The following is a 114991-nucleotide window of genomic DNA, read 5'->3' on the forward strand; positions in this document are numbered from 1 at the left end:
ACCCCTGATCGATTAAAGCCTCACCGACGCTGCCAACGAAGCTCACGCCTCAAACCCCGCGCCCCTCCCGCGAGCGGGTTCGTTCTCTGACACAGAAGCAGTCATCGAAAAGGAGCCAAACTCGCAGGCTGAACTGGCCAAGAATTCTCGTGGATAGCCGAGGTTTTTCTCGAGCCTAGGCCATGTCTTGGTCGTCAATGGGTAGGACAGGGTTGTTCAGTTATCCCCCGGCAAGGCGCGGCAGCAGGAAAATCTCCGCCCCTTCCGGCAGTTCCTTCGACCAGGTGTCGCGATAGATCGTCCCGTCGATGGCGACGGCGATGCCGCGATCGATGTAGGGCTCGAGGCCGGGATACTGTTCAGCCAGTTTCCTGAACAGCTCCCTTATGTCCTTCGCCTCGATCTCGACCTTGCTCTTGCCTCCGGCGATCGCGCCGAGCGATCCCCAGAGCGTTACTTCGACCATCAGCCTTCCCGTTCTGCCTCGAGCGCCGCCAGGATGCGCGGCGGCGACATCGGGATGTGCGTCATGCGCACGCCCGCGGCGTTCGACACCGCATTGGCGATCGCCGCCAGCGGCGGCACGATCGAGGTCTCGCCGACGCCGCGCACCCCGTAGGGATGGTTGGGATTGGGGATCTCGAGGATCTGCGTGTCGATCATCGGCAGGTCCGAGCAGACCGGGATGCGGTAATCGAGGAAGCCAGGGTTCTGCAGCCGCCCGTCCTTGCCGTAGATATACTCCTCGTTAAGCGCCCAGCCGATGCCTTGCGCGGCACCGCCCTGGTACTGCCCCTCGACATAAGTCGGATGCACCGCCTTGCCGGCGTCCTGAACGACGGTGTAGCGCAGCACCCTGGTCGAGCCTGTCTCGGGATCCACCTCGATATCGCAGATATGGGTGGCGAAGGAGACGCCGGCGCCGTCGGCGACGAGCTCACTGTGCCCTGCAATGGGTCCGCCCGTCTTTCCGGAAGCGGCCGCGATCTCCTTCATCGACAGCGGCGAAAGGTTGCCGTGCGTCGCGCCTTTGGCAATCGCGTGACCCTCTTCCCAGACCACGTCGTCGACGGGTATGTCCCACATCTGCGCGGCGCGCTGCCTGAGGACCTTGATGGCGTTGCGAGCGGCGGAGATCGTCGCCATCGAAGACGAGAAGGTGCCGCGGCTGCCGTCCGTCATATCGTTATAGCCGAGGCTGGAGGTATCGGCGACCACCGCCTTGATTTGCTCATAGGGGATACCGAGCTCCTCCGCCGCCACCAGCGACAGCGAGGCGCGGGAACCACCCACGTCGACAGTGCCGACGGCAAGCGAGACCGAACCGTCCATGCCGATGTTGAGGTCGGTGCAGGTCTGGCCACCGAAATTGAACCAGAAGCCGCAGGCCATTCCGCGGCCCTGATTCTTGCCGAGCGGCGCCTTCATATGCGGGTGGTTCTTCACCGCCTCCAGCGTCGGCCCGATGCCGATCGGGCCGTATACCGGGCCGTAGGAGGATCTGGTGCCTTCCTGCGCCGCGTTCCTGATCCGGAACTCGACCGGGTCCATGCCGATCTCCTTGGCCAGCTCGTCGACCGCGCTTTCCACCGCAAACGCCGCCATCGGAGCCGACGGCGCGCGATAGGCCGCGGTCTTGGGCCGGTTGACCAGCACTTCGTAGCCGACCGTCTTGACGTTCTCGAGCTTGTAGCAGGCAAAGGCCGTCATGGCGCCGATCTCGGCCCACATGCCGGCATAGGGGCCGCAGGAATAGCGCAGCGTCGCCTCGGCCGCCGTGATCGTGCCGTCCTTGCGGGCGCCGATCCTGACGTCGATCGAGGTGGCGCTGGTCGGGCCAGACGCGCGGAACACCTCGTCGCGCGTCATGACCAGCTTGACCGGCCGGCCGGCCTTGCGCGACAGCGCCAGCGCCACCGGCTCGGCCCAGACATGGGTCTTGCCACCGAAACCGCCGCCGATCTCCGACGAGGTGACGCGCAGCTTCGAGGCTTCCATGCCAAGCAGCTGGGCGCAGTGTTGGCGGTAGACAAAATGGCCTTGCGTACAGACCCACAGGTCGGCGGTGCCGTCGGAGCTGACATTGGCCACGCAGGCATGCGGCTCGATATAGCCCTGGTGCGTCTGCTCGGTCTTGAAGGAGCGTTCGACGACGAAATCGGCCTGGCCGAAACCTTCATGGATGTCGCCATGGCCGTACTGGGTGCGCTTGGTGACGTTTGAAGGCTTGACGGGCTTTTGCTCGAGGCCCTCGGTGAAGATGGCGTCGTTGATCAGGGGTGCGGAGTGCTTCATCGCCTCGTCGACGTCGGTGACATGCGGCAGCACCTCGTAGTCGACCTCGATCAGCTTCAGTGCCTGCCTCGCCGTGCGAGCATCGACCGCCGCGACCGCGGCCACGGCATGGCCGTCATAGAGCGCTTTCTTGCGCGCCATGCAGTTGTCGAGGATGTCGTACATGGCGGAATCGCCGTCGGTAAGGTCGGGCAGGTCGGCCGCGGTGATCACGGCCTTGACGCCGGCGAGCTTCTCCGCCTTCGACGTGTCGATCTTCCTGATCGTGGCATGCGCATGGGGGCTTCTGAGAACGCGCCCGACCAGTTGCCCGGCCATGTTGAAGTCGGCGCCATAGCGTGCGCGGCCCGTCACCTTGTCGACGCCGTCGGGACGGATGGGACGCGTGCCGACAGAGGTGAAATTGCGTCCGGAGTAACGCGGATCGAAATTCATCGTCATGCTCCCTTCATCACGCTGGCGGCGTCCTGAACGGCACGCACGATCTTGTCGTAGCCGGTGCAGCGGCAGAGGTTCCCGGCGAGGCCGAAGCGGATCTCCTCCTCGGTCGGATCGGGGTTCTTGGCCAAAAGGTCCTTCGCCGCTATCAAGAAGCCCGGCGTGCAGACGCCGCATTGAAGTGCGGCGTGTTCCAGAAATTTCTGCTGCAGCGGATGCAGCCTGTCGCCATGTGCCATGCCCTCGATGGTCTCGACGTGCCGGCCCTCGGCCTCCGCGCCGAGCACCAGGCACGAGCACACCAGCCGATCGTCGAGGATGATGCTGCAGGCCCCACAGTCGCCGGTGCCGCAGCCTTCCTTGGCGCCCGTCAGCCCCAGGCGATCGCGCAGGACATCAAGCAGCGTCTCGTCCGGCTGGCAAAGAAACTCGACATTGTCGCCGTTGATTGTCGTTGATACTGCCACACCAGCCATCATTTGCCTCCTGCGCGTGCATAGGCGGTCGTGGCGGCCCGCTTGGCCAGCACACCCGCGACTTTCCGTCTGAATTCGATAGTGCCGCGCTTGTCGTCGATCGGGCGGCAGGCGCCCGAGCAGACCTTGGCGAGCCTCTCCAGCGTGGCTTCGTCCAGCTTGGAGCCGATGAGAACCTCGGCGGCCTCCTCGACCAGAATCACCGTCGGCGCCACGGCGCCCAACGCCAGACGGGCGGATTTGACGCGACCTTGCTCATCGAGCGTCAAGTTCACGCCGGCGCTTACCACCGCGATGTCCATCTCCGTGCGCGGAATGAAACGCAGATAGGCATCGCCCGAACGCGGCAGACGGCTGTCGAGCAGGATTGCCTCGACGATCTCGCCCTTGGCCAGCGACGTCTTGCCCGGCCCAGTCGGCACCGCTTCCACGGCAATCGTGCGCCTGGTTCCCGGGCCGACGACCACAGCCTTGGCGCCAGCGGCCACCAGCGCCGGCACGCTGTCGGCGGCCGGCGAGGCGTTGCACAGATTGCCGACGATGGTGCAGCGTCCCTGCACCTGCTTCGAGCCGATCAGCTTGGCCGCTTCGACGACGCCGGGCCATGCCTTCTGCAGGGCCGTGTTCTCGCCCAGCATGGCGCAGGGGACCGCGGCGCCGATGCTGAAGCCCTCGGCTGTTTCCCTGATCTCGCCAAGCCCGTCGATCGCCTTGATGTCGACGATCAGGTCGGGTTCGATAAAGCCGCCTTTCATTCGCACCAAGAGGTCGCTGCCTCCGGCGAGGATGGCGGCCGTGCCGGCTGAACCGGCCAACAGGCCGGCGGCGTCTTCAATTGAAAGCGGACGTATGTAACGCATCGTCTCCCCTTAGTGGTCATAGTCACACCAACTGATATAACCGTCTCTCCACAATGGCCATCCTGTTCGTGCATTCGCGGATTGGGCCAGGCGCCGCAATTTCATTTGCTCGTCCAATTGGACGCGCCGCCAGCCACTAATGCTCGATCGGTCCCTTCGGCATGACCAGCGCGGTGCCGGCTGTCGTCGGGCGCTCGATCATGCGACGGACGCGAGCGCAGTCCAGCACCGCGCCGACCCATCCGTAAGTCATCCGTAAGTGCGCTCCCTCTATGTCCTGTTTCGAACCAGGCGACATGTCTGCGCCGTACAGAGAGGGAAACGAACATGAGCACGCTCCTTGCACCAATTGTGATTGGCCCCGTATCGGTCTTGAGTACCTCGGTCCGTATCGATGGGCCGCTTCCCGGCTCGAGCATTTCCCTCCTGGTAAATGGCGTACCCGTCCCTGCGGTAAATGCCGGCGCCACAACCAGTACCTTTGTGCCGGTCGCCGCAGGCTCCCTCAACGTGGGAGATGCATTGACCGCACGTTGGACGCTCGGCGCCGAAACCAGTGATCCAAGCCCGGTCCCGATCGTCGTGCTCGGGTATCCCTCGACGCTAAGCGCATTGGTGTATTTGAGTCAGGTGCACGAGTGCGTCGACTGGGTGCTGATAGGCGCAGCCTATCCTGGCGCCACGGTCGAGATTTTCAACGGCGGCGCATTGATTGGCAGCGATACTGCACGCGGAAATGTCGTACCAGTGCGCATTCGCGGGGCGATCCAGGCCAACGATGTGCTTAGCGCAGTGCAGTCCGTTCAGACGCCTGCCGGACAGGTGAAGAGCAGTCAGACCCCGAGCTTGCCCGCCGAACAGACGCCGTATCGGGAAAATACCATGCCGGCACCAGCAGTCGGCCCGGTTCCTGGGTGCGCGCAAGCAGTACCCGTCAGGGGGTTGGCTCAAGGCGCCACCACGAAGGTCCACTTCAATGGCGACGTGCTGGAATATCCTTTCGTCGGTGCCAACCTCCTGGCGCTGCTTGGCCGTGCCGCGCACAATCCGGATGTCTTCAGCGCCACGCAGCACTTCGAGCGCTGCAATGCATCAAGTCCGTCATCTGCCCCTCCGGTGATCGTCGACGAAACCTTGCCGGTTAGAAAGCCCGTAATCGACGCCTCACAGTACTCCTGCCCGGCAGCCCGTGCTTTGCCTATCTCCAATCTCGAGCCCGGCGCGACATTGACGATCCAACTTGTCGATCCGACTTCGGGTGCAGCTACCGTGCTCGGGAGAATCGGAGTCGGCGAGGATGTGAGTTCCGGCCAATACTGGATTCCCGACGTGTCGGCCCTGATCCCGGCCTCGCCGCCGTTTCCATCGCTCGTCGTCATCCAGGAGCTATGCGGCAAGACAGCCACATCGGATAAGTTGCTGGTGGTAGGGTCTTACCAGGGCAGCGTATTTCCGCCGACCGTCATGGAGCCTGCATTTGAATGTGCAAGCGGCGCTTTCGTCAACAGCGTCGACAACGCGGTCGTACGTTTGTACTCGGATGCGCCAGATTCTCCTGTAATCAGCAAGCCCGTATTCAGTTTTGGCGGCCTCGTCTGGGTCGAGACATTTCGGCCGTTGCGCGCCGGCGAGCACATTCACGCCGAGCTGGAGCTTACTTGTCAGCCCCTCGCGCTTCGGGTCGGGGGCCCGATCAAAGTGTCCGACCTGACCCCACTCAAGACCCCGGATATTCAACAGCCCGTCCGGGTCTTCCAGCGGTTAATTTACGTATCAGGCGTGATTCCCGGGGCGCGCGTGCATGTATTCGTGAACGGGAAGTGGCGCGCCAGCGATACGCCACTTGGTTGGACGACGCTCTTCTTCGGGATTTACGTGGGCGAGCTCAAGGTAGAAGACCAAATTACGGTGATGCAGACATTGTGCACGAAGATGTCTCCGCTCACCAGAGTTCCCGTCAATGTCACCCTCGGGGAAATGCTGCTCTCCGCGGCTCCCCCGTCCCTGATAGCGGGCCAGCCGGCGACGATAACCATCAAAGCAGTCGACGCCGATAACAAGTCCCAATCGGTTGGAGGGACCATATCGCAAGGGGGCGCGGTGGTCGGGGCCACCAACACAGCGTTCACGCTATCTCCGCCGACCGGCCAAGCATCGGTCAGCTTGCAAGTTGCAGCCGTTGGCTACAAGACCGAGACCATCAGTATTCCCCTTACTGCGGCGCCGGTCGTCAAGCCGGCGATGCTGACGATAGCAACGGGTCTCTGGTTCAACGCCACCAAGAAAGAAATCACTGAAATCACCTGGCACCTGCAGGGGCCATCCGGCAGCTTTTCAAAGACCGAAAAGCCGAACGCAGAGCCGGCGTTGGTTCAGTTCGCGTTGCCCAAGCCGGCCGGCGGCGGGTTCACGCCGTTCACTCTCAGCTGCGAGGTCACATTCCAGTTCCAGGATTTCAATTTCATCTCAGGCGTATCTGGGACGAGGTCGAGTGACTTTATCGAGGGAGGCCTCATAAAGCCGTCTCCATCAACCGTCGAGATGTATTGGAGCGGTACCGACCTGACGATCAACTTCCTGGTAAAGTGGATACAGCAGGGCGATTATTTCGTCATAGAGCTCATGTAGTCGAATCGCCAGCGGAAGGGCGTCAGGGTGGCTGGAGCGGTTCATCGTTTCACGGAAACGGCGAACCGCTCTGTCTCTTCCGGACGGAAAACCGTTTCACACTTTTCCTGGAATTGCGCTGGAGCGGGATGCGTTCAAATTGAACGGTGCATCCCGCTTTATCTATTTGTTTTAACCGCATTTCTGCGACGTCAAGTGATTCCCTTGGCTGCAAAATGCTTTAATGCTCGATCGGTCCCTTCGGCATGACCAGCGCCGTGCCTGCTGTCGTCGGGCGCTCGATCATGCGACGGACGCGAGGTGGCTCGTTGCCGCTGTGCAGCGCCCTTATGCGCTCGCCGATGACCGCGTCGGCGTAGGTGGCGCGCCGATTGTGGCGGATATATTCGACCCAGGTCGGCGTGTGGTAGTGCTCGATCCATATCGAGGGATTTTCGAGATCGCGCGCCAATGTCCAGTTGCGGGCGCCGTCACGGCGGCGAACGCGGCCGCGCTCGGCCATGGTGGCGAGGAATTCCGGTACGTCCTCGTTGCGGATGACATATTCGATCATGATGGCGATGGGACCGCTGCGCGGCTTGAGATCAAGCGCCAGATGCGGCTCCTGAAAACGGTTGAGCGGGTCGAGGTTGAGCACCGCCTGCTGCGGCAGCGGCAGCAGCAGGCCGATGGCGCCTCCCGCCAGCATGGCGACACTGGCCGCCATCAGGGCGACTTCGGCGCCATGCGCGTCGGCGACGACGCCCCAGACCCAGCTGCCGAGCGCGATGCCGCCGAAGGTCGCGGTCTGGTAGACCGAAAGCACGCGGCCGACCACCCAGCGCGGCGTCGACATCTGGACGGTGACGTTGAAGTGCGAAAGCGCGGTCACCCAGCAGGCGCCGCCGAGCAGCAGGCCGAGCGACGTCTGCCAGGCATGATTGCTGACGGCGGCGTTGAAGGCGCAGACGGCGAAGCCGGCGAATGCCATGCGCACCATGGTTTCGCTGGACAGCAGCTGCCGCAGCCTGACGCTGGTCAGCGCGCCGCCGACGGCGCCGATGCCGAAGGCGCCGAGCATGATGCCGTAGCTCAAGGCATCACCCTTGACGACGTCGCGCGCGACCAGCGGCAGCAGCGCCAGGACCGCGCCGGCGCTGAAGCCGAAAGCCGAGCTCCTGACCAGCACCTTGCCGATGTTAGGCGACATGGCGACGTAGCGCAGGCCGGCGCCCATTGCGGCGCCCAGCGTCTCGCGCGGCAAGGTCGATGCCGGCAGTTCCGGCTTCCAGCGGGCCAGCACGACGATGAGGCCGACATAGCTCAGCGTGTTGACGGCGAAGGCCGCGGCAGCGCCTGCCGCGGCAACGATGATGCCACCGATCGCCGGGCCGACGCTGCGCGTCAGGTTGAAGCCCATCGAGTTGAGCGCAATCGCCGCCGGCACCTTGGTGCGAGGCACCATGTCGCCGACCGAAGCCTGCCAGGACGGGCTGTTGAGCGCGGTGCCGCTGTCGATCAGGAAGGTGAAGGCGAGCAGCGTCCACGGCGTCATCAGGTCGAGATAGGTGAAGACGGTCAGAAGAGCCGAGACGACGAGCATGAAGATCTGCGCAATCAGCATGATTTTGCGCCGGTTGAAGCTGTCGGCGATAGCGCCGGCCAGCAGCGCAAACAGCATGATCGGCAAGGTGGTCGAGGCCTGCACCAATGCCACCTGGTAGGACGAGGTGGCGATCGTCGTCATCATCCAGGCGGCGCCAACGCCCTGGATGAGGCCGCCGAAATTGGAGACGAGGCTGGCGGACCACACCGCCCGGAAGATGCCGTGCCGGAACGGCGCCAGCGCCGAGGCGCTTTCGCTTTCCGGTGTGTCGTCGTTCATAAATGCTGTCCCGGGCTCAAATGCGTTTGTTCTTCCGATCAATCGGCCCCGCAAGCCGTGGGTTCAAAAAATAGAACATCATTTCGCAAAGGGCGAACGCATTCTGGAAAAACATCATGGTCCAACAACAAGATAGCGGGCAGGTCAGCGCGTGCCGCTGCAGGCTGAACGATCGGTCAGGCAGGCGGTACCGCTTGCCGAGCGCTGCCATGTGATTGGCAGGCACCGGCGGCACTTCTAGCGGTCCTCGAAGCCGGTCAGCACGCCGACGGCGTTGATGCCGATCTCCTCGACGGCGTAGCCGCCTTCCATGACGAACAGCGTCGGCAGGCCGAGCCTGGCGATGCGGCGGCCGATCCGGGGATAGTCGGGGGTCTTCAGCTTGAACTGGCTGATCGGGTCCTTCTCGAAAGTGTCGACGCCGAGTGAAACCACGACGACGTCAGGAGCATAAGCCGAAAGCCTCGTGCAAGCGTCCTCGAGTGAGGCGTTCCACACGTCCCAGCCGGTGCCGAAGGGCATCGGGTAATTGTCGTTGAAGCCTTCGCCGTCGCCCTCGCCGCGTTCGTCGGCATGGCCGAGGAAAAAGGGATATTCGGTCATCGGATCGCCATGCAGGTTCAGCACCTGAACGTCACCGCGGCGATAGAATATCTCCTGGGTGCCGTTGCCGTGGTGATAATCGATGTCGAGGATCGAAACGCGCCCGGCGCCATGGTCGCGGAACCATTGCGCGGCGACGGCGGCGTTGTTGATGAAGCAATAGCCGCCCATGAAGGCCGCCCCTGCATGGTGCCCTGGCGGGCGGCAGAGGGCGAAGGCGGAAGGCTCACCGGCCTTGACCAGCGCCGCGGCGGTCAGCGCGACGTCATAGGACGACTTGATCGCATCCCATGTGCCTTTGACGAACGTCGCGCCACCGTCGAAGGAGTAGAAGCCGAGCAGCGCATCGATGCCTTTCGGGCGCACGTCGCCGCGAAGGCCGCGCGTCGGCCAGGTGAAGGGAATGGCCGAACCGCTGCGGCCCGACGCTTCCCAGAGCGGCCACACGGTCGGCAGGAAATCGATGTAGTCGCTGGCATGCACCTTCCTGGCGCCGGCGAGGTCGTGGCTTTCCGGCGGCAGGATCGGACCGAGCTTCTCGCTCTCCACTCGCGCCCTGATGAACTCGGCGCGCGAGGGCTTTTCGAAAGCCGGCACGATGGCGCCGGCGATCAGTTCGACATTGCCGGCATGACCGGCATGGAAAGGCGAAAAAACAGTCTTCATGAAATTGTTCCGTGGTGAGACGCGGCGACCCTAACCGTCCTGCACTGCCTTTCACAAGGCGCTGGGCCAATCGCCCATGGCTTGCTGGCCCGGCAGCCGGTCGTCTAGCCTGCCGGCAGCGCAACCGAACCGCGGGTAATCATGAGTTCAAATGCCGACCTGATCGTCACCAATGCCCGTGTGCTGACCATGGACGAAGGCAATCCGACGGCCGAGGCGGTGGCGATAAAGGACGGCAACATCCTGGCGGTTGGCGATCGCCGGACGATCGAGGCGCTGAAAGGGCCGGCCACGAAGATCATCGATGCGCAAGGCGGTTCGGTGGTGCCGGGCTTCATCGAAGCGCACATGCATCTTTTCGGCGGCGCGGCCGAACTCGACAATCTGCATCTTCAGGGCGTGCATGGCTTCGATGCGCTGAGCGACGCGATCCGCGCCTACGCTGCGGCACGGCCGAACGCCAAATTGCTGCTTGGGGCCGGCGTCGACTACACCATCCTTTCCAAGGAAGAGCCGGTCACCCGCCATCATCTCGACCGCATTATCCCCGACCGGCCGTTCGCCATGTCTGCTTCCGATCACCACACGATGTGGGCCAACACCAAGGCGCTGGAACTGGCAGGCATCCTGCACGGCAAGCAACTCGGCCCCGGCAACGAGATCGTCATGGGCGCCGACGGCCTTGCGGCGGGCGAATTGCGCGAGGGCGAGGCGTTCGGGCCGATCCTCGAGCTTTCCGGGCAGAATCGCGTTCGGCTCGGCCTCGCGACAGGCGGTGAGCCCGACCCATACCCTTCCGCCGCTGAAATCGCGGCCGACCGCGACCTGATGCATCGCGGGCTGGAATGGTGCGCCCGCCACGGCATCACCTCAATCCAGAACATGGACGGCAATCTCTACCAGCTCGAACTGCTTGCCGGGTTGGAGCAGGAAGGCCGGCTGCTCTGCCGCACCAAGATACCTTTTCATTTCAAGAACTTCATGACGCTCGACAGGCTGGAAAAAGCGTCGAGGATGGCTTCCTCCTACCAATCGGAATGGCTGTCGTCCGGCATGGTCAAGATGTTTTACGACGGCGTGCTGGAAGGCTGGACCGCGGTCATGGTCGACGACTATGCCGACCGGCCGGGCTGGCGCGGTGAGCCGCTGTTCACGCCAGAGCATTTCGCCGAGGTGGCGCTGGAGGCCGACCGGCGCGGCCTGCAGGTCGCCGTGCATTCGATCGGCGACGGCGCGGTGCGCGCGGTTCTGGACGGTTACGAGGCGGCGCAGCGGAAGAACGGCAAACGCGACAGCCGGCACCGGGTCGAGCACATCGAGGTCACCACTGCCGCCGACGTGCCGCGCTTCGCCGAACTCGGCGTCGTCGCCTCGATGCAGCCGCCGCACCCGCCCGGCGCCATGGACTTCCCGCTGGAGCCGACGCTCTCGCGCATCGGCCGCGAAAGATGGCCGCTCAGCTATGCCTGGCGGACGCTGAAGCAGGCGGGTGCGCATGTCGTCTTCGCTTCCGACTGGCCGGTGTCGCGGATCGAGCCGATCCTGGGCATTCAGGCGGCGATGCTGCGCAAACCTTGGGCAGACGGCGTTCCCGACCAGAGCTTCTCGCTGTTGGAAGCGCTTGCGGGCTATACAGTCGAAGGCGCTTATGCCGAATTCATGGAGCACCGCAAGGGCCGGCTGAAAACCGGCTATCTGGCCGATCTGGTGGTGCTGTCGGCCGATATCGAGACAACTGAACCGGGTTTGTTACACAAGGTGCATCCGGTGACTACCATCTGCGGCGGCAAGATCAGTCATCAGGTTGATGATGGGGCTGACGATGGCACGGAGCTTGCGTTCTGAACCGAGATTCAGATGCATGGTTGCCAAGCCGACCGGCATATGCTGACAATCGAATGGGAACTGGATCCGCCAACAAGAGCGGACATGAAAATGGGGAAGTGCGTGCCGGATCAGCCGGGTAAGAGTGCAATCGAAGTCCGCGGCGTCCGCAAGGTGTTCGGTACCGGTGACGCACAAGTCGCCGCTCTCGACACGGTTTCGGTGTCGATCCGCGAGAATGAGTTCTTCACGCTGCTGGGGCCGTCGGGCTGCGGAAAGACGACGCTGCTGCGGCTGATCGCCGGCTTTGACTTCCCCAGCGAAGGCGAAATCCTGCTGCACGGCCACGACATCGCGCCGCTGCCGCCGTTCAAGCGGCCGGTCAACACCGTCTTCCAGTCCTATGCGCTGTTCCCGCACATGACGGTGGCCGAGAATATCGGCTTCGGCCTGGAGATGCTGGGCAAGCCGAAAGCCGAAATCAAGGCGCGCGTCGCCGAGATGCTGAAGCTGGTCAAGATGGAGGCGCTGAGTGCCCGCCGCACCAGCCAGATCTCCGGCGGCCAGCAGCAGCGTGTCGCACTGGCGCGCGCGCTGGCGCCGCAGCCGAAAGTGCTGTTGCTCGACGAGCCGCTGTCGGCACTCGACTACAAGCTGCGCAAGGAAATGCAGATCGAACTGAAACGGCTGCAGCACCAGACCGGCATCACCTTCATCTTCGTCACCCACGACCAGGAGGAGGCGCTGACCATGTCCGACCGCATCGCGGTGATGTCGGCCGGCAAGATCCTGCAGGTCGGCACGCCCTGGGACATCTATGACAAGCCGGCCGAGCGCTTCGTCGCCGACTTCATCGGCGAAACCAATTTCCTGACCGCAGCCATCACCGACATCGGCAACGGCAAGGCTCGCGCGACCCTCAAATCCGGCGCAACGATCGACGCGACCGTGGCTGAAGGCTTCCAGCCGAAGGATAATGCTACCGTGGTGGTCAGGCCGGAACACGCCAAGCTGACCAGCGGCAAGGGCGACCTTTCCGGAACCATCGAAAACATCGTCTATTTCGGTACCGACACGCATATTCATGTCCAACTGGACAGCGGCGAAGCCTTCACCGTGCGCCAGCAGAACACGCGCAGCGCAGGCTGCGGTTTCGAGCGGGGCGACAAGGTCGGCGTCTCGATCGGCAGCGACGCCGCGCAAGTGCTGAGGGATTGATGGCGAGCGCGTTTTCCCAAGCTGCATTGTTCGAAGCAGAGGCGGAGAAGGCCAGCGCCAGGCGCCACCGCCTGCTTTCGTTGCCAGCTTTGATAATCATCGGCATTTTCGGCGTGCTGCCGCTTCTCATCATCGTCATCTATTCATTTCTTGCCGCAGCACCCTATGGCGGCGTGCAGTGGCAATTCTCGACCGACGCCTATCTGAACTTCCTGTTCCAGCGCGACATCTTCGACGACACGCTGCAGTTCACGCCGGATTTCCTGATCATCTATCTGCGCTCGTTCGTCTTCGCCGTGGTGACGACGGTCATCTGCCTGCTGCTCGGCTTTCCGACAGCCTATTTCATGGCCACGCGACCGCCGGCGCAGCGCAACTGGTGGGTGCTGCTGATCACCATCCCGTTCTGGTCGAACCTGCTGGTGCGCACTCTTGCCATCATGTTCATCATCCGCGACGAGGGCCTCATCAACAACGCACTGATGGCTCTGGGGGTGATCGAGAAACCGATCACCATGCTCTACACCAACTTCGCCATCCAGCTCGGCCTGTTATACTCGTTCCTGCCGTTCATGGTGCTGCCGCTCTATTCCAGCCTGGAGAAGCTGGATTTCCGGCTGGTCGAGGCCGCCTACGATCTCTATGCGACCCGTCGGCAGGTGCTATGGCGGGTGATCATCCCGCTGTCGCTGCCCGGCATCATCGCCGGCTGCCTGCTTGTGTTCATTCCGGCCCTCGGCGCCTATGTGACGCCGCTGATCCTCGGCGGCGGTATCCACCTGATGATCGGCGATCTCATCGCCCAGCAATTCGGCTCCGGGCGCAACTGGCCGCTCGGCTGCGCGCAGGCGCTGATCCTGATGGCAGCGGTGCTGGTGGCGCTCTACTTCTATGTCCGTAACACGTCGGGGAAGATGAGGCATGGCTGACCCCCGCAGCGCCGATATCAAGGACCAACCGGGCTTCCGCTCGATCGCCATCATCTGCCTCTGCGTGCTCTACGCGCCGATCCTGATCCTGATGATCTTCTCGCTGAACACCGGGTCTCTGGTCACGCGTTGGGAAGGCATCGGGCTCGGTTGGTATGGGAGTGCGCTGCTCAACCAGGAATTCCACAACGCCGCCAAGAACACGCTGATCATCTCTGTCACCGCCACGATCATTTCGACGATCGCCGCGACGCTGGCGGCGATCGGCATGACCCGGGTCAAGCCGTGGCGCGGGCTGTCGGCCGCCTTCATGGTCATCAACCTGCCGCTGATGGTTCCGGAGATCATCACGGCGGTGGCGACGCTCTCGTTCTTTGCGCTGATCGCGGGCACTCTCGGGCTCAATTTCGGTATCGGCAATCTGATCCTCGCCCACACCGTCTTTTGCATTCCTTTCGCCTATATGCCGATCCGGGCGCGTCTCGAGGACATGGATCTGACGCTCGAAGCTGCCGCGGCCGATCTCTATGCCACGCCCTGGCATGCTTTCCGGCGCATAACGCTGCCATTGCTAGTTCCCGGCATCCTGTCGGGTGGGGCGCTCGCCTTCATCGTCTCCTTCGACGATTTCACCATCACGCAGCTGGTCGCCGGCCCCGGGCAGACGACGCTGCCCCTCTACATCTGGAACCAGATCAGGCGGCCGATGACGCCGGAGATCAATGCCATCTCCACCATCCTGCTGCTGGTGTCGATCCTGTTCGTCTCGATATCGTTCCTGATCGCGCGCCGCCGCGCCAAGTGAGTCAATGGGAAGGCAAAGGAGACTGTGATGTCTAGGAAACTGATGGCTGCCGTTTCGACGGCAGCACTTTTATGGGCAGTACCTGCACTCGCCGATGGTGAGCTGCACATCTACAATTGGGGTGATTACACCAACCCCAAGCTGATCGAGAAATTCGAAAAACAATACAACGTCAAGGTGACGCTGGACGACTACGATTCCAACGAGACCATGCTGTCGAAGGTGCGCGCCGGCAATTCCGGCTACGACATCGTCGTCCCATCCGACTACACCGTGAAGATCATGATCGATGAGGGCCTGCTCGAAAAGACCGAGCCCAATGCGATGCCGAACGGCAAGAACCTCGACCCGCGCTTCGTCGACATCTACTGGGACAAAGGCCGTCACTACACCGTGCCGTGGCAGTTCGGCACCACCGCGTTCGAAGTCAACACCGACAAATACAAGGGCGACATCGACACGCTGGCAATCCTGTTCGACCCGCCGGACGAGTTGAAAGGCCAGATCAACATGCTCGACGATGTCAACACCGTGATGCACGCGGCCGAGCGCTATGCCGGCGTGCCGCGTTGCGGCGCCGACAAGGCCAATCTGAAGAAGGTCAACGACATTCTCATGGCCGCCAAGCCGTCATGGAAGACCTTCAGCTACGACACCATCACCAAGATCACCTCGGGCGATGTGATCGTCACGGAGGCGTGGAACGGCGCAACCTATCGTGCGCGCCAGAAAATTCCGGCGATCAAATACGCCTATCCCAAGGAAGGCATCGAAGGCTGGATGGACAATGTGGCCGTGCTGAAAGGCGCGAAGAACCTTGAAAATGCGAAGCTGTTTCAGGATTTCGTCATGGCCCCGGAAAACGCCGCGCTGATTTCGGAATTCGCCGGTTACGACAACGGCATTACCGGGAGCCACAAATTCCTGCCGTCGGACTTCGCCAGCGCGCCGGAAATCAATCCGCCGGCCGGTGCGCCGACTGCGGAATTCGTGCCACCTTGCCCACCGGAAGTGGTCGAGATCTACAACAAGATCTGGACCAATCTGCGCAAATAGGCTCGACGTGGGATCGATCGAAGGGAGGCTTCGGCCTCCCTTCTTTGCGACAAGGGGATTGGATGAAATCTTATCGCAACAGCGAACCGGCGCCGCCGATCATGCAGGGTTCGCCGCCGCGGATGGTGCCGCCGAAGCTCGACTGGGACCGGCCGCCATGGAACCGCTGGGCGTTCCAGCATATCCGCGAAATCCTGCCGACCGTCGAAGTCTGGCGCGGCAATGGCCATCGGCATCGCTTCGAGCGCGCCGAGGTCGATCTCGACGCGCTGCCGGTGAACGACAGCATGGGTCAGCCGACGACACTCGCCGGACTGCTCGATGAGACCTATACGGACGGGTTCCTCGTGCTCAAGGACGGCAAGGTCGCCTATGAGCGCTACTTCAACGGCATGACCGAGCGCACGCTGCATCTGTCGCAGTCGATGGCGAAGTCGGTCACCGCCTCGGTGTTCGGCATACTGGTCGGGCGCGGGCTGATCGATCCGGCTTTGCCGGTGACGACCTATCTGCCGGAGCTGGAACCGACCGGCTGGGAAGGCGCCAGCGTGCAGCATGTGCTCGACATGACGAGCGGGGTGCGCTTTTCCGAGGAATACACCGATCCCCATTCGGACATCGGCCAGGTCGATGTAGCCATCGGCTGGAAGCCGGTGCCGCCGGGCAGCGATCCGGTCTTCCGCTGGCCATCGCATATGTTCGAACTGATCCTGGGGCTCAAGGAAAAGAGCCGGCCGCACGGCGCCGCCTTCGAATACCGCTCGATCGAGACCGACGTGCTTGCCTTCATCATGGAGCGGGTGAGCGGCAAAAGGCTGGCGCAGCTGATTTCGGAAGAGCTCTGGCAAAAGCTCGGCGCCGATGAAAGCGCCTGCTTCACTGTCGACAGCGCCGGTTATGCGGTCGCCGACGGCGGTTTCAACGCCACGCTGCGCGATTATGGCCGCTTCGGCCAGCTGATCCTCGACAATGGAGGCGGCATCGTACCGGCCGACTGGATCGAGGCGACGCGCAATGGCAGGCATGGACCGGATTTCAGTCCCAGCCTGCCGGAAGGCAGCTACCGCAACCAGTTCTGGATCGAGGACCCGCGCTCGCGAGCGCTGATGTGCCGGGGCGTGTTCGGGCAGCTGATCCGTATCGACTGGGATACGAAAATGGTCGTGGTGAAGCTTTCGAGCTATCCGGATTTCACCAACATCGGCTATTCGGTGGCGACGCTGAAGGCCGTGCATGCCATTGCCGCGGCGCTCGCCTGAACCTCAAAGAAATCCGCAGGACCACCATGACCGGCAAGACCGCGTTCGAAACCAGATACGGCTTTGCCCGCAGTGAAGTGCTGCTCGGCAACTGGCGCGAAAGCCCGTTCAGCCGGTGGTCGTTCCAGAATGTCGGCGAGTTGGTGCCGAGCGCTGCCGTGGCGGCACAGCCGGGCAGCAGCGAAGCGCCGGCCCAGGATTTCGGCGGGTTACTTGGTGAAAAGGTCGCGCTTGCAGGCGGGGCGGAGACGGTCGCGGCTTTTCTCAGGCGCTCCGATACCGACGCGCTGACGATCATGAAACGCGGCAAATTCGTCGGCGACTGGTTCGCGCCGCATATGGGGTTTGGGGCGCGCCACATCGTCTTTTCGATCAGCAAGTCGCTGACCGCCATTGTTGCCGGCATATTGGAAGGCGAGGGGATTTTCGATCCGCAGGCACCGGTAAGCCTCTATCTGCCCGAAGCCGTCGGCTCGGCCTATGGCGACGCGCGTGTGCGGCACGTGCTCGACATGAGTGTCAGCCTCGATTTCGAAGAGGCCTATCTCGATCCGGAAAGTGCCTTCGCCCGCTACCGCCGCGCCATGCTGTGGAATCCGGGCGGGGGCACCGAGAGCCTGGCCACTTTCCTCATGACGCTGCAGGGTCTGGCCGAGCCGCATGGCCGGACGTTCCGCTACCGTTCGCCCAATTCCGACCTGCTCGGCATCCTGCTGGAACGTGCGTCTGGCCGGCGCTTCGCCGATCTGATGCACGAAAAATTATGGGCGCCGCTCGGCGCCGTCAGCGACGCCTCGGTGACAGTCGACATGGAAGGTACGGCGCGCACCGCCGGCGGCATTTCGGTGACACCGCGCGACCTCGCGCGCGTCGGCGAGATGATGCGGCAAGGCGGCACGGCCAATGGCCGCCGTGTCGTGCCGGAAGCCTGGGTGCGCGACACGGCCGAAACTGGCGGTGACGCCGAGGCCTGGCGGCGCGGCACGATGGCGTTCCTGTTTCCGCGTGGCCGCTACCGCAACAAATGGTACCAGACGGGCGCGGCAAGCGGCGCCGTCTGCGGCATCGGCATCCACGGCCAGTGGCTTTACGTCAATCCGAAGGCCGAAATGGTAATCGCAAAGATGTCGTCGCAGCCGGTACCGGTCGACGATCCGCTCGATCTGGATATGGTTTCCTTCTTCGAGGCGCTGAGCCGGATGGTCTGATCCGATCCAGACAGCCGACCTTTCCTGTGGACCTCTCGCCGGGTTGAAAATGGCGCAGTTGGCGCAGCAGTGCTCCGCGCCTATGGTCGCGTCTCTTTTCGACGAATAGCAGGACCGACATGGCAGCCGACATCAAGCGCATCGCAACCATCATAGCCGCCGAGATCGCCGCGCGGCCCGAACAGGCTGCGGCGGCGATCGGCTTGCTCGACGACGGCGCGACCGTGCCGTTCGTGGCGCGCTACCGCAAGGAGGTCACCGGCGGCCTCGACGACACGCAGCTGCGCGACCTCGCCGAGCGGCTCGCCTATCTGCGCGAACTCGACGCGCGCCGCGACACCATCCTTGGTTCGATCCGCGAGCAGGGCAAGCTGACCGAGGAGCTCGAGGCAAAGATCGCTGCGGCCGGCACCAAGGCCGAACTCGAAGACATCTATCTGCCTTACAAGCCGAAGCGCCGCACCAAGGCCGAGATCGCACGCGAGCGCGGGCTCGGGCCTCTGGCGGAAGCTATTCTCGCCGACCGTACGGCTGTACCCGCCGAGCTGGCGCTCGCCTACATCAGCGAAGACGTCGTCGATACCAAGGCGGCGCTCGAGGGTGCGCGCGACATCCTGTCCGAACAGTTCGCCGAGAATGCCGATCTGGTCGGCAGATTGCGGACCTACATGAAGGAACGCGCCTTCCTGCGGTCGCGCGTCGTCGACGGCAAGCAGGAGGCGGGCGCGAAATTTTCCGACTATTTCGACCATGTCGAGCGCTGGGCCAACGTGCCGAGCCATCGCGCGCTGGCCATGTTGCGCGGCCGCAACGAGGAGTTTCTGTCGCTCGACATCGAGGTCGATGCCGATGATGCCTCGCCGGTGAAGCCGGTTGAGCGGATGATCGCCGATACCTACGCCATCGGCCGCCAGTTGCCGGGAGACCGCTGGCTGCTGGAGGTCGCCGGCTGGACCTGGCGCATAAAGCTGTCGCTGCACCTGACGCTCGATCTGATGCGCGATCTGCGCGAGCGGGCCGAAGAAGAAGCCATCCATGTCTTCGCCCGCAATCTCAAGGATTTGCTGCTTGCCGCGCCTGCCGGCTCGCGGCCGACGATGGGGCTCGATCCGGGCATTCGCACCGGCGTCAAGGTGGCGGTGGTGGACGGCACCGGCAAGCTGCTGGCGACGACGACGGTCTATCCATTCCCGCCGAAGAACGATGTCCGCGGCACGCAGGCCGAACTGGCCAAGCTCATCCGGCTGCACAAGGTCGAGCTGATCTCGATCGGCAACGGCACCGGCAGCCGCGAGACCGAAAGGCTGGTGGCCGACATGCTGGCTGATATGCCTGCCGGGTCCGGGCCGAAGCCGCTCAAGGTGATCGTCAGCGAAGCCGGCGCCTCGGTCTATTCCGCCTCGGCAACGGCGGCGGCGGAATTTCCCGGCCTCGACGTGTCGCTGCGCGGGGCAGTGTCCATCGCGCGGCGCCTGCAGGATCCGCTCGCCGAACTGGTCAAGATCGAGCCCAAGTCGATCGGCGTCGGCCAGTACCAGCACGACGTCGATCAGTACCGCCTCGGCCGCTCGCTGGAAGCGGTGGTCGAGGATGCGGTCAACGCCGTCGGCGTCGATCTCAACACGGCGTCAGCGCCGCTTCTGGCGCGGGTTTCGGGTCTCGGCGCATCGGTGGCCGAGGCGATCGTTGCGCATCGCGATGCCTCCGGCCCGTTCGCCAGCCGCCGCGAACTGTTGAAGGTCTCCCGCCTTGGACCCCGCGCGTTCGAGCAATGCGCCGGCTTCCTGCGCATTCCAAACGGCAGCGAACCGCTCGATGCCTCGGCCGTGCATCCGGAGGCCTATGGCGTGGCCAAGAAGATTGTTGCGGCCTGCGGGCGCGACGTCCGCTCGCTGATGGGCGACAGCGCCGCACTCAAGGCGCTCGATTCGCGCGTCTTCGTCGATGAGCGCTTCGGCCTGCCGACGGTGCGCGACATCCTGGCGGAGCTGGAAAAGCCCGGCCGCGATCCGCGCCCCGGCTTCAAGACCGCGACCTTCGCCGACGGCATCGACGACATCAAGGATCTGAAGCCCGGCATGCAGCTTGAAGGCACTGTCACCAATGTCGCCGCCTTCGGCGCCTTCGTCGATATCGGCGTGCACCAGGACGGACTGGTGCACGTCTCGCAACTGGCCGATCGGTTCATCAAGGACGCGCATGAGGTGGTTAAGGCCGGCGACGTGGTCAAGGTGCGTGTCGTCGACGTCGATATCAAGCGCAAGCGCATCGGTCTGTCGATGCGCAAGGATGGCGACGGTGGCGCACCGAAGCCGCGCGACAATGGCAGCAGGCCGGTGCCGCGCGCGCCCGCGCCCCAACACCAGCCGGAGCGGCCGGTGCAGCAGGGCGCGTTCGGCGCGGCTTTGGCCGATGCGTTGAAGCGGAAGTAATTTCGCGAGCCGGGCTGCGCCGCCAGGTCAGACGGCGGCGCTCGACATTGATGATCCATCACCAATGCTCATGGATCGGCGAAGCTATTTCGTTTGATTTTTTCAGGACGGGAGCCGATAAGCCGCGCGTTTCAAGATTTCTGTTTCGATGCAGGTCGTTATCTCCAAGCTGCCGAACACCCTCGGGTCAGGCCCGCGGGCAAGCTTTGGGCGACATGCATGAGTTTGGGAGACCGAGAGCCATGGCCGCCGACAAGAACGCATTCGTCTGGGATGATCCTTTCCTGATCGAGAACCAGCTTTCGGAGGACGAGCGCATGGTGCGCGATGGCGCCGCGGCGTTTGCTGCCGACAAGCTCGCTCCGAAGATCGAGGAAGCCTATCTCGAGGAGAAGACCGACGCCGGGATCTTTCGCGAAATGGGCGAGGCCGGTCTGCTCGGCATCACCATCCCGGAAGAATATGGCGGGCTCGGCGCCAACTACGTCACCTACGGGCTGGTCGCGCGGGAAGTGGAGCGGATCGACTCGGGCTATCGCTCGATGATGAGCGTGCAGTCGTCGCTGGTAATGTATCCGATCCATGCCTATGGCTCGGAAGAACAGCGCAGGAAATACCTGCCGAAGCTGGCGTCGGGCGAATGGATCGGCTGCTTTGGCCTGACCGAGCCGGATGCCGGTTCCGACCCGGGCGGCATGAAGACGCGGGCCGAAAAGACTGCGAACGGCTACAGGATCTCCGGCTCGAAGATGTGGATTTCCAATGCGCCGATCGCAGACGTGTTCGTCGTCTGGGCAAAATCGGCCGCGCATGGCAACGAGATTCGCGGCTTTGTCCTGGAAAAGGGCATGAACGGGCTGTCGGCGCCGAAGATCGGTGGCAAGCTGTCGCTGCGAGCCTCGATTACCGGCGAAGTGGTGATGGAAGGCGTCGAGGTCGGCGAAGACGCGCTGCTGCCCAACGTCTCGGGTCTCAAAGGGCCGTTTGGCTGCCTCAACCGGGCACGCTACGGAATTTCCTGGGGCGCCATGGGCGCGGCTGAGGATTGCTGGCACCGCGCCCGCCAGTATGGCCTCGACCGTAAGCAGTTCGGCAAGCCGCTGGCCGGCACGCAGCTTTTCCAGAAGAAGCTCGCCGACATGCAGACCGAGATCGCGCTCGGACTGCAGGGCAGCCTGCGCGTCGGGCGGCTGATGGACGAAGGCAAGATGGCACCGGAGATGATCTCGCTCGTCAAGCGCAACAATTGCGGCAAGGCGCTCGACATTGCCCGCCAGGCCCGCGACATGCATGGCGGCAATGGCATCCAGATCGGTTATCACGTCATGCGCCACGCCCAGAACCTGGAAACGGTCAACACCTACGAGGGCACCCATGACGTGCATGCGCTGATCCTCGGACGGGCGCAGACCGGGTTGCAGGCGTTCTTTTAGCATTGGCAGGTGTCCTCCGCTTCCAGGGCGCCACTGCCTGGCATCTCCCCTCGCAAGGCGGGAGATCGGCAATTTTCGCCGAACGGTGCCACATTTTGTTCTTGCTTTGTGCCGGCAGCTATGCTACTAATTTCGCTATGGTGCTAATTCGCACCGACGACCCGCTCACCGAGGCGGGTTTTTCTTTTCAGCTCTTTTCGACCAAGCATCTCGCGTGCTGCTGACATCAATGTCGGCGGGAAGCGCCCGGTGCTGACCCGCCGGCCTTCGGCTCTGCACCGTTGCAACGTCTTGCCGCCACGCCACGGAATTCCAGGGTCGGCGCTCCGTTTCGTGAAGCTGTGAAAGCTGCTTAATTTAGGTGCAGCGCAACATCTCTGCTTGGAGAATGGTCAGCATTCGTGTCAGGGTTCAGCGAACTCCTTTTGAAACGCCGACTTCAGGGGCACCATGGCAATTCTGGCAGCCGTCTATCACCTGACCCACTACAAATACGACCGGCCGGTCGTCTTGGGCCCGCAAGTCATAAGGTTGCAGCCTGCGCCGCATTCCCGCACCAAAGTGCTCAGCCATTCGCTGAAGGTCGGGCCGGCAAACCACTTCGTCAATTTGCAGCAGGACCCCTACGGCAATTTCCTTGCCCGTTTCGTCTTTCCCGAGCCGGTGACGGAGTTGAAGATCGAGGTCGATCTCGTTGCCGACATGACGGTCTACAATCCGTTCGATTTCTTCGTCGAGCCCTCGGCCGAGACGTTTCCGTTCGAATACCCCGAAGAGATCCGGGACGATCTGACCATCTACCGAACGCCGGAACCGGCGGGGCCGCTGTTGGAGGCATTCCTGAAAACCCTCGCGCGCCACCCGACCAACACCGTCAATTTTGTCGTCGACCTCAATGCGCGGCTGCAGCGCGAGATCGCCTATATCGTGCGCATGGAAACCGGCGTCTTCTCGCCCGAGGAAACGCTGGCCGCCGGCAAGGGGTCGTGCCGGGATTCCAGCTGGCTCCTGGTGCAGATACTGAGGAACCTCGGCATCGCCGCGCGTTTCGTCTCCGGCTACCTGATCCAGCTCAAACCCGACCTCGTTGCGCTCGACGGGCCGCCCGGCACGGCGACCGATTTCACCGACCTCCATGCCTGGTGCGAGGTGTATCTGCCGGGCGCCGGCTGGATCGGCTTCGACCCGACCTCCGGCCTGCTCACCGGCGAAAGCCATGTGCCGCTCGCGGCAACGCCGCATTTCCGCAATGCCGCGCCGATCTCCGGCATGGCGAGCTTCGCCAATGTCGAATTCGGCTTCGACATGCGGGTAGACCGCATCGCCGAGCATCCGCGCATTACCAAGCCGTTCTCCGACGAGAGCTGGCAGGCGCTGGACGCGCTGGGGGTCCAGGTCGATGCTGCGCTCCAGGCCGGCGATGTGCGGCTGACCATGGGCGGCGAGCCGACCTTCGTCTCGATCGACGATTTCGAGGCTGCAGAGTGGAACACCGCCGCCGTCGGGCCAACCAAACGCGAAAAGGCCGATGCGCTGATCCGCCGGCTGCGCGAACGCTTCGCGCCGGGCGGCTTCCTGCATTACGGACAGGGCAAATGGTACCCCGGCGAAAGCCTGCCGCGCTGGACCTTCTCGCTCTACTGGCGCACCGACGGCGAGCCGGTGTGGAGCGACCCGTCGCTGATCGCGCATGAAAAGAGCGAGGCGGATGTCGGACCGAAGCAGGCCGAAGGCCTGCTGACGGCGATCGCCGACGAACTCGGCATCGACAAGACGATGGTCAGCGAGGCCTATGAGGATCCGGCCGAGTGGCTGCTCAAGGAAGGCAAGCTGCCTGACAACGTCGATCCTTCCAATTCGAAGCTGGAGGATCCGGAGGAGCGCAGCCGCATGGCGCGGGTGTTCGAACGCGGGCTGACCAAGCCGTCGGGCTATGTGCTGCCCGTCCAGCGCTGGAACAGCCAGGCTTCCGGACCGCGCTGGCGCTCGGAGAAATGGAAGACGCGGCGCGGCAGGCTGTTCCTGGTGCCCGGCGATTCGCCGGTCGGCTACCGCCTGCCGCTCGGCACGCTGCCTTATGTGCCGCCGGCGCAGTTCCCCTATATCGTGCCGGTCGATCCGTCGCTGCCGCGCGGACCATTGGCGGCGCGCGAGGCGATTTTGCCCGGTTCTGCTTCTTCGCCGGCTGCGGCCGAACTGGAAGGCGCCGACGAAATGGCGCGACGCCAGCAGGCGGTCTCCTTTACGGCCGTTACCGGCCAGCAAGACCGCGTCGAACAGGAGATCACCGAGATCGGCGGCGCTGTGCGCACGGCCCTTTCGGTCGAGCCGCGCGACGGACGGCTTTGTGTGTTCATGCCGCCGGTCGAGGCGCTGGAGGACTATCTCGAACTGGTGGCGGCGGCTGAGAACGCGGCAAGGGCGATCGGCCTGCCGGTGCATATAGAGGGCTACGGCCCGCCGCACGATCCGCGCCTCAACGTCATCCGTGTCGCACCCGATCCCGGCGTCATCGAGGTCAATATCCACCCCGCCGCGAATTGGCAGGATTGCGTGGCGACGACCACGGCGATCTACGAAGAGGCGCGGCAGACGCGGCTTGGCGCCGACAAGTTCATGATCGACGGCCGCCACACCGGCACCGGCGGCGGCAACCACGTCGTCGTCGGCGGCGCGACACCCAATGACAGTCCGTTCCTGCGCCGCCCCGACCTGTTGAAGAGCCTGGTGCTGCAATGGCAGCGACATCCGTCGCTGTCCTACCTTTTCTCCGGCCTGTTCATCGGCCCGACCAGCCAGGCGCCGCGCTTCGACGAGGCGCGCCACGATTCGCTCTACGAACTCGAAATCGCGATGGCGCAGGTGCCACATCCGGACAAGGGCGCGGCACCCCTGCCGTGGCTGGTCGACCGGCTGTTCCGCAACCTTCTGACCGACGTGACGGGCAATACGCATCGCTCGGAAATCTGCATCGACAAATTGTTTTCGCCGGACGGGCCGACCGGCCGGCTCGGGCTGGTCGAATTCCGCGGCTTCGAGATGCCGCCCAACGCGCGCATGAGCCTGGCGCAGCAATTGCTGGTGCGCGCCATCATCGCCCGGGCCTGGAAGAACCCGCTCGACGGCCGCTTCGTGCGCTGGGGCACCTCGCTGCACGACCGTTTCATGCTGCCGCATTATGTCTGGGCGGATTTTCTCGACGTGCTGGACGACCTCAAGCTGAACGGCTTTGCGTTCCGTCCGGAATGGTTCGACGCCCAGCTCGAATTCCGCTTCCCGTTCTGCGGCGAGGTCCAGCATGCCGGCGTCAAGCTGGAGCTCAGGCAGGCGCTCGAGCCGTGGCACGTGATGGGCGAGCAAGGCGCGATCGGCGGCACCGTACGCTTTGTCGATTCCTCCGTCGAAAGGCTGCAGGTGAAGACCGATGGGCTCAACCCGGAGCGTCACGCCGTCGTCTGCAACGGCCGCGTAGTGCCGATGAAGGTGACCGACAACCGCGAGATCGCAGTGGCCGGCGTGCGCTTCAAGGCCTGGCAGCCGGCGTCGGGCCTGCATCCGGCGCTACCGGTCAACACCCCGCTGGTCTTCGACATCTATGACCGCTGGTCGGGCCGCGCGGTCGGCGGCTGCGTCTACCATGTGGCACATCCCGGCGGGCGCAGCTACGACACCTTCCCGGTCAACGGCAACGAAGCGGAGGCGCGGCGGCTCGCCCGCTTCGAACCACGTGGCCATACGCCGTCCAGCTATGTGCTGCGCAACGAAGAAGCCTCTGAAGATTTCCCGATGACCCTTGACCTTCGGCGGCCGCAAAGACTCTGATCAGCCATGGCGAAGGGGAATCACAAAAGGCTGCGCAGCAAGCCGCAAACCCACAGTCTGCTGGAGCACTATCAGCCGATCGAAGGCGTCGTCGACGAGATGGTCGATGCGTCGGGCAATCCGCGGCCGGCGTGGCGGCACTTCATCGAGGCGCTGGAGGACCTGGGTCCGGAAAAGCTTGCCCAGCGCTTCGCCCGCGCCGACCAGTACCTGCGCGATGCCGGCGTCTATTACCGCGTCTACGACAAGGCCGGCGCCAACGAGCGGGAATGGCCGCTGGCGCATGTGCCGCTGCTGATCGAGGAGCAGGAATGGGCTGGTATCAGCGCCGGCCTGGTCCAGCGCGCCGATCTGTTCGAGGAGACCATCGCCGACATTTACGGTCCGAACCGGCTGGTCGAGAAAGGCATTCTACCGGCCGGATTGATCGCGGCCAGCCCCGAATATTTGCGGCCGGTCGTCGGCACCAGGCCGGCCAGCGGCCATTTCCTGCATTTCTGCGCCTTCGAGCTCGGTCGTGGCCCGGACGGCCGCTGGTGGGTGCTTGGCGACCGCACACAGGCGCCGTCGGGCGCCGGCTTCGCGCTGGAGAACCGCGTCGCCACTACGAGGGCGCTGTCCGACATCTACGGCGAGATGCATGTGCACCGCCTGGCCGGCTTCTTCCGTCGCTTCCGCGACGCGCTGATCGGCATGGCCAAGCAAGCCGGCGGCCGTGTCGCCATCCTGACGCCGGGACCGCTGAACGAAACCTATTACGAACATGCCTATATCGCCCGCTATCTCGGCATCATGCTGCTCGAGGGCGAGGACCTGACCGTCTCGGGCGGCAGGCTGATGGTGCGCACGGTTTCGGGGCTGATGCCGGTGAGCGTCTTGTGGCGGCGGCTCGACGCCGCCTTTGCCGATCCGCTTGAATTGCGGCCGGACTCGCAGATCGGCACGCCGGGGCTGGTCGAAGCGGTCCGGCAAGGGGCGGTTTCGGCCGTCAATGCACTGGGTTCCGGCCTGATGGAGACGCGCGCGCTGCTCGCCTTCCTGCCGAAGATTTCGCGCGCCCTGCGCAATGAGGAACTGCTGCTGCCGACGGTCGCGACATGGTGGTGCGGGCAGGAGACGGAGCGTGAGCATGTGCTCGCCAATATCGATAGCATGGTGATCGGCCCGGCGCTGTCGACGCGGCTTGCCTTCGAGGACGACGGCTCGACCAAGCTCGGGTCAGCGCTGTCGGTCGAGGAACGGGCCGAACTCGTCGCCAGGATCGAACGGGACGGCGGCGACTTCGTCGGCCAGGAAGCGGTGACGCTGTCGACCACGCCTGTCTATGTCGGCGGCTGGCTGGAGCCGCGGCCGGCAAGCCTGCGCGTCTATCTGGCGCGGACGCCGGAAGGCTGGACGGTGATGCCGGGCGGCTTTGCCCGTGTCGGCTTCTCGCTCGACCCGACCGCCATCGCCATGCAGCGCGGCGGCCAGGCGGCGGATGTCTGGGTGGTCAGCGACAGGCCGGTCGAGCGCGAGACGCTGCTGCCGCAGGAGCACGACAGCTTCACCCGAACCTTGCCCGGCAGCCTGCCCAGCCGCGCGGCTGAGAACCTGACATGGCTCGGCCGCTATATCGAGCGGTCGGAAGACACGGTGCGCATCCTGCGCGCCTACCATGTGCGGCTGGCCGAGACATCCGATCCCGAGATGCCGCTGCTCGCCGATATCAGCGACTATCTCGCGCCGTTCGGCATCGACGTCGAGACGGCAATCCCATTGGGGCTCATCGGCACGCTGGACAGCGCCGTTTACAGCGCCGGGCAGATCCGTGACCGCTTCTCGCCCGATGGCTGGCTGGCATTGAAGGATCTGTCGAAGACCATCCATCAATTTGCCGCGACAGTGGCGCCGGGCGACGACGCGACAAGGGCAATGACGGTCATCCTGCGCAAGCTGGCCGGGTTTTCCGGCCTGCTGCACGAGAACATGTACCGCTTTGCCGGCTGGCGTTTCCTGGAAATCGGCCGCAGGCTCGAACGCGGCATCCAGATCGCCCGCACGCTCGCCCGGCTGACCGGAGCCCAGGCGCCGGAAGGCGCGCTCGACATGATGCTGGAGATCGGCGACAGCGTCATGACGCACCGTCGGCAATATCCGGTGCAGGCGGGGCGGCGCACGGTGGTCGACCTTCTGGCGCTCGATCCGCTCAACCCGCGCTCAATCCTTTTCCAGCTCGAACGGCTGAAAGCCGAAATCGCGCTGCTGCCCGCTGTCGGCGCTGAAGGCCATATGTCGCCGGCGGCCAAGGAAATCCTGCAGCTCAACACGTCGATCGCCATCAAGGAGCCCTCGGACATGACGGCCAAGGCCCTCGGCGATCTCGCCAATGAAATCGGCGGGCTCTACAACAGCCTCGCCAAAGCCTATTTCGGGTAGAGACAGCATGCTCTACGACATCAGGCTTCACCTGCGTTACGACTATGATGCGGCGGCCGGCGGCGGCCGCCATCAAGTGCGCGTGCTGCCGCCGACCATCCCTGGCGTGCAGCGCGTCATCGCCGCTTCACTGTCTTTTGTGCCGGCGCCCAGCGAACGGTCCGACTTTTCCGACTTTTTCGGCAACAGTGTCACCTCGATCGCCTTTCGTGACGCGCATGATGCGCTCGACATCAGGATGAGCGCGCGTGTTTCAGTGTCGCGGCCCGAACCCGGGCTCGACGTATCGCCGGACATACGCCGGCTGAGGGAAGAACTCGGCGCAGTGCACTCGCTGGCGCCGGCTTCGCCGCATCACTTTCTGGCCGCCAGCGATCATGCCGGCATCGACGCGGCAATCACTGCCTATGCGAAAGGCAGTGCCGGCAGTTCGACAGTCGGCACGGCCATGGCTCTGTGCAACCGCATTCACCGCGATTTCACCTATGACGGCGAGGCGACCACCGTGCAGACGCGGGCCAGCGACGCCTTTGGCCTGAAGCGCGGCGTCTGCCAGGATTTTTCCCACATCATGATCGCCGGCCTGCGCGGCCTCGGTATTCCCGCGGGCTATGTCAGCGGGTTCCTGCGCACCATCCCGCCGCGCGGGAAGCCGCGGCTCGAAGGCGCCGACGCCATGCACGCCTGGGTCAAGGTGTGGTGCGGGCGCGATGCCGGCTGGCAGGAATTCGATCCGACCAATGGCATGCGGGCAAGCAACGACCATATCACGGTCGGCTACGGCCGCGATTACTCCGATGTGGCGCCGATCGTCGGCGTGCTGAAAACCACTGGTGGACAGGTCGGCGAGCAGGCGGTCGACGTCATTCCGGTCGTGCTCGAAAAGGCGTGACGACGCACGTCTTCGTTGCACGGCGACGTCGATAGGCTGTTCTGGAACCAAGAGATCAAGAGGCGTTGGAACCCGCAGCCGGCAAGCGGCTTATCTACGGAAATTCCGTGGAGAGGACATGCTGGACAAATCCGGGTCGTCGTCTGGCCAATCGGCTGTGAGGAAAGCTGCACCAAAAAACGGGGTGCCGCAGAACGGAGCGCTGGAGAACGGCGCGCAAGCCTCGGCCGTTCGGGCCTCGCTCAACTATGTCACCGACACTGAACCCGGTATTCGCCGGCTGCGTTCGGGCAAAGGGTTCTCGTACAAAGGACCCGACGGGCGGATTGTCGACGGGGAGGCGCTGGCACGCATCAAGGCGCTCGCCATTCCACCGGCCTGGACGGATGTGTGGATCTCGCCAGACCCCGATGGTCATATCCAGGCGACCGGTCGGGACCAGCGCGGACGCAAACAATACCGCTATCACCCGCACTGGGCGGAGGAGCGTGACGGCGTCAAATATTCGAGCCTGATCGCCTTCGCCGAAAGCCTGCCCGAACTGCGGCGGCAGATCGACGTCGATTTGCGCCGTCACGGCCTACCGCTGGAACGCGTCGTTGCGGCTATCGTCTGGCTGCTCGACAACACGATGATCCGTGTCGGCAATGCCGCCTATGCCCGCGACAACAAGAGTTTTGGGCTGACCACGCTGCGTGACCGCCATGTCGACATCAAGGGCTCGAGCCTGCGCTTTGCCTTCATCGGTAAATCCGGCAAGGAATGGAGATTGAAGCTTGTCGATCGCCGGATTGCCAAGGTCGTGCGTGGAGCGCAGGACCTGCCGGGCCAAAAACTGTTCCAGTATCTCGACGAGGACCGAAACAGGCATCCGGTGCGCTCAGACGACGTCAACCGCTATATCAGGGAGAACGCCGGAGCGGAGTTCAGCTCCAAGCACTTCAGAACCTGGGGCGGCACCATCCATGCGGCGTCGCTGTTTGCGCAAACCGAACGTCCGGAAAGCCAGGCGCAGCAAAAGAGGGTGATGAACAGTGTCATCGACAAGGTTGCCGATCGGCTCGGCAACACACGCGCGGTTTGTCGCCAATGCTACATCCATCCGGAAGTGTTCCGCGCCTGGTCCGAAGGACGGCTGCTGGACGAAATGGCGGATGCCAACAAAGGCAAGCGCTCGATCGCCGGGCTCGACGACGAGGAGGCCCTGGTCTTGAGATGGCTGAAGGCAAGAGAGGCTGACGCCGGGACCCACCTCTCAACCGAAATGTGGAAACCAAGCAGATAGAGGTGCCGAATCCGTTTGCAGCATTGGTGTGCTGGGCGATCTTCTTGCCGAAAATATCCTCGTGCGGCATTCTGCGCACCCGATTGTAGCAAAATGTCCCATTTTGCGGCGTCGCAAAATTCAATCGCAAAACTGTCGCTTTAATCGGGATTTTCGCGACAAAGGAATGACGCAGTAGGGTGGCCATCATACCCTGACCGGCACGGAAACTTACGGCATGGCGAAGCTCGTTTTTGGAATGAACCTCTCCCTCGACGGTTATGTCGACCATCAGGAATTTGGACCTGATCCTGCTCTCTTTCGTCATTGGATCGACCACGTCCGCGACCTGACAGGCAGCATTTACGGTCGACGCATGTATGAAGTCATGCGCTATTGGGATGACAACCATCCTGAGTGGACCCCCGAGCAACGCGACTTCGCGATGGCGTGGCGAAGCCAGCCGAAATGGGTCGTGTCCCGCTCGTTGAAGTCGGTCGGCCCTAACGCAACGCTTGTCATGGATGACGTCGAGGTGGCAATACGCGGGCTAAAGACCCAGCTTACAGGGGAGATTTCCGCTTCCGGACCGGAGTTGGCGCAAAGCCTGACTGACCTAGGTCTGATCGACGAATACCGTCTTTACCTTCACCCAGTGGTGCTTGGTCACGGCAAGCCCTTCTTCACCGGTCCTCGGCCGCCGCTCCGCCTTGTGGCCAGCGATCGGGTCGGCGGGGAGGTCATCAGGTTGACTTACGTTCCTGCCTGACCACGGATTGCGCCGACCGTCATGGCCGCTTCGAGGTCGAAAGCCGCTGTCTTCGTGTCGCGAAAATCCTGGCTTTTGCACTATTTGCATCCAGATCTGGGTGCGGCAAGGTGACAAGTAGCCCTTGATGCAGCCCGAAGAAAAGAGGCTTGCGGCGACTATACAAATTTTTGTATAGTCGCCGCATGAAAATGCTCAAGTTCCGGGGCAGCGCCCTCAATGATCTGCGCGCTTTCCCGAACTCGGCACGGCGCGAAGCGGGCTACCAGCTCGACAAGGTACAGAATGAGCAACCTCCAACCGACTGGAAGCCAATGGCGACAATCGGGAAGGGTGTGCAGGAGATCAGGATTCGGGACGAAGCCGGCGCCTTCCGGCTGATCTACATCGCCAAAGTCGCCGATGCGGTCTACGTGCTGCATTGCTTTCAGAAGAAAACGCAGAAGACCAGCAAAATGGATCTGGACCTGGCGGCGAAACGCTACGGCGATCTGATGAAGGAGTTAGGCCAATGAGCAACGAGACTTTTGCAAGCGTGTGGGACGCCATCGAAGACACCCCCGCCGAAGCAGAGAACATGAAGCTCCGCTCCACACTGATGATGGCGCTGGAACAGCATATCCGGGCAAAGGGCTGGACGCAGGTCGAAGCCGCGCGCCATCTCGGCGTGACGCAGCCCCGCGTGTCCGATCTCCTGCGCGGTAAGATCAACCTGTTCGCCCTCGACACCCTCGTCAACATGGTGGTCGCGGCCGGACTGCATGTTGAAATGCGCGTTCTGCAATCTGCCTAATCGGCATTTGCCGGTTATTTTGTCGCTTCAATCGGGAATTTCGCGATACGGCAAGATCGCGGAAGGTTGGAAAACGGCCGATCGGCTTCGGGTGGGGGTGTCAAAAGCCGCCGTTTTCCAAGGCACGGAAAACTTCCGCCTCGGGAATGGTGCTTGAAGCGGCGGTTGCCCAAACGACGCATGTTCTCCCCTGCTGCCCATAGACGGCAATTCGACTTCCGGGACCGCTTCCGCTGTGACCGATGGGATGGGCGAGCGGGTTCGTTGCCCGCAGCATCAGCCCCAATCCGTATGCTGGATCGGGATGGAGTTCAGAGCGGAATTGCGGGAGCGGCCTGTGTTCGAGCATTCTGGACAGCGCGTTCCCGTCGACCAAATTGCCGGCGAGTAGATGGCGAAGAAGTCGGGCCGCATCCATCGCCGTGCCGACAACCAATCCGTGATAGACCCAGGCCGGATGGTAGCCGATCGCGTCGCCCATCTGCACGTCTGCTAAATCAGCCGGAGTGAGGGCGAGCCGGGCCGTGGCGAGTTCGGCAGGGATGAATACGAGGTTGGAAAGAGCCTCGGAAAGAGGGACATTCGTTGCCTCCTCGATCAATCGGGCGACCTCCTGGTAGCCGATGTTCGAATAGGCCCACCCTTGACCGGGTTCGTATCGCAGCCGATCCGCTTCGACTGCATTCAACAGGTCATCAACAGACCACGGCGAACGACCCGCTTCAACATCGGCGTGGTAGGCCGGAAGGGAACCGTAGTCTGGTAACCCCGCCTCGTGCTGTAGGAGTTGGGCAGGTATGAAAGATTTCCCCTCGACAGCTTCGTCGAGGTTGATCTTGCCGCGTTCCGACAGGCGCAACAGAGCAACCGAGAGCGCCGTCTTCGTAAAGCTCCACCATGGAATCGAATCCGTAACCCCCGTTGCGTCTGTTTCGCCATCGTCACGAATGAACACTTTTGCTTCCATGCCGCATCATAGGCAGCCTGGGATGACGACGCGAGAACCGTCCGCTCTTTGGAGAGAATCCGACGTTCATCAACTTCTCGATTGCATCGATTCCGGTGTCGCGAAACTCCTAAGTTTTGCGACAAAATCGATGGCGTTGAATTTTCAGGGAAGTTCCTGCCGCAAAGTCAGTCGCAAAAATTCGAAGTTATGCGACCGACTTTTGCAGCAGAAAGCATTCCACATTTCAGTTAGGGGCTGGGACACCGGACGGAGCGTATTTTTTTGTCGACGCGGTGTCGGGATCGGTCCTAGTGTTTCGTCCTTTGACAGAGAAAAGGACGACCCATGCTCTACGCGATCCTCTGCTATGCCTCTGAAGACGTCGTCTGCTCCTGGAGCAAGGAGCAGGATGATGCGGTCATGGAAAAACTCCTCGGCGTGCAGGAAAAATATGCCCAGGCGGGACGGCTTGGCCCGGTGGCGCGGCTCTTGCCAACGACGGCGGCGACGACGCTGAGGAAGATCAAGGGCGAAGCGGTGGTCATCGACGGCCCGTTTGCCGAAACCAAGGAACAGTTCCTCGGCTTCTACACGCTCGAATGCGCCGACCTCGATGAGGCCGTCGACTTCGCGCGCGAGCTTTCCGAGGTCAACCCGAGCGGCGGCTCCTATGAAATCCGGCCGGTCTCGCTCTTCAATCCCGCCAAGGTTTCCGCATGACCGAACTCGCCTGGATCAGCACAGCAATCAGCACCGCTCGCCCGCAGGTGATGGGGGCATTGCTGCGCTACTTCCGCGACCTCGACGCGGCGGAGGAAGCATTCCAGGACGCCTGCCTGAGGGCACTGAACAACTGGCCGAAAAACGGTCCTCCGCGCGATCCGGCAGCCTGGCTGATCTTCGTCGGCCGCAACAGCGGCATCGATGCGGTGCGCAAGCGCGCCAAGCAGGCGCCGCTGCCGGAGGAGGACCAGATCTCCGATCTGGAGGATGCCGAGAGCGACGTCGCCGAGCGGCTGGACGGCGCGCATTATCGCGACGATATTTTGCGGCTGCTGTTCATCTGCTGCCATCCCGACCTGCCGGCCACACAGCAGATCGCGGTGGCGTTACGCATCGTCTCCGGCCTGACGGTCAAGCAGATCGCCCGCGCCTTCCTCGTCGGTGAAAGCGCCATGGAGCAGCGTATCACGCGCGCCAAGGCGCGTATCGCCGACGCCGGGGTGCCGTTCGAGACGCCGGGAGCGGTCGAGCGCTCCGAACGGCTCGCCGCCGTCGCCGCCATGGTCTACTTGATCTTCAACGAAGGCTATTCCAGCAACAGCGGCGAGGCTTCGGCGCGTGCGCCGCTTTGCGAAGAGGCGATCCGGCTGGCCCGGTTGCTGCTCAGGCTGTTCCAGACCGAGCCGGAGATCATGGGGCTGACGGCGCTGGTGCTGCTGCAGCATGCACGCTCGCCGGCTCGCTTCGACGAGAACGGCGAGATCGTGCTGCTCGAAGACCAGGACCGCAGCCTGTGGAGCCGCAAGATGATCGATGAAGGCCTGGCGCTGGTCGATAAGGCGTTGCGCCATCGCAAGCCCGGTCCCTACCAGGTGCAAGCGGCGATCGCCGCACTGCATGCGCGGGCGGAAAAGCCCGAGGACACGGACTGGAACGAGATCGACCTGCTCTACGGCCTGCTCGAGCAGATGCAGCCGTCGCCGGTGGTGACGCTCAACCGCGCCGTCGCGGTCTCCAAGGTGCGTGGACCGGAAGCCGCACTCGCCATGATCGAGCCGCTGGAGGGAAGGCTTTCCGGCTATTTCCATTTCTTCGGCCTCAAGGGCGGACTGCTGATGCAGCTTGGCCGCGGCGAGGAGGCGCGCGTCGCTTTCGACCGCGCCATCGCGCTTGCCAATACGGCCGCCGAGGCAGCGCATATCCGCATGCATATCGACCGGCTGATGAAAGAAAGCGCCGTGCCGGAAGCCGCCAAGACGGCACGCTAGTTCGCTCTATCTGGCTGGTTCAACAGTCGGACGCCGGCTTGGACCATGCCGGGGTGGCGATTTCTCCCTGAAACGCGTAATGCCACGCCATGACAGCGCCTGGTATGCCGACCGGCAAGGAACCGGTATGGCGAAAAGCTTGGACCGACGCCATATGAGCGACGGGATCTGAAAGGGACGAAACGAAATGACGATTGCGAAGGAAACGGCCGGGGTTCTGGCGAAACTGGGCGTTGCCGAGGGCGCGCTTACGGGCGGCGACCTCATCGTGCGCAGCCCGGTGACCGGCGAGCAGATCGCCGCGCTGAAGACCATCTCGCCGGCCGATGCGGCAACGACCATCGACAATGCCCACAAGGCTTTCCTGGCGTGGCGGCAGGTGCCAGCTCCCAAGCGCGGAGAGCTGGTGCGGCTGCTCGGCGAAGAGTTGCGCACACACAAGGCCGAGCTTGGCCGGTTGGTATCGATCGAAGTTGGCAAGATCCCATCCGAGGGTCTTGGCGAAGTGCAGGAGATGATCGACATCTGCGATTTCGCCGTCGGTCTTTCTCGGCAATTGTACGGCCTGACCATCGCCACCGAGCGTCCCGGCCATCGCATGATGGAAACCTGGCATCCGCTCGGCGTGGTCGGCGTCATTTCGGCCTTCAACTTTCCGGTGGCGGTATGGTCGTGGAACGCGGCACTTGCGCTGGTCTGCGGCGACGCGGTTGTGTGGAAGCCGTCGGAGAAGACACCGCTGACGGCGCTCGCCTGCGAAGCGATCTTCAAGCGCGCAGCAGAACGTTTCGGCGATGCGCCGGAAGGGCTGGCGCCGGTGCTGATCGGTGATCGCGCCGTCGGCGAGATCCTGGTCGACCATCCCAGGGTGCCGCTGGTCTCGGCCACCGGCTCGACACGCATGGGCAGGGATGTCGGCCCACGGCTGGCGAAGCGCTTTGCCCGTGCGGTGCTGGAGCTCGGCGGCAACAATGCCGGCATCGTCTGCCCGACGGCCGATCTGGACATGGCGCTCCGCGCTATCGCCTTCGGCGCCATGGGCACGGCCGGCCAGCGCTGCACGACGCTCAGGCGCCTGTTCGTGCATGAGAGCGTCTATGACCAGCTCGTTCCGCGCCTGAAGAAGGCTTATGAGAGCGTCTCGGTCGGCAATCCGCTGGAGACAAGCGCTCTGGTTGGCCCGCTGATCGACAAGGCTGCCTACGAGAATATGCAGAAGGCGCTGGAGGAGGCGGCTTCGCATGGCGGTAAGATAACCGGCGGAATGCGGGTCGAGAACGGTCACCCCGAGGCCTACTATGTGCGTCCGGCGCTGGTTGAAATGCCGCGGCAGGTTTCGCCGGTGACGGAGGAAACCTTCGCGCCCATCCTCTATGTGATGAAATATTCGGACTTCGACACCGTGCTAGAAGAACACAATGCGGTGGGAGCGGGGCTGTCATCCTCGATCTTTACCCGCGACCTGCAGGAATCCGAGCGCTTTCTTAGCGTCGACGGATCGGACTGCGGCATCGCCAACGTCAATATAGGCACGTCAGGGGCCGAGATCGGCGGTGCCTTCGGTGGCGAGAAGGAGACCGGCGGCGGCCGCGAGTCGGGGTCCGATGCCTGGAAGGCCTATATGCGGCGCGCCACCAATACGGTGAATTATTCCAAAGCGCTGCCGCTTGCGCAGGGCGTGTCGTTCGACATCGATTGAAAAGCCAGACCTCCGTCGCGGCGGCGCCAAGGCTGCCACGACGGCGGTCGGCTCGCGGTTCAGCTGGTTTCGGAAGTTACAACACAATTGTCGAAGGCTGCATCGATGATGGCGAGCTTGACCGCCTGGGCGGTCATGTATTCCTGATAGAACTCGCTCGACACCCACATGACCGAGTGACCGCGCTGGCCCAGCCAGCCGATGCTGCCGAGTTCCTCGGCATCGCGCAATTTGCGTGACAGGTGAGTGCGGGAAAGCTTGAGCCAGTTCGCGAAATCTCCGATTGAGACGACACCGGTCGGGATTCGGTCCAGGTCGGCATGATCGGGGTCGACGCCGGACATCAGCCAATCCATGACGATGCCGCCATTGTCGAGCCAGGTGAACAAGGAAAAAGTCTGTCTTGGCTCGCGCACGGCATGCGACGAAAGCAGTCCGTCGGCCACCAGTGGCTGCAGTTTGGCGAGCACATCCGGTTGTGCGACGAATGCAGCCAGTCGAGATCCACCATCCAGGCTGTCCAGCGTTTTCAGATGAGCCATGACCCAGCCGGCAACCGTCTCCAGAGTGCCCGCGGTCGGCTGAAACGGGCGGATGCGCCCATATTTGATCGGCAGATGCCGGATGAAACCGTAATGCAGCATCTCCTTCAGGAAGGCATCGGCGGTGTTGCGGCTGGCCACCGAATGCCGGCAGATGTCGTCCATGAACCGTGCGGACGTAAGTCCCTTGCGATGATCGTCCGGCTCTCGATTGAAATACAAGCCAAGGCCGATATGGGCCATCAGCCAACGCTGTTGCGTGGCGAATACGGAAGCCAGCCGCGGGTTCGCTTCATAGGTCTGGAGAAGCGTCCGCGACTGAGCCTGGACATGACGACGCAGTGCCGGATGGCTGGCAATGTCTTCAGAAACCAGCGCCATCCCCGCCGAGCCCAACCAAATTTGCAACTGGAAAATGCCGATCACAATTTCAGCCTTCGCGGGTCGCGTCCAGAGCCGGCGCATTAGGATACGAGCTGAATCCCGCCGGCTAGTGGGCTGAATTCCGCGACTTGATCGCCGAGGCCCCTGATTTCGCTGCAGAGGGCTAGCCCGCTCGAACCCACCAACGATGACTTCGCCTGTCCAGCCCGTGCTCCCGCCGATGGCGACGCGGAACCAACACAAGCTTTGCTCGTTGAAGAACGCTGATTGGACTGAGACAGTGAGGGACTACAAAATGGAGAATGGCCTTTTCGCCACGTCGCCTGCAGCTTTCCGGCAAACAGAGTCGGTCTGGCCACGGGCGCTCAAGTGGCTGTTGCGCCGAGTGCGCAGCGCCTCCGACAGTTCGGGAACCATGTTGAAGCCAATCCTTTCCGAACCCGAGGACGATAGCGGGCCCACTCCGCCTCGACGTGCTTGAGGCTGACCGCGCTGCGATCTTGACGTCAAAAATGACCGCTCACATATCATTTTAGGGCCGCGCCGCAGCCGACAACCCTGACCGCTTCGAAGGCCTGCCACGGCGGCATGTCCGCCTGATGCAGCAGGCGAGAGCGGCAGTGCCGCGTAACGGCGGGAACCATCGGGCATGCTTGGCTATTAGATACAGGCGGCTGCTGGTCTGCCGGGCCAGGAGCCATTGCCATGATCATTAATCCCCCACCGGAAAGCGCCATCCCGGCATCCGTTCCGTCGGTCGACCCAAAGGCCGCCCCGACGCTTCGCAATGCCGAAGCGGAGGTCTTTTATATCGAAGCGATCCGCGAACTTGTCGCGACCGGCATCCCCTTTCTCGTCGCCGGCACCTATGCCGTAAGCGCCTATACCGGGATCATCCGTCAGACCAAGGATCTCGACATTTTCTGCAAGGCCGGCGACTGCCCGCGCATCCTCGCCCATTTTAAGCAGATCGGCTACGCCGTCGTGGTCGAGGACGACCGGTGGCTCGGCAAAGTGTTCAAGGGCACCCATTTTTTCGACGTCATTTTCGCCTCGATGAACGGCACAATGCCTGTCGACGACCAGTGGCTGGAGCACGCCCGTCAGGGCGAATTGCTGGGCAGCCAGGTGCGGATCATCGGGCCCACCGAGCTTATCTGGTCCAAAAGTTTCATCCAGGACCGCGGTCGCCACGATGGTGCCGACGTCGCGCACACCATCCTCAAGGCCCACGACCAGATCGACTGGCAAAGGCTGCTTTCCTACATGGAAGTTCATTGGGAAGTTCTGCTGATGCATCTCTTGAACTTCCGATGGATCTATCCGACGGAGCGGGGCCGCGTGCCCGCCTGGCTGCTCGACGAGCTGCTTGACCGGCTGGCCAAGCAGCGCGAATTGCCACCTTCCCGGATGAAAATCTGCCGTGGGCGCATGCTTTCACGAACTGACTATGAGATCGACGTCAACGACTGGGGTTTTGCCGACGTCGGCGGTGAAGGAGAACATAGCAATGGCTGACGAGCTCGAAACTGCTTCGCCGAAGGCGGAAAACGGCAGCGCACTCAAAGTCGCCGCCATTGGCGATCTGCATGTCGGCAAGGAGGACCAGGCCTCGTACCGCGATCTTTTCGGCGAGATGTCGCGTGCAGCCCAGGTTCTCGTGCTGACCGGCGACCTTACCAACCTCGGCAAGCCTCGGGAGGCCGAAATCCTTGCCGAGGAACTGCGTGCCTGCACGATCCCGGTCGTCGCCGTACTTGGCAACCACGACTATGAGTCAGGCGCCGTCGAGCAGGTCACCGACATTCTGCGCCAGGCGGGCGTTCACCTGCTCGACGGCGAGGCGACGGAGATTCACGAGGTCGGGTTCGTCGGGGTCAAGGGTTTCGTTGGCGGTTTTGGATCGCGCATGCTCGGCTCCTTCGGCGAACCGGCGATCAAGTCAATGGTGGCGGAAAGCGTGAACGAAGCGATGCGGCTTGAAAACGCAATGCGGCAGGTCCGCGCCAAACGCACGCTTGTCGTTCTGCACTACGCGCCTGTCGTCGAGACGGTCGAAGGCGAGCCGCTGGAGATCTTCCCGTTTCTCGGTTCGTCACGCCTGGCCGAGACAATAGACCGGTTCCAGGTCAGCGCGGTGGTGCATGGCCATGCGCATCGCGGCGCCTACGAGGGCCGCACACCGGGCGGGGCGTCGGTCTATAACGTTGCCATGCATGTCGCCAAGCCGACCGGCCGCCCCTACGCTGTGCTCGAAATCTGATAGGCTAGATGTTGAACGCCCGCTTCGGCGGAATATCGTTTTCATCCGGATTGGGAATGGGGTCCTCGTCGGGGAGCCTGTCGGGGTCCGGCTCACGCACGGGCTTGGGATCGGGGATGGGAGGCGGCGGCACCGGGGTCGGCATTGGCTCGGGTGTGGGAATAGTGGCCATCGTGATCATCTCCTCTTGGCGCAGAACAACGCAATGGGTCAGCTGGTTCCCGCCTTCTGGTCAGCCCATCTCCGGATTCGCCTGTCTGCTGCCCGACTTGCTTGATCGCAGCAGCAGAGCAAGCGGAACGAGCAGGGCGGTTGCCACCGCGCAGTAGCGGAAGACATCGACATAGGCGAGCAGTGTGGCCTGGCGGGCGATCAACTGGCCAAGCCAGCCGATCGCCTGCTGCTTCGCTTCGACCATCGGCGAACCCTGGGCGACGAAATGCTCGGTCGCCTGCCGAAGCGCCTGCTGATAGGCGGGCGACGACTGCACGGTGTGGCCGACCAGATTCGATTGATGGATCTGGGAGCTTTGCGCAATGACGGTGTTGGACAGCGAGACGCCGATGCTGCCGCCGATATTGCGTGCAACGTTGATCAGCGCCGATGCCTGGTTGGTCTTCTGCGGGGGCAGGCCGACATAGGCCGCGGTCGAGATGGGAATGAACAGGAACGGCAGCCCGACCATCAGGAAAACACGGGCAAAGGCAAAGAAGCGGAAGCTGGCGTCCGGGGTGAGCGAGGTCATATGCCAGAGGGCCACTGCGACCACCGACATGCCCATCATGATCAGGTATTTGGGCTGCACGATGCTGCCTACAAATCCGGACACCGGCATCAAGATCAGCATGGCGATGCCGCCCGGCATCATCGAAAGGCCCGAGAGCGTCGCGGTGTAGGCAAATGTCGTCTGCTGCAGCTGCGGCACGATCTGGGTGGTGCTGAACAGGATAGCACCGACCGCCATCATGACCAGGAAGGCCGTGCCGAACTGGCGCGTGAACAATAGGCGCATGTCGACGACCGGATCGCCGCGACTGAGTTCCCATGGGATAAGCAGCAGGAACGCGATCGCGGAAATCACTGCGAAAGTGGTGATGAAATCCGAGGCGAACCAATCGTAGCGCTGGCCCCGGTCGAGAAAAATCTCCAGGCACCCCAAGGCAATCGCCACCAGGACGAACCCGACCCCGTCGATCTTCAGGCCGCCCTTCAGCCGTTCCTTGCGTTCGCGTTCGAGTACGTCCGGCTCGACCAACAGCCATTGCACCAGGGCCAGCGACAGGATGCCGAACGGCACGTTGATGAAGAAGATCCAGTGCCAGGAGAAATGGTCGGTCAGCCAGCCGCCGATCGTCGGCCCGACCGTCGGTGCGACGATGACGGCAATGCCGTAAAGCGCGAAGGCCTGCGAGCGCTTTTCAGGCGGAAAGGTGTCGGCAAGGATCGATTGCTCGCTTGGCGCCATGCCGCCGCCGCCGAGGCCCTGAAGGACCCTGAACAGGATGAGCAGTTCCAGGTTGGGCGCCAGTCCGCACAGCAGCGACGCGACGGTGAAGGTCGCAACGCAGAGCATGTAGTAGCGCTTTCGGCCGATGACGCTTGCCAGCCAGCCGCTGACCGGAATGATCACCGAGTTGGCAACGAGATAGGTGGTAATCACCCAGGTGCTTTCATCCATTCCGGCCGCCAGGCTGCCGGCGATGTTGCGCAGGGCGACATTGGCGATCGAGGTGTCGAGCACCAGCATGAAAGTGGCGATGGAGACGACGACGGCGATGAGCCACGGATTGTGTGTCCCGGCGGCGGATCGGCTTTCGCCCTGATTTCTGGCGGTTTCGCCGTTCATCGCACCTTGACCGTCGGCACCACCGACAGGCCTGGCCCGAGAAGCACATCCGGCGGCTTGTCGAAGACGATCTTGACCGGCACGCGCTGCACCACCTTGACGTAATTGCCGGTGGCATTTTCGGCCGGCAGGAGGCTGAAGGCGGTGCCGCTGCCGGCCTGGATGCTGTCGACGCGGCCATGAAAGGACTTGTCCGGGTAGGCGTCAATGTCGATGTCGACCGGCTGTCCCTGCCGCATCAGATCGAGCTGCGTCTCCTTGAAATTGGCCTTCACCCAGACCTCGTCGGGAACGAACATCATCAATACCTGGCCGGGTTGGGCGTAGGTGCCCTTAGCGGCGGAAATGCTCGTTGCGCGCCCGGCTGCGGGTGCTGTGATAGTCGTGCGCGACAGCGTCGTGCGCGCTTGCTCCTGGCTGGCCTTTGCCTGCTCGAGCTGCGCCTCGGCGCTCCTGGCCTGTGCCTGCAAGACCGAAACCTGGCTTTTTGCGGAGGCGACATTGGCCTCGGCGCTGTCCAGCGCGGCCTGGTCCTGACGCAGCGTCGATGCCGCCTGCTGCGCCTGCTGCTGCGTTGCTGTGCCCCTGGCCAGGAGTTCGCGATTGCGTTGATCCTCGGCCTTGGCGAAATCCAGCGCTGCCTTGGCCTGTGCAACCTGCCTCTGGGCAGCGTTTACCTTTGCGTTTTGAGCCTCGATCTGGGCGGCGACATTGACGATTTCGGCCTCGGCCGCGGTGACGCCGGCGTCGGCCTGCTTCAGGTTTGCCTGATAGTCGCTGTCGTCGATACGCAGGAGGACATCGCCCGCCTGTACATGCTGATTGTCGGCAACCGCCAGCTCGGTAAGGCGGCCGGCTATTTGCGCACCGATCGTCACTGTGCGCGCATCTATGAAGGCGTCGTCGGTCGATTCGTACTGGCGAGCGTTCAGCCACCAGATCGCGATGCCTGCCGCGACGAGCAACAGCGCAAGCGCGATGGCTGCGGCCGCATAGGGATGGCGCCTGGGAAAGCCGAGCAGACCGGCCTTTCGTTGCGAGGCATTCCCGTCGGGTTTTTCCTGCCGGGGCTCTGCCGATCGCTCACGAGATTCTCGAACCGGGGCCGGTTGCTCCCGGGTTTCATTTACAGGCTCGACGTCTTGCTCGACGCGTTGAGGCTTCGTGTCCAACGGAATTGCTTTCAAGACTGATATTGCAGCCGCCGAAGCGGACGCAAAGCCAAACGGCAAGCTTCCGCAAAAGTTCCTGTCCGGAAACGGCTTCGGTTAACGGGTCGACATCGAACACAGGCGGGGGCGCGTCGGAATTCGAGCGCCGCTTCACCGGGCAGGTGATCCGTACGCCTCATGTTGCGGCGGTCCGGCCTTGTCAGCGCTCCATGGCGCGATAATTGCTCATGTAGGCGTGGGCGAATTCACCTGTCGACAGGAGCCGACCATGAAACATCAAACACTCGACCAACTGCAGGCCGTCGCGGAAATTGAGTCCTTCGCGGCGTATCCGGCGATGACTCGAACCCAGCGGATTGAACGTTGGGCGGAACTTCTCGAACAAAATCCGACGCGATGCCTTGGGGCGCTTCCAGGCACCGAATATATGAACAGGGAAGCGCGTGACAGATCGCGTGGCGCTGGGACGCCGCTCACTGTCGCCTTCGAGGATCCGGTTCTGCGTGCCATGGGCCTCAGCGATGATACCTATGGTGAGGCAAAGCGCTTCTTCGAACTGAGCGACCGGCAGTTGCACCAAATCGTCTGCCATTGCCATGTCGGCGCTACGATGCAAGCGAGATGGGCCGCTGCCAGGGTGCGCGGGATAGTTCGCGGCAACAGATTTGTTGCCTGGATGAAGGGCTTGATCGTGCATTGAGGCGGTACGAGGAACGGCGGAACACGCGTTCTTTCCGCGCCGTGGAGAGCGCTTCCGAACTTGGAAGGGCTCGTGCCCCGTCGGGCCGCGCAGATTGTGAAACTCCTCGACGCTTGGCTGCGCCTTACCGCGGCCATGCGTCCGTCTTTGATGTGAGAATTTGAGCTGGCCCGCCGCAGGTGAGAGCCTTCGTCTGACCGGCGGTCGAGCGCCGTCCAGGCCTGCCTGCGCGGCTACTAACGACGAATGATCCTGCGATCGGGGAAGATCCTGCGACCTGGCTAAACTACCGATCGATTTCTCCGAACACGATGTCGAGCGAGCCGATGATCGCGGCAACATCGGCGATCATATGGCCTCGGGACAGGAAATCCATCGCTTGCAGGTGGGCGAAGGAAGGTGCGCGGATCTTGCATCGGTAGGGAACGTTGCCCCCGTCCGACACGAGGTAGACGCCGAATTCACCCTTCGGCGCCTCGACGGCGGCATAGACTTCACCGCTCGGCACGCGAATGCCTTCGGTATAAAGTTTGAAGTGGTGAATCGTCGCTTCCATCGAGCGCTTCATCGTGGCACGCGGCGGCGGCGTGATCTTGCGGTTCGGGATCGCGACCGGCCCCTGACCTTCTGGTGAGCGCAACATTTCCAGACATTGCCGCATGATCCGGACCGACTGGCGCATTTCCTCCATGCGGACGAGATAGCGGTCGTAGCAGTCGCCATGCTTGCCGACCGGGATATCGAAATCCATCTCCGAATAGCATTCGTATGGCTGCGCCTTGCGCAGGTCCCAGGACGCGCCCGATCCGCGCACCATCACGCCGGAAAAGCCCCAGGCCCAGGCATCGTCGAGGCCGATCACGCCGACATCGACATTGCGCTGCTTGAAAATGCGGTTCTCGGTCAACAGCTCTTCGAGATTGTCGCAGACCTTGAGGAACGGATCGCAGAACTTCCAGATGTCGTCGAGGAGTTCCGGCGGCAGATCCTGATGCACGCCGCCGACCCTGAAATAATTCGCGTGCATGCGGGCGCCGGACGCGCGCTCATAAAAGACCATCAGCTTCTCGCGCTCGGCGAAACCCCAGAGCGGCGGCGTCAGCGCGCCGATGTCCATGGCTTGCGTGGTGACGTTGAGGAGGTGCGATAACAGCCGGCCTATTTCACAGAAAAGCACGCGGATGAGCTGTCCGCGTTTCGGAACCGATATTTCGAGGAGCTTCTCGGCGGCGAGACAGAATGCATGCTCCTGGTTCATCGGCGCGACGTAGTCGAGCCGGTCGAAATAGGGCAAGGCCTGCAGGTAGTTCTTGTACTCGATGAGCTTTTCGGTGCCGCGATGCAGCAGGCCGATGTGGGGATCGGCGCGTTCCACGATCTCGCCGTCGAGTTCGAGCACCAGCCGCAGGACACCGTGAGCGGAGGGATGTTGTGGCCCGAAATTGATGGTGAAGTTGCGAACTGCAGCCTCGGCCATGACAGTCCTCCGCGATCGGGCGGCCTTCGTTTCCGTGCCGGAGCCGGCTTGTCCGCTTTCAGCCGCTCACGTCGTCGTCTGGATGATCAGCGTCAGCGTGCCGTCGCCGTCGATATTGGCCGCCACGACCTGCGTGGAATTAAGCCCGTTCGCCGCCAGCGCCGATGCCGCCTGCGGCGATGCGTCGATCGAACTTTGCAGGATGCGCAAATCCTCGGCGCTGGTCTGGGTGACGACGGCCTCCGCCTGTGCCTTGATGTCGGGAGGCAGATCCTCCATCGCCACGATTGTCACTGCGGTGAAATTCTGGGCGGAGAAGGCTTGGTCAGGTGTAGTCTGGTCGGGAGTGGTTCCTTCGGGCGTGGTTTGCTCCGGCAGGGTTTGCGGAGCCGTCGGCGGGACAGGGGCAAGCTCTGGTCCCACGGATTGCGCATAGACCGGCGAGGCAAGGGCCAGTGCCGAAAGTGTGGCAATTGTCGTCGATAGGCGCATGGCCGTTCCTTCCGTTTGCTCAGCGGACGATCAATTCGGTGACGACAAAACCATCGTGTCGAAATATGGTTCCGTGACCGAGGTGATGTCTTGCCGAAAGCCGTGATTGTCGCGGAAAGCAGGGCGCGAAATCCGGCGTTGCCTGTCTCAGGCAGCGGTGTGGCTGCGATCGGGCTGCGGCCAGCGCTGCAACGCCTCACGGCCCTGAGCGGTCAGTTCGTAGATCCCGCGATCGGTGCGCGCGAACCAGCGATACACATTGTGCAGCAGGATCTTAGGCGCGTTCGGCAGGTTGGGCTTCAAGTCACGCGGCCGCTTTGGGCCGTCGGCGAGGGCTGCGGCGCATGCCAGCGCCTGCTGGCGATAGGCGGTCATGATCGGCGCACGCGAGCCGCCGCCGGCGACAGGATCGCCCTGCCGACGCCGATGTTCGTCAATTAGCTTCGAGCGGCGCCGGGGATCGCGACGCGGAGCCAATGCCGTCGGGCTGAGCAGCACCTGAACCTCGCCGTTCGGTCGCACGCCAAGCAGGCCAAAGCCGAGCCGACGGCAGAGATTGCGGTATCTCACATCGCTCTCACGGCCCTTGCCACGGGCCGACATGCATGCCGCTAGCCAGACCTCGTCGCTCGCCGCCATACGGTCGACGCCCTGGAGGATGAGTTCGAGATTGAACTTCAGCTTCAGCTCGCAGATGACGACGATCGGTGGAGAGTCGGCACTCAGCGCCAGCAGATCGCAGCCGCCGATCTCGCCCTTGACCATAAATCCCAGGCCTTCGAGGAAGGCCTTGACCGGGCTGTAGAGTGACGTTTCGAGCATGGGCCTTTGTTCGCTGCGAATCATCCCGCCGATCGGCGGTTCAGCGCGATGATTGCTCCTTGCCGTTGAACAGGAGGTAAACGACGACCGAGCAAGTGGTCAGAGCCGTGCCATGGCCGCTTGCCAATTTGGTATGCTGGTATAATGTGTGCCTAAGGTAGCATGCTCCGCGTAGCTGCGCTGTGCTGGACATCCGGGCGCCCGAGACATCGTCCATGGCATCGTCATTTGAGCGGCGGCTCCCCTGCGTTCTCTAATCCGCCAACCGGCGGCAATGTGCACACAAGTCAATGGGATGACGATCGGCAGGGCCGTCGTTGGAATTCAGGAGTAACGGACACATGACAACGATTGCGCTGTTTGGTGCGGGCGGCAAAATGGGTTACCGTCTGTCGACCAATTTTCGCGGATCTCCCTATACGATACGCCATGTCGAGGTCAGCGACGCCGGCCGCGAGCGGCTTAAGTCGGGCCTCGGCATCGATGCTGTCAGCGCCGATGAGGCGCTTGATGGCGCCGATGTGGTGATCCTGGCGGTGCCGGACACGCACATCGGCAAAGTCGCGGCGAGTATCGAGAGCAAGCTTGCGTCAGGCACGATGGTCGTCGTGCTTGACGCCGCGGCACCTTTCGCCGGGCATTTGCCGAAGCGGCCGGACCTGACCTATTTCGTCACCCACCCGTGCCATCCGCCGATCTTCAACGACGAGACCGACATGGCGGCCAAGAAGGATTATTTCGGCGGCGTCAAAGCCAAGCAGCACATGGTCAGCGCCTTGATGCAGGGACCGGAGGAAGATTTCGCCAAGGGTGAGGCGATCGCAAAGATCATCTGGGCGCCGGTCATGCGCTCGCATCGCGTCACCGTTGATCAGATGGCGCTGCTCGAGCCCGGCCTTTCTGAAACGGTATGCGCTTCGCTGCTCGTCGTCATGAAGGAGGCCGTTGACGAGGTGGTGGCGCGCGGGGTCGACAAGCAGGCGGCGCTCGACTTCCTGCTTGGCCATATGAACGTGCTTGGCGCCGTCATCTTCGGCGAGACCAGAGGCGTGTTCTCCGACGCCTGCAACAAGGCGATAGAGTTCGGCAAGCCGGTGCTGATGCGCGACGACTGGAAGCGGGTGTTCGAGCCGGAGGAGATTGCCGCGAGCATTCAGCGCATCACTTGAGGGCGGCGACGCGTTCTCCGGAACATGTCACCTGAAATTGTCATTGACTCATTATACCAGTTGGCTTAGCTGTTCGATGGATCGGACCGTCAAGCTTCGCAGCAGGATCAGGCGCTGGATGAGTGGAGGATAGGGGGGAGCGATCCGTCGAGGTGAAGCCGGCAAGGCTTGTGAATCTGACGCGACCCGCCGCCTACGGCCGGCTAACGAAATCGAATGCATATAGCCTTGGGATAAGGCACGGATTTTCAACGGGAGGAATACATGAAACTGACACGCAGAATGACGCTTGCGGCTTTTGCCGGCATGCTGGCGCTTGGCACCGCCGCACCCGCCTATGCGGCGGATTTGATCGCCATCATCACGCCCTCGCATGACAATCCGTTCTTCAAGGCGGAAGCTGTCGGCGCGGAGGCCAAGGCCAAGGAACTCGGTTACGAGGCGTTGGTGCTCGTCCATGACGACGACGCCAACAAGCAGTCCGAATTGATCGACACGGCGATTGGCCGCGGCGCCAAGGCGATCATCCTCGATAATGCCGGCGCCGACGCCACCGTCGCCGCGGTGCAGAAGGCCAAGGACGCGGGCGTTCCTTCCTTCCTGATCGATCGCGAGATCAATGCCACCGGCGTTGCCGTCGCGCAGATCGTCTCCAACAATTATCAGGGCGCCCAGCTCGGCGCACAGGAATTCGTCAAGCTGATGGGCGAGAAGGGTAATTTCGTCGAGCTCGTCGGCAAGGAATCCGACACCAATGCCGGCATCCGCTCCAAGGGTTACCACGACGTCATCGACGACTATCCGGACCTGAAGATGGTGGCGCAGCAGTCGGCCAATTGGAGCCAGACCGAGGCCTATTCAAAGATGGAATCGATCCTCCAGGCCAATCCCGATATCAAGGGCGTGATCTCCGGCAACGACACGATGGCGATGGGCGCTTATGCGGCACTTGCCGCTGCCGGCCGCAAGGACGTCATCGTCGTCGGCTTCGACGGGTCGAACGACGTGCGCGACTCGATCACCTCCGGCGGCATCAAGGCGACAGTCCTGCAGCCGGCCTTCGCGCAGGCGCAGATGGCGGTCGAGCAGGCCAACGACTTCATCAAAAACAAGAAGTCTCCCGCCGAAGAAAAGCAGCTGATGGATTGCGTCCTGGTCAATGGGGACAATGCCGCCAAGCTGGAGACATTCGCGCTCACCAACTGAGCCGGTGTAACATCAGCAGCAAGGGACGAGCCTCCGGTTCGTCCCTTGCTTCCATTTCGCCCTTTCTTCCATTTCTTTGGGTGCTCCTGACTGCCATGCCGAACGAGCCGACATGTTCAACACGCTGACCCGGCCGATCTTTGTCGCGTTGTTCCTCGCAGCAATAGGCAGCCTGACCGCCTGCAAGATCTTGCCGACGCCGTCGGCGGAAAACGGCGGCACTGGCTCCGCGTTCAATCCCGACAAGATGGTCGAGGACATCTGGGCGGCGAAAGTGATACCTTATCTGCAGCAGAAGGCCGGGCCGTTTCCCGAGGTTCATGCCTTGGCCAAGACCGATCCCGCCGCTGCCGGCGCCAAATACGGCAACCCGAAGAAGCAGGCGAATTCGCCATGGACCTTCGCGGTTCGGCTCGAGGGCAAGGTCGTTGCAGCCAATACACAGTCACGCGCGGCGACGATGGACATCGATGCCGACGGCGACGGCAAGGCGGACGCGCGGGTGCAGATCGGACCCGCCATGCGCGGAACCGCGCTGCGCGACAGCCTCGACTTCATCCAGTTCAACGATTTCACCAACCAGATCGACTTCGCCCAGGTCGGCAAGGCTTTCAACGCCTATGCCGACAAGACCGTGCTTTCCAAGCTGCCGCGCGAGGCACTCGAGGGCCGCAGCGTCGAGGTACTTGGCGCCTATACGCCGGGCAGTGGCCAGGACCTGCCGCTGGTGACGCCGGCGGAGGCAAAGATCGGGCCGAAGCCATGACCGGCGATCAAGATGTCATCCTGAAGCTGGAGGACGTCTCGAAAGTCTATTCCGGCACCGTCGCGGTCAAGCGGGCGAATTTCGAGGTGCGCAAAGGCGCGGTCAACGTGCTGGTCGGCGAAAACGGAGCCGGCAAATCGACGCTGATGAAGATCATCGCCGGCGTCGAGCAACCGACGCTCGGGCGCATCTTGCTGGACGGCGAGGAGGTTTCATTCTCGTCTTCCGGTGATGCCGTGAGCCGCGGCATCGGCATGGTTTTCCAGGAGCTGAATCTGTTCGGCAATCTGACTGTCGCCGAAAATATTTTCGCCACCCGCGAGATCACCAACCGCTTCCACAAGATCGACCGCAAGGAGCAGGAGCGCCGCGCGGCGGAGTTCCTTGAACGCCTGGAAGCCGGCATCCGGCCCGACATGCTGGTCGAGGATCTGCGCATCGGCCAGCAGCAGCTGGTCGAGATCGCCAAGGCGGTTTCGCTCGATGCGCGCATCCTGATCATGGATGAACCGACCTCGGCGCTCAGCGCGGCGGAAGTCGAGATCCTGTTCAAGGTGATTGCCGACCTCAAGGCACGCGGCGTGGCAATCGTCTACATCTCGCACCGGCTCGAGGAGCTGATCCGCATCGGCGACACCATCACGGTGCTGCGCGACGGCCGCATCACCGGCCAGGCGGAGATGAAAGACGTCGACACCCAGTGGATCGTGCGGCAGATGATCGGCTCGGACGCCAAGGACTTCGCCAAGGCCGACGGCCATGTGCCGGGCGAGGAAATATTCCGCGCCGAGGATATCTGCCTGCCGCGCGTCACCGGCGGGCTTGCGGTCGACCACGTCTCGCTATCGCTGCGCGCCGGCGAAATTCTCGGCATCTATGGCCTGATGGGCGCCGGACGCAGCGAGCTGTTCGACTGCATCATGGGCCGCCACGGCCATTCGACCGGAACGATATTCATCACCGGCAAGAAGGTGCACGAGCGCGACACGACGCGGCGCATCCGGCGCGGCCTGGCGCTGATCCCCGAAGACCGCCAGCGCGAAGGGCTGGTGTCGATCCTCTCCGTCGCCAGCAATCTGACGCTGGCCAGCCTGTCGCGGTTCGTGCGCCTGTTCCACATTCGCGGTGCCGCCGAAAGACAGGCGGTGGCCCGGACGGTACGCGAACTGGCGATCAAGGTCGCCGATCCGGCGCAGGAAGTCTCGTCGCTGTCAGGCGGCAACCAGCAGAAGGTGGTGATCGGCAAGGCGCTGCTCACCGGCCCGAAGGTGCTGTTGATGGACGAGCCCAGCCGCGGCATCGACGTCGGCGCCAAGGCCGACGTGTTCCGCACCATGCGCAAGCTGTCGCGCGACGGCTTGGGGATCCTGTTTGCCACCTCGGATCTCGATGAGGTGATGGCGTTGTCCGACCGCATCGCGGTGATGAGCAATGGAAAATTGACCGGCATGTTCGATCGCGCCGAGGCGACGGAGGCCGCACTCGTCGCTGCCTCGGCCTTCGGCCACGGACCGGTCCCGCACGGAGAGCAAGGCGCATGACTGACATTCCAGCCAAGGCGGCGGTCAACTCCATTTCGAGCGGCTCGGTCCTGCTGACACTGATGAAGGCGAGGACGTTCATCGCGCTGATCGCCGTGCTGTTGTTCTTCTCGATCGCTGCCCCTAATTTCCTCTCGGCCGCCAATCTTATCCTGATGTCGAAGCACGTGGCGCTGAACGCATTCCTCGCAATGGGCATGACCTTCGTCATCATCACCGGTGGCATCGACCTGTCGGTCGGCTCGATCGTCGGCCTGTGCGGCATGGTGGCCGGCTATCTCGTCCTCAACGGCATCGACCTGCAGGTCGGCTATACCATCTATTTCAACGTCTTCGAGATCGCGCTGATCACGCTTGCCGTCGGCATATTGATCGGCGCCGTCAACGGCTTGCTGATCACCAGGCTTAACGTTGCGCCGTTCATAGCCACGCTCGGCGTGCTCTATGTCGCGCGCGGCCTGGCGCTGCTGTCGTCGGACGGGCGCACCTTTCCCAATCTCGTCGGCAAGCCCGAGCTCGGCACCACAGGGTTCGGCTACCTCGGCGCCGGCCGGCTGCTCGGCTTGCCGGTTTCCATATGGATCTTGGTCGTTGTTGCGGTAGGGGCGGCCTATCTCGCCAAATACACCCCGCTCGGCCGCCACATCTTCGCCGTCGGCGGCAATGAACGGGCGGCGCGGATTTCAGGCGTCCGCGTCAACATGGTGAAGATGTTCGTCTACATGTTCTCCGGCTTCTGCGCGGCGATCGTCGGGCTGATCATCTCGTCCGAACTGATGGCCTCGCATCCGGCGACGGGAGAGAGCTTCGAGCTCAACGCCATTGCCGCGGCAGTGCTCGGCGGCACCTCGATGTCGGGCGGACGCGGTACCATCGGCGGTACCATTGTCGGCGCCTTCGTCATAGGCATCCTTTCGGACGGGCTGGTGATGATGGGGGTGAGCTCGTTCTGGCAGATGGTGATCAAGGGCCTCGTCATCATCGTCGCCGTCGTCGTCGACCAGGCACAGCGCCGGCTGCAGAGCCGGGTGACGCTGATGCAGATGGCAAAGGCCGGCTGACATGGCGGAACTGCGTGGAGCGCTGATCGGCTGCGGCTTCTTTGCCGTCAACCAGATGCATGCCTGGCGCGACATAGAGGGCGCCTCGATCACCGCCATCTGCGACCGCGATCCGGACCGGCTACGGATCATTGGCGACCAGTTCGGGGTCGCACGGCGCTATACCGACGCGGCGGCGCTGTTTGCCGGCGAAAGGCTGGATTTCGTCGACATCGCCACCACCGCGCCAAGCCACAGAATGCTCGTCGAGATGGCGGCGCGGCACGGCGTGCCGGCAATCTGCCAAAAACCGTTTGCGCCGACGCTTGCCGACGCCAAGGCGATGGTGAAGGCTTGCACTGATGCCGGCGTGCCGTTGATGGTGCATGAGAACTTTCGCTGGCAGTCGCCGATCCAGGCGGTGCGCGCCGTGCTCGACCGTGGCGAAATCGGAACCCCCTTCTTCGGGCGGATATCGTTCCGCTCGGCTTATGACGTGTTTTCCGGCCAGCCCTATCTGGCGACGGGAAAGCGCTTCATCATCGAGGATCTCGGCATCCACATCCTCGACATCGCCCGCTTTCTGCTGGGCGACGTCTCGACCGTCACTGCGCGAACGGCGCGCATCAATCCCGGCATTGCCGGCGAGGACGTTGCGACGATGCTGATGGACCACACGAGCGGCGCCACTTCCGTGGTCGACTGCAGCTACGCGAGCAAGCTCGCTACCGAGCCGTTTCCGGAGACGCTGATCGAGATCGACGGCAGCGACGGCACGATCCGGCTGGCGCAGGGCTACCGGCTCACCGTCACCGGAAGAAGCGGGACAGTCGTCAGCGATGTCTCGCCACCGCTGCTGGCCTGGGCATCACGGCCGTGGCACAACATCCAGGAAAGCGTCGTCACCATTCAAAAGCACTGGGTCGATTGCCTGACCAACGGAACCGAGCCCGCGACCTCGGGCGCGGACAACCTCAAGACATTAGCGCTGGTCGAGGCGGCGTACGCTGGCGCCGCAGGCCGGGAGCCGGTGCAGCTCGACGCCTTGCTGAAATGACAGCCGACGCCTTCCTCCTCTACGGTACACGTGCAGTTGAAGCCGAACCGGTCAGGCTGCGCGCCGGCGCGCTGACGGCGGACTTCGTCAACGGCAATCTGCGCAGCATCCGCCACGGCGACACTGAAGTTCTGCGTGCCATCGCCTACATCGTCAGGGATCGCGACTGGGGCACCTACGAGCCGGCGCTCACCGATTTAATCATCGACCAGGGCGATGACGCTTTCTTCGTCAGCTATTCGGCAGGTTGTTTCGGACCAGAGGGAAGCCGGCTCGACTTCCGTGCGACCATCAAGGGCTCGGCCGATTGCCAACTGATCTTCGACGTGAGCGCTCTTCCCGACAACGATTTCGAGACCAATCGCTGCGGCTTCTGCATCCTGCATCCGATTGCCGGCCTGGCCGGCAGCCCGGTCACGGTCGAGCATACCGATGGCAGCGTGGTCGCGACGCGGCTTCCAGAGCTGATCGATCCCTGGCAGCCTTTCAAGGATCTGCGGGCGATGACCAATGAGGTCCGGCCGGGCGTCACCGCCGAATGCCGTATGCAAGGCGATACTTTCGAGATGGAGGACCAGCGCAACTGGTCGGATGCCTCCTACAAGACCTATGTCCGGCCGCTCGCGCTGCCATGGCCATACGTGCTGCCGGCCGGCGAGACCTTCCGCCAAACCATCAGCTTGCGGGTAGCGGGTCGCGGGAAAGTGCCGGCCGCCGCGGCAAGCGCCGAACCGATTCATGTCAGGCTAGGCCAAGCCGGACCGGTGCTGCCGGGTATCGGCGTGATCATCTACCCGGATGAGGTCGAGGCGGTGCTGGACAAGCTGCCGATGCTGTCCGAGCTTGGTCCGCAGCAATTGATGTTCCACTATGACCCGACGCGCGGCCACGAGCTCGATGCCTTGCGATCCTACGCCCGGCTCGCCGCCGCCTATCCGGTCCGGACAACGCTCGAATGTGTCATTGCCGGCGACGGCGATCTCGACGCCGAGCTTTCAGGCGTCGCCGACATGGTGCGCCAGGCCGGGCTCAAGCTTTCGGCCATTGCCGTCTCGCCCTCGGTCGACCGGCAGTCGACGCCGCCGGGCAGCGCATGGCCGCAATGCCCACCGCTCGAAGACGTCTATGCCGCGGCGCGGCGCGCCTTTCCCGACACCCGCCTCGGTGGCGGCATGTTCAGTTATTTCACCGAACTCAATCGCAAGCGTGTGCCGGCTGACCCGCTCGATTTCGTCACGCATTGCACCTGCCCGATCGTGCACGCCGCCGACGATCTCAGCGTCATGCAATCGCTGGAGGCACTGCCTTTCATCACGGCGTCAGTACGAACGATCTTCGGAACAATACCTTATCGGATCGGGCCGTCGACCATTGCCATGCGCCAGAACCCTTATGGCGGCGCGACCAAGGCCAATCCCGACAATCAGCGCATTGCCATGGCCGACCGCGACCCTCGCCATGCCGGGCTGTTCGGGGCCGCATGGACGATCGGCTATGCCGCGCGCGTTGCGCCGGCCGGGCTCGAAATGCTCACGCTCTGCAGCTTCACCGGACCATTCGGCGTACTGGCCTCGTCGGGCGAACCTGTCGAAGAAAGTGCACCCCGGCCGATTTTCCACGCGGTGAAAGGACTTTGCGATCTGGCCGGCCATCCGCATGTGGCGGCGACAACGACCGATGAGACGCGGGTATTGGCACTGGCCGGCCGCTCCCAGACAGGCAAGATCATCGTCTGGCTGGCGAACCTTACCCCGGTCGACGTTCCGGTCGACGTTTCCGGGCTCGGCTCCGATCGGGGTCCTCTGAAGATCTGGGATGGACGAACGTCACGCCAGATCCAGCGAGACACGTCGGGCCGAGACCATCTTGTGATGACACCCTACGCAATCATCCGGATCGGCTGAAGTCATTTGCCGAGGCTCTTGGATAGCCGCACTTCGGCAGCGGTTGCCCGTAGCGGCAGCACTTCCGTTGCCGACTTGTCACCGGATCTGCTTTCGAAACTCGCCTGGTGCCATTCCAGTTGTCTTGGAAAAAAGACGGCTGAACGAGGCGACGTCCTGATATCCGACGCGATAGCAAATTTCTGAAACGCTCAGTTTCGTTTCCTCAAGCATGGATTTTGCCAACTCCAGCCGCCGTTCCTGGATCCATTTTCCCGGCGTTGTCTGGAGCTCGTCGAAAAACCTGCGAGACAGGGTTCGCGAAGACATGCCCAATTCAGTTGCGAGAAATTTCAGATCGATTTCCGACATCTTGTCTTTCGAGAGCTCGCGCAGTTTGTTCTCGAATGGGCTGGCCTCGTTCGAAATTTCGTCGAGAGAAAATTCGTAGGGACTCTGGAACTTGCGCGGCGGAGGAAGAACCAGAAGTTTTCGAATGATCCGCTCCTCCTTCGAGAAGCCCAGATCGATCAGCAAAGCCCTGGCGAGTTCGAGTCCGGAAAACCCGCCTCCGCATGTGTAAAGGCGGTCCTGGCGAATGAGCAGGCGGGAAGCGTCCCATCGCACTTGCGGAAACCGGAGGCTTGCCTCGGCTTTCAGCCACCAGGATATCGTTGCGCGTTTACCGTCCAATAATCCCGAATTGGCGAGCAGATAACACGCGCCGCAATGTGCTGCGATGATTGCGTCCTGCTGCTGCGCAAGCGCGATCAGCGGTTTTGAATGTTCACTCTCCTCGTCGAGCGAGCGCAGAAGCTCCGGAATCTCGACGCCCGGCATCGCAATGAGAATCAGGACATCCATTTTTCGCGATGGTTGAGCCTTTGTCGGGAAGGAAATTCCGGTGCTTGATGTCGACGGCGCGCCCCTTGAAACGAATTCACAGGAGAGAACCTGTGAACGGCAGACGTCATTCACAAGCTGAAACATTTCCACGAGCGTCGAGACGACGGCCGAATAGAAATTCGACGGCAGCCAGATCACGACGTGGAGGCTCCTGTCAGCCATTGCGGTTCTCCCGGTGTCGTTCTCGCCGATTGGCAAATCTAGCATAGTCTTTGCAAGAATTGCCAATTCAAGAAGAAGCCAGGCGCCTCCAAGACGGGCCTATGCGGGCCTGCTGACGAAAGCGGGCGGCGGAAATCCACGGCTGGGAAGATGCAAATGCTGAAATCGCTGAATGAAAACAACGCGGCACATACACCGGATTCAGACGGCAACATAAAACTGCGTCGGTCCGGGCTCAGGCTGATCTGTGGTCAGCCAGTAGGCCGAGAACAAGGTCCGACCGCGACGCCGGTCGGGACCTGCACTTGATTTTCAGTTGCCGGAATTCATCACGTAGAGCGCGCGCGAGCGTTCGAGGTGCTTGATCATCGCCTTCTCGGCGCCATCCGCATCCTTGGCTTCGATGCGTCCGACGATCTCTTCATGCTCGGTCAGCGTGAACTTTTCCTTGCCGGTCCAGATCAGCATTTCGGTGTGGTATTCCTTTAGCCAGCCTAGCATTGCCTCGCTGACAGCGACATAGATCGGGTTACCGGATATTGCCGCGATCTGTGTGTGGAATTTCATGTCGGCAGATATGAAGGCTTCCGAGTTGCCACGATGGCTGCGCTGCTCGGCGACCGTTTCCCGCAGCCGCTGCACGTCCTCGGCTGTGGCCTTTTCTGCAGCTTCCTTGACCATGCCGCGCTCGAAGAAGATGCGCGCGTTCTTGAGGTGCTCGAGCGTGTCCTTCGATGACGACAGGATGATCTTGGCTGCGCCGTCGACCTGCTTGATGATCGACTTGGCGGTGAGCTGCAGCACCTTGGCACGCTCACCATGCGAGATCGCGACCAGCCCCATATTGCTCAACGCCTGCATCGCCTCGCGGATCGCCGGCCTGCCGACCTCGAAACGCTCCATCAATTCGCGCTCCGACGGCATGTCGTCACCCGGCAGCAATTCGCCGCCGGTGATCAGGCGCTTCAGTCTCAAGAATACTTCGTCGGAAAGCTTGCGCCGGACGATCGGCTCCGAACGGTTCATCGTCGCGAATCACTCCTTTGACCGGCCTATACCTAGCATTTCCGCCGTGAATTCCGGAACGCCTGTTGCCGACTCGCCCTTACCGCCAAGCCGGATAGGGCTTGCAATGCTTATGTACTCATTATACCAGATTTTCGAGGGCCAAGGAACCTTTTTCGAAACCTCCCCGGCAGGCCGCGCGAATATGATTGTTCTTACCTATCGCATCGAAACGCCCGGCAATATCGAGGCGCTGGCGGCCAAGATTGCAAGCGACCAGTCGACCGGGACCTTCGTCGCGCTGGCCGGCGAGACGGAAGAGCTCAAGGCTAGGGTCGCAGCGCGAGTCCTGGCGATACGGCATCTGCCGGACGCGGACCGGCCGTCCCTTCCCGAAACCGGTTCCGGAGCAAGCCCCGAAGCACGCAACGGCCCGGTCAAGCGCGCCGACATCGATATCGCCTTTCCGCTGGACGCCATCGGCACCGACCTGTCGGCGCTGATGACCATCGCCATCGGCGGTGCCTTTTCGATCAAGGGCCTGTCCGGCATCCGTGTCGTCGACATGAAGCTACCCGAGGAGTACCGGGGCGCGCATCCGGGCCCGCAATTCGGCGTCACGGGCAGCCGCAGGCTGACCGGTGTCGCGGATCGTCCGATCATCGGGACCATCGTCAAGCCGGCGCTGGGACTCCGCCCGTACGAGACGGCCGCAATGGTGCAAGAGCTGATTGCCGCCGGCGTCGACTTCATCAAGGACGACGAGAAGCTGATGAGCCCGGCCTATTCACCGCTGTCGGAGCGAGTGAGGGCAATCATGCCGCTGATCCTCGACCACGAGCAGAAGACCGGTAAGAAGGTCATGTATGCCTTCGGCATTTCACATGCCGATCCCGACGAGATGATGCGAAACCACGATCTGGTGGCAAAGGCCGGCGGCAATTGCGCGGTGGTCAACATCAATTCGATCGGCTTTGGTGGCATGGCTTACCTCCGAAAGCGCTCCAGCCTGGTGCTCCATGCCCACCGCAATGGCTGGGACATTCTCACCCGCCATCCCGGCCTCGGCATGGATTTCAAGGTCTGGCAGCAGTTCTGGCGGTTGCTCGGCGTCGACCAGTTCCAGATCAACGGCATCGCCTCGAAATACTGGGAACCCGACTGGTCCTTCGTCGAATCCTTCAAGGCGGTGACCACGCCGATCTTTTCGCCGGCCGATTGCGCATTGCCGGTCGCCGGCTCCGGCCAGTGGGGCGGGCAGGCGCCTGAAACCTTCCAGCGAACCGGCCGGACGGTCGATCTTCTCTATCTCTGCGGCGGTGGCATCGTCAGCCACCCGGACGGGCCGGGCGCCGGCGTGCGCGCCGTGCAGCAGGCCTGGCAGGCGGCGGTCCAGGACATTCCGTTGGCGGATTATGCCTTGAGCCATGTCGAGCTGGCGCGGTCGATCGAGAAGTTCGGCGGCGGCGAGGCGGCCTGACGCCATGCAAAACCTGCTTCTGAGTTACTATGGCGACGACCTGACCGGCTCGACCGACGTTATGGAGGCGCTCGAGCTCGGCGGCGTGCCGACCGTCCTGTTCATGCGCCAGCCGGACGAGGCGCTGCTTTCGCAATTTGCGCATTGCCGCGCCCTTGGGCTGGCCGGCACCAGCCGCAGCGAGACGCCGCAGTGGATGGACACGCATCTGCGAGATGCCTTCGCCTGGCTGAAGACCGTCAACGCCGAGATCTGCCACTACAAGGTCTGCTCGACCTTCGATTCCAGCCCGGCAATCGGCAGCATCGGCCGGGCGATCGAAATCGGCCGCTCGGTTTTCCGGCAAGACGGCGTGCCGCTGGTGGTCGGCGCGCCGCAGCTGAAGCGCTACACCGCCTTCGGTCATCTGTTCGCGGCCTATCGCGAAAAATATTTCCGCATCGACCGCCATCCCGTGATGAGCCGCCATCCGACCACGCCGATGGACGAATCCGACCTACTGATCCATCTGTCGCGCCAGACCAGCCTCGCCTCGGGCCTGGTCGACCTGGCGACGCTGCAGTCTGCGTCGCGGTCGAAAGCATTCGACCGGCTTGTGGAGAATGGCTCAGGTATCGTGCTTGTCGATGTCGATAGCCTGGAAACCCAGGCACTTGCCGGCAAGGAGATTTGGCGCGCTCGCAAGCCGGGCGGTTATTTCGTCGTCGGCTCTTCAGGCATCGAATATGCCTTGCTGGTCGAATGGGCATCGAACCGGATCGTGCATACCAAATCCGCCTTTTCGCCGCCGGGGGCTGCCGACAGGATCGCCGTGGTCTCGGGGAGCTGCTCGCCGACGACGGAACGACAGATCCGTCATGCTCTGGCCGACGGCTTCGACGGGATCGAGCTCGACCCCGTCGAACTGGTTTCTGAGGCTTCGAACGATGCGATTGCGCGCGCGGTGGCGACCGGCCGCTCCAGCCTACGGGCCGGGCGCAGCGTCATCCTCTACACCGCGCTCGGACCTGCGGCCGACCGCGGTGCAGAAATCGATCTCCGGGAAGGCGCCCGCCATAAGCTCGGCCGCGGCCTTGGCGAGGTTCTCCGCGAACTGACGCTTCAAGAGAAGCTACTGCGCGTGGTCATTGCCGGCGGCGACACGTCGAGCCATGCACTTGGCCAGATGGGCGTCGACGCGCTGACTGTGCGAATGCCGCTGCCGGCATCGCCGGGCTCGCCACTTTGTGTGGCGCATTCAAGCATTAAGGCGATCGATGGGCTGGAAATTGCCCTCAAGGGCGGGCAGGTCGGAACCGACCGCTATTTCTCCACTATTCGCGATGGGGTCGGCGGTTGAGAGCGGGGAATGTCAGGTCAAATCGGTGATGCTCGATCGGGATCGAGGATAGTCACTAGCCGGCAAACCAGAAATCTCAGGCGTTCAGATCAGCGGCAATGCCACTCATCCCGCTATCTGCCCATTGTCCTGCCTGGATGATACTGACGGGCGTAGGCGACACAGGCGTCTACCGTGCTGACACAGAGCGCATCGCGGTTATTCGGCAGGTTGTTGTCGCCGGCGTAGGCAACCTCGGCAACATGACCGTCAACCATTCGAATTTGCGTGTTGCAATAGCCGCCGGGGGCGACGTTGACGGAACCTCCCAGCGCCGGGACGGGGCCAATGGCCACGGTCGGAACGACAATGTTGAGATTGCCGCGTTGAACGACGCGCTGATAGGTCCAGATCTGGCCGGATTTGCCGACATCGGCAGTGGCGGTCGGAAAGCCGGCGCACATTCGAACGTCCGCCTCGCTAAGGCCGACCATCTCCCTGCGGGCTGCCGCCGCCGTGGCGTCTTCCTTCGCAGTGCTCGACGTGTCATCGGGCATGACGCAGGAAGACAGGATGGCGGCGCTTGCCGATAGAAGGAGAAGGGCAAGCTTTCGGGTGTGGAAAGATGTCATACCAACTTCGGATTGCACGGGAGCCCCGAATGCCAACCTAGGAAGTGGGCCAATCGAGTCAACCGGCAGAAAATTCACGAAGTCGTTTGGTCCGCCATTCCGCCGCACGCATCTGCTGGAAGAGGTTGAGGCTGCCGCCGTGACCCTCGCGCCCTATCTTCCGCCTGGGCATCGGATTTCCCAAACCGATCCCTTCTTGTCAGACGTACTGGCGCACGGTGCTGTGACTTTGGTTCGGCCGACGGTGTGCTAGTTTCAGCCAATTGCTCCGGAGACGTCATGCCTATCAAGCTGCAAGAAATCGCCCTCGCTCTTCTGCTGTTGGTTGCCGGAACTGGGGTGGGTCACGCGGAGACGGCCCAGCGGCCGCCGCCCACAGGCGGGGTTCTCTCGCTCCTGCCACCGCCGCAGACTTCCGATCATTCGATCGTCATTGCCGGACGCACGCTCGATTACGAGGCCAAGGCCGGCACGCTGTCATTGCCGTCCGGCAAAGGCGATATCACCGCCGAGATTTTCTACGTCGCCTATGCACTGCATTCCGGGAAAGAAACGGGACCGGATCCGCGGCGCCCGATCACCTTCGTGTTCAATGGCGGTCCGGGAGCAGCTTCCGCTTATCTTCATCTCGGCGCGCTCGGTCCGCGGGTCCTGGCGACGGCGGCCGATGGAAGTTTCTTGCCGCCGCCGCAGAGGCTGTTCGACAACCCCGACACTTGGCTCGACATGACCGACTTGGTCTTTGTGGACCCTGTTGGAACCGGTTACAGCCGTGAAGCGCCCGGCACGGAAGCACACAGCTTCTGGGGCGTCAGCCAGGACGCCGCGTCGATAGGCGCGTTTATCCGGCTCTATCTGGCGCAGACGAACCGTACGGTATCGCCTGTCTTCCTGGCTGGCGAAAGCTATGGCGGCTTTCGAGCAGCATTGCTCGCCAGGAAGCTTCAGGAAGACATCGGCATCAGCCCGAGTGGCGTCGTGCTGATTTCGCCGGCGCTCGAATTCACGCTGGTGCGCCCGGACGAGTTCCAGCCGCTCCACTGGGCGCTGGAACTGCCGTCGCTGGCGGCAGTGCGCCTACACAGCGAAGGCGTTTCCGGCCCGGCCCTGCAGGAGCGGCTGGCGGAAGTCGAACGCTATGCGCTCGGCGATTATCTGGCCGCGCTGGCAGGTGGGCTGGAGCAGGGTGGGCGCCTGACGAGCCAGCGTGTCGCCGCAATCACCGGTCTGCCGCTCGATCTCGTCCAGCGGCACTTTGCACGCATTCCCATAGGGCTGTTCGCCAAGGAGTTTGCACGGGCAAAGGGCAATGTTCTCAGCGCCTATGACGGCAACATCGCGACAGCGGACGTGGCGCCAGAGAGCCTGGGAGTCGAGGGTCCCGATCCGGTGCTCGACCGAAGCGTGCCGGCGCTCACCTCCGCTTTCGTCGGCTATGTGCGTGATGAATTGAACTTCCGCACGGATATCAGCTATCGGCTTCTCAACCGTGAAGTCAGCGGCAATTGGGACTATGGGACGAGCGCGACGCGTCAGGGCTATGCGGGTGTCATGGACGACCTTCAACAGGCGCGCGTGCTAAACCCCAGCCTCGGCGTGCTGATCGTCAACGGCTACAGCGACCTAGTGACGCCGTACATGGGCTCGCGCTACCTGCTTGGTCAAATTCCTTCGCTTGCCGGCGCAAAGCCCATTCGCACCGAGGTGCTGGAGGGCGGGCACATGATGTATCTGAGGCCGGATGGACGGGCGGCACTGAAGCAGGCCGCGTCCGAGCTTTACCGAACGACGCAATGAGACGGTTTGCCCAAAAAAGCGCCGGATACGCTGTTCGCCCTCTCATCAGGCCCTAGTTCCATCGCGATTGATCGGTTACACACCTAGGATGGCGTCTTTCAGCGACGTTCGACAACGGATTAGCCGGCTCTCCAGAATCGCGCCACTGGTGCGGCGTGCTGCCGAGCGGGCCATTCGGAACACCAAGCCACACAGGCTGACAAACCTTGTTGACCGTTGGAATGCGCTGTCGCTGGCAACGCAGTTCCTGCTCGCGGGCGGTCTATTTTCCCTGTCAGCCATGGTGGTGGTGGGGATTTCCGTCACGAACCATATAGAAACCGTGGTCACGCAGAATTCGGCTTCCGCGACGGCTCTTTACGTGGACAGCGTTATCGCGCCGCTGCTACCGGATATGCGCAAGAGCGAATTGCTCGACGAGAGCGTCGCCCACGCGCTCGATGAAACGCTGGGACAAGGGGCACTCGGCACAAGGCTCGAATCCTTCAAGCTCTGGCGTCGCGACGGAACCATCCTGTATTCGACCGACAAGACATTGATCGGCAAGCGCTTTGAACCCAGCGACAATCTCCGGGCGGCATTCGCAGGCCAAATGGTCTCGGAGTTCGACAAGCTGGACGATTCGGACAGCGAGGCCGAAAGGGCCAGCGGCTTGCATCTCCTCGAGATCTACAATCCGGTGCTGCAGCCATGGTCAGGGGAAGTGGTGGCCGTTTCAGAATTCTACGAGGTCGCCACTGATTTTGAAAGAAACCTGCATCAGGCACTCATTCGAACCTGGCTGGACGTTGCCGCCGTCACAGCGGCCTTCTTTCTCGGGCTGTCGGCAATCGTGTTCCGTGGCAGCCGCATGATCAGTTCGCAGAGCCGCTCGTTGAAGCAGCGCATTGCCGAGCTTTCCGATCTGCTTGCGCAAAACAGACTGTTGAGGCTGCGGGTGCAGCGTGCCTCGCAGCGTGCCACCGCACTTAACGAACGCTATCTCAGGCGCATCGGTGCGGACTTGCACGATGGCCCCGCGCAATTGGTTGCTCTCGCGGCGCTGGGGATCGACAGCCCCGTCATTGCCGATCCCGCTACGCCGCAATCGAAGCGTGCACAGGAATTGCTGGCCATCAAAGCACATCTGGACGATGCCATGCGCGAGATCAGGAGCATCAGCAAGGGCCTTGTCCTGCCGCATATCGAGCATGCCGAACTGGGTGAAATTCTCCAGCTAGCCGTACAGGCGCACGAAGAACGAACCGGCGTCAAAGTGAGATTATCGATGACCGGCGGCCATGCGCCGTTGTCGCCGGCGGCCAAGATCTGCATCTTCCGCTTCGTCCAGGAGGCGCTGAACAATGGATTCCGTCATGCCGGAGGTGAAGGTCAGTCGGTCGAGAAACATTTCGACGGCGAGCGCGTTTGTATCGAAGTGGCCGACGCCGGCGCTGGCTTTGACCCGCAAATCGTGCGTCCCGAGAGGCTGGGACTCGTTGGGCTGCGCGAGCGGGTGGAAAGCCTCGGGGGCCAGTTTACCGTGACTTCCTCACAGAGTGGCACAGTCGTAAGAATGGCCCTCAACATCGTTGAAATGGGACAGACATGACAGTAGCCATCAAGCTCGCCATCGTCGACGACCACCCGCTGTTCAGGGAAGGCGTTGTGCGCACGCTCGATCAGATCGGCGGGTTCGAGATCGTCGGTGAAGGAAGCAGCAGAGACGATGCCCTGCGGATAATCGAAGACCAGCGGCCCGACATTCTGCTGATGGACATCTCGGTTCCTGGAGGTGGCCTTGGCGTGATCGGACCGGCCCTTGAGCGGCATCCGGCACTGAAAATTGTGATGCTGACCGTTTCGGAAGAAAACCAGCACGTGATGACCGCGTTGCAGAGCGGGGCAAGGGGCTATGTTCTGAAGGGGGTCGGGTCGAGGACGTTGGCTGCGATCCTGCGCACGGTAGCGTCGGGCGAACGATATGTCTGTCCACAATTGTCGGCGCGCCTGTTGGCCGATCTCTCGGCTCAATCAAAAGAGCCGGCGAAAGCTGACGGACTTGCCGACCTCACCAGCCGCGAAAGGGAGATCCTGACGCTGGTTGCCGCGGGACTGAGCAACAAGCGGATCGGGCTTCGGCTGAACCTGCATGAAAAGACGATAAAGCACCACATGACGCGAATCCTGGCCAAGCTCAACGTCAGCAACAGGACCGAAGCCGCCATGACCTTGCGCGATGCGACTGAGCGCCGCCATCCGCCTGTTCGCGATCATGCTTGAGCCGAAATTGCCGCACTGCGCGGCCATGTGAACTGGCCCTCAGTTGATCATTCCAAGCAACCTGTCCCGATCGGAACGCGTCGCCAGGCGCCGAATGATGATGCGGCCCTCGGCATCCCGCATTTCATATTGGTCGCTGTCGATGCGCTCACTGAGTCCGTTCGAATGCACCACGCCAATGCTCGGGCCGCTCACCTCGACCCGGTCTCCTGTGGATGCGTTGACAAAGAGTTTTGGCTTGCTATCGGGGTTTACCGCAGGGGCGGGATCAGGGAGATTGTCGTCCTGCGACTTTGCTTTGCTCTTGCCGGCACCAGCGTTCGAGTTCGAATTGCCGGAGTTTCCACCCGAATTGCCCGAATTGCCGTTCCCGTTCCCGCCATTGCCGTTCCCGCCATCTTTGGCCCAGGCAGCCTGCGGGCCGAGCGGCTGCGATGATCCATCGACCACGACGCGATAGGGGCTCACGACGAGAATGAAGGTCAAGACGACTACAGAAATGCCGACATGACGTCCTCGTGAAGATCCGGTCCTTCGTTTCCGGGTCGTCATCAATGAACTTGTCAGTCGCATGTCGGAACTCCCCTTAATCATACGGCTTTGTCGTACTGCCTCCTGTTCGAATTCGTGTGATGCTTAAAACAATGGTTTGCGTCCGGAACGTCAAGGCCCACCAGTCCCACGATGGTAACTGGTGGGTCTCGCTAGCGCAGGAAGGGACTATTTACTGCGCAAGTCTTTTGCCTCCCGTGGTTGCGTCTCTCCGCGGTAGCGCCGAGTTCCACCGTCAGCCAACAATAAATCCAATGGCCGCGACCCCGAAGCACAGGCCAAATAACGGAAAAAGCAGCCAACGTGCCTGGTGAATGCTCGGGTCCATGGCGGCCTCCTGTAACAGTCGGCATCGCAACGGGGCTCCTCGGAACTCAGTTCCTGAAACTCTCGCATTTCGGGCTTTTGCGATAGCAGCCTCGGACCAAAGTTTGGCTGTGCGGGTCCTTGGTCGATAGGCCTACAGACTGAAGTCCCTATGCCAGGAGCCACCCTGCATTCGGCGACCTTTGTGTCCAACTGGCAGCTGCGATCCACCGCCCCCTTCGAATGCTTTGCGTTTCTGGCTCTATGGCAGCAACGCCGTTGGTCTACTGCCGCATCGTTGAAACGCCACCAATACAGACCCATATGGGAATTGCGTCGGATGTCTCCTCCCATTGCGTCCGGCGCGTTCCCCTCTGGAGGTTATAGACCTTCACACTTGGCCGGGCTTAACAGTCCGGCCTTTTCTTTTGGCATTTTGCGCAATCCGCCTGATGGCCCTAATTTGCGAGACATCGGTAAAATCGATTTGCAAATGCATTCATGTGCTCATAACCTGTCACCATGAGCACGATTTCCAAAGTTGCTACGCGAGCGGGCGTGTCGCGCACGACCGTGTCGCATGTCATCAACCATGCGGACCGGGTATCGAAATCGCTGCGTGAACGCGTACAAGCGGCGATCGACGAACTCGGCTACACGCCGAACCCGCAGGCGCAAAGCCTGCGCACCGGCCGCACCAACATCATAGCGATGCTGATCCCGGACATCCGCAACCCGTTCTATCCGGAGCTGGTGAAAACGGCGCAGTCGTCGCTCGAAGTGGTCGGCCTCGACATGCTGATCTTCAACACCGACGTGCCGGGCGGACATTCACAGGATCACGGCCGCGAGTATTTGCGCCAGATAGGGCGCAAGCGGGTCGACGGCGTCATCGTTGCCGACTTCGCGCTGCACGGCATGCACAGCGAACTGCTCAGCCTCGATCTGCCCGCCGTCTTCATCGGCCATCTGCCGAACCATGCTGTCGACAGCGTCCAGCTGGACGATTTCGGCGGCGGCTATCTGATGGGCGAGTATCTGGCGAAGAGGGGCCATCGCCGCGTCGCCCATGTCACCGGGCCATCCTTTTTCAAGGAGGCGATGGCGCGTGCCGCCGGCTTCGAAAAAGGGCTCGCCGACAATGGCGTGCCAATCTCCGCCGATCTGCGGTTCGAGGGAAGCTATCTTGCCCCGTCAGGGCGGGAAGCGGTCACCTGGCTCAGGGAGAAGCACGGCGGAAACCTGCCGTCGGCGATGTTCTTCGCCAATTATCTGATGGCCTCCGGTGCGCTGACCGAATTCTACGACCATGGGATCAATATCCCTCAGGATATCGCCATCGCAGTCTTCGATGACCTGCCTCAACTGGAATATGTCAGGCCGAAGCTGACCCGTGTCGGCAACAGTCCGACAATGCTTGCCAAGCGCGCCACGGAAATGCTGCTCGAACGGCTGGGTGGCAAAGTCGAGGGCGCGCCGCGCACCGAAGTGATCACATGCGCGTTGAGCCCATTCGACAGCGCGTGACGCCAGATGCCGGCAAAGGGAACGGAGGTCCCTTCGCCAACGTTCGACCGAACAACATCCAAGGGAGGAATTGATGACTGACAAAACGACCCGCGACCGGCCATTGGCCAGCCTGAACCGCCGTCGGCTGATCCAGGGCGGCGCCACTTTCGCTGCCGCCGGCCTCACAGGCTACCCGTTCATCAACAGGATGGCCGTGCGCGCTCAGGAAGGCCGCTGAAATTCTGGCAGTTCTATGCGCCTGGCGGAGACGTGAAGCCGCAGGTCCAGTGGTTCGAAAAGCTGGTGGCCGACTGGAACGACGGCCACGACCAGAAGGTCGAGCTCGAATATGTCGTCAACAGCGAATACATCTCCGGTTCCAAGCTGGCAACGGCCTTCGCGTCGGGCGAGGGCCCTGACATCTTCCTCATCAGCCCCGGCGATTTCCTGCGTTATTACAATGGCGGCGTGCTTGCCGACCTGACGCCGCATATCGAGGATGCCGCCAAAGCCGATTTCCCGGAAAGCGTCATCGCCAACCGCATGGTGGACGGCAAGATCTACGGTGTGCCGATGGAAGTCGAGCCGATGGCCTTCTACTATTCGGTCAAAGCGTTCGAGGATGCAAAGCTCAACGAGAACGACGTGCCGAAGACCTGGGACGAGCTGTTGGCGGTCGCCAAAAAGCTGACGACGCCCAGTCGCTACGGCGTGCTGTTCGAAACGACTCCCGGCTATTACCAGAACTTCACCTGGTATCCGTTCCTGTGGCAGGGCGGCGGCGAATTCCAGGGCAAGGACGGCAAGAGCGCCTTCGATTCGCCGGCCACCGTCCAGGCGCTGAAACTCTGGCAGGATGCCATCAATGCCGGCGTGGCGCCGCGTCAGGTGGTCGGCGGCGGCTTCGACATAGTCGCCAATCTCGGGGCAGGGCTGTGCGCCATGCAGAACTGCGGCATCTGGGGCATTTCGGCGATGGACAACAACGCCAAGGACGTGCCCTACGGCATCTTCAAATTGCCGACACCGGCCAATGGCAAATACGTCACCGTCGGCGGTGGCTGGGCCTTTGTCGCCAATGCCGGAGGCAAGAACCCGGATGCTTCCGCCCAGTTCTGCGCCTGGGCGCTGGCCTCAATGGATCCGGCATCGATCGACCGGGTCGTCAACTGGTGCACTGTCGCCAAGAGCGACATGCCGCCGCGCAACAGCGCGCTGAAGGCCGGCGCCGATGTCTTCAGCACCGGCAAGTTCGGCACCTTCGCCAAGGAGATCCATCCGGGGACGCGCGCCGAGCCGCGGGTTCCGCCGGAGGCCTACAAGATCATCTCTGACGCCATCCAGTCGGCACAGCTTGGCGGGGTTGATGCCCAGCAGGCGGCGACGACGGCCAGTCAGCAACTCGATGCGTTCCTCGCTTCCTATTCCGGCGCGCCGATCCTTTAGGCCCTTTCCAGCATGGATCAGATGAAACCGCCAGCCGCGGGCGCGAATTCCGCCCGCGGCCTCACCGCCAAGCAAAGGGAGCGCTGCGCCGCATGGCTGTTCGTCCTGCCCGATGCGCTTGGCCTGCTGGTGTTCGTCGGCATGCCGATGCTGCTGTCGCTCGCCGTCGGGTTCTTCGAGGTCAACGGCTTCGGCGGCTACAGGTTCGTCGGGTTCGGCAATTACAGGCGCATGTGGGGCGACCCGCTGTTCTGGTCGTCCGTGAAGGTGACGGTAGCCTATGCCGTCATGCTGGTGCCGGCGCTCTACGCCGCCGGACTGGGACTGGCGCTTCTGGTGCAGAAGACCAACCGCTTCAACGCGGTCATGCGCTCGATGTTCTTTGCGCCGCAGATGGTCAGCCTGGTCGTGGTGGCGCTCGTGTGGCAGCTCATGCTGGTCGAAAAGGTCGGCATCGTCAGCCGGCTGGCGCCGCTCGTCGGCCTCGGCGGAATTTCGCTGCTCGGCGATCCAAATCTGGCGCTGTTCACGCTGGTGCTGGTCAGCGTCTGGTTCCTGATGGGTTTCTACATGCTGATCTTCCTCGGCGGACTCCAGGACATCCCGGCAGAGTACTACGAAGCCGCAAAGATCGACGGTGCCGGGCCGGTGACAAGCTTCTGGTACATTACTTTGCCCTTGCTCAAGCCGACCAGCTTCTTCGTCCTCCTGGTCTCGCTCGTCGCGGCTGTCGCCGGCGGCCAGGTCTTCGACCTGATCTATGTGATGACCAAAGGCGGTCCGGTCAATTCGACCTCGGTGCTGATCATCTACATCTACAAGCAGGCATTCCAGTTCGGCGCGTTCGGCTATGCATCGGCAATGGCATCGCTGCTGGTGCTGGCGCTGATGCTGGTCACGGTCTTCTTCTTCGTGCTGACGCGCGGCGGACGCTTCGAGCATGACTGACGGCCGAACTCCTTCCGGCCGTTCGCAGATACGAGCGGCGAGGCTTGCCTGGATGCTGGCGACTGCGGCGCTCGGCCTGATGACGGTGTTCCCGCTGGTCTGGATGCTGGTCATCTCGCTCAAGCCGGCGAGCGACGTCTTCACGCCGAGCCTCATTCCGGAACGCCCGACGCTCGGCAATTTCCTCTATGTGCTGACCGAGGTGCCGTTCCTGCGCTATCTCTTCAATTCGTTCTTTGTGTCGGCCACAGTAACCGTCGCTGCGCTGTTCTTCCATTCGATGGCCGGCTATTCGCTCGCACGGCTGCGTTTTCCGGGCCGCGACATTCTGTTCCTCGCCATGTTCTCGACCTTCCTGGTGTCGCTGCCGGTAATCATCGTGCCGCTGTTCATTTTGACGCGGACGCTGCATATGCTGGACAGCTATGCCGGGCTGATCATTCCTGCGATCTTCAACGCGTTCGGCATCTTTCTGCTCAGGCAATATTACCTGTCGCTGCCCAGGGAGTTGGAAGAAGCGGCGATCATGGATGGCGCCGGCTACTGGCGCATCTATTGGAGCATCATCCTGCCGCTCAGCCGGCCGATCCTGTCGGCACTGGCGATCCTGTTCTTCCTCGCCAACTGGAACGCTTTCCTGTGGCCGTTGACGATCACATCGGACCTCAACCTCTGGGTGGTGCAGGTAGCCATTGCGAACTTCAAGAGCCAGTACGCCGCCGCCTGGAATTACGTCATGGCCGCCTCGACCATCGTCGCCGTGCCGATGCTGGTCCTCTTCGTGATCTTCCAGCGCCAGATCATGGAATCCATCAAGACAAGCGGCCTGAAATAACCGCTGAAGCAAGAGGAGAAACACATGGATAATGCCGGCCTGTCGCCGCTTCGCGGGCTCGCCAAATTGCGCGACGCCAAAACCCGCCGGTTCTCAAGCTACGACCGCACCGGCGGCAATGACGACCGGCTGCACATTGAACCCGGCCAGACGGTGGTGATTGCCGAGCATGACGGTGCCGGCATCGTCACGCATATCTGGGCGACGCTCGCCTGCGAGAGCGAGGCGTTCCTGCGCAAGATCGTATTGCGCGCCTATTGGGATGGTGAGGCACATCCGAGCATCGAAACGCCGATCGGCGATTTCTTCGGCATGGGCCATGCCCGCACGCGCAATTTTGCCAGCCTGCCGGTGCAGGCAAGTCCAGAGGATGGCAAGGCCTTCAACTGCTACTTTCCGATGCCGTTTGCCAGCCACATGCGCTTCACCGTCACCAATGAGGCCGAGGACGACCTGCTTTTCTATTACTATGTCGATTTCGAACTGCATGAGGAACTCGAGGAAGGCCTGGGCCGCTTCCACGCCCAATACAGGCAGCAGCGACCTGACGGCATCGACCAGGCGGGGCTGGCCAACGAGCAGTTCCTGTTTGGCGGTGAAAATACCGACGGGAACGGCAACTACACCATTCTGGAGGCGGAAGGTCACGGCCACTATGTCGGCGTGCTCTATTCGGTCTATTCGCGGCGGCGTTCCGCACTATGGGACTGGTATGGCGAGGGCGACGACATGATCTTCGTCGACGGCGAGCCGGGCATTTCCGTGCCGGATACGGTGCGCAAGCCCGATCCGCGCATCGGACCGAAGGCCGAACTGATCGGCGATCGCGGCGAGACCAGCCCCGGCGCCAACGATGCCTGGCCGCCAACACTGCACGGCACCGGCACCGAGGACTATTTCAACACGGCATGGTGCCCGACACAGGACTACAGCGCGCCCTATCACGGCATCATCGCCGCCGGCGGGCCGAACTGGACCGAGCCGGTTACGCTCTATCGCTGGCACATAGAGGACCCGGTCATCTTCCACAAACGGATCCGGGTGACCATCGAGCACGGTCACGCCAATCGCCGCTCGGACGACATTTCGTCGGTCGCCTTCTGGTATCAGGCCGAACCGCACAAACCGTTCGAAGCGCTTGCCGATGTCGAGGACCGCATCCCCACCTATCGCGCGCCTTATCACAATTGGAATGCCGCCTTCGACGAGAAGAGGCGTTAGGCCGGGACGCGTTCGAATTGAACCGTGCATCCCGCGCTATCTGTGTCGGGGCACGACCGTGCCGCAGCGCGCCACCTCAGCTGCGAGGTGGAAGTTGCTGGACAGACCAGGTGTTGCCGTCGGGATCCTCAAAGAAGACAAATCTGCCCCAGGGAAAATCCTTGATATCGCTGACCTCGATACCTTGAGCGGCCAGGTGCCGGTGTGCCTCATCGACATCGGGCACGACCAGTTGCAGGCCCCTTATGGATCCCGGGGGGCTGTCGACGAGGCCCTTGCCCATGGCAATCGAACAGGCCGAGCCGGGCGGCGTCAATTGCACGAAACGTATCTCGTCGCTTACGGTGTGGTCGTGATCGAGATGAAAGCCGACCTTCTCAACATAAAAGGCAATTGCTCTATCGACGTCCGATACGGGGACCGGGACTAGTTCCAGCTTCCAATCCATGACAGCCCTTTCGCAGCTTGATCGCCAAGTGGTGCCGAACACCGTGGGCGCCATCCCGCCATCTTCCCAATGCCATTGTCGGCGCGGGCCGCTCAGTCAGTCAAGAGATACCCGGGCTCGGGCAACGTGAGGACTGGTCTCATTGCTGAGACGGCGTTCGGAACCGATGAGCACAAGCTCAGTTAGGCGGAGGACAACCACCTTTCGGATCAGCAAGGACGACTTTAATGATCGGAACGCAGGGCGCCGAATACAACTGTGGGAAGGTTGAACGGGCGTCGTTGACGCGCGAAGGGATTGCTTGGAAGCGACGCTCGCCGAAGCTGGCGAGATCGTCGGACGGCGAAGCCGAAGCGCAATTATGCCGTGAATGCCTACGATTCGGCCTGCCTTCTCCTTGCCGCGATCAAAGACGCCAGCACTGTATCCAAGGGTATCCGAGCCGGCGCGACGTTCTGGCGGCGGTGCGCGATATCCGTTTCAGGGGAATCGCCTATCGCGAGCCGGTGCGGTGGGATGAAAAGGGCGACAATCTGGCCGCTGTGACCGCACTCAACGGGGTGGAAAACGGCCGCTTCCGACAGATCGCCGAAATCCAGCAGATGCAGAGTGTCGAGCAGACCTGACGCCGACAGGCTCTCCGACCGAACCGGTTTCCGCCGCTTTGCCAGGACGATTTTCACAGGACCACGAAACAATAATCTCCGGTCGCCGTTTCGCCCGCAGAACCTTTCGAGGAGGCGACGATGAGCGCAACCGGCTTGGACGTTTTTGACAAAACGCTGCAAATAACAAACATCTGGCTTGACGAGATCATGGCGGATCTTGGTCCGGATCGACACGTCGCCTGGCATACATTGGGCGCCGTTCTGCGAACCCTTCGGGACAGGCTGCAGATCGGACTGGCGGCCAACTTGGGAGCGGAACTGCCGCTGCTCGTGCGCGGCGCCTACTATGATCGCTATCGGCCCGCCGACATGCCCGACAAGACACGCTCGCTCGAGAAGTTCCTGCAACACATCGCCGATGAATTGAAATCGACCCGTCCTGTCGATGCCGAGGATGCGGCACGCTCAGTGCTGCGTGTGCTTGCACGGCATATCGACCTTGGCCAGTCGGCAAAGGTGCGGGATGCGCTGCCAAAGGAAATCCAGGTCCTCTGGCCTGAAAGCGTGGGCGTCAAATAGCGGCGATCCTGCTCATGCGGACGCGCGACGGACCAGCTGCCACGAAACGCTGAAAAGGGTAGGTATTGCGCCCGGTGTTGCCGAGATCAATGAGATCAGATGATCGGCAAGATGGTCGTAGTGGGCAGTTTCGGGGCCGATTGTCGTCAATGCCGGATGACTGAATTCGCCCTCGTCGATATTGCCGCAGCCGATGACTGCAATGTCGCCGGGCACGGAGAGGCCGGCCTCCTCGAATGCGTGCAGGGCGGTCACGGCGGCAAGATCGGATTCGACGAAAAGCGCGGTCGGCCGATCCTTGCGGGCGGCCAGCGCCGTAGCATTGGCAAACGCAGCCTTGCGCGCCTCTGCACCGCCGATCACCAGGTCGTCTCGCAGCGGAAGGCCGCGTGCTTGCAGGAAGCTGCGATAGGCGGCGAGACGGCTCGCGTCCACCGCTTGCTCATGCACCATATAGGCGATGCAGCGATGGCCGGCTCGGTAGAGGTAGTCGAGTGCCTCGAAGACGGCCCTGCCGGTATGCTGGCGCACAACCGAGAAGCCTGCCGGCTCGATGGTCGGATGGAAGATCACCGCTGGCCGGCCCGCGGCCGCCAGGCGCGCGGCCAAGAGCATCACCTCGGGCTCGGAGAGATGCTGCCAGTCGGCGATAATGCCGTCTGCCAGCCCGCTCTCGATTTCCCTCACGATCCGGTCGGTTCGCTCGAAGGTGTCTCCCGCGGTGATAATCGTCGAAAATCCCCTCAGCGCCGCTCCAGATTGGATATCCTGCGCGATCCGGTCGCTGAACGGCACGCCGAGACGAGGCAGTACAAGGCAGATTCGCTCGGCCTGCTGGCGGCGCAGCTGCCGCGCGGTGCGGTTTTGCACGTAGTTGAGCTCAGCGACGGCCTCAAGGATGCGCTGCCGCGCCTCCTTGCCGACGAACTTCAGGCGCGTGCTGTCGCCGCTGAGCAGGTACGACACGGCAGCGGTCGATACATTGGCGCGCCGGGCGACATCGGCCATGGTCGGCGCCTTTCTGCGATCGGAATTTCTCTCGTGCATTGTTGGATCCGCTGCGCGACGTGACATGATCAGCTGTCGCTCAGCCGGATTTCATTCCAGCTTCCATGCCCGGCGGCAAGGATCTCGGGCCTTGCCTCGCCGGCCTCCTCCATCAGGGCAACGATGCGGCCTCGCAGCCATGCACGCGTCTCTGCGTGATCGGGCGAAGCTATGAGATTGGTTAGTTCGTTTGGATCGGCATCGAGGTCGTAGAGCCTCGCCTCGACATAGAAATCGCTGCCGGAATCCCGCCAGCCGTCTTTTCCCGGTGCCTCGACCTCATATTTCCACCGTCTGGTGCGCAAGGCGCGGCCGACATGGTGCTCGCTGATTTGAATGAATATCTCGTCGCGCGGCGGCCGTTCGCCCTGCAGCGCGTCGAGCAGCGAGACGCCCTGCATCGAATTGGGCACTTTCAGGCCGGCCGCGGCGAGCAGGGTCGGCGCGAGATCGACGAGGCTGACCAGGCCTTCATATGTGCCGATGCGCTGGAAGCCGGGGCCGTGGAATAGCGTCGGCACGCGGATCGACGCCTCATGACAGGAACGCTTGTATTCGTTGTTGCGGGTCTTGAAGTGACAGCCATGGTCGGAGGTGAAGAGGATGATCGTGTCGTCAAGCCGGCCAAGGCTGTAGAGCGCCTCGATCAGCCGTCCAAACGCCTCGTCGAGGCGTGCGACCATGCCCAGATAGCCAGGGAAATGTTCGGCTGTCGTGCCGCCAAGTGCTGCGAGATCGCCGGGAATGGCGAGCTTCTTGCGGATCCTCTCCTCGTATCCGAGCGGGGCAGGGTAGTTGTCCGTCTGGTTCTGGTGATGCGGCTCGAGGAAGGACAGGAATAAAAAGAAGGGCTCGGCTTCGCTCGAGGCGACATAGCGGATTGCAGCGTCGGTGAGGGCATCGACGCGGTATCCCGGCAGCTTCACCGCCTTGCCGTCATTGTCGTGGACGACGGTGTCGAAGGGGCCGGAAGTGAACTCCAGGATGTTGGAGGCCAGCCAGTAGCGATAGCCGCCGCGTTCTTCCTGGGTGACCGGCTCGGCGGACCCCAGGTGCCACTTGCCGATGTAGGCGGTGTCATAACCTGCCGCGACGAAATGATGCGCGAGCGTGCGCTCGCTCTTAGGCAGTGGGATATCGTTACGGTAGCAGCCGGTCGTAGTCGGGTACCGCCCCGTCTGAAAGACGGAGCGGGCGGGGCCGCAAACGGGCTGGCATGTAAACGAATTCGCCAAGAACGTGCCGGTCCCGGCGAGGCGGTCGAAATTTGGCGTAAGCTCGAGCGGATTGCCATGGACACCAACGGTGTCCCAACGCTGCTGGTCGGTGAAGAAGACGATCACGTTCGGTCGGCGGGACGTCATAGGGTGCAATGCCTCCGAATGGTCATTTCATGCCTGCCAGCATCACGCTGCGGACGAAGTAGCGCTGCGTGAAGAGGAACAGCAGCAGGCTCGGGATGAAGAGAATGATCCCGCCCGTCGCCGTCAGGTTCCACTGGGTGAAGAATTCCTGGTTGAAAAGCGTCAGTCCCGTCGTGATCGGCCGCATTTCGGTGGTGTTGACGGCGACCAGCGGCCAGAGGAATTCGTTCCACTGGAACACGAAGGTGAGGAGGGCCAGCGTCGCCAGTGCCGGACGGACCTGCGGCAGCACGATGCGCCAGTAAAGGCCGAGTTCCGAGCAGCCGTCCATCCGTGCAGCGTCAAGCAACTCGTCGGGAATCGGACGGATGAACTGCCGCATCAGGAAGATTCCGTAGGCGCTCATGGCGAATGGAAGGATAAGGCCCTGATAGGTGTTGAGCCATCCCATCCGCGCGGTGAGCACATAGAGCGGGATCATGCGGATGAAGAATGGGATCATCAGCGTCGACAGCACCGCGACAAACATGACGCGCTTACCGGCGAATTCCATCTTCGCGAAGACGTAGCCGATCAACGGATCGAAGATCAGATGGAGGAAGGTAATCCCGCCGGCGATGATGAAGCTGTTGAGCGTGAAACGCGCGAACGGCGCCTTCTGCCAGATGTCGATGTAATTCGTGAATTGCCACGTCTCGGGGATCAGAATCGGAATGCCGCTGAAGACGTCGGCATCGCTCTGCAGCGACAGCGAAAGCATGTAGAGGAACGGAAAGATCGACAGCGCCACGCAGAAGAGCAGCAGTAGGTAGGACGGGAGCGTTTTTGCGAATGTCATGCCAACCTCAATAGGTGGTTTCGCGGTTGAGCAGGCGGAACTGAACGAAGGTGATGGCCAGGATCAGCAGGAACATCAGGAAAGACAGCGCCGAGGCGTAGCCGATGTTGAGCTCGAAGAAGGCTGCCTCGAACACGTGCAGGCTGAAGAACCGCGTCGCGTCGGCCGGTCCGCCCTTGGTTATCAGGTAGGCCGGCGCCAGCTCCTGCAGCTGGCTGATCGTGCTGACGACCGCGATGAACAGCGTGGTCGGCGTCAACAACGGCCAGGTCAGATAGCGGAATTGCTGCGTCGGCGTGGCGCCGTCGATGGATGCGGCATCATAGAAGTCGGACGGGATCGACTGCAACGCGGAGAGGTAGATCAGCATGGCATAGCCGACATCCTTCCAGACCGTGATGGCGATGAGGGTCGGCAGCGCGGTCGAGGTGTCGCCGAGCCAATTCTGGGTGGGCAGCCCAAGCTCGGCAAGGAAGCTGTTCAAGATGCCAGTGTAGGGATCGAGAATTGCCTGCCACATCAACGCGACGATCACGAAGGAGGTGATGTAGGGAAAGAAGATGATTGCGCGGATCAGAGTGCGCCCCGGGATCGGCCGGTTGAGCACGACCGCCAGTCCGAGGCCAATGGCGATGCTGGCCGCGGTGACGCCTATCGCGAAGGCCAGCGTCACGAAGAGCGACTGCCGAACGCGCGCGTCGCCGAGGGCAGCAACGTAGTTGTCCAGTCCGGCGAATCGGCTCTCGCCGATCAGCGGCTGGCCACTGTACAGGCTCGCCCAAAACTCCAGTCCTATCGGATAGAAGAAATAGACCGAGAAATAGAGGATTGCTGGCGACAGCAGCAGGTAAGCGAGAAGCGTTTGTCTGGTGCGCCGGCTGAAGCGGCCAGCTCGCCGGGTCGACATCGCGCCGACGCCAATGTCCGTATCGGCCGTATCGGTGCTGCCGCTGATAAACATCGGCCTAGTTGTTGGCCAGGATGACGTTGGCCTCGGCCGCGAATTTCGGCATGATCTCGGCTGCTGGTTTCTGATTGTAGATGATATCCTCGAGCGCACTCTGCAGAAGCTTCTCGATTCGCGCGTGCTTGCCGGTGAGGCGCAGCTCGGCGGTGACGTCTTGCGCGTAAGGCAGGCATTTGCTGAAGCTGCCGATGACCGGATCGGCCTGAACCTCGGCGTTTTCGGCCCAGGATTTGCGCGGCATCGTCATGCCCGCTTCCTTGGTAGCCGCTAGTTCCGTGTCGAGCGCGACGAGCCGCTTCAACAAGTCCCAGGCCTCCTTCGGGTGCTTGGCGTCCTTAGGGATCATCACACTGACGCCGCCCGCGAACGTCGCCTGCACCTTGTGCTTGAGTGATGGCGCAACCGCCCAGTTGAGCTTCGGGTTGCCCGAGCGGATCGGCTTCACGTCCCACGGACCGGTTATGATCATTGCGACCCGGTTGGCCGTGAACAGCTTTTGCGGACCCTCATAGTCAGCACCCGCCGCCGGCTTGGTCGCTGCTTTTTCCTTGTGGATCAGGTCGGCGAGGAACTGGATCGCTTCGATCGCCTCAGGACTGTCGAGATTGACCTTGTTTGTCTTGGGATCGTAATAGCTTACGCCGTTCTGCAGTAGCCACGACGAATAATATCCGATGCTGGGGTTGGGAGCGAAGCCGAAGCGGGCGCCGGTCGTCGTCGCCTTGGCAACCTTCAGGAACTCCTCCCAGGTCGCAGGCGGCGCGTCGAAGCCCGCCTGCTTAAGCATATCGACGTTGTACACGAGGGTGGCGCAGGTGAGGTGGATCTGGACGCCATAGTACTGGTCGCCGAGTTTGTTGCGCTCGACGGAATAGGCTTGCCAGTCGTCGGGATAGCCGATCGCCTTGCCGTCTTGTTGGATGAAGTCGTTCAGCGGCCGCAGCAGATTCCGCTGGCCAAATTCCTGCACCCAGCCGCCGGGTTCGGCGACGAGATCGGGCGCGTTCTTCGCCGCAAAATCCGCCACCAGCTTGGTGCGCATATCCGGCCACTGGAATTTCTCCCACTGCACCGACCATCCGGTATGATCGGCCTCGAACTTCGCTATTGCATCGGCATAAGCTTGATAGGCGTGGCCGGCGTTCCAATAGAGCGTCAAGGTCTCGGCATGGGCCGCAGTCGCGGTCGTCAGGGCCACGCCCAAAACCATGCCGTGCAGGAATCCGACTGACTTGTAGCGGCTCATCTTGGTCTCCTCCCTGGTTTGCCACCCGCCTTCCTCACAATGGATGGCGTCATATTATTCGATTAATATACCCGCTAGACCGCAGTTTTTGTCAAGCTCCGACTGTAATGCAGTGCATAGTTCTGGCCGAACTCGGGCGGAGCTATCTACAGCGCGCGATGGCGAAGTTGCTTCCGGTACCCGGTATGGACGATCGCGGCCTAACCTGGAAAGATCGTGAAACCGCCATCGACGCGGATTACCTGCCCGTTGATGAAGCGCGCGCGCGGACCGGCGAGGAAGGCCACCGCTTCGGCGATCTCTTCAGGCTCCGCATACCGGTTCAGCGATTTCTTGCTCGAATCCATGCGCTGCGGATCGACCACACGGCTCGCCTGGAACCGTGCCGTCTTGGTGGCGCCGGGGCTCACCGCATTGACGCGTACGCCATCGTCGATCAGTTCCTTGGCGAGGCAGCGCGTATAATGGACGACAGCCGCCTTGAGCGTCGAGTAGACCACCTCGGGCGAGCATCCGATATGCGCTGCCGCCGCGGACCTTTTGCGGAACCGTCATGTTGTGCGCCATCGAACGCACGAGCGTGCCGGCGGCGATCGAGGCTTGCAGATCCTTTTGCGAGAGCTGCTGGCAGGGATTGAAGCCGTTCGAAAGATCGACGTCGAGGCGGGCCGGAATGGACCCTTTGGTCTGATTGAAAATGGTCTGGAATTCGGGCGACAGGATGATGCTGGCAAGCAGCTTCTGTCCCTCGATATAGTCCGGATCCTTCTGCTTGAAGAACACGACCGAGTCTGAATTCAAGATGAAACCGGGCTTGCCCCAATCGGTCGGCGCCTGGGCGCAGACATAGTCGGTGCCCTCCTTGAAGCCGCCGGCCGTCAGCAGGCCGATCGTCCAGTCGCCCATGATGTGGAAGGCGGCCTCGCCGCGGCCGACGAGATGCGACATGGTATCCCAGTCACGCCCGTTCATGCCGGGGTCCATGTACTTCGAGGTCATGGTGCGAAACTGCTCGAAGGCCTTGACCATGCCGTCGCTGCGCATGGCATCGACGTCGCCCTCGACGAAAGCTTTCTTGTAGAGATCGAGGTCCTGACCGTACACGACCACTTCGAAGACGGTCGAGTCGGTCCAGTCGGCGGTCGAGTGCGAAATGCAGATCTTGCCGCTGGCCACGATCTTGTCGCAGGCGGCGTTGAATTCCGCCCATGTCTTCGGCATCTCGGTGACGCCCGCGTCCTTCATGACCTTCGGCGATGCCCAAAGCCAGTTGATGCGGTGGATGTTCATCGGCGCGGCCACCCAATTCCCGGTCGGCTTCATCACCGGCAGCAATTCGGGAGCGACGACCTTCTCCCAATTTTCCGCCTTCGCCAGGTCGTCGAGATTGGCTGTCATGCCCGTCTCGTTCCATTCGGCGATCTCGGGGCCTTTGAGCTGCACAGCGGGAGGTGCGTTGCCGGCGATCACATCAGCACGCAGTTTGGCCAGGGTATTGGCCGTATGGCCTGCGATGGAGGTCTGCTGCCAGGTGCCACCCTTGGCGGTAAACATCTCGCCGAGCTTGGCGATAGCCTGGGCGTCCGATCCGGTGGCCCATTGATGCAAGAGGTTGGTCTTCGGCTCCGCGAGGGCTGTTCCGGTAATCAAGGTGAAGGCGGTAGCGGCCGCAAAGGCCGTCCTCAGGTATTTCATCGTTTCACTCCCATATGTGATGCACGGTTCGTATCGACCGCTTGTGGCCCGCGATTTGAGGTCGTGGCCGGCGAGATTCAGTAATCTCCGTTCTTTCCAAGATGACATATTTGGGCTATCAGTCAACGTGCTTTGTGCCCATCATGAACAAACCTTCGCTTAGAAATTGGCTGATCGACAGGCCGTCCGCGTCGCCGGAGAGCCTGATCGTCCGATGCTTGCGCGAGCGCGGCGTGCTTTCTGCGTCGCAAATTACCCGCATTACCGGTTTGGCGCGGTCGACGGTTTCAACCGCGCTCAACGGCTTGAGAAAATCTGGGATGGTGATCGAATCCTCGGCCCATCATGACGCGGCGAGGGGTATCGGCAGGCCTGCCACGACATTGACGCTCAATCCCGCTGCGGGCACCTGCGTCGGCATCCATCTGGGCCTCGACGAGATGCGGTGTGTCGTCGCTGACGTCTCGCATTCTTTCGTTGCCGAACAAACTATCCCCATGGGTCTGGACTACCAGCCGCAACAGGCGGCCCAGCTCGCCAAGTCAGTAATTGCCCGATGCTACGAAGAGAACGGTCTGCCGATGGCGGGGCTCCTGGGGGTTGGGGTCTCCGTCTCGGGCCCAGTCAGCCGCGAAGGAGTGGTGCTGCGCGCGAGTATCGTTCCGACCTGGGCCGGGGTCAACATCCGCGATGTGTTCGGGCCGGTCCTTGAACAGCCGATCTTCGCCGACAATGAGAGCAACTGCTCGGCCATTGCCGAGCTGATGTGGGGTGCTGCCGTCGGCCAGGACGATTTCGTGCTGTTCAAGGTCGATCTGGGCGTCGGCGGGGCCATTGTCCAGCACGGTCGGCTGGTGAGCGGCATCGCCGGCGGCGCCGGCGAATTCGGGCACATTAGCATCGATCCCGGCGGCGACCTTTGCCGGTGCGGCAATCGAGGATGCCTGGAGCTCTATGCCAGCTTTGCCGGACCGCTCGAGCAGATTTCGCGCATCGTGCGGCGGCCGGTCACGATGGACGACGTGATCATGATGGCCGAGGAGGGCGACGTGAGGGCGCTGCGGATGATCGAGGACACCGCCGAGTTCGCCGGCCGTGGCCTTGGCCTGATCGGTTCGGTTCTCAATCCGCCGCTCATCATCATCAGCGGCCGCATGGCCTTGGCGGGCGACATTCTCCTGGCGCCACTGATCGCATCATATGAACGCCACACGCTCATCAAGTCCCGCGATGTGGCGCCTGCGCTGCGCACGCGGATAATCGTTGGCAAGCACACGGAGAACGATGCATTGCTCGGCGCGGTCGGCCTCGTGCTGCGCCACAACAGCCGGCTTCAGTGACCCGGCTTGCTTCGGGTGGCGCTCTGATTTTGCGAGCTGCTCGCCGAAGCAGCGGAACTGATGTTTGCGTACGCGACACGCACCGTGCGCTGCCTCGGCTTGATCGCGGTGGCGAGCAGCAGGCCGGCGATGATAAAGGCGGCGCCGGCGAGATCGTAGTCGTGCAAGCTTTCGCCAAGGACCAGATAAGCGAGAACGGCGACGAAGGCGGTCTGGAGATAGAGCAGCATGCTGGCGCGCCCCGCACCAAGCGTCTCGACGCTACGGTTGTAGAGATAGTACATCAGAGCGCCGCCGGGGCCGGCAACATAGGCGAGAGCCAGAAGGCCGTTCGCATGCAGCGCCGAACGATCCCCGGAAAACAATTCCCAGAGATAGAAGGGCAGTGCGGCCAGCGCGCCGGCTCCCAGCAGCAGGACCACCATCGGCAGAAGCTCGATAGCGAATTTGGCGCGACGCAGCAGCACGGTGTAGAGGCCCCAACAAAACGCGCTGCCGACGATCCACAACTCGCCGGGATTGAACTGCAGCTGCATCAGCGCGGCAAGGTCGCCGCGCGCCACGATCACCACCATCCCGGCCAGAGCGACCAGCGCTCCAAGCGCTTTCCAGATACCGAGGGGCTCGCCGAGCACGAAGCGGGCAAGCACCATGGTCATGATCGGCGACAGCGCCATGATGATGCCGGCGGTTGTCGCGTTGGTGTAGTTGAGGCCCGTGTAGATCATGCCCTGACACAAGGTTAGCCCGATAGTGCCGATGACCAGCACCTCGATCACCCGGGATTGGATCAGCACGAGCATCGCCCCGTGATGACGATGGACGATAGGCAGCAGGATCGCGCACGCGAGCGTCAGCCGCCAGAAGCAGAGCGCCCAAGGCGGCATCTCGGGGGCAACCCACTTGGCGGCGATATAGACGCCGGCCGACAGGAGCCAGCAGAGCGTCGCGAGGGAATAGGCGAGCGGAAGTGATGCGCCGGGTGTCGCCTTCGCTACACTTGGATGTGCTATCGGCAGCGATTGGATATCCGTCTCCTCCCACCGCAGACTTTAGCAGATTTGCGGCGTCTTGCTAAGCAGCAACAACAGCTGTTTCACCAGCTGGTGCAATCGGTGGGTCATTGTGGGTCCCGCCGTTCACGGTCTCCTTCCATTCGAACGCATGTTGGCCCATGAGCAACTCGATACCGAAAAGCGCAAGCCGTACCGATTTCGCGCGATACAAATGTGAGATTTATATTGCGCGACAGATATTCGCGCGGTTGCCACAACCTTCTCGCGCCATATTTCTACCGAGCGCAGATCTGTCGCGAATTCCTGGCCCTCGGATTACGAGCGCCGCTGTTTCGAAGCAATTGGAAGAATAAGCCACTGACTTCCGTTTGCACAAAGAGCGCGACACAAATCCATGCGGAGGACGTCCGATGCATGCCGGCTTCCCAGGAAGCGTACTCGTAGCGGTGTTGGGCACCGTCATGGCAAGCTGCGCTGGCATTCCGGCGGGCAATATCCGGCTATGGCCCCAACCCCACTTTACCGAAACCAAGACCGACGCTGATCCCGACTGTTAACATCGCCGAGGCGAAAGGCTGGCAGAAAGAAGGTATGCCGACCCCGGCGAAGGGGCTGACAGTGAACGCCTTCGCCACCGGCCTCGACCATCCGCGCTGGCTACATGTGCTTCCGAACGGCGATGTGCTGGTTGCTGAAACCAATGCCCCTGCCAAGCATGACGAAGGCTTCAGTCTTAGAAAGGTCTTCATGGACCTAGCTATGAAGCGGGCTGGCGCCGCGACCAAAAGCGCCAACCGCATCACGCTCCTGCGCGACACCGATGGCGACGGCATTGCGGATGTGCGCACGACGTTCGCGGAAGGCCTCAATTCGCCCTTCGGCATGACGCTGTCCAAAGGCAAACTCTTTGTCGCGAATACCGACGCGCTCGTCGCTTTCCCCTACTCCAATGGCCAGACCCGAGTCAGCACGTCGCCGGAAAAGATCATCGACTTGCCGGCCGGGGACCTCAACCATCATTGGACCAAGGACGTGATCGCAACTCCGGATGGACGCAAGCTCTATGTCACCGTTGGTTCCAACAGCAACGTTGGAGAAAACGGCATAGCCGCGGAGAAGAACCGCGCTGCTGTCCTTGAAGTGGATCGGTCTACCCGCCGCACTCGGGTCTTCGCCTCGGGCCTGCGCAACCCGAACGGGCTCTCCTGGAATCCTGAGACTGGCCAGCTTTGGGTCGCCGTGAACGAGCGTGACGAGATCGGCGACGACCTTGTGCCGGATTACATGACCTCGGTTCGTGACGGCGCTTTCTACGGCTGGCCCTACAGCTACTACGGACAGAACGTCGACGAACGTGCCAAGCCGCAGCGCCCCGATCTCGTGGCGGCAGCGATCAAGCCCGATTACGCCCTGGGCTCTCATACCGCCTCGCTGGGACTGACCCTCTCCAAAGGCGCGCGGCTCGGTTCGGCCTACGGCAACGGCGCCTTCGTCGGCCAGCACGGCTCGTGGAATAGAAGCGTGCACAGCGGCTACAAGGTCATCTTCGTGCCGTTCCATGGTGGCAAACCGAGCGGTCCTCCGGAAGATGTGCTCACTGGCTTCATCGGGCGTAATGGCGAGGCGATGGGCCGGCCGGTCGGCGTCGCTATCGATCAGACTGGCGCACTGCTCGTCGCCGACGACGTCGGTAATGTCATCTGGCGGGTCCGCCGAGCGAATGGCCGTTGAGCGCAGGTGGCCTTTCTGATTCCGACCTCACCAGCCTTCGGCTACAGCGCCACGCCCGATATGGCTGCATTCGGCTGCGATTTCGATGCAAATGCCAGGTGACGACATCGCGCCTGCCGCATGTCGGTCGCTATGGCGACGTCTATTTTGCGCATGGCTATTCGGGCAAGGGGGTGATCCTGTCGACGCTGTCGGGCAAGCTGCTCGCTGAGGCGATCACCGGTGATGCTTCGCGGCTCGATCTGTTTTCGACCCTAAGCCCGCTGCCGTTCCCCGGCGGCACGGCGCTGCGCGGCCCGCTCTATGTGCTCGGCATGCTTTGGTACGCAATGCGTGACCGCATCAAACATTGAGCGCAGGCATGCGCAATGAGGCCGAGCGCCGCCACCAAGCGATTAACGGCTGATTTCGCGGCGGCGTCCGACTTGATCGATCTTGAATATGGTCCGTAGGCAATGGCCGCGAGTCGGTCCATGCCCTGCTCCCGAAGCCTGAGCGCCGATAGACCTGCCTGCTATTTCCTCAGCTAATAGATCGATATGATTGCAGGATTGACCGTTTCATATCCCAGGCGCGGCTCCGATTTGTCTTTCGAAATCGCGCTGGAGACAGTTCCGGTTGAACTGCTATCCAATTTTGTTTCCCTGTTTTTCTTGATCGTGCTGCCCGACAGGTCGGCGCAGGCCGACGTTACTTCTGTACTGACCACTCTCTTTTTCTCGTGCGCAACGGCGGCGGTGGATACGGCCATCACAATTGCCGCGCAAACAATCGTCAATCTCATTGATTCCCCCTTAGAGCACCGCAAACGTGTGGTCGGCTGCTTTGAGACGCCGGCGAAGGCGGTATTCGCGCCTGGCCGGCCCATGCAGCTTCCGACTGCACAAGATTGTAACTACATTAGCTGCAGCGCAAGTAACCATTTCGGACTAGGGAACGGGTTCCCCTTCGATCGAAAGCGCTGGGCTGCCGGCGAAAAAGCAGGCGTTTTAGCCGTTCTCGCCGCCGAGCGCCTTCCAGTTTTGGGACAGAGGTTGGCTGATGCCCTTAAACTCACGGCTACGCATTGGTTGGATCTATGCAGCGACAAGGCCAACCTTGGCAAAGCCTCTACATAGTCACCTTCGGGCAGCACCAGTCTTGGAATTCACGCCCTCAAGCAAGGCGAGCAGGCCTTTCAGAATTTCGATTGGCGGCGGCGGACAACCTGGAATGTGCAGATCGACAGGCAAGGCCTCGGACACTCCGCGCACCACCGCATAGCTGCCGGCGAAACAGCCGCCATTGCCTGCGCAATCTCCCAGTGCGACCACCCATTTTGGGTTGGGTGTTGCGTCGTAGGTCAGCTTCAATGCCTCGCGCATGTTTTTTGTGACCGGCCCGGTGACGAGCAGTACATCGGCATGGCGCGGTGATGCGACGAACCGGATCCCAAAACGCTCGATGTCATAGAAGGCGTTGTTCAGCGCGTGCATCTCAAGTTCGCAGCCGTTGCAGGAACCGGCATCGACCGCCCGGATCGACAGGCTTCGCCCCAATCGTTTGTGAGCAGCCCCATCGAGCGCGCGTGCGAGTTCGTCGACTGCCGTGCTGCTTGCCAACGGCGGACGCTCGGTGAGAGGGGGGCGTATCAGGCTTTCAAAAAGAAGCTTGCGCATGACAGCGTGCCTTCAGAGATCATGGCCCGAATAAGAGCAGTTGAACGATTTGTTGCACAGCGGAAAGTCGGCAACGATGTTTCCTTCGATCGCCGCTTCAAGGAGCGGCCATTGAAACCATGACGGATCACGGAGGTGACAGCGCTCGACCAAGCCGCCCTTGCCAATGCGCAGCCAGGCCAGAATGTCGCCGCGGAAACCTTCGACGAGCGCCATGCCTTCATGCGATCGGTTTGTCTGCGCGAAATCGACGCGGATCGGCCCGTCTGGCAGCTGTCGCAGGACTTGTTCGATCAGGGACAGGCTCTGTTCGACCTCGTGGATACGAATCCATACACGGGCGTTCACATCGCCTTCCTGGAGGAGAGGTACATCGAAGGCGAGTTCGCCATAGGGTGGATAAGCGAGATTGCGTCGGGCATCGAAGTCCCGACCGGAGGCCCGGCCAACGTAGCCTCCGGCGCGATATTGACGAGCGAGTTCCACCTTCAGCCGGCCAGTCGCGACAGTCCGATCCTGCAGCGACGCAGTGTTGTCGTAGAGCTCGACCAGCGCGGGAAACCGCTGCCTGATCTCTGCGATCAGGGACCTGAGCGCTGTCGTGCCCTCATCGCTCAGGAAGCTTGCCACGCCTCCGGGCACGATGCAGTCGCGCATCAAACGATGACCGAAGGCAGCATCGCTTGCCCGCAATACGCGCTCACGCAGCACCCCACAGTGGGCATGCATGAGCGCGAAGGCGGCATCATTGCAGATAGCGCCGATGTCACCCAGATGATTGGCCAGGCGCTCCAACTCGGCCATGAGCGCTCGCAGCCAGACCGCGCGTGGGGGAACCTGGACACCCAGCGCCGCCTCGACGGCGCGGGCAAAAGCGAGGGAGTATGCCACGGTACTGTCGCCAGAGGTTCTGCCCGCCAATTTGGCCGCACGGTCGATGTCGGACCCCGCCATCAGGCCTTCTATACCTTTGTGCGCGTATCCGAGGCGCTGCTCCAGCCGGACGACCGTTTCACCGCTCGCCGTGAACCGGAAATGGCCCGGCTCGATGATGCCGGCATGCACGGGCCCGACCGGGATCTGATGCAGGCTCTCCCCCTCTGCAGGCAGGAAACTGTACGGGAAGGCAGTCGCAGCAGACGTCCGGACGCGGGTACTCAACGGATAGCTGACACCCCAATGGCCATGATCAAGCCACCGTCTCGTATCAGACGCGCCTTGTGGCAGGAGCCCGAACAGGTCAGCAGCCGCACGTTCGAGCCGCAATGCGGGCGGATGCAGCCGGCCGACCGATGGGTAGCGGCCACTGGGGCATTCCAGGCTGACAACGCCGATGTCCCCGGCGCTTTCATCGAGAAGTGCCATGTGGACGGCGCCTGGCTCACCCCATAGGCCGAGCAAGCTCCAGTGGCCCTCGGCCAGTTGCTCGACGGCAAAGCCCCATTTTTTCGGAGTCACCACGGCGCGCGACCACGGGAAATGATATTCGACACGTTGGCCAGCAAGGATGAGGTCGATCAGCGCGGGCATGCTCTTTCTCTCCTCTGCTCACCCCAGGATACTTGCGACGTGCTGGAACCATGTGACCAGCGGTGGCGGCAGATAGATGCCGGCGGCAAACACCAACGCCAAGTGGGAATACATCGGAATGTAGGACGCCTCGGCGGGTGCAGTGCTGCCGCGCGGTTCGCCGAAAGCGACGCCGGTCAGTCGAAGCAGCAGGGCGCCGAAAGCGAGCAGAATCCCGAAAACCAACGGCATCGCCAAAAGAGGGTGTCTTGCAAATGTCGAACTCACGACCAGGAATTCGCTCATGAAGATACCGAGCGGAGGGAGGCCGGCAATGGCAACGACGCCGATGACGAGCGCCCAGCCAAGGGCAGGATGTGTTTCCGTCAGTCCCCGGATTTCGGCGATGTTCTGTGTCCCCTTGACCTGGGCAATGTGGCCGACCGTGAAAAAGATCGCCGACTTGGTCAGGCTGTGCATGACCATGTGCAGCAGCCCGGCAAAATTGGCGAGCGGGCCTCCTATGCCGAAGGCGAACACGATGATGCCCATGTGCTCGATCGAGGAGTACGCGAACAGGCGTTTGATGTCGCGGCGGCGGTAGAGCATGAAGGCCGCGAAGACAAGCGACGTCAGTCCCATCGTGATCATCAATGGCCCAGGTGCGATCGCTTCCGGGCTTGCCGCGAGCAACAGCTTGAAGCGCAGCACGGCATAGAGTGCGACGTTTAACAGCAAGCCCGACAGCACTGCGGAAATCGGCGTTGGACCCTCAGCATGCGCGTCTGGCAGCCAGGCATGTAAGGGCGCAAGGCCGACCTTCGTCCCGTAGCCGAGCAGCAGAAAGATGAAGGCGACATTGAGCAGAGCCGGATCGAAGCGCGCGGCGTGAGCGATGAGCACCGTCCAGACCATCGCATTCGTCCCCTCGCCAACAACCGGCTGTGCAGCCATGTAGACGAGGATGGTGCCGAACAGTGCGAGCGCGATGCCGACGCTGCCCAGAATGAAATATTTCCAGGCTGCCTCCAGCGCTTCGTGCGTGCGGTAGATGCCGACCATGAGCACGGTGGTCAGCGTGGCAAGCTCCACCGCCACCCACATCAAGCCAATATTGTTCGACACGAACGCCAGGTTCATGCCGAACATCATGACCTGGTACATTGCGTGATAAAACCGCAAGTTCGGGACTGTCAGCCGCCCGCTCTCCAGTTCGTGGGCAATGTAGGAAGCGCTGAAGACGCTGGTGGTGAAGCCGACGAATGTGTTGAGCACGATGAAGACGATGTTGAGATCGTCGACGAGCAGATACTGCCCAGGCTGCGGGCGGTCGGTGACAAGAAGCGACAGGGCGGCGAGCAAGGTCAGCAAGCTCGCAGCGACATTGACGCCCGCCGATATCCGGTATTTCGGCAGCGCCGCCAGAAGTGCGGCCGCGAAGACCGGTATCAGCAAAATGGCGGCCACCGCATCGAGGGAAAACGCGGTCAACGGTGTTCTCCCCTGTAGTCGTCGAGCGCGCCGACATCCACCGAATCGAACCTCTCGCGGATGCGGAACAGGAAGACTCCGATGACGATGAAGGCGATAAGGATCGAGAAGGCGACACTGATCTCGACGACCAGAGGCATGCCCTTGGCCCCCGTGGCGGCGAGGACCAGACCGTTCTCGAGCGACATGAATCCGACAACTTGGCTGACGGCGTTGCGGCGGGTGACCATCACCAGCAGCCCCAGCAAAATGATGGACAGCGCGAAAGCCAGGTCCTCGCGGGCGAGGGGATCAGCCTCGGGAGTGACGCGCAGCATCAGGACCATGGACAGGGTCACCAGGCCTATCCCCGCAAGCATCGTCGTACCGATGCCGACGGCGGTCTCGACGTCACGATGGATGCCGAGCCGCTGAATGATGCGATGAAGCCCGACAGGAATGACGATCGCCTTGAAGACGAGGGCGATCGCCGCCGTGACGTAGAGATGATGCGCGTCCTGAATGTATGCCTGCCAAGCTACGGACAGGGCCAGCACGATTGCATGAAGCGCAAAAACGTTGATCAGAGCAAAGAGGCGATCCTGATACAGCATCATGAAACTGACCAGCACTAGGCCGCCGGCGAGCAGGTGAGCGATGTCGAAGGTGAGGCCGTTCATCAGAGGCTCCGCGAGACGAACAGCAGGAGCGTGCCAAGCAGGGCCAGCATCAGCGCTGCCCCGAGGAAATCCGGGACGCGGAAGACGCGCATCTTGGCGATGGCAGTCTCAAACACGGCGAGGAGAACGCCACATACGGCAAGCTTGCCAAAATAGGCGACGACACCCGGAGCAAGGGATTCCAGTCCTGCCCCGGCGCTCGCCAGGCCCCAAGGTAGGAAGACGCAGGAAATCAGCGACACATAGAGCAGAAGCTTGAGGAAGGCGGCAAACTCGATCATCGCCAGATGGCGACCGGAATATTCCAGCACCATCGCCTCATGAACCATGGTGAGTTCCAGATGGGTCGATGGGTTGTCCACGGGTATGCGGGCGTTTTCGGCGATCGCCACCATCACGAGGGCGATGAGCGACATCCCGAGCGACACCCGCAAGCCAACCTCCGGTGACCCCATGAAGGCGGCGACCGTTGAGAGTTGCGTAGCACCCGCGACGAGCGCCAGGCTGAACACGATGAGCAGCATGGCGGGTTCGGCCAGCGAAGCGATCATCACCTCGCGGCTCGAGCCGATGCCGCCGAAGCTCGTGCCGACGTCCATGCCTGCCAGCGCCAGGAAGAACCGGGCGCTTCCCAGCAGTGCGACAATGGCTATGAGATCGGCGGTCCAACTGAATGTAAGGCCGGCGGCGAATGTCGGGATGAGCGCCGCGCCGACCCAGGTGGTGGCAAAGATCAGATAGGGCGTCACGCGAAACAGCCAGGATGCGTTGTCCGCCAGAACGACTTCCTTGCGCATCAGCCGCAAGAGATCGCGGTAAGGTTGGATCAGGGAAGGACCCTGGCGGCGCAAGAGCCGTGCCTTCACCTTGCGCACGAATCCGGTCAGGAGCGGCGCCAGCAAAAGCACCAGCGCCATCTGCGCGCCTTGAACGGCCAACTCGAGAATCACGGCCATAGTGCGAGCACCAGGAGCAGGACAATGAGAAAGAGAAAGACGAGGGTCAGGTAGCGCCTGATCGTCAGGAACTGCAGATGGTTGAGGTGGTCGGTCGCAAAGTCGAGGGCCCGGCCGATAGGCAGGTACAGCGTCTCCCAGATCACATCATGCATTTCGACATTCAGACGAGCCGGACCGGTCTCGCCAGGTGCCGGCATTTCGACGGTTTCCCTTGCACGGAATACGAACGTGCCGAAGACGCGGCGGATAGGCTGCGCGAAGCTGACGGCCGTGTACTGCGAGCTCGGGACCACATCCGGGAAGCCACAACCCCAGGCGGGACCCCGACGGAGTGCATGTGATGCAAAGCGATGGATCACATATGCCGCAGCGGATGCGGAAAAGGCGATGAACAGGAACACCAACAGGCCGTTGTAGGAACTGCGGCTCGCTGCAATCGGCACGATAGACAGCCAGGGCTGGGCCATCTGCACAGGCATCCGACTGCCGATCAGTGGCAGTGTCACCGATGAGAGGCCGTCTATCACAAGACCGGGCAGAATGCCGGCCAGGAGACAAAGGGCAGCGAGAATGAACAATGCCGCCAGCGAGTAGCGGTCGACCTCATGCGCCAGTTCCACCGCGGCCGAGCGTGGCCGGCCGAGGAATGTAATCCCGAACGCCTTTACAAAGCAGGCCGCGGCCAGTGCCGCTGACAGCGCCAGCAGACCGCCAACGGCGGGCACCATGACCTTCAGTCCCCATTGTGGCAGATCGGGGCTCTGCAATATGGCCTGAAAGGCCAGCCATTCGGAGACGAAGCCGTTGAAGGGTGGAAGTGCCGAGATCGCGACGCAACCGACGAGAAAGGCAAAACTTGTAAAGGGCATGCGGTGGATGAGACCGCCCAGCTTCTCCATATCCCGCTCTCCGGTTGCCGTCAGAACGGCGCCCGCGCCGAAAAACAGCAGGCTCTTGAAAAAGGAATGGTTGAGGACGTGGAACAGCGCGGCGGTGAGGGCCAGCGCTGCAGCCGATGGCATGGCGTTCGCCTTGAAAGCGAGCGCGAGACCAAGGCTTACGAAGATGACGCCGATGTTTTCAATGGTGCTATAGGCAAGCAGTCGCTTCAGGTCCTTTTCCATCAGCGCGTAGAGGATGCCGAGAACCGCCGTCAGGCCGCCAAGGAAAAGCACGGCAACGCCCGACCACCATGCCGGCTCACCGAGCAGATCGAAAATAACGCGTATGAAGCCATAGACTGCGACCTTGGTCATCACGCCGCTCATGAGAGCCGAGACGTGGCTTGGCGCGGCCGGATGAGCGAGTGGCAGCCAAACGTGAAGCGGGACGAGTCCAGCCTTGGAGCCGGCGCCCAGCAGCATGAGAACCAGGACGAAAGCAGCGGCGAACGGGGTCGGGTCGGCGGCTCGCATCGCGTCGAATGTGTAGGTTCCATCGGATCCGGCGAGCAGGCCGAACGCAAGCAGCAGCGCGAGTGTGCCGAAGCTCGCCATCACGAGATAGATGTAGCCCGCCCGCGCATTGTCCTGCTCGCGATGGTGCGCCATGACGAGCGCCCAGGAGGCGAGCGACATGAATTCCCAAGAAAGCAGGAAAGTGAAGGCGTCGTCGGCCACCACGACAAGGTTCATTCCGGCTAGGAAAGCCGGGAAGAACGGCAGCACCCGATGCGGCGCAGACTCATGCCTGCCGTAGCCGAGGCCATAAAGGCTGGCCATGGAGCCGCCGAAGTTGACGACGATGAGGAAGAAAGTCGAGAGCGCATCCAAACGGAAATGAGCGCCAATCCATGGCAATCCAAGAGGCAACACCACAGTCGACGGGGTGACGGGATTGTCGGCGATGCGGCTCGCGAGAACCATGAGCACGGCCGCCGATATACCTAGCGTCAAGCCGTAGATCAGGCGTGTTCCCGAGTCGGATCTGCGGCTTTCCGCAATCGCAAGCACCGCAGTCCCCAGGAGCGCAGCGACGCCCCACAGGAGGACCGCGGCCCCCGAAATCACGCCACGCTCCTCACGGGGAGTTTGGCATCCGTATCGACCCCGCCAAGGATTTTGGCGGGGTCAAAATCCGCTTTCAGTCGCACGCCGCGCCCGCCGATTTGGCTGGAGGCGCCTTCAGCGATCAATTCCACGCCGGCGAGGTCAAGTGCCCCGATCAGCTTCATGAGAGAATCGACGTTACCCCGAATAATCGACTCGCTGGCTTCCATGCGTTGAATTGTCGGCACGGAAAGACCGGACAATTCGGCAAGCCTGCGCTGGTCGATGCCAAGGAGCGCCCTCGCGGCACGCAACTGTGGAGCAGTTATCACGGTCGCATCCCCCTTTTTGATCAGCTTTGAGATATTATCTCTACGTCTTGCAGCATATATTAAAATGCGGCGCATTCAATTAGTGATGCGTGGCGCATCTGTCTTGAGGCTGTAGAAAACCGGGCGATACGCCCTGCGCCTCGAACCAAAGCCATGCGGCCGTTCCCGTCACTGCCAGTCTTGTCGCCAGCCGTCTCGGATTGCGCGTGATGGCGCCGGCGATGGGCCTTATCTCGGCCGGCCACTCGATTGGAGCCGCCGCGGGCTACAGGCCTTTTCAGGATCCGACCGGCACCTGGACCGTCAATGATGCTCGTACCGGGCGGCCCGCCGAGATGGGCAGCCGAACCATCGTTGGAATGAACCAGCACGATCCCGAGGAACTCGCCGATCTCCTCAACGGGCTGAATGCACAAAGGCAATCTGGTTCTGCGGACGGAATTTCTGAAGAAAGCGTAGGAGAGCCACCGCTGCGATGGGATGTTGTCTCGAGGCTTGTACGGGAGTGCAATCTAGAGCACCGAAACGTCATGGCCCTCGCAGCTATCGGATCGCCCTGTCTTGAGAGAAGCGCCCTGCTGCAAAACCGGGTGTCAAAATTGCAAAATCGCGCGACCCGCTACATGAGACGACTGGCACCGTACATCTCTATGTATCTGATTTTTCTTGGAATTTGGTAGCGGGAGAGGGACTTGAACCCCCGACCCCAGGATTATGATTCCCGTGCTCTAACCAACTGAGCTACCCCGCCAAGGCGGCGAAGGCCCGAAATCCAGCTTAAATCGGCAGGCATATCGGCGCGTTCGCCAAGGTCGCGCGGATATAAGGTTGCGAGGCCAAGCCTGTCAAGCATCGAAGTGGCTGCCGCGCCGGCATATTGCTGGCGCCTAAAGCTTTGCCGGGCAGACATTTGGGCGCACAGGCCGGGGTTGAGTTCAGCGAGGCACGTCGCTATGTCTCGGCCACGAAAGCCATGGTCATGAATTGATGAAACCGCGCATTGCAGTCCTCGGTTGCGGATACTGGGGCAGCAACCACATCCGCACCCTAAAGGCGCTCGGCGCGCTGCATGCGGTTTCGGACGTCAACCCCGCGCGTGCGGAGGGTTTTGCCAGCGAGCAGGATTGCCTGGCGATAGAGCCGGAGGCGCTGTTTGCCCGCGACGATGTCGACGCCATTGTCATGGCGCTGCCGCCGCAGTTCCATGCCGACATGGCGGTGCGCGCCGTGCTCGGCGGCAAGGACGTGCTGGTGGAGAAGCCGATCGCGCTGACGGTGGCCGATGCCGAACGCTCGGTGCAGGCGGCCGCCGATAATGGCCGTGTCTTCATGGTCGGCCACGTGCTGCGCTTTCATCCCGCCTTCGAGACGCTGAAGGCGCTGATCGACAATGGCGAACTCGGCGAAGTCCGCTACATCCATTCGCATCGGCTCGGCCTCGGCAAGTTCCACACCGAAAACGACGCGCTATGGGATCTGGCGCCGCACGATCTGTCGATGATCCTGGCCATCACCGGCACCGAACCGGTCGAAGTGCGCGGCGAAGGCGCTGCTCTTCTCGACAATCTCAGCGACTTTGCGCATCTGCACATGCGCTTTCCCAACGGCCTGCGCGGCCATCTGTTCGCCTCGCGGCTCAACCCTTACCGCGAACGGCGGCTGACCGTTGTCGGCACCAAGGCGATGGCGGTGTTCGACGATGTCGAGCCGTGGGAGCGCAAGCTTGCCGTCTATCGCCACGCGGTGTGGCAGGACAGCGGCCAATGGGCGTTCACCGCCAACGAGCCGTCCTATGTCGCGGTCGGTGAGGGCATGCCGCTGACGCGCGAGCTGGAGCATTTCATCCACTGCATCGAGACGCGGGCCGAACCGCGCACCAGCGGCGAGGAGGCCATCCGCGTGCTGCGCATCCTGACCGCCGGCACCGTCGCCCATACAAGGCCCGCCCATACAAGGCCCTAAAAGAAAACGCCGTCTATTCGGCGGGAACCCGCGCCGGCTGGACGGCAAGCCGCGTCAGCATCGCCTCGGCCTCGGCGCCGCGCTCGGAGCGCTCGATGAAGCCGCCGCCGAACACGCGCGCCTCGTTGCCATCGTCGGAATAGAGCACGCAAGCCTGACCGGGCGCGATGCCGGATTCGCCGTCGACCAGTTCCACCGAAGTGACACCGGCGCGGTGATGCAGCACGGCCGGGCGCGGCGGCCGCGTCGAGCGCACCTTGGCGAAAAGCTCAAGCCCGGCCGCCGGGATAGCGGTCAGCGGGCCATCGCCCAGCCAGTTCATGTTGCGCAAGAAGATCTTGTGGGTCTCCAGCGCCTCGCGCGGGCCGACGACGACGCGGGCCCGGTCGGCGTCGAGATGAACGACGTAGAGCGGCTCGCCCGAGGCGATGCCGATGCCGCGGCGCTGACCGACGGTGTAGCGCAAAATGCCCTCGTGGCGGCCAAGCACGCGCCCGTCTATATGGACGATGTCGCCCGGATTGGCGGCAGCCGGCTTCAGCTTGGCGATGATGTCGGAATATTTGCCCTGCGGCACGAAGCAGATGTCCTGGCTGTCCTGCTTGGCCGCAACCGTCAGTCCCATCTCCTCGGCGATGGCGCGAACCTCAGGCTTCGACAGGCCGCCGAGCGGAAAACGCAGATAGTCGATCTGCGCCTGGGTGGTGGCGAACAGGAAGTAGCTCTGGTCGCGGTCGGCGTCGACCGGCCGGTAAAGCGCGCGGTGGGCGCCATTGGCGCCGGAACGGATGTAGTGGCCGGTCGCCAGCGCGTCGGCGCCGAGTTCCTTGGCGGTCGCAAGAAGGTCGGCGAATTTCACCGTCTGATTGCAGGAAACGCAAGGGATCGGCGTTTCGCCGGCGACATAGCTCTCGGCGAACGGGTCGATCACCGCCTTGCGGAAGCGCTCCTCGTAATCGAGGACGTAATGCGGGATGCCGAGCGTCTCGGAGACGCGGCGGGCATCGTCGATGTCCTGGCCGGCGCAGCATGAGCCGGCCCGGTGCGTCGCCGCGCCGTGGTCATAAAGCTGCAGCGTGACGCCGACGACGTCGTAGCCCTCGCGCTTCAGGAGGCCGGCAACGACCGACGAATCGACACCGCCCGACATGGCGACGACGACGCGGGTGTTTTCGGGGCGTCCGGGAAGATCGAGGCTGTTCATGGTTCTTTCGTTCTGCGCGGCGCTTCAATGCCAATGGCCGGAATATAGGTCAAGCGTCTCGGCTGCGCCAGCTTTGCCGGACCGGCTCATTTTTCCTGCCGGGTTCAATGCGCTTGCCGGCAGATGTTTCAAATGCCGATGAAAAGGCTAACGCCGCGTTCATGATCCTTACCTAACCATTAGGGTCTGCTTAGGCAAATTTTAAAGCTGTGGCGGTAATGTGGTGGGGATTGGGTCTTTGAGTTTTTTGTAGAGAGTACGATGACCGATCTAATTAGACCGCGAGTCAAATATGTTATCGGGCCAGACGGCAGCCCACTTACCATCGCCGATCTGCCGCCGACAAACACACGTCGCTGGGTTATCCGGCGCAAGGCGGAAGTGGTGGCGGCGGTGCGTGGCGGGCTTTTGAGCCTCGAAGAGGCATGCCAGCGCTACAAGCTCACCACCGAGGAATTCCTGTCCTGGCAAGCGTCGATCGACGAATACGGCCTTGCCGGCCTGCGCACCACGCGCATCCAGCAATACCGGCATTAGGCCGATAAGGGCGCTGATCAGCGCCCTTACGTTTGCGAGGGGCGACGATCTGCAATTTCAGACCGTCAGCACCACCTTGCCGATCGGCCTGGTGGCGAGAAAGGCATGGGCGGCACCGGCCTGTTCGAGCGGAAACGCCTTTGCCACGTGGACGGCCAGCTTTTTCGCGTCGATCAATTTGCCGAGCTCCACCAGAGCGGCACGGTCGGGCACTACGGACATGCGCTCGACGCGGATGCCTCGCGTCCTGGCCTTTGCCTTGGTGGCATCGCTGACATCGAGCAGCGACACCAGAACGCCGCCGGCCGTGAGCACTTTCAGTGATTGCTCCGCATGCACGCCGCCGAACGGGTCCAGAACCAGATCGATGTCGCGGGCCTTCCCGGTGAAATCATCCCTTGTGTAGTCGATCACCTCGTCGGCGCCGAGCGAGCGGACGAAATCGAGCTTTTCCGGGCTGGCGGTCGCGACGACGTGAGCGTCGTGCGCCTTGGCGATCTGCACCGCCAGATGGCCGACGCCGCCGGCTCCGGCGTGGATCAGCACGCGCTTGCCAGAATCGAGCCGGCCATGGCGGACAAGGCCTTGCCAGGCCGTCAGGCCGGCCAGCGGCAGCGCGGCGGCTTGCGCGTGATCTATGCCTTCAGGTTTCGGCGCAAGCTCATCAGCCGGGACAGCGGCGAGTTCGGCGTAGGCTGCCGCCTGTTTGGGAAAGCGCGTCATGCCGAACACGGCATCGCCGACCTTGAGGCCGGAGACGCCGGAGCCCAGCGCCTCGACAACTCCCGAAACGTCCCAGCCAAGGACAAAAGGCGGCTCGCCGAGCAGCGGATAGTGGCCGCCGCGCACCGCACCATCGACCGGATTGATGCCGGCCGCCTCGATGCGGACGAGCACTTCGCCGGCCTCGGGTGATGGCGCGGGGCGATCGGCAATGACGAGGACGTCGGGTCCGCCGAAGGAATTCTGGATAATGGCACGCATGGAAGGCTCTCCTGCTGGTTTTGATGTACCACTATCATTTGGATAGTTACATTCTCTTGTCTAGTATGTACCTTTTTGATATATACGCACCTCATGGATAGTGAAGATGTTTCCCCTTTCGGCTATGACGCCTTTCGGCGGTCGTGCCCGTCACACGCCGTGCTCGAGACGCTCGCCAGCAAATGGGTCTACCTGGTGATCTGTGCGCTGCGCCGCGGCCGGCTCCGCAACGGCGAATTGGCGCGCAAGCTCGAAGGCATCACGCCGAAAATGCTGGCGCAGACGCTGCGTATCCTCGAACGCGACGGCCTTGTGCGGCGCGAAATCTTCCCGGTCATTCCGCCGCGGGTCGAATACGAGCTGACCGAACTTGGCCAGAACCTGGCAGGACTGCTCAATCAGATCAGAGCCTGGTCGGAGCAGCATGTGCCCGACATCAAAAATGCGCGCGCACGGGCGGCGGAACAGCAAGAAGATCTGGATGCCTGAGGCGGGCACAGTTCGGTGCGCAGCAATAGCGCGCAAGCGCGACGCGCGTTAAAGTCTTGTTTTCAGCCGATCATGGCGCTGCGGCCGCCGGCTTCCGTGTCGCGCGCCTTGGTGTCGCGCGATTCCAGCATCTCGGCCTTGGAAAGCTCCGCTTCGGCTTCGCTCAACAATGATTCGGCGACATTTCGCTGCTGGGCGAGGTCGCTTTGCGAATTTCTAAGGTTGTCGCGGCGCAGGCGTGCCGCCTTGGCGAAGGTCGGATAAGCAAAATGATTGATGTCGGTGATGCCGGCCTTCTTCTCTTCGGCGGCGATCTGAAGTTCCAGCTCGACGGCCATGCGCTCGAATTCGGCGATCATCATGTCGAGCTGCAGCAGTTGCCGCCGCTTCTCGCTCACCTGAAATTGCTTCAGCCGAACGAGGTTTTCACGTGACTTCATGATTCGGTACTCCCGGAAACGCACACCTGCACATATCGTCCAATTCACCCGGCAAGGCCCAGGCTTGACCCGTTTCCACCGGCTTTCCCCGAACTATGGGAAACAAACTCCTAAAGTTTTTTGCCGGCGGTAACCATTCGTTTACGGGCATTGTTAATCATACGGCTCAGGACTTAAGGGCGGGTAAAAATTCTGCTTCTCGTCGCGAAACCTGGCCAACGAGTCCGAAGAGTCACTTAGTCTGGCTTATTAATGTGCCGCATTAACGGTTTGGGTCTGTGATTCGTTATTGGATTCAACAAGGTGTAGAAAGGGGTTAAAAAATCTGATACCGTCACGGACGGGGAATTAGGTTTTATTAACCATTCGATGGCAGCCTCTGCTCAGGGCAATCACTGCTCCGGTCCTGGACGGGTCGTGAAATGGTCCGGCAGCAGAAAAGGGGAATGAAATGCGCGTTCTGCTGATAGAAGACGACAGTGCAACCGCACAAAGCATCGAGCTGATGCTGAAATCAGAAAGTTTCAATGTCTATACGACCGACCTTGGTGAAGAGGGTGTCGATCTAGGCAAGCTTTATGATTACGACATCATTCTCCTCGACCTCAATCTCCCCGACATGTCGGGCTACGAAGTGTTGAGAACACTCCGCCTTTCCAAGGTGAAGACGCCGATCCTCATCCTCTCCGGCATGGCCGGCATCGAGGACAAGGTGCGCGGCCTCGGCTTCGGCGCCGACGATTACATGACCAAGCCCTTCCACAAGGACGAACTGGTCGCCCGCATCCATGCCATCGTGCGGCGTTCCAAGGGCCATGCCCAGTCGGTCATCACCACCGGCGACCTGGTGGTCAATCTCGACGCCAAGACCGTTGAAGTCGGTGGCCAGCGCGTCCATCTGACCGGCAAGGAATATCAGATGCTGGAACTGCTCTCGCTGCGCAAGGGCACCACGCTGACCAAGGAAATGTTCCTCAACCATCTCTATGGCGGCATGGATGAGCCGGAGCTGAAGATCATCGACGTCTTCATCTGCAAGCTGCGCAAGAAGCTCGACGCCGCGTCTGGCGGGCAGAATTACATCGAGACCGTCTGGGGCCGCGGCTATGTGCTGCGTGAGCCTGAAGATATCCGGGTCAGCGCCTGAACTGAGGGCATGATCCCAAAGTGGGCGCCGTTTTTCGGAAAACAACGCAGTAAAACAATAAGATAGAGCTCATCCCGATTTCATCGAGATTGAACAGGCTCTGATCAGGCGGCAATCTTCAAGGCGCGGAAGCACTCGAGCAGTTGCGGCCGGTTGAACGGCTTCAGCAGGTAGCCCTGGGCGCCGGCGCGCTTTGCCCGCATGATCGCCCCGACGTCGACCTCGACCAGCGAAATCAAAACCTGCGGCGCTACCGGGCTTTCCATGGCGCGCACGCGGCGGATGAGGTCCTGCGCCTGCATGTCCGGCAAGGCGCCGTCGACGACGATGATATCAGGCATGTCGACCGCGCACATCTCGATCGCCTCATGGCCGCTGGCGGCTTCGATCACCATCATGCCGGAACCGCCCAGGATACGCCTTGCAACCTTCCTGATGACGCTCGAATTGTCGACGAACATGCAGCGTTTCATTCCCGGACCCTCTTTGCCATGCGGCAAACCGACAGCGTCGTGGCATCTGCCGGGGAACATAGGCCGATCTGGTAAAGAAGCCGAAAAGCCGTTAGGTAAAATTTTCCTGAAGGTGTTTTAAGCGAAATCTTCTTTCGCAATGCTTCACGCAATTAATCTGCAAGCCGGTCTCACAGATGTTAAGACGACGCCGCAAATATGATTTGGAGAAAATACTTTTCCGGCTCTTAGCAGAACTTCAGACTGCAGAAAGGACGATCTCGTCGGCGGTCGCATGGATCGAAATCGTCATGTTGGCTTCGCGGGCCAGGAGCAGCGTGTAATAGGGCTGCACCGAATGCGCGTCGATCGGCTCTTCCGGCCTGTGGCCGGAATGCAATTCCAGGAATTTGGGCGGCACGCGGAGCATCGGGCCGCTCGCCGCGAGCGCAAAGCGCGGCTCGGTCTCGAGGTTCTCCAGCGTGACCACCAGCCTGCCGCCGCGCGGAATGGCGGCGTTAGCGACGAGGATGAGATTGAGCAGCAGCTTGACCTTGTTCTTGGGCAACAGTGCGCGGGTTCCGTTCCAGATCAGTTCCGGCTTCTCGTTCTTCAGGAAGGCGATGGCCACGGCCTCGGCGTCCCCGGTGTCGATCAGCATGCCGGCGGAACCGGCGGCGCCGAAGGCGATGCGGGCGAATTGCAGGCGGGCGGAGGCGTTTTTGGCGCTTTGGCGGATCAGCTTCATGGCGTCTTCGTCGGCGCCGCCTTCGTCGAGCAGCTCAAGCCCGTTGTTTATGGCGCCGACCGGCGAAATGATGTCGTGGCAGACCCGGCTGCACAGCAGCGCTGCCAGATCGGGTGCGGAAAGGGTGAAAAGCTCGGCCATCGGCAAAAATCCCTGCAAATTTCACAACACAATGACCGGGCGATCATGATCACGCCTGTCCACACGAATCACGCTCTCTCCCAAGCATTCTGAATACACAGCGCTTGTGCGTGCAGCAACAAATCCGAAATCATGATTGTCGAAAATGGCGTGTTCACGCAGCAGGGTGCTGCGCGGGCGATGTGAAAACAGCCTTCGAACCGCCATCTTCATGTGGGAGTTTAATGGTTGAAAAAGGATTACGGCATAGTTTGCCCCTAACAGTCATCCTTAACGGCCGCCAAAGAGCCGTACGGGTGCGAGGCGTCGGCGAAAGTGCTCCCTGACGGAGATTGGAAGCATGGTTTCCCGATTCTACGACCGGACTTTTTTCCGTGTCATCTCAATGACGATCGCGCTCATCGGCCTTGTCGCCTTTTCGGCATCGGCCGCGCGGGCGCAGGAATACACCGCGCAGGAGATCGTCGATTCCGGTCATAAATTCTTCGGCGCGACATCGGGCGGGCTCGCCACCGTCGTCGAGAAGATTTTCGCCACCTATGGCCTGCCGAACGGCTATCTGCTCGGCGAAGAGGGGTCCGGGGCGCTGATCGGTGGCCTGACCTATGGCGAAGGCACGCTCTACACCAAGAATGCCGGCGACCACAAAGTGTTCTGGCAAGGCCCGTCGCTCGGCTGGGATTTCGGCGGCGAGGGCTCGCGCGTCATGATGCTGGTCTACAATCTCGACGATGTGAGCAGCCTCTATAATCGTTTTGGCGGCGTCGCCGGCTCCGCCTATGTCGTCGCCGGCGTCGGTTTCAACGTGCTGAAGAACAACAATGTGCTGCTCGTGCCGATCCGTACCGGCGTCGGCGCCCGTCTCGGCGTCAATCTCGGCTACCTCAAGCTCACCCAACGCGCGACCTGGAATCCGTTCTGACCTGCATGATGGCGCCACTGCGATTGGAGCTGTGATCCCACGGTCTGAGCTTTGCCGCGGCATACTCTTGCCGTGGCGCCGGATTTCCGTCATGCGAAGATGGCAAAGTCGACCTTTGGCGGTTGCCATGCACAACGGATAGTCATCTTGGTCCAGTCGATCCTGTTCTTTGTCCTCGGCTTTCTCTGCGCGGGCTTTCTGGCGCTGATGATTGCTCCGGCCGTGTGGCGGCGGGCGGTGGCGCTGACGCGCAAGCGCGTCGAGGGCTCGATGCCGTTGACGCTGGCCGAGATCCAGGCGGACAAGGATCGCATTCGCGCCGAGTTCGCCGTTTCGGTGCGCCGGCTTGAAATGACCGCCAAATCATTGCGCGAGAAGGCCGCCGAACAGCTGGTCGAGATCGGCCGCGACCGCGAAGCCCTGAAGGAATTGGCGGCCGAGCGACAGGACAAGAACCGGGTCGTCGCCGATCTTACAGCCAGGGGCGAGGAGCTTCGCAAGCGCGATGAGCAGCTGCAGCAGCTGTCGGAACGGCTTGCGGAGACCGAGCGCGCCCTCGAAAAGCGCGGGCTCGAACTGCGGAAACTGGAGCACATGTATGACGACGCCAGTTTTTCATCCAGCAGCAGGCAGATCGAGCTGGTGGCGCGCGAATCCGAGCTGCAGAAGCTGGCGAGCGACATTTCGCTGCTGCGCGGCCAGCGCAAGGAGGCGGACAGGCGCAGCCAGGAATTGGCAGCCGAAAGCAAGGTTTTGCGGGACGCGCTGAAGGCCGAGAAGAAAAGAACCGGCGACCTGGAAAAGAAGGTCGAACGCCTGCTCGCCTCGCTGGCCGATCGCGAGGACAGGCTGGAGCGCCGCGAGAAGGAACTGGTGCGCCTTCGCGAAAAGCCGAAAGGCGCTGAAAGGGCGCCTGCGGTGGGTCTTGCCGGCGTGCCAGGCAGTCAGGTCAATGTGGCCGTCAACGGCGACGTCGAACAGACAACCGCCAAGCTCGACGCCGACCGCGAGCGGCTGGAGGCCAGGCTGACATCGCTGGCACGCGAAAACAGACGGCTGAAGACAGACCTTGCTGCCGTCGAAACGTCGAAATCGCGGACCGGAGACGATACCGGCAGCGCCAGCGCCGCATTGCGCGAAGAGATGAACGATCTGGCGGCGCAAGTCGTGGCCTTGACGGCAAAGCTCGACGGGCCGGATTCACCGATCGCCCGGGCGCTTGCAGCGCCTGAGGATCCGCGGCCGGGGAGAGGCGGACGCAGCCTTGCCGATCGGGTGCGGGCGCTGCAGAAGGCCGCTTCGACCGACTGAGATGCCGCCACTTGGCCGCAAAATGCCCAACTCTCAAATTCCGGAAAAATAATGCAGCGCGATGGCTGACGCGGCGGCGACGTTCAGGCTGTCGAAACCTTGCGCCATACCGATCCGCAGCGTCTGCAGGCGGGCAAGCAGGCTTTCCGGCAGGCCTTCGCCCTCGGTGCCGAGATAGAGCGCCAGCCGCTCGTTTCTCTTGGCATCGCGAATGTCGATCTGCCCGCGCGGCGACAAGGCGAATTGGCTGAAGCCTTGCCGGTCGAGCATGGCGGTGCAGCCGGCGGTATCGGCAAAGCAGGCGAAGGGGACTTTCAAGGCCGCGCCCACCGAGACGCGGATTGCCTTGCGGTACAGCGGATCGCAGCAGGTCGGATCGAGAAGCACGGCATCCGCGCCGAAGGCGGCGGCATTGCGGAAGATCGAGCCCATATTGTCATGATTGGCGATGCCGACCAGCACCACGATCAGCGCGCGGGCGGGCAGTGTGCCGAGCAAGACCTCAGCGGAGATGGCCGCACCTTTGCGGCCGATCGCCAATATGCCGCGATGCATGTGGAATCCGGCAATCCTGTCGATGATTTCGCCGGATGCGACATAGATCGGAAGCCCGGCAGGCGCCTTGCGCAGGACGTCATCGAGGCCGGCCAGCCGGTTCTCGAGCACCAGCACCGATTCTGCCTCGAACCGACGGGCGGCAAGCAGCGTGTCGAGCACCACCTTGCCTTCGGCGACGAAACGGCCCTGCCGGCCGGCAAGATCGCGTTCCCGGATGTCGAGATAGGCGGCGACGCGAGGATCCTGCGGGTCGTCTATGCGGATCGGATTCATGGCTTCCTCGGCGGACCCTGGCGTCGGCCGCGAATCGGGATTCGGATTCGGAAGGCACGATGCCGGATCCGAAGCTCTGACCGTATCTCAGCGTCCAAATGGATGCACGCCGTTCTAACGGTCAAATCCAATCACTAGGCGCCGGGCGGAGACGCCCTGCCTGGCCCTCCTGGCGGCACGGCGATATTTGATTTCCGCGGCGCGGCTCTTCGGCCAAGCCGCTTCAATGCAGAATTTCGATGGGCGAAGGAACCACACAGGGCCATGCCGCGTCATAGAGGCGGGCTCCTGCTGCGGTCCTGGGAGGACATCGATGATCAGGCTCCTCCTCGTCTTTGCCGCCACGCTTGCCCTCGCATGCGGCGTGGCTCGCGCGGCCAAGCTCGATCCAGCCACCGTCAATCAGGCCCAATTCACCATCGGCGAACCGAAGGGCGTCGATCCGATGCTGCTGAAGGCGCAGATCCTTCTGGATCGCGCCCGCTTCTCGCCGGGCCTCATCGACGGCCGCCTTTCCCAGAACTTCGCCAAAGCCGTCGCCGCGTTTCAGGCGGCAAACGGACTTCCGCCCGATGGCAAGCTCGATCCACAGACCTGGAGCAACCTCATCGCAACCTCCGCCAAGCCGGTGCTGGTGACCTATGAGGTGATGCGCAAGGATGTGCGTGGACCGTTCACCCGGCGTATTCCCGCCCGCTTGGAGAGGATGGCCCGCTTGCGGCGGCTCGGCTACCGCAATGCGGTGGAGAGGTTGGCTGAGCGCTTCCACGTCAGCGAACAATTGCTGCGAATGCTCAATCCGGGCACCAGCCTCAGGAAACCAGGCAGGACGTTGGTGGTGCCTGATGTCGGCAGAGGCGACCCTCCCGCCGGCGTTGCCGCCGTCGAGGTCGACAAGGGCGCCCGCCTGGTGCGTGTGCTCGACCGTGCCGGCAAATGGCTGGCGGTCTACCCCGCCTCGATTGGGAGCGACGAGAAGCCGGCGCCAAGCGGCATGGCGGAGGTCAGGCGCGTGGTGCACAACCCTACCTATCACTACGATCCGGACTTCGCTTTCAAGGGGGTCAAGACCAAGCGGCCCTTCACCATCGCTGCCGGGCCGAACAATCCCGTGGGATCGGTCTGGATCGATCTCTCCATCGAAAGCTACGGCATCCACGGCGCGCCCGAACCGGGCAAGATCGGCACGACCTTTTCGCATGGCTGCATCCGGTTGACCAATTGGGATGCCGGAGACCTTGCCTCCATGGTGCAGCCGGGCACGAAAGTCGAGTTCAAGGATGAGATTGCGCAGGCCGCCGACGAGCGCGTTCAATAGCAAGGCTGACTTGGCAGCAAGGCAGACTTGGCAGCAAGGCGGACTTGGCAGCAAAGCGGATTTGGCGGGGCGTTCTCCGCCCGGCCGCTCAGGTCCCGGCGCGACGCAGCCGGTGAGCCATCTGCGACAGTTCACCTTCGCCAAAAATGCCGTCCAGCATATGCAGCAATTCGCGCACCGCCTCGGATTTGCAGGAATAATAGATCATTTGCCGGTCGCGGCGGGTCTCGACAAGGTCGGAAGCCCTGAGCTTGGCCAGATGCTGCGACAGGGCGGACTGGCTGAGCGACACCTTCTCGGCTATGGCGCCGACCGACATTTCGCCCTCGGCCAGATAGCTCATGATCAACAAACGTTTTTCGTTGCCCATCAGCGTCAGAAACGCAGCCGCGGTTCCGGCGTTGGCGACTAGCTTGTTCGAGACCATAGATCCCCCATGCCTTCTTGCTCATCCGCCGCTATGGGGGCAATAGCGTCGGATTCCATAGACTTTCCCTATAGATGCACGCCAGCGATTCAGCGTCACTCGCAAAGGTAGAACATTTCGCTCAAATCTCAAGGCTTGCTTTCCATGCAAGCCGATTAACTGTGCGGCTGTGATTAATTTGCCGATCGGGCAGCCTTTGCCATGTCAATCAGGACAGGCCTGAGGTCGCGCGCCGCTCTCAGCGGCTCGGGGAAGAAAACCCGACAGACATTGTCGCCCGATACGAGATCCATCCCGTCGGCGTCGAACCCGGTGACGATCCAGCCGTCACTCTCGGCCCCGCCGAAATGACTTGCGTAGAGGGCAATCGCATCGAGATGGTCGGCGTTCATGTGGTCGAGCGCCGATTGCTCGCCGGCGGCAAGCTCTTCGACGATCGCTCCCGTCGCGACCAGATCGGTGCGGTCGAGCAGATAGGCCTTGCCGAAGCCGCCGTTCAGGCTGGCGCGCTCCGGTTCGAGCCGGAAGATCGAGAAGTCGCCGAGCCCGGCATAGAGTTTTGCCTTGGGATTGCGGTTGAGGTAGCGCCGCTCGGCGCGGGCGTGCTCGTTCGAGCCGCGTTCGAGCCGCAGGGCGCGGCAGACGAGCGTCAATCGCGGATGCGCCAGCGGATCGCCCTTGCCGGGTTCGCCGACGAGCAACGAGCAGCGCGGGTCGGCAAGGATGGCGCCGGTATGGGCGGACAGCATCGATACCAGGATCAACGGCGTGCCGTCGATGTCTGTGGCGACGCCGACCCGGCTGGCCAGCGGCGAACCGGTTCCCGGTTCGAGCACTGCCAACGCGCCGAAACGGGCGCTGCGGATCAGCGTCTTTGCCAGCCTGATCGCCTCGGTATCGGTCGCGCGGATCACGTCTTTCCTGGGTTCGTCCAAGGCATCACCGTCGCATTTATTTCGGCGCCATGCGGATGGCGCCGTCGAGGCGAATGGTCTCGCCGTTGAGCATCTGGTTCTCGATGATGTGCAAGGCAAGTGCCGCGTATTCCGAAGGCTCGCCCAAACGGGAAGGGAAGGGCACAGCGGCGCCGAGCGAATCCTGCACCTCCTGCGGCATGCCGGCCATCATCGGCGTCCTGAAGATGCCGGGCGCGATGGTGCAGACGCGAATGCCGGAGCGGGCGAGATCGCGCGCCACCGGCAGCGTCATGCCGACGACGCCGGCCTTGGAGGCGGAATAGGCGGCCTGGCCGATCTGGCCGTCATAGGCTGCGACCGACGCGGTGTTGACGATGACGCCGCGCTCGCCGCCCTGCAGCGGCTCGAGCCTGGCGATCCGGTCGGCAACCAGGCGAATCATGTTGAAGGTGCCGACCAGATTGACCTCGATCACCTTGCGGTATTGATCGAGCGGATGCGGTCCGTCCTTGCCGATCGTCTTCATGCCGATAACGATGCCGGCGCAATTGACCAGGATGCGCGGTGCGCCGAGCGTCTCTGCCGCTTCCGCGACTGCGGCGGCACCGCTCTCGGCGTCGCTCACATCGCATCGGACGGCGATGCCGCCGATGTCAGCCGCCACCTTGGCCGCACGCTCGATACCGAGATCGAGGACGGCAACCCTGGCGCCGCCGGCGGCAAGTGCGCGCGCCGTCGCCTCGCCAAGGCCGGAGCCGCCACCGGTGACGATCACAATCTGGCCGTTCGGGTTCATCTCGACGTCCTCCTCCGTGCCCAGACTATGCCGCCAAGCCACCGTGCGACAGCACCGGCATGGTCACGCCATCGCGGCGATGTGCGCGGCAATCCTTGCCTGGTCGGCGTGGCAAACCTCGCCCGCCAGCCTCGCCACCGCGCCCGGCACGATCTCGTGCGCCAAAAGCCGGTCGGGGTCGACCGGACGCGGCATCGAGATCTGCCCGCGCGGGAGCCTTTTGAAGCCGAGCGGGCCGTAATAGGGTTCGTCGCCGACCAGCGTCACGGCCGGCGCGCCGGCCTTGGCGGCGGCTTCCAGCGCGATTGCCACCAGCTTGCGGCCGATGCCGAGATTTTTGAAGGCCGGCCGCACAGCGAGCGGCCCGAGCATCAGCGCGCGGCCGGCACCGGCGGCGATGCGCGTCATCCGGACCGAGGCGACGACGATTGCGCCATCGACGGCCACGAAGGACAAAGCGCGTTCGTGCGGGCCACCTTGGCGGATCTTGTAGGCGGCAAGCACGAAACGGCCCGGCCCGAAGGCCTCGTCGTTGATGGCTTCGATTTCAGGATCATGCGCCGGAGTTTCCGGCAGGTATTTCACGTCGGCCAGGTATTTCAAGTCGACAAGGCTCATGGTCTTTGCGTTCCGGTATGCGAGGAAAGGTTTGCTGCAAGCGGCAGCATTCGCCAGTCAGCGCTTCATCAAGCGCGGGCGCTCTTTCGTCGTCGGTCGAACCGGATCACGGCAAAGTCGAACATGCGGATGTCCGCTAGCACCAATTTTCAGCCGCCGCAATCGGCCCGCGCACCCCGACCGCACTCGACGACGCAGCCGTTGACGATCTGTTCAGCATCGGGGATTTCCGCGGCGCCGCTTGGTGCCCTACATCGGGTAGGAACGCGAAAGGATATTGCATGGGATTGCTAGTCGAAGGCCAATGGCAGGACCGCCGGTACGATAGCGGGGAGAGCGGCGGCAAATTCGTGCGCGCGCAGTCGCAGTGGCGCGACTGGGTGACCCGCGACGGCGCGCCAGCCGAAGGGCGAAAACGCGGCTTCAAGGCCGAGCCCGGCCGCTACCACCTCTATGTCTCGCTCGCCTGCCCGTGGGCGCATCGGACGTTGATCTTTCGCGTGCTCAAAAAACTCGAGGACGTGATTTCCGTCTCGGTCGTCCATCATTTCATGGGCGCCGACGGCTGGACGTTCCTGGCCGAGGACGGCGCCACCGGCGACACGCTCTGCGGCCTCGATTTCCTGCACCAGATCTACACCAGGGCCGATCCCGGCTATTCGGGCCGGGTCACCGTTCCCGTGCTGTGGGACAAACGCGAGCAGACCATCGTTTCCAACGAATCCGCCGAGATCATCCGCATGCTCAATTCGGCCTTCGACGAATGGGGCGATGCCAGGCTCGATTTCTATCCGCAACCGCTGCGCGGCGAGATCGATGCGGTCAACGCGCTGGTCTATCCCGCGGTCAACAACGGCGTTTACCGTGCCGGCTTCGCCACCACGCAGGCGGCCTACGAGGAGGCGTTCGGCGAATTGTTCTCGGCGCTCGACATGCTGGAGGACCGTCTGTCAAGGCAGCGCTATCTCATCGGCGGCCGCATCACCGAGGCGGACTGGCGGCTGTTCACGACACTGGTCCGCTTCGACCCGGTCTATGTCGGCCATTTCAAGTGCAATCTGCGCCGCATCGCCGACTATCCGAACGTGTCGAATTACCTGCGCGACCTCTACCAGGTGCCAGGCGTCGCCGGCACGGTGAATTTGCACCACATCAAGTCGCATTATTACGGCAGCCACGAGACGATCAACCCGACGCGCATCGTGCCGGTCGGGCCAGAGCTCGACTATTCCGCGCCGCACGACCGCGCGCGCTTCAGGAAGGCTGCGTGAGACCGGCGACCTAGCGGAAGGTTTCGGAGTCCATCTTTGCCCTTCTAACGAGTTCAGCTTTCAATATGGTATTTCCAAATCGATTGGAGTAGCCGAGCGACGTTGCAAGGAACGCAACGATGCCGCCGATCATGACGGCCAGGACCGACGTCTGGGGCGGGATTGCGCGTAACAATCCCGACGGCAGAAGCACAGCCATTCCCAAAATCATTTCTATCAGGGTTGAGAAGCCGACCATTTTCCAGAATTCAGTGCGAGTAAAAAGCTGAGCATGTCGCTTTATAAAAACGAAATATGTCACGAATGCCGCAACTAATTGTATTGAGAATTGGATAAATCTTCCAATTTTTGCTAACATATATGGATCTATCGCAAGAACTATTGTAGAAATTAAGGCTACCACAGAAAATGTTATCACATAAATTCCCGTGTACAGTGATACATAGAGCCCGATTCTAAATCTATCGTTTTGGCTGTGTGGCATTTTTTCTCCTCATCGCTCAGCATTTATCTCTCTGAGAACAATGGATGCTGCCGGTCTATACCGACGCAGCCAAAGCTGTTGAAGAGATGATCTACCAGTAAGGCGATGCCGAATTCCCCTCAAAAACTTCGGCAATCCGCCGCAGCGTCGCCGGTGTCGTGCCTTCCGGCAAGCGGTCGAGCGGGAAGAAGCCGGCTTCGGCGATCTCGCGGTCGGGCAGCTTAGGGCTTGGCTGGTCGAACTCTTCGACCAGATAGAGGCCGACATGGTCGCGGCGGCTGGCGCGGCGGTTGAAATGCAGGGATTTCAGCACCGGCGGTCCGGTCAGCGCGATGTTGCCTTCCTCGAAGACTTCGCGAGTCAGCGCTTCGATCATCGTCTCGCCCAACTCGACGCCACCGCCGGGCAGGTGCCAGCCCGGGACATAGGTGTGGCGGATGAGGAAGACGGAATTGGAGCGGCGGTCGTGGATCAAGCCGCGCACGCCGAGCGTCATCGGCCGCCGCAGTACGAAATACAGGTGAAACAGCCTTGCCCTGAAGCCCGGCCAGCCGATCTGGCGCAGGGCTTGCTCCGGATCCGGCGTCATCGTCCGCGAAACCGTGAGTGGAAAGCCGCGCGCGGCTCGCCTATGAAGAAAAGATGTTCAGGCTCGCGCATATTTCCGATGTCCATCTGGGGCCGCTTCCCGATGTAACCTATCGCGATCTCGCCTCCAAGCGCGTGGTCGGTTACGTCAACTGGCAGCGCAACCGCCGCCGCTACATGCACGATGCCGTCATCGACACGATCGTCGCCGACATGAAGGCCAGCGGGCCGGACCATCTCGCCATCACCGGTGATCTGGTCAATCTGGCGCTCGACGGTGAGATCGAGATGACCAAGCACTGGCTGGAGACGCTGGGCTCGCCCAATGACGTGTCGGTCGTGCCGGGCAACCATGACGCCTATGTACCGGGCGCCTTCGACAAGACCTGCCGGTCGTGGGCGGCGTGGATGACCGGCGACGGCGTCAATACGCCGGTCGACCGCAACACCTTTCCCTATTTGCGCGTACGCGGCAATGTTGCGCTGGTCGGCGTCACGACGGCGCGCGCCACGGCTCCATTCATGGCCAACGGCTTCTTTCTGGAGGGCCAGGCGGAACGGCTGCGCGACATGCTCGACGCCACAGGCAAGCGCGGCCTGTTCCGGGTGATCATGATCCACCACCCGCCGGTGCGCGGCGCCGTTTCGCAGAACAAGCGGCTGTTCGGCATCTCCCGCTTCCACAAGGTTCTTCACCGGCACGGCGCCGAGCTTGTGCTGCACGGCCATTCGCATGTGCCGTCGCTCTTCTTCATCGGCGCCCGCAAGATCAAAATCCCGGTGGTCGGGGTCGCCGCTGCCGGGCAGGCGCCCGGCAGTCCGCATGCGCCGGCGCAATACAATCTGCTCGACATCGACGGTGAAAAGGACAATTGGCGGATCAGGCTGACGCGCCGCGGCCTGACCGGGCCGGCATTGCCGCCCAGCGACCTGCAGACAATGGAGCTTGGCGTGGGGGCCGAGGCGTCGATGGCTAGAGCAATTCCAGGAAAAGTGTGAAACGGTTTTCCGTCCGGAATTGCGTCAAAACAAAGAGATAGTGCGGTTCAGCGTTTCCGTGAAACGGTGAACCGCACTAGAAGCTGATTTTCATTGCAACGATGCGGTCCCAGAACAACACGAGCGAAATCGCCAGGCCGACCAGGGCGCCTGCGGCGATCAGGCCGAGGCCCGAGAAGAACGCCGACCAGCCGTTGCTGCGCCCAGGGACATGCAGCGGCGGCTCAGCCTCCGCCACCAGGGCGCGTTTCAGGCCGGCGACGGCCTGCTCGATGCCGCCTTCCATCATCCTCTGGCGTTCGACGACGCGCTCGGCGACATAGCGCGTCACCTGATCGGCAACGACCTTCATCTCGGTCGACTCGGCGAGCACGACGCGGCCGATGCGCGTGTCCTTGAGAAAGCGATAGGTGCGGCGGTCGCGTCCCATGGCGACATGGCTGATCGCGTCGATCCACAGCCGTGGCTGCAGGCCGGACGAGACGGCGAAGTCGAAACTGTCCATATCGGTGGGTACGTCGCCGAAAACCGGCGCGAGTTCGGCGGCAAGCAGATCGAGCCGCATGCGATGCGCTTCGCGCATCTCGACGACGACGTCGTCGCGGTCGGCGAAGGCGTTCTTGACGTCGCGAATGGCATCGGACAGTTTTCGCGACTGATCGATCTGGGTGATGTTCTCGCCTGCGTCCTTCATCGGCGTTGCCTCGCGGGGTTTGGTTAACACCGAATTAACACAGCCGCCGGCAAATTGCACTTGCGAGATCGATGGGTGGGCAAGGGTTCGCTGGAGCAGCACCAGCGCCGCCGCCGTGCCTGCGCGAAGACCGATCAGCTCGCCGCAGCGGCGAATCCCCGACGAAGCCGCCTGCTGCGGCGTCGCATATTGCGACGGACGGCCTCGACGACCAGGCCGGGCGCTTCCTCGACCAGCATATGGCCGGCTTCCAGCACGTGGTGCAGATGAAAATGCTTCGGCACGCCGTCCGCTTGGCTGACCGGCAGCACCGCGTCGTCGGTTCCCCAAACCACCATGACCGGCATGTTCAGCGTTTCCAGCCGTTCGCGCTGAATGACGCCTTGCCGATCATCCCTGGTCATGGCGGCTGCGAACTCGACAAGTGTCCGCGACTGGCCGGGACGCCGGCGCATCTCGTTGACGAGATCGACCCTATGCTGCAAGGGCCGGCTTTGCGGTCCCGACATGGCGGCAAGACAGGCGCGGATTTCATCCGTGCCGGCAGCGGCGGCGTAGCGACGCAGCAGCGGACCATTGATCTCAGGACCAAAACCGCCCGGCGACAGCAGCGTCAGCGAGGCCATCTTTTCCGGCTCGCTCAATGCCATCAGGGCGGCCACGGCGCCGCCCATCGAATGACCGACGAGATGAGCCCGCTTTATGCCGCGAGCGGAAAGATCGGCAAGGACGGCACTGGCTGCGATCCTGGCCGGACCGCCGCCCGGAAAATCGAGCGACAGCCCATGCCCCGGCAGATCATAGGCCAACGTCCGCGCGCCGAGTGCCAGGGACGCGGCCACGTCGCGCCAGTCGTGGTGGCAGCCACCGAAACCATGCAGGAAGGCGATCGTTGTCGGGCCGGTGCCCCGTTCGGCAGCGTAAAGGGATGGGGTCATGCAAACTTTATGGCTTGGTGCCGGGGTCAGTCAGGATGCCGGGGGGCGGTCTTATGCGGATCAGTCTTTGCGGGAGGTCAGACTTATGCGGAGATCAGTCTTATGCGGGATCAGACCTATGCGGGATCAGACCTATGTGGGATCAGATTGGCCGGTTCAAATTGTGTCTGAATTGCGCTTTGGCCGTCCGGATGGCCAGTAAAATCTTCGCGATCACCTGACGTCGTGCACGCGCCGGGAGACGTCAGCTGGCGCCGCCAAGGCCGGCGGCGCGCAGGGCTTCCACCAGCCGGTTGGTCAGATCGGCGGGATATCTTCGTTCGACGAAGGTTGCGCGCGGATCGGCTGCGAATTTCGGGAATTTGGCGGTCAGTTCCTGCAGCAGCCTGCTCGCCAGCTTCTCGCGGCCGGCAGCCTTGGCGCCGATCAGCCGCGCCGCCAGATAATGCGATTTCATTTCCGTCGTTCGCAAGCCGTCGCTGGCGAGCGTGGCCTTGTTCATGTCGCCCATCATGAACTCTCCGGCGAACAACCCGTAATCCCACCATGTCGGATGGGCGCTGGCGATGTCCACCGCGTGAGCGATGATCGGGGTGCCCTCGCTGTACCTGCCGGCGAAAACCAGCCCGTAGCCATAGGCGGCGGCCATTGCGAGATCGTAGGGATTGAGCTCATAGGCCTTGCGCATCCAGCGGATCGATTCCGCGGAATCGCCCATGCGCGAATTGAGATAACCAAGGGCGCGGTGCGCGTAGGGGCTGGTCGGGCCCATCTGGATGGCGCGATGGGCAAACGTCATCGCTTTGTCGATCGTCGCGTCGGCGGGGTAGGGATAGTGGTCGGTGACCGCTTCGAGATGCAAGGACGCGAGTTCCGAATAGACGAGCGACGACTTCGCCTCCCGGTTGGCAAGATCTTCGAGGCAGCGGTAGGCGGCTTCGTGCGTCTGGGCGTTCTGGTCGAGATAATATTTGCCGTTGAGCACCAGACACGCCGTCAGCCCGGTCTGGATGCCGCTCTGCTCGATGTAGTTGTAGATCGTGCCCGAGGCGGGAAGAGCCGAGCTCAAAATGCCGGAGATCTGGTCCTCGATGGCGGTGTTGGCGCTGTCGCCGGCGGTCAGGTTGCGTGAGAGCAGCACGCGGCCGGTCGCCACGCTTTGCAGCTCGAGCATGATGTCGCCGCTACGCGGCCCGGGCAGGACATCGAATACGAAGCTAGCGGCGTCGGTTACTGGATCGGGCGGGCTGTCGGCATCACGGCCGATGAAATTGATGGTATCGAAGCCGCTGAGGCCGGCGCGCAGCGATGCGGCGACACGGCGAGCCAGGTCGCTGTCGGCCTTGATGGCGATGTAGACCTGGGGGAGGTTTTCAACGGGAGGCGCTGCAATGCTGCCGGTCGCCACCGCGGTCTCGACCGCCGTGTCGCCGCCGGTCAGCAATACCACGCTGCCCTGGCGAAGGATCAGCACACCCAGCATGAGGATGACCAGCGCGATCGCCAGCCAGAAGAACTGCAAATGGCGTTGCAGCGAAGGAGCAGCAGGGGCGACGGCTGGAACGCTCAGCAATGCAGCCGGATGTGCCCGGTTGCGGGCGTCCTCCAGCGATCCGGGCGGGGCGGTCGTCGCCGCTTCCTCTGTTGCCAGCTCCGGCTTGTTTTCTGCCTTGGGCTCCACCTCCGCCGGCAAGCGAATGGCGTTGAGTTCGTAGGACGGAACATAGCCGCCGCGCGGAATGGCGATGCGGACCGGTTCGGCAACGCCCTCATTGGCGAAATACTGCTGCAGAAGCTCGCGCAGCCTGCCGGCCTGCACCCGCACCACCGCATCGGTCGACGGGTCGAAATCGCCGTCCTTGCCGAACACGTCCATCGCGATGGAGAAGCCCTTGAGCCTGTCGGCTTCGCCTGCCTGCTCGCGCTCGACCAGGTAGCGGAGCAGCTTGCGCGCGCGCTCGGATCGTC

General features: G+C 62.3%; 101 protein-coding genes, 1 tRNA gene and 5 pseudogenes (1 of these 107 cut by a window edge). 56 read left to right on the forward strand and 51 right to left on the reverse strand.

The window, feature by feature from the left end; all coding sequences use genetic code 11:
* Window positions 1-220: 220 nt before the first annotated feature.
* Genes NKI58_RS14510 through NKI58_RS14525 form a run of 4 tightly spaced genes read right to left on the reverse strand, consistent with a single transcriptional unit; the run spans window position 221 to window position 4069 of the window.
* The gene (locus tag NKI58_RS14510; RefSeq protein WP_023675441.1) at window positions 221-466 is read right to left on the reverse strand and encodes a MoaD/ThiS family protein; all 246 of its coding nucleotides are present in this window, start codon (window positions 464-466) and stop codon (window positions 221-223) included.
* Window positions 466-2730: a xanthine dehydrogenase family protein molybdopterin-binding subunit gene (locus NKI58_RS14515; RefSeq protein ID WP_352620525.1), complete on the reverse strand. Its 2265-nt coding sequence runs from the start codon at window positions 2728-2730 to the stop codon at window positions 466-468. The genes NKI58_RS14510 and NKI58_RS14515 overlap by 1 nt, the downstream gene beginning before the upstream one ends.
* A gap of 2 nt (window positions 2731-2732) precedes the next feature.
* Entirely contained in the window at window positions 2733-3209 is a 477-nt protein-coding gene (locus NKI58_RS14520; protein ID WP_352539334.1) for a (2Fe-2S)-binding protein, read from the reverse strand.
* A complete protein-coding gene (locus NKI58_RS14525) occupies window positions 3209-4069 on the reverse strand; it encodes an FAD binding domain-containing protein (protein WP_352620425.1) in 861 nt (286 codons plus the stop codon). Before NKI58_RS14525 ends, NKI58_RS14520 begins: the two co-directional genes overlap by 1 nt.
* 327 nt (window positions 4070-4396) lie before the next feature.
* On the opposite strand from NKI58_RS14525, the gene NKI58_RS14530 reads away from it, so the two are divergent.
* Complete coding sequence (locus NKI58_RS14530) at window positions 4397-6697, forward strand: hypothetical protein (RefSeq protein ID WP_352620426.1); 2301 nt, start codon at window positions 4397-4399, stop codon at window positions 6695-6697.
* Between the two features lie 220 nt (window positions 6698-6917).
* On the opposite strand, the gene NKI58_RS14535 is transcribed toward NKI58_RS14530, so the two are convergent.
* Both NKI58_RS14535 and NKI58_RS14540 read right to left on the reverse strand, forming a co-directional pair.
* Window positions 6918-8561: an MFS transporter gene (locus tag NKI58_RS14535; RefSeq protein ID WP_352586591.1), complete on the reverse strand. Its 1644-nt coding sequence runs from the start codon at window positions 8559-8561 to the stop codon at window positions 6918-6920.
* Window positions 8562-8798: 237 nt separating this feature from the next.
* Window positions 8799-9830, reverse strand: coding sequence for a histone deacetylase family protein (locus NKI58_RS14540; RefSeq protein ID WP_352786994.1), 1032 nt, complete (start codon window positions 9828-9830; stop codon window positions 8799-8801).
* Window positions 9831-9971: 141 nt separating this feature from the next.
* On the opposite strand from NKI58_RS14540, the gene NKI58_RS14545 reads away from it, so the two are divergent.
* The 16 genes from NKI58_RS14545 (at window position 9972) to NKI58_RS14620 (ending at window position 31952) form a co-directional block, all read left to right on the forward strand.
* Window positions 9972-11675: an amidohydrolase gene (locus NKI58_RS14545; protein WP_352786995.1), complete on the forward strand. Its 1704-nt coding sequence runs from the start codon at window positions 9972-9974 to the stop codon at window positions 11673-11675.
* 102 nt (window positions 11676-11777) lie between these two features.
* Window positions 11778-12872 carry an ABC transporter ATP-binding protein gene (locus tag NKI58_RS14550; protein WP_352787029.1) on the forward strand — a complete coding sequence of 365 codons (1095 nt, stop codon included), beginning with the start codon at window positions 11778-11780 and terminating at the stop codon, window positions 12870-12872.
* Window positions 12872-13801, forward strand: a complete 930-nt coding sequence (locus tag NKI58_RS14555) for an ABC transporter permease (protein ID WP_023675452.1) — start codon at window positions 12872-12874, stop codon at window positions 13799-13801. Before NKI58_RS14550 ends, NKI58_RS14555 begins: the two co-directional genes overlap by 1 nt.
* Window positions 13794-14606, forward strand: coding sequence for an ABC transporter permease (locus NKI58_RS14560; RefSeq protein WP_023675453.1), 813 nt, complete (start codon window positions 13794-13796; stop codon window positions 14604-14606). The genes NKI58_RS14555 and NKI58_RS14560 overlap by 8 nt, the downstream gene beginning before the upstream one ends.
* A 27-nt stretch (window positions 14607-14633) precedes the next feature.
* Window positions 14634-15662: an extracellular solute-binding protein gene (locus NKI58_RS14565; protein ID WP_352454102.1), complete on the forward strand. Its 1029-nt coding sequence runs from the start codon at window positions 14634-14636 to the stop codon at window positions 15660-15662.
* Between the two features lie 62 nt (window positions 15663-15724).
* Window positions 15725-16921 carry a serine hydrolase domain-containing protein gene (locus tag NKI58_RS14570; RefSeq protein WP_352454103.1) on the forward strand — a complete coding sequence of 399 codons (1197 nt, stop codon included), beginning with the start codon at window positions 15725-15727 and terminating at the stop codon, window positions 16919-16921.
* A 26-nt stretch (window positions 16922-16947) separates the two neighbouring features.
* Entirely contained in the window at window positions 16948-18129 is a 1182-nt protein-coding gene (locus tag NKI58_RS14575; protein WP_352786996.1) for a serine hydrolase domain-containing protein, read from the forward strand.
* A gap of 119 nt (window positions 18130-18248) precedes the next feature.
* Window positions 18249-20561 carry a Tex family protein gene (locus tag NKI58_RS14580; protein ID WP_352853427.1) on the forward strand — a complete coding sequence of 771 codons (2313 nt, stop codon included), beginning with the start codon at window positions 18249-18251 and terminating at the stop codon, window positions 20559-20561.
* A 242-nt stretch (window positions 20562-20803) separates the two neighbouring features.
* The gene (locus NKI58_RS14585; RefSeq protein WP_352853428.1) at window positions 20804-21994 is read left to right on the forward strand and encodes an acyl-CoA dehydrogenase; all 1191 of its coding nucleotides are present in this window, start codon (window positions 20804-20806) and stop codon (window positions 21992-21994) included.
* A 450-nt stretch (window positions 21995-22444) separates the two neighbouring features.
* Window positions 22445-25816 (forward strand): transglutaminase family protein, encoded by a 3372-nt coding sequence (locus NKI58_RS14590; RefSeq protein WP_352786998.1) that lies wholly within the window; start codon window positions 22445-22447, stop codon window positions 25814-25816.
* 6 nt (window positions 25817-25822) lie between these two features.
* Window positions 25823-28234, forward strand: a complete 2412-nt coding sequence (locus NKI58_RS14595; protein ID WP_352454108.1) for a circularly permuted type 2 ATP-grasp protein — start codon at window positions 25823-25825, stop codon at window positions 28232-28234.
* Window positions 28235-28241: 7 nt separating this feature from the next.
* Window positions 28242-29126 (forward strand): transglutaminase family protein, encoded by an 885-nt coding sequence (locus NKI58_RS14600; protein WP_352448166.1) that lies wholly within the window; start codon window positions 28242-28244, stop codon window positions 29124-29126.
* Between the two features lie 118 nt (window positions 29127-29244).
* Window positions 29245-30411: a DNA topoisomerase IB gene (locus tag NKI58_RS14605; RefSeq protein ID WP_352786999.1), complete on the forward strand. Its 1167-nt coding sequence runs from the start codon at window positions 29245-29247 to the stop codon at window positions 30409-30411.
* Window positions 30412-30628: 217 nt separating this feature from the next.
* Window positions 30629-31159, forward strand: a complete 531-nt coding sequence (locus tag NKI58_RS14610; RefSeq protein WP_352586615.1) for a dihydrofolate reductase family protein — start codon at window positions 30629-30631, stop codon at window positions 31157-31159.
* A gap of 185 nt (window positions 31160-31344) precedes the next feature.
* The gene (locus tag NKI58_RS14615) at window positions 31345-31674 is read left to right on the forward strand and encodes a type II toxin-antitoxin system RelE/ParE family toxin (protein ID WP_352586617.1); all 330 of its coding nucleotides are present in this window, start codon (window positions 31345-31347) and stop codon (window positions 31672-31674) included.
* Window positions 31671-31952 carry a helix-turn-helix domain-containing protein gene (locus NKI58_RS14620; protein WP_352586619.1) on the forward strand — a complete coding sequence of 94 codons (282 nt, stop codon included), beginning with the start codon at window positions 31671-31673 and terminating at the stop codon, window positions 31950-31952. Before NKI58_RS14615 ends, NKI58_RS14620 begins: the two co-directional genes overlap by 4 nt.
* Window positions 31953-32052: 100 nt before the next feature.
* On the opposite strand, the gene NKI58_RS14625 is transcribed toward NKI58_RS14620, so the two are convergent.
* The gene (locus NKI58_RS14625) at window positions 32053-32919 is read right to left on the reverse strand and encodes a serine hydrolase domain-containing protein (protein WP_352787000.1); all 867 of its coding nucleotides are present in this window, start codon (window positions 32917-32919) and stop codon (window positions 32053-32055) included.
* Between the two features lie 327 nt (window positions 32920-33246).
* On the opposite strand from NKI58_RS14625, the gene NKI58_RS14630 reads away from it, so the two are divergent.
* The 3 genes from NKI58_RS14630 (at window position 33247) to amaB (ending at window position 36591) form a co-directional block, all read left to right on the forward strand.
* Window positions 33247-33621 (forward strand): YciI family protein, encoded by a 375-nt coding sequence (locus NKI58_RS14630; protein WP_023675462.1) that lies wholly within the window; start codon window positions 33247-33249, stop codon window positions 33619-33621.
* Window positions 33618-34892, forward strand: a complete 1275-nt coding sequence (locus NKI58_RS14635) for an RNA polymerase sigma factor (protein ID WP_352586623.1) — start codon at window positions 33618-33620, stop codon at window positions 34890-34892. Before NKI58_RS14630 ends, NKI58_RS14635 begins: the two co-directional genes overlap by 4 nt.
* 187 nt (window positions 34893-35079) lie before the next feature.
* Complete coding sequence (amaB, locus tag NKI58_RS14640) at window positions 35080-36591, forward strand: L-piperidine-6-carboxylate dehydrogenase (protein WP_352586625.1); 1512 nt, start codon at window positions 35080-35082, stop codon at window positions 36589-36591.
* A 59-nt stretch (window positions 36592-36650) separates the two neighbouring features.
* Here the strand turns inward: amaB and NKI58_RS14645 are convergent, their stop codons facing one another.
* On the reverse strand, window positions 36651-37514 hold the full coding sequence (locus tag NKI58_RS14645; protein WP_352787030.1) for a hypothetical protein: 864 nt from the start codon (window positions 37512-37514) through the stop codon (window positions 36651-36653).
* A gap of 708 nt (window positions 37515-38222) precedes the next feature.
* On the opposite strand from NKI58_RS14645, the gene NKI58_RS14650 reads away from it, so the two are divergent.
* Both NKI58_RS14650 and NKI58_RS14655 read left to right on the forward strand, forming a co-directional pair.
* The gene (locus NKI58_RS14650) at window positions 38223-39035 is read left to right on the forward strand and encodes a nucleotidyltransferase family protein (RefSeq protein ID WP_352586627.1); all 813 of its coding nucleotides are present in this window, start codon (window positions 38223-38225) and stop codon (window positions 39033-39035) included.
* Window positions 39028-39780 (forward strand): metallophosphoesterase family protein, encoded by a 753-nt coding sequence (locus NKI58_RS14655; RefSeq protein WP_023675466.1) that lies wholly within the window; start codon window positions 39028-39030, stop codon window positions 39778-39780. The genes NKI58_RS14650 and NKI58_RS14655 overlap by 8 nt, the downstream gene beginning before the upstream one ends.
* A gap of 4 nt (window positions 39781-39784) precedes the next feature.
* Here the strand turns inward: NKI58_RS14655 and NKI58_RS14660 are convergent, their stop codons facing one another.
* Genes NKI58_RS14660 through NKI58_RS14670 form a run of 3 tightly spaced genes read right to left on the reverse strand, consistent with a single transcriptional unit; the run spans window position 39785 to window position 42591 of the window.
* On the reverse strand, window positions 39785-39952 hold the full coding sequence (locus NKI58_RS14660) for a hypothetical protein (protein WP_352448160.1): 168 nt from the start codon (window positions 39950-39952) through the stop codon (window positions 39785-39787).
* A gap of 60 nt (window positions 39953-40012) precedes the next feature.
* On the reverse strand, window positions 40013-41626 hold the full coding sequence (locus NKI58_RS14665; RefSeq protein ID WP_352787001.1) for a DHA2 family efflux MFS transporter permease subunit: 1614 nt from the start codon (window positions 41624-41626) through the stop codon (window positions 40013-40015).
* Window positions 41623-42591, reverse strand: a complete 969-nt coding sequence (locus tag NKI58_RS14670) for an HlyD family secretion protein (protein ID WP_352787002.1) — start codon at window positions 42589-42591, stop codon at window positions 41623-41625. The genes NKI58_RS14665 and NKI58_RS14670 overlap by 4 nt, the downstream gene beginning before the upstream one ends.
* A gap of 475 nt (window positions 42592-43066) precedes the next feature.
* On the opposite strand from NKI58_RS14670, the gene NKI58_RS14675 reads away from it, so the two are divergent.
* Complete coding sequence (locus tag NKI58_RS14675) at window positions 43067-43498, forward strand: hypothetical protein (RefSeq protein ID WP_352454184.1); 432 nt, start codon at window positions 43067-43069, stop codon at window positions 43496-43498.
* Between the two features lie 286 nt (window positions 43499-43784).
* Here the strand turns inward: NKI58_RS14675 and NKI58_RS14680 are convergent, their stop codons facing one another.
* The 3 genes from NKI58_RS14680 to NKI58_RS14690 all read right to left on the reverse strand — a co-directional run bounded on the left by NKI58_RS14680 (window position 43785) and on the right by NKI58_RS14690 (window position 46289).
* On the reverse strand, window positions 43785-44975 hold the full coding sequence (locus tag NKI58_RS14680; protein ID WP_352787003.1) for an NADH-quinone oxidoreductase subunit D: 1191 nt from the start codon (window positions 44973-44975) through the stop codon (window positions 43785-43787).
* 66 nt (window positions 44976-45041) lie between these two features.
* On the reverse strand, window positions 45042-45467 hold the full coding sequence (locus NKI58_RS14685; protein WP_352787004.1) for a hypothetical protein: 426 nt from the start codon (window positions 45465-45467) through the stop codon (window positions 45042-45044).
* 147 nt (window positions 45468-45614) lie between these two features.
* Complete coding sequence (locus NKI58_RS14690) at window positions 45615-46289, reverse strand: DUF2161 domain-containing phosphodiesterase (protein WP_352577760.1); 675 nt, start codon at window positions 46287-46289, stop codon at window positions 45615-45617.
* Window positions 46290-46630: 341 nt separating this feature from the next.
* On the opposite strand from NKI58_RS14690, the gene NKI58_RS14695 reads away from it, so the two are divergent.
* The 7 genes from NKI58_RS14695 to apnL all read left to right on the forward strand — a co-directional run bounded on the left by NKI58_RS14695 (window position 46631) and on the right by apnL (window position 54972).
* Entirely contained in the window at window positions 46631-47458 is an 828-nt protein-coding gene (locus NKI58_RS14695) for a phosphogluconate dehydrogenase C-terminal domain-containing protein (protein ID WP_352454119.1), read from the forward strand.
* A gap of 264 nt (window positions 47459-47722) precedes the next feature.
* Window positions 47723-48664: a D-ribose ABC transporter substrate-binding protein gene (locus tag NKI58_RS14700; RefSeq protein WP_023675475.1), complete on the forward strand. Its 942-nt coding sequence runs from the start codon at window positions 47723-47725 to the stop codon at window positions 48662-48664.
* A 112-nt stretch (window positions 48665-48776) separates the two neighbouring features.
* Window positions 48777-49430 carry a DUF2291 family protein gene (locus tag NKI58_RS14705; protein ID WP_352787005.1) on the forward strand — a complete coding sequence of 218 codons (654 nt, stop codon included), beginning with the start codon at window positions 48777-48779 and terminating at the stop codon, window positions 49428-49430.
* Complete coding sequence (locus NKI58_RS14710) at window positions 49427-50971, forward strand: sugar ABC transporter ATP-binding protein (protein WP_352787006.1); 1545 nt, start codon at window positions 49427-49429, stop codon at window positions 50969-50971. The genes NKI58_RS14705 and NKI58_RS14710 overlap by 4 nt, the downstream gene beginning before the upstream one ends.
* Entirely contained in the window at window positions 50968-52032 is a 1065-nt protein-coding gene (locus tag NKI58_RS14715; protein ID WP_352787007.1) for an ABC transporter permease, read from the forward strand. The genes NKI58_RS14710 and NKI58_RS14715 overlap by 4 nt, the downstream gene beginning before the upstream one ends.
* A 1-nt stretch (window position 52033) precedes the next feature.
* A complete protein-coding gene (locus NKI58_RS14720; protein ID WP_352787008.1) occupies window positions 52034-53068 on the forward strand; it encodes a Gfo/Idh/MocA family protein in 1035 nt (344 codons plus the stop codon).
* Window positions 53065-54972, forward strand: a complete 1908-nt coding sequence (gene apnL, locus NKI58_RS14725; RefSeq protein WP_352824595.1) for a D-apionate lactonase — start codon at window positions 53065-53067, stop codon at window positions 54970-54972. The genes NKI58_RS14720 and apnL overlap by 4 nt, the downstream gene beginning before the upstream one ends.
* Window positions 54973-55050: 78 nt before the next feature.
* Here the strand turns inward: apnL and NKI58_RS14730 are convergent, their stop codons facing one another.
* Both NKI58_RS14730 and NKI58_RS14735 read right to left on the reverse strand, forming a co-directional pair.
* A complete protein-coding gene (locus tag NKI58_RS14730; RefSeq protein ID WP_352787009.1) occupies window positions 55051-56019 on the reverse strand; it encodes a GlxA family transcriptional regulator in 969 nt (322 codons plus the stop codon).
* Window positions 56020-56331: 312 nt separating this feature from the next.
* The gene (locus NKI58_RS14735) at window positions 56332-57045 is read right to left on the reverse strand and encodes a transcriptional regulator NanR (protein ID WP_352577753.1); all 714 of its coding nucleotides are present in this window, start codon (window positions 57043-57045) and stop codon (window positions 56332-56334) included.
* A 184-nt stretch (window positions 57046-57229) separates the two neighbouring features.
* On the opposite strand from NKI58_RS14735, the gene oiaX reads away from it, so the two are divergent.
* Both oiaX and NKI58_RS14745 read left to right on the forward strand, forming a co-directional pair.
* Window positions 57230-58504: a 3-oxo-isoapionate-4-phosphate decarboxylase OiaX gene (gene oiaX, locus NKI58_RS14740; protein ID WP_352644177.1), complete on the forward strand. Its 1275-nt coding sequence runs from the start codon at window positions 57230-57232 to the stop codon at window positions 58502-58504.
* A gap of 4 nt (window positions 58505-58508) precedes the next feature.
* The gene (locus tag NKI58_RS14745; protein WP_352568076.1) at window positions 58509-59843 is read left to right on the forward strand and encodes a four-carbon acid sugar kinase family protein; all 1335 of its coding nucleotides are present in this window, start codon (window positions 58509-58511) and stop codon (window positions 59841-59843) included.
* 113 nt (window positions 59844-59956) lie between these two features.
* Here the strand turns inward: NKI58_RS14745 and NKI58_RS14750 are convergent, their stop codons facing one another.
* Window positions 59957-60454 carry a hypothetical protein gene (locus NKI58_RS14750; protein ID WP_352469597.1) on the reverse strand — a complete coding sequence of 166 codons (498 nt, stop codon included), beginning with the start codon at window positions 60452-60454 and terminating at the stop codon, window positions 59957-59959.
* Window positions 60455-60733: 279 nt separating this feature from the next.
* On the opposite strand from NKI58_RS14750, the gene NKI58_RS14755 reads away from it, so the two are divergent.
* The 3 genes from NKI58_RS14755 (at window position 60734) to NKI58_RS14765 (ending at window position 64513) form a co-directional block, all read left to right on the forward strand.
* Window positions 60734-62251 (forward strand): S10 family peptidase, encoded by a 1518-nt coding sequence (locus NKI58_RS14755; RefSeq protein ID WP_352787010.1) that lies wholly within the window; start codon window positions 60734-60736, stop codon window positions 62249-62251.
* Window positions 62252-62531: 280 nt separating this feature from the next.
* Window positions 62532-63842: a sensor histidine kinase gene (locus tag NKI58_RS14760; protein WP_352824606.1), complete on the forward strand. Its 1311-nt coding sequence runs from the start codon at window positions 62532-62534 to the stop codon at window positions 63840-63842.
* Window positions 63839-64513, forward strand: a complete 675-nt coding sequence (locus NKI58_RS14765) for a LuxR C-terminal-related transcriptional regulator (protein ID WP_352448141.1) — start codon at window positions 63839-63841, stop codon at window positions 64511-64513. Before NKI58_RS14760 ends, NKI58_RS14765 begins: the two co-directional genes overlap by 4 nt.
* 39 nt (window positions 64514-64552) lie before the next feature.
* Here NKI58_RS14765 and NKI58_RS14770 read toward each other — a convergent pair whose 3' ends face one another.
* A complete protein-coding gene (locus NKI58_RS14770; protein WP_352853430.1) occupies window positions 64553-64999 on the reverse strand; it encodes a hypothetical protein in 447 nt (148 codons plus the stop codon).
* A gap of 894 nt (window positions 65000-65893) precedes the next feature.
* Here NKI58_RS14770 and NKI58_RS14775 point away from each other — a divergent pair.
* The 5 genes and pseudogenes from NKI58_RS14775 to NKI58_RS14795 all read left to right on the forward strand — a co-directional run bounded on the left by NKI58_RS14775 (window position 65894) and on the right by NKI58_RS14795 (window position 71330).
* Complete coding sequence (locus tag NKI58_RS14775) at window positions 65894-66898, forward strand: LacI family DNA-binding transcriptional regulator (RefSeq protein WP_352787013.1); 1005 nt, start codon at window positions 65894-65896, stop codon at window positions 66896-66898.
* 73 nt (window positions 66899-66971) lie between these two features.
* Window positions 66972-68326: pseudogene (locus NKI58_RS14780) on the forward strand (ABC transporter substrate-binding protein).
* 21 nt (window positions 68327-68347) lie between these two features.
* Window positions 68348-69274 carry a carbohydrate ABC transporter permease gene (locus NKI58_RS14785; RefSeq protein ID WP_352824590.1) on the forward strand — a complete coding sequence of 309 codons (927 nt, stop codon included), beginning with the start codon at window positions 68348-68350 and terminating at the stop codon, window positions 69272-69274.
* Window positions 69267-70109 (forward strand): carbohydrate ABC transporter permease, encoded by an 843-nt coding sequence (locus NKI58_RS14790; RefSeq protein WP_352448136.1) that lies wholly within the window; start codon window positions 69267-69269, stop codon window positions 70107-70109. Before NKI58_RS14785 ends, NKI58_RS14790 begins: the two co-directional genes overlap by 8 nt.
* Before the next feature lie 24 nt (window positions 70110-70133).
* The gene (locus tag NKI58_RS14795; protein WP_352787015.1) at window positions 70134-71330 is read left to right on the forward strand and encodes a glycoside hydrolase family 172 protein; all 1197 of its coding nucleotides are present in this window, start codon (window positions 70134-70136) and stop codon (window positions 71328-71330) included.
* Between the two features lie 76 nt (window positions 71331-71406).
* Here the strand turns inward: NKI58_RS14795 and NKI58_RS14800 are convergent, their stop codons facing one another.
* Window positions 71407-71832, reverse strand: a complete 426-nt coding sequence (locus NKI58_RS14800) for a VOC family protein (protein WP_352577746.1) — start codon at window positions 71830-71832, stop codon at window positions 71407-71409.
* Between the two features lie 173 nt (window positions 71833-72005).
* On the opposite strand from NKI58_RS14800, the gene NKI58_RS14805 reads away from it, so the two are divergent.
* Both NKI58_RS14805 and NKI58_RS14810 read left to right on the forward strand, forming a co-directional pair.
* Window positions 72006-72404 carry a hypothetical protein gene (locus NKI58_RS14805; protein WP_352577745.1) on the forward strand — a complete coding sequence of 133 codons (399 nt, stop codon included), beginning with the start codon at window positions 72006-72008 and terminating at the stop codon, window positions 72402-72404.
* A gap of 120 nt (window positions 72405-72524) precedes the next feature.
* Complete coding sequence (locus NKI58_RS14810; protein ID WP_352577744.1) at window positions 72525-72965, forward strand: DUF2267 domain-containing protein; 441 nt, start codon at window positions 72525-72527, stop codon at window positions 72963-72965.
* Between the two features lie 12 nt (window positions 72966-72977).
* On the opposite strand, the gene NKI58_RS14815 is transcribed toward NKI58_RS14810, so the two are convergent.
* The 8 genes and pseudogenes from NKI58_RS14815 to NKI58_RS14850 all read right to left on the reverse strand — a co-directional run bounded on the left by NKI58_RS14815 (window position 72978) and on the right by NKI58_RS14850 (window position 80423).
* The gene (locus tag NKI58_RS14815) at window positions 72978-73973 is read right to left on the reverse strand and encodes a LacI family DNA-binding transcriptional regulator (protein WP_352577743.1); all 996 of its coding nucleotides are present in this window, start codon (window positions 73971-73973) and stop codon (window positions 72978-72980) included.
* 68 nt (window positions 73974-74041) lie between these two features.
* Window positions 74042-75376 (reverse strand): sulfatase family protein, encoded by a 1335-nt coding sequence (locus NKI58_RS14820; protein WP_352577742.1) that lies wholly within the window; start codon window positions 75374-75376, stop codon window positions 74042-74044.
* Between the two features lie 22 nt (window positions 75377-75398).
* Window positions 75399-76214 carry a carbohydrate ABC transporter permease gene (locus NKI58_RS14825; RefSeq protein ID WP_023675500.1) on the reverse strand — a complete coding sequence of 272 codons (816 nt, stop codon included), beginning with the start codon at window positions 76212-76214 and terminating at the stop codon, window positions 75399-75401.
* Between the two features lie 7 nt (window positions 76215-76221).
* Window positions 76222-77175: a carbohydrate ABC transporter permease gene (locus NKI58_RS14830; protein WP_352577740.1), complete on the reverse strand. Its 954-nt coding sequence runs from the start codon at window positions 77173-77175 to the stop codon at window positions 76222-76224.
* Between the two features lie 4 nt (window positions 77176-77179).
* Window positions 77180-78427 (reverse strand): ABC transporter substrate-binding protein, encoded by a 1248-nt coding sequence (locus tag NKI58_RS14835; protein ID WP_352577739.1) that lies wholly within the window; start codon window positions 78425-78427, stop codon window positions 77180-77182.
* A 200-nt stretch (window positions 78428-78627) separates the two neighbouring features.
* Entirely contained in the window at window positions 78628-78927 is a 300-nt protein-coding gene (locus tag NKI58_RS14840) for an SDR family NAD(P)-dependent oxidoreductase (protein ID WP_352853434.1), read from the reverse strand.
* Between the two features lie 154 nt (window positions 78928-79081).
* Window positions 79082-80230, reverse strand: a pseudogene (locus NKI58_RS14845) (ABC transporter substrate-binding protein); the annotation flags it as partial.
* A gap of 10 nt (window positions 80231-80240) precedes the next feature.
* Window positions 80241-80423: a hypothetical protein gene (locus tag NKI58_RS14850; RefSeq protein WP_352827413.1), complete on the reverse strand. Its 183-nt coding sequence runs from the start codon at window positions 80421-80423 to the stop codon at window positions 80241-80243.
* Here NKI58_RS14850 and NKI58_RS14855 point away from each other — a divergent pair.
* Entirely contained in the window at window positions 80356-81462 is a 1107-nt protein-coding gene (locus NKI58_RS14855; protein ID WP_352827410.1) for an ROK family protein, read from the forward strand. The genes NKI58_RS14850 and NKI58_RS14855 overlap by 68 nt on opposite strands.
* Before the next feature lie 86 nt (window positions 81463-81548).
* Here NKI58_RS14855 and NKI58_RS14860 read toward each other — a convergent pair.
* Window positions 81549-82490 (reverse strand): annotated as a pseudogene (locus NKI58_RS14860) (DMT family transporter); the annotation flags it as partial.
* A gap of 398 nt (window positions 82491-82888) precedes the next feature.
* Between NKI58_RS14860 and NKI58_RS14865 the strand changes: the two are divergent.
* The 3 genes and pseudogenes from NKI58_RS14865 (at window position 82889) to NKI58_RS14875 (ending at window position 85327) form a co-directional block, all read left to right on the forward strand.
* Window positions 82889-84209, forward strand: a pseudogene (locus tag NKI58_RS14865) (PQQ-dependent sugar dehydrogenase).
* A 98-nt stretch (window positions 84210-84307) separates the two neighbouring features.
* Window positions 84308-84562, forward strand: a pseudogene (locus NKI58_RS14870) (FAD-dependent oxidoreductase); the annotation flags it as partial.
* A 231-nt stretch (window positions 84563-84793) separates the two neighbouring features.
* Complete coding sequence (locus NKI58_RS14875; protein ID WP_352787018.1) at window positions 84794-85327, forward strand: hypothetical protein; 534 nt, start codon at window positions 84794-84796, stop codon at window positions 85325-85327.
* Here the strand turns inward: NKI58_RS14875 and NKI58_RS14880 are convergent, their stop codons facing one another.
* Genes NKI58_RS14880 through NKI58_RS14910 form a run of 7 tightly spaced genes read right to left on the reverse strand, consistent with a single transcriptional unit; the run spans window position 85328 to window position 92805 of the window.
* Window positions 85328-85867 (reverse strand): NADH-quinone oxidoreductase subunit B family protein, encoded by a 540-nt coding sequence (locus tag NKI58_RS14880; RefSeq protein WP_023675516.1) that lies wholly within the window; start codon window positions 85865-85867, stop codon window positions 85328-85330. It lies immediately after the preceding gene.
* A gap of 12 nt (window positions 85868-85879) precedes the next feature.
* A complete protein-coding gene (locus NKI58_RS14885; protein WP_352787019.1) occupies window positions 85880-87397 on the reverse strand; it encodes a hydrogenase large subunit in 1518 nt (505 codons plus the stop codon).
* An 18-nt stretch (window positions 87398-87415) separates the two neighbouring features.
* Complete coding sequence (locus NKI58_RS14890) at window positions 87416-88867, reverse strand: hydrogenase 4 subunit F (protein ID WP_023675518.1); 1452 nt, start codon at window positions 88865-88867, stop codon at window positions 87416-87418.
* Window positions 88864-89526, reverse strand: coding sequence for a hydrogenase-4 component E (locus NKI58_RS14895; RefSeq protein ID WP_023675519.1), 663 nt, complete (start codon window positions 89524-89526; stop codon window positions 88864-88866). The genes NKI58_RS14890 and NKI58_RS14895 overlap by 4 nt, the downstream gene beginning before the upstream one ends.
* Window positions 89526-90482, reverse strand: a complete 957-nt coding sequence (locus tag NKI58_RS14900) for a respiratory chain complex I subunit 1 family protein (RefSeq protein WP_352568057.1) — start codon at window positions 90480-90482, stop codon at window positions 89526-89528. Before NKI58_RS14900 ends, NKI58_RS14895 begins: the two co-directional genes overlap by 1 nt.
* Complete coding sequence (gene hyfB / locus NKI58_RS14905; protein WP_502896717.1) at window positions 90473-92494, reverse strand: hydrogenase 4 subunit B; 2022 nt, start codon at window positions 92492-92494, stop codon at window positions 90473-90475. The genes NKI58_RS14900 and hyfB overlap by 10 nt, the downstream gene beginning before the upstream one ends.
* Window positions 92491-92805 (reverse strand): helix-turn-helix domain-containing protein, encoded by a 315-nt coding sequence (locus tag NKI58_RS14910; RefSeq protein WP_023675522.1) that lies wholly within the window; start codon window positions 92803-92805, stop codon window positions 92491-92493. The genes hyfB and NKI58_RS14910 overlap by 4 nt, the downstream gene beginning before the upstream one ends.
* A 209-nt stretch (window positions 92806-93014) precedes the next feature.
* Between NKI58_RS14910 and NKI58_RS14915 the strand changes: the two genes are divergently transcribed.
* The gene (locus tag NKI58_RS14915) at window positions 93015-93485 is read left to right on the forward strand and encodes a hypothetical protein (RefSeq protein WP_352568056.1); all 471 of its coding nucleotides are present in this window, start codon (window positions 93015-93017) and stop codon (window positions 93483-93485) included.
* Here NKI58_RS14915 and NKI58_RS14920 read toward each other — a convergent pair.
* Window positions 93480-93556, reverse strand: a tRNA-Met gene (locus NKI58_RS14920). The two genes, NKI58_RS14915 and NKI58_RS14920, sit on opposite strands and share 6 nt — an antisense overlap.
* 236 nt (window positions 93557-93792) lie before the next feature.
* Between NKI58_RS14920 and NKI58_RS14925 the strand changes: the two genes are divergently transcribed.
* A complete protein-coding gene (locus tag NKI58_RS14925) occupies window positions 93793-94767 on the forward strand; it encodes a Gfo/Idh/MocA family protein (RefSeq protein ID WP_352452922.1) in 975 nt (324 codons plus the stop codon).
* Between the two features lie 13 nt (window positions 94768-94780).
* Here the strand turns inward: NKI58_RS14925 and mnmA are convergent, their stop codons facing one another.
* Window positions 94781-95971 (reverse strand): tRNA 2-thiouridine(34) synthase MnmA, encoded by a 1191-nt coding sequence (gene mnmA / locus NKI58_RS14930; RefSeq protein ID WP_023679564.1) that lies wholly within the window; start codon window positions 95969-95971, stop codon window positions 94781-94783.
* Between the two features lie 261 nt (window positions 95972-96232).
* Here mnmA and sciP point away from each other — a divergent pair, with 261 nt between their 5' ends.
* On the forward strand, window positions 96233-96508 hold the full coding sequence (gene sciP, locus NKI58_RS14935) for a CtrA inhibitor SciP (RefSeq protein ID WP_023679563.1): 276 nt from the start codon (window positions 96233-96235) through the stop codon (window positions 96506-96508).
* A 57-nt stretch (window positions 96509-96565) separates the two neighbouring features.
* On the opposite strand, the gene NKI58_RS14940 is transcribed toward sciP, so the two are convergent.
* Window positions 96566-97492 carry an NADP-dependent oxidoreductase gene (locus NKI58_RS14940; RefSeq protein ID WP_352568055.1) on the reverse strand — a complete coding sequence of 309 codons (927 nt, stop codon included), beginning with the start codon at window positions 97490-97492 and terminating at the stop codon, window positions 96566-96568.
* Between the two features lie 93 nt (window positions 97493-97585).
* Here NKI58_RS14940 and NKI58_RS14945 point away from each other — a divergent pair, with 93 nt between their 5' ends.
* Entirely contained in the window at window positions 97586-97981 is a 396-nt protein-coding gene (locus NKI58_RS14945) for a winged helix-turn-helix transcriptional regulator (protein WP_352568054.1), read from the forward strand.
* Window positions 97982-98043: 62 nt separating this feature from the next.
* On the opposite strand, the gene NKI58_RS14950 is transcribed toward NKI58_RS14945, so the two are convergent.
* Entirely contained in the window at window positions 98044-98421 is a 378-nt protein-coding gene (locus NKI58_RS14950; protein ID WP_023719275.1) for a flagellar export protein FliJ, read from the reverse strand.
* 451 nt (window positions 98422-98872) lie between these two features.
* Between NKI58_RS14950 and ctrA the strand changes: the two genes are divergently transcribed.
* Entirely contained in the window at window positions 98873-99568 is a 696-nt protein-coding gene (gene ctrA, locus NKI58_RS14955) for a response regulator transcription factor CtrA (protein ID WP_006203583.1), read from the forward strand.
* Window positions 99569-99672: 104 nt separating this feature from the next.
* Here ctrA and NKI58_RS14960 read toward each other — a convergent pair whose 3' ends face one another.
* Window positions 99673-100041 carry a response regulator gene (locus NKI58_RS14960; protein WP_352586705.1) on the reverse strand — a complete coding sequence of 123 codons (369 nt, stop codon included), beginning with the start codon at window positions 100039-100041 and terminating at the stop codon, window positions 99673-99675.
* Window positions 100042-100279: 238 nt separating this feature from the next.
* A complete protein-coding gene (gene chpT, locus NKI58_RS14965; protein ID WP_023679558.1) occupies window positions 100280-100909 on the reverse strand; it encodes a histidine phosphotransferase ChpT in 630 nt (209 codons plus the stop codon).
* 340 nt (window positions 100910-101249) lie between these two features.
* Between chpT and NKI58_RS14970 the strand changes: the two genes are divergently transcribed.
* Both NKI58_RS14970 and NKI58_RS14975 read left to right on the forward strand, forming a co-directional pair.
* Window positions 101250-101831, forward strand: coding sequence for a DUF1134 domain-containing protein (locus tag NKI58_RS14970; protein ID WP_023679557.1), 582 nt, complete (start codon window positions 101250-101252; stop codon window positions 101829-101831).
* Between the two features lie 147 nt (window positions 101832-101978).
* Window positions 101979-103142 carry a coiled-coil domain-containing protein gene (locus tag NKI58_RS14975; protein ID WP_352853435.1) on the forward strand — a complete coding sequence of 388 codons (1164 nt, stop codon included), beginning with the start codon at window positions 101979-101981 and terminating at the stop codon, window positions 103140-103142.
* Between the two features lie 33 nt (window positions 103143-103175).
* Here NKI58_RS14975 and NKI58_RS14980 read toward each other — a convergent pair whose 3' ends face one another.
* On the reverse strand, window positions 103176-103973 hold the full coding sequence (locus tag NKI58_RS14980) for a TrmH family RNA methyltransferase (RefSeq protein WP_352575710.1): 798 nt from the start codon (window positions 103971-103973) through the stop codon (window positions 103176-103178).
* A 313-nt stretch (window positions 103974-104286) separates the two neighbouring features.
* Between NKI58_RS14980 and NKI58_RS14985 the strand changes: the two genes are divergently transcribed.
* The gene (locus tag NKI58_RS14985; protein WP_352575712.1) at window positions 104287-105291 is read left to right on the forward strand and encodes a L,D-transpeptidase; all 1005 of its coding nucleotides are present in this window, start codon (window positions 104287-104289) and stop codon (window positions 105289-105291) included.
* An 88-nt stretch (window positions 105292-105379) separates the two neighbouring features.
* On the opposite strand, the gene NKI58_RS14990 is transcribed toward NKI58_RS14985, so the two are convergent.
* From NKI58_RS14990 to NKI58_RS15005, 4 genes are all read right to left on the reverse strand, one after another.
* On the reverse strand, window positions 105380-105718 hold the full coding sequence (locus tag NKI58_RS14990) for an ArsR/SmtB family transcription factor (RefSeq protein ID WP_292663671.1): 339 nt from the start codon (window positions 105716-105718) through the stop codon (window positions 105380-105382).
* Window positions 105719-105891: 173 nt separating this feature from the next.
* Window positions 105892-106653: a HugZ family pyridoxamine 5'-phosphate oxidase gene (locus tag NKI58_RS14995; protein WP_352645109.1), complete on the reverse strand. Its 762-nt coding sequence runs from the start codon at window positions 106651-106653 to the stop codon at window positions 105892-105894.
* A gap of 16 nt (window positions 106654-106669) precedes the next feature.
* On the reverse strand, window positions 106670-107431 hold the full coding sequence (locus tag NKI58_RS15000) for an SDR family NAD(P)-dependent oxidoreductase (protein ID WP_352645107.1): 762 nt from the start codon (window positions 107429-107431) through the stop codon (window positions 106670-106672).
* A gap of 63 nt (window positions 107432-107494) precedes the next feature.
* Entirely contained in the window at window positions 107495-108049 is a 555-nt protein-coding gene (locus tag NKI58_RS15005) for a GNAT family N-acetyltransferase (RefSeq protein WP_352787987.1), read from the reverse strand.
* Between the two features lie 281 nt (window positions 108050-108330).
* Here NKI58_RS15005 and NKI58_RS15010 point away from each other — a divergent pair, with 281 nt between their 5' ends.
* Window positions 108331-109320, forward strand: a complete 990-nt coding sequence (locus NKI58_RS15010) for a glutathione S-transferase family protein (RefSeq protein ID WP_352787990.1) — start codon at window positions 108331-108333, stop codon at window positions 109318-109320.
* Window positions 109321-109330: 10 nt separating this feature from the next.
* Here the strand turns inward: NKI58_RS15010 and NKI58_RS15015 are convergent, their stop codons facing one another.
* Both NKI58_RS15015 and NKI58_RS15020 read right to left on the reverse strand, forming a co-directional pair.
* Window positions 109331-109804, reverse strand: a complete 474-nt coding sequence (locus tag NKI58_RS15015; RefSeq protein WP_352787993.1) for a hypothetical protein — start codon at window positions 109802-109804, stop codon at window positions 109331-109333.
* Window positions 109805-109895: 91 nt separating this feature from the next.
* Window positions 109896-110393, reverse strand: coding sequence for an NUDIX domain-containing protein (locus NKI58_RS15020; RefSeq protein WP_352787996.1), 498 nt, complete (start codon window positions 110391-110393; stop codon window positions 109896-109898).
* A gap of 53 nt (window positions 110394-110446) precedes the next feature.
* On the opposite strand from NKI58_RS15020, the gene NKI58_RS15025 reads away from it, so the two are divergent.
* Complete coding sequence (locus tag NKI58_RS15025) at window positions 110447-111391, forward strand: metallophosphoesterase family protein (RefSeq protein WP_352568307.1); 945 nt, start codon at window positions 110447-110449, stop codon at window positions 111389-111391.
* Window positions 111392-111467: 76 nt separating this feature from the next.
* Here the strand turns inward: NKI58_RS15025 and NKI58_RS15030 are convergent, their stop codons facing one another.
* From NKI58_RS15030 to NKI58_RS15040, 3 genes are all read right to left on the reverse strand, one after another.
* Window positions 111468-112085: a hypothetical protein gene (locus tag NKI58_RS15030; RefSeq protein ID WP_352620484.1), complete on the reverse strand. Its 618-nt coding sequence runs from the start codon at window positions 112083-112085 to the stop codon at window positions 111468-111470.
* Window positions 112086-112219: 134 nt separating this feature from the next.
* The gene (locus NKI58_RS15035) at window positions 112220-113023 is read right to left on the reverse strand and encodes an alpha/beta fold hydrolase (RefSeq protein ID WP_352787999.1); all 804 of its coding nucleotides are present in this window, start codon (window positions 113021-113023) and stop codon (window positions 112220-112222) included.
* 244 nt (window positions 113024-113267) lie between these two features.
* Window positions 113268-114991: the 3' portion of a tetratricopeptide repeat protein gene (locus NKI58_RS15040; protein ID WP_352586723.1), read on the reverse strand. Its footprint extends 73 nt past the window's final position; only the last 1724 of its 1797 coding nucleotides appear in the window; its start codon lies off the right edge, out of view; its stop codon occupies window positions 113268-113270.

Source organism: Mesorhizobium sp. M0522, assembly GCF_040321085.1.
Lineage (GTDB): Bacteria > Pseudomonadota > Alphaproteobacteria > Rhizobiales > Rhizobiaceae > Mesorhizobium.

Coding starts and splice junctions, on each gene's coding strand:
- NKI58_RS14510 (WP_023675441.1), bottom strand. CDS start 466: ATGGTCGAAGTAACGCTCTGGGGATCGCTCGGCGCGATCGCCGGAGGC.
- NKI58_RS14515 (WP_352620525.1), bottom strand. CDS start 2,730: ATGAATTTCGATCCGCGTTACTCCGGACGCAATTTCACCTCTGTCGGC.
- NKI58_RS14520 (WP_352539334.1), bottom strand. CDS start 3,209: ATGGCTGGTGTGGCAGTATCAACGACAATCAACGGCGACAATGTCGAG.
- NKI58_RS14525 (WP_352620425.1), bottom strand. CDS start 4,069: ATGCGTTACATACGTCCGCTTTCAATTGAAGACGCCGCCGGCCTGTTG.
- NKI58_RS14530 (WP_352620426.1), top strand. CDS start 4,397: ATGAGCACGCTCCTTGCACCAATTGTGATTGGCCCCGTATCGGTCTTG.
- NKI58_RS14535 (WP_352586591.1), bottom strand. CDS start 8,561: ATGAACGACGACACACCGGAAAGCGAAAGCGCCTCGGCGCTGGCGCCG.
- NKI58_RS14540 (WP_352786994.1), bottom strand. CDS start 9,830: ATGAAGACTGTTTTTTCGCCTTTCCATGCCGGTCATGCCGGCAATGTC.
- NKI58_RS14545 (WP_352786995.1), top strand. CDS start 9,972: ATGAGTTCAAATGCCGACCTGATCGTCACCAATGCCCGTGTGCTGACC.
- NKI58_RS14555 (WP_023675452.1), top strand. CDS start 12,872: ATGGCGAGCGCGTTTTCCCAAGCTGCATTGTTCGAAGCAGAGGCGGAG.
- NKI58_RS14560 (WP_023675453.1), top strand. CDS start 13,794: ATGGCTGACCCCCGCAGCGCCGATATCAAGGACCAACCGGGCTTCCGC.
- NKI58_RS14565 (WP_352454102.1), top strand. CDS start 14,634: ATGTCTAGGAAACTGATGGCTGCCGTTTCGACGGCAGCACTTTTATGG.
- NKI58_RS14570 (WP_352454103.1), top strand. CDS start 15,725: ATGAAATCTTATCGCAACAGCGAACCGGCGCCGCCGATCATGCAGGGT.
- NKI58_RS14575 (WP_352786996.1), top strand. CDS start 16,948: ATGACCGGCAAGACCGCGTTCGAAACCAGATACGGCTTTGCCCGCAGT.
- NKI58_RS14580 (WP_352853427.1), top strand. CDS start 18,249: ATGGCAGCCGACATCAAGCGCATCGCAACCATCATAGCCGCCGAGATC.
- NKI58_RS14585 (WP_352853428.1), top strand. CDS start 20,804: ATGGCCGCCGACAAGAACGCATTCGTCTGGGATGATCCTTTCCTGATC.
- NKI58_RS14590 (WP_352786998.1), top strand. CDS start 22,445: ATGGCAATTCTGGCAGCCGTCTATCACCTGACCCACTACAAATACGAC.
- NKI58_RS14595 (WP_352454108.1), top strand. CDS start 25,823: ATGGCGAAGGGGAATCACAAAAGGCTGCGCAGCAAGCCGCAAACCCAC.
- NKI58_RS14600 (WP_352448166.1), top strand. CDS start 28,242: ATGCTCTACGACATCAGGCTTCACCTGCGTTACGACTATGATGCGGCG.
- NKI58_RS14605 (WP_352786999.1), top strand. CDS start 29,245: ATGCTGGACAAATCCGGGTCGTCGTCTGGCCAATCGGCTGTGAGGAAA.
- NKI58_RS14610 (WP_352586615.1), top strand. CDS start 30,629: ATGGCGAAGCTCGTTTTTGGAATGAACCTCTCCCTCGACGGTTATGTC.
- NKI58_RS14615 (WP_352586617.1), top strand. CDS start 31,345: ATGAAAATGCTCAAGTTCCGGGGCAGCGCCCTCAATGATCTGCGCGCT.
- NKI58_RS14620 (WP_352586619.1), top strand. CDS start 31,671: ATGAGCAACGAGACTTTTGCAAGCGTGTGGGACGCCATCGAAGACACC.
- NKI58_RS14625 (WP_352787000.1), bottom strand. CDS start 32,919: ATGGAAGCAAAAGTGTTCATTCGTGACGATGGCGAAACAGACGCAACG.
- NKI58_RS14630 (WP_023675462.1), top strand. CDS start 33,247: ATGCTCTACGCGATCCTCTGCTATGCCTCTGAAGACGTCGTCTGCTCC.
- NKI58_RS14635 (WP_352586623.1), top strand. CDS start 33,618: ATGACCGAACTCGCCTGGATCAGCACAGCAATCAGCACCGCTCGCCCG.
- amaB (WP_352586625.1), top strand. CDS start 35,080: ATGACGATTGCGAAGGAAACGGCCGGGGTTCTGGCGAAACTGGGCGTT.
- NKI58_RS14645 (WP_352787030.1), bottom strand. CDS start 37,514: ATGGCGCTGGTTTCTGAAGACATTGCCAGCCATCCGGCACTGCGTCGT.
- NKI58_RS14650 (WP_352586627.1), top strand. CDS start 38,223: ATGATCATTAATCCCCCACCGGAAAGCGCCATCCCGGCATCCGTTCCG.
- NKI58_RS14655 (WP_023675466.1), top strand. CDS start 39,028: ATGGCTGACGAGCTCGAAACTGCTTCGCCGAAGGCGGAAAACGGCAGC.
- NKI58_RS14660 (WP_352448160.1), bottom strand. CDS start 39,952: ATGGCCACTATTCCCACACCCGAGCCAATGCCGACCCCGGTGCCGCCG.
- NKI58_RS14665 (WP_352787001.1), bottom strand. CDS start 41,626: ATGAACGGCGAAACCGCCAGAAATCAGGGCGAAAGCCGATCCGCCGCC.
- NKI58_RS14675 (WP_352454184.1), top strand. CDS start 43,067: ATGAAACATCAAACACTCGACCAACTGCAGGCCGTCGCGGAAATTGAG.
- NKI58_RS14680 (WP_352787003.1), bottom strand. CDS start 44,975: ATGGCCGAGGCTGCAGTTCGCAACTTCACCATCAATTTCGGGCCACAA.
- NKI58_RS14685 (WP_352787004.1), bottom strand. CDS start 45,467: ATGCGCCTATCGACGACAATTGCCACACTTTCGGCACTGGCCCTTGCC.
- NKI58_RS14690 (WP_352577760.1), bottom strand. CDS start 46,289: ATGCTCGAAACGTCACTCTACAGCCCGGTCAAGGCCTTCCTCGAAGGC.
- NKI58_RS14695 (WP_352454119.1), top strand. CDS start 46,631: ATGACAACGATTGCGCTGTTTGGTGCGGGCGGCAAAATGGGTTACCGT.
- NKI58_RS14700 (WP_023675475.1), top strand. CDS start 47,723: ATGAAACTGACACGCAGAATGACGCTTGCGGCTTTTGCCGGCATGCTG.
- NKI58_RS14705 (WP_352787005.1), top strand. CDS start 48,777: ATGTTCAACACGCTGACCCGGCCGATCTTTGTCGCGTTGTTCCTCGCA.
- NKI58_RS14710 (WP_352787006.1), top strand. CDS start 49,427: ATGACCGGCGATCAAGATGTCATCCTGAAGCTGGAGGACGTCTCGAAA.
- NKI58_RS14715 (WP_352787007.1), top strand. CDS start 50,968: ATGACTGACATTCCAGCCAAGGCGGCGGTCAACTCCATTTCGAGCGGC.
- NKI58_RS14720 (WP_352787008.1), top strand. CDS start 52,034: ATGGCGGAACTGCGTGGAGCGCTGATCGGCTGCGGCTTCTTTGCCGTC.
- apnL (WP_352824595.1), top strand. CDS start 53,065: ATGACAGCCGACGCCTTCCTCCTCTACGGTACACGTGCAGTTGAAGCC.
- NKI58_RS14730 (WP_352787009.1), bottom strand. CDS start 56,019: ATGGCTGACAGGAGCCTCCACGTCGTGATCTGGCTGCCGTCGAATTTC.
- NKI58_RS14735 (WP_352577753.1), bottom strand. CDS start 57,045: ATGAACCGTTCGGAGCCGATCGTCCGGCGCAAGCTTTCCGACGAAGTA.
- oiaX (WP_352644177.1), top strand. CDS start 57,230: ATGATTGTTCTTACCTATCGCATCGAAACGCCCGGCAATATCGAGGCG.
- NKI58_RS14745 (WP_352568076.1), top strand. CDS start 58,509: ATGCAAAACCTGCTTCTGAGTTACTATGGCGACGACCTGACCGGCTCG.
- NKI58_RS14750 (WP_352469597.1), bottom strand. CDS start 60,454: ATGACATCTTTCCACACCCGAAAGCTTGCCCTTCTCCTTCTATCGGCA.
- NKI58_RS14755 (WP_352787010.1), top strand. CDS start 60,734: ATGCCTATCAAGCTGCAAGAAATCGCCCTCGCTCTTCTGCTGTTGGTT.
- NKI58_RS14760 (WP_352824606.1), top strand. CDS start 62,532: ATGGTGGTGGTGGGGATTTCCGTCACGAACCATATAGAAACCGTGGTC.
- NKI58_RS14765 (WP_352448141.1), top strand. CDS start 63,839: ATGACAGTAGCCATCAAGCTCGCCATCGTCGACGACCACCCGCTGTTC.
- NKI58_RS14775 (WP_352787013.1), top strand. CDS start 65,894: ATGAGCACGATTTCCAAAGTTGCTACGCGAGCGGGCGTGTCGCGCACG.
- NKI58_RS14785 (WP_352824590.1), top strand. CDS start 68,348: ATGAAACCGCCAGCCGCGGGCGCGAATTCCGCCCGCGGCCTCACCGCC.
- NKI58_RS14790 (WP_352448136.1), top strand. CDS start 69,267: ATGACTGACGGCCGAACTCCTTCCGGCCGTTCGCAGATACGAGCGGCG.
- NKI58_RS14795 (WP_352787015.1), top strand. CDS start 70,134: ATGGATAATGCCGGCCTGTCGCCGCTTCGCGGGCTCGCCAAATTGCGC.
- NKI58_RS14800 (WP_352577746.1), bottom strand. CDS start 71,832: ATGGCGCCCACGGTGTTCGGCACCACTTGGCGATCAAGCTGCGAAAGG.
- NKI58_RS14805 (WP_352577745.1), top strand. CDS start 72,006: ATGATCGGAACGCAGGGCGCCGAATACAACTGTGGGAAGGTTGAACGG.
- NKI58_RS14810 (WP_352577744.1), top strand. CDS start 72,525: ATGAGCGCAACCGGCTTGGACGTTTTTGACAAAACGCTGCAAATAACA.
- NKI58_RS14815 (WP_352577743.1), bottom strand. CDS start 73,973: ATGGCCGATGTCGCCCGGCGCGCCAATGTATCGACCGCTGCCGTGTCG.
- NKI58_RS14820 (WP_352577742.1), bottom strand. CDS start 75,376: ATGACGTCCCGCCGACCGAACGTGATCGTCTTCTTCACCGACCAGCAG.
- NKI58_RS14825 (WP_023675500.1), bottom strand. CDS start 76,214: ATGACATTCGCAAAAACGCTCCCGTCCTACCTACTGCTGCTCTTCTGC.
- NKI58_RS14830 (WP_352577740.1), bottom strand. CDS start 77,175: ATGTTTATCAGCGGCAGCACCGATACGGCCGATACGGACATTGGCGTC.
- NKI58_RS14835 (WP_352577739.1), bottom strand. CDS start 78,427: ATGAGCCGCTACAAGTCAGTCGGATTCCTGCACGGCATGGTTTTGGGC.
- NKI58_RS14880 (WP_023675516.1), bottom strand. CDS start 85,867: ATGCGCAAGCTTCTTTTTGAAAGCCTGATACGCCCCCCTCTCACCGAG.
- NKI58_RS14885 (WP_352787019.1), bottom strand. CDS start 87,397: ATGCCCGCGCTGATCGACCTCATCCTTGCTGGCCAACGTGTCGAATAT.
- NKI58_RS14895 (WP_023675519.1), bottom strand. CDS start 89,526: ATGAACGGCCTCACCTTCGACATCGCTCACCTGCTCGCCGGCGGCCTA.
- NKI58_RS14900 (WP_352568057.1), bottom strand. CDS start 90,482: ATGGCCGTGATTCTCGAGTTGGCCGTTCAAGGCGCGCAGATGGCGCTG.
- NKI58_RS14915 (WP_352568056.1), top strand. CDS start 93,015: ATGGCGCCGGCGATGGGCCTTATCTCGGCCGGCCACTCGATTGGAGCC.
- NKI58_RS14925 (WP_352452922.1), top strand. CDS start 93,793: ATGAAACCGCGCATTGCAGTCCTCGGTTGCGGATACTGGGGCAGCAAC.
- mnmA (WP_023679564.1), bottom strand. CDS start 95,971: ATGAACAGCCTCGATCTTCCCGGACGCCCCGAAAACACCCGCGTCGTC.
- sciP (WP_023679563.1), top strand. CDS start 96,233: ATGACCGATCTAATTAGACCGCGAGTCAAATATGTTATCGGGCCAGAC.
- NKI58_RS14940 (WP_352568055.1), bottom strand. CDS start 97,492: ATGCGTGCCATTATCCAGAATTCCTTCGGCGGACCCGACGTCCTCGTC.
- NKI58_RS14945 (WP_352568054.1), top strand. CDS start 97,586: ATGGATAGTGAAGATGTTTCCCCTTTCGGCTATGACGCCTTTCGGCGG.
- NKI58_RS14950 (WP_023719275.1), bottom strand. CDS start 98,421: ATGAAGTCACGTGAAAACCTCGTTCGGCTGAAGCAATTTCAGGTGAGC.
- ctrA (WP_006203583.1), top strand. CDS start 98,873: ATGCGCGTTCTGCTGATAGAAGACGACAGTGCAACCGCACAAAGCATC.
- NKI58_RS14960 (WP_352586705.1), bottom strand. CDS start 100,041: ATGAAACGCTGCATGTTCGTCGACAATTCGAGCGTCATCAGGAAGGTT.
- chpT (WP_023679558.1), bottom strand. CDS start 100,909: ATGGCCGAGCTTTTCACCCTTTCCGCACCCGATCTGGCAGCGCTGCTG.
- NKI58_RS14970 (WP_023679557.1), top strand. CDS start 101,250: ATGGTTTCCCGATTCTACGACCGGACTTTTTTCCGTGTCATCTCAATG.
- NKI58_RS14980 (WP_352575710.1), bottom strand. CDS start 103,973: ATGAATCCGATCCGCATAGACGACCCGCAGGATCCTCGCGTCGCCGCC.
- NKI58_RS14985 (WP_352575712.1), top strand. CDS start 104,287: ATGATCAGGCTCCTCCTCGTCTTTGCCGCCACGCTTGCCCTCGCATGC.
- NKI58_RS14990 (WP_292663671.1), bottom strand. CDS start 105,718: ATGGTCTCGAACAAGCTAGTCGCCAACGCCGGAACCGCGGCTGCGTTT.
- NKI58_RS15000 (WP_352645107.1), bottom strand. CDS start 107,431: ATGAACCCGAACGGCCAGATTGTGATCGTCACCGGTGGCGGCTCCGGC.
- NKI58_RS15005 (WP_352787987.1), bottom strand. CDS start 108,049: ATGAGCCTTGTCGACTTGAAATACCTGGCCGACGTGAAATACCTGCCG.
- NKI58_RS15010 (WP_352787990.1), top strand. CDS start 108,331: ATGGGATTGCTAGTCGAAGGCCAATGGCAGGACCGCCGGTACGATAGC.
- NKI58_RS15015 (WP_352787993.1), bottom strand. CDS start 109,804: ATGCCACACAGCCAAAACGATAGATTTAGAATCGGGCTCTATGTATCA.
- NKI58_RS15020 (WP_352787996.1), bottom strand. CDS start 110,393: ATGACGCCGGATCCGGAGCAAGCCCTGCGCCAGATCGGCTGGCCGGGC.
- NKI58_RS15025 (WP_352568307.1), top strand. CDS start 110,447: ATGTTCAGGCTCGCGCATATTTCCGATGTCCATCTGGGGCCGCTTCCC.
- NKI58_RS15030 (WP_352620484.1), bottom strand. CDS start 112,085: ATGAAGGACGCAGGCGAGAACATCACCCAGATCGATCAGTCGCGAAAA.
- NKI58_RS15035 (WP_352787999.1), bottom strand. CDS start 113,023: ATGACCCCATCCCTTTACGCTGCCGAACGGGGCACCGGCCCGACAACG.